Below are 115,343 nucleotides of genomic sequence, written 5' to 3'. Positions count from 1 at the left end.
ATCGTATCAAGTGAGCGACGAGGATGCGACACGAAACGCAATCCGGCTGGTCAAAGACGGCGGCGCGTGTTCGGTGAAGATGGAAGGCGGCACATATGTTGCGGATCGCATCCGCGCGATTTATGCCGCGGGTATTCCGGTCGTCGGGCACATCGGCGTGATGCCGCAGACGGCAAGCCTGGGGCCGGGTTACAAGATGCGCAACAACCGCGAACGCCTCATTGCGGACGCGCGAGCGGTTGAGGAAGCCGGCGCATACGCGATCGTGCTCGAAGTTATCGACCACGAAGTCGCGCGCGAGCTGACGCAAATGCTTACGATTCCGACCATCGGCATCGGTTCGGGCCCGCACTGCGATTCACAAGTGCTCGTGCTGCACGACGTGCTCGGCATGTATCCCGATTCGCCCAGTTTCGTCAAACGCTACTCCGACCTCGGAGAAAAGGCCACCGACGCGCTGCGCGCCTACGCCGACGAGGTGCGGGAGAAAAAGTTTCCGTTATGACCATTACGCGGCTTATTGCTAGCCTCTCTCTTGTAGTTCTTGCGGTGGCGCCCGCGGCCGCGCAAGCGCAGGGCCGGACCGGATGGAACCAGACAGCGAACTATCTGCGCGGCCACAACGGCGTGAGCTATCACTTCCGCTGTCCGGCCGGCGGCTCGTTCGGATCGATTTGGGGCACCAACGTCTACACGGACGACAGCTCCGTCTGCACCGCCGCGGTCCACGCCGGCAAGATCACCCGCGCTCGCGGCGGGCTGGTCCTCATTCAGATTCGGCCGGGAATGTCGAGCTACTCGAGCTCTCGACGCCACGGTGTGACGAGCCAATCCTACGGAAGTTGGGGCGGAAGTTTCATCGTTTTGAGCGCGCAGCCGATGAGCACGTCGTACGCGACTCCGGCTCCGGCCCCAACTGCGGCTTACACGCCTCCGCCACCGCCGCCGATTGCATCCGGCGGCAGCGGATGGGACGCGACCGCGACGTCGCTGCGCGGAAACAACGGCCAGCGGTACAGCTTCGCGTGCGGAGCCGGTGGCGATCTTGGATCCGTGTGGGGAACCGACGTATATACCGACGACAGCTCCGTTTGCACGGCGGCAGTTCACGCCGGCATCATTACGCAGGCTAACGGCGGCACGGTCACCATCGAGATTCGTCCCGGACAGAGCTCGTACGCGGCGTCGTCGCGCAACGGCGTGGACAGTCAATCGTACGACAGCTGGGACGGCAGTTACGTCTTCGTGCGCAACGGCGTCGCGAGCGCTCCTCCGCCTGCGCCGGCAACGGGCAGCGTGAGCAGCGGCGGCAACGGCTGGGATGCGAACGCGACGTCATATCGCGGACGGAACGGCGCGCGTTTCAGCTACATGTGTCCCGCCGGCGGCGATCTGGGATCGGTTTGGGGAACCGACGTATACACCGACGACAGCTCGGTCTGCACGGCGGCAGTGCACGCCGGAATCATTACGCAGGCGAACGGCGGTACGGTGATTATTGAGATTCGGCCGGGTCAAAGCTCCTACGCTGCGTCATCGCGCAACGGCGTCGACAGTCAATCGTACGATAGTTGGGACGGCAGTTTCGTCTTCGTGCACTAAACCGGAGCGGCGCGCGACTCGTGCCAAGCCGGAACATTCGGGTAGCTGCCCGTCAAGCAGCCGAGGCACATCTCGTCGCGCCGGCGCCCGGTCGATGCGATCAATCCTTCGAGGCTGAGATAGCCTAACGAGTCCGCACCCATCCGTTCGCGAATCTCTTCCACCGTATGGTTGGCGGCGATCAGTTCGTCATAAGTCGCCATGTCGACGCCGAGATAACACGGATGCATGATCGGCGGCGAGCTGATGCGCACGTGAACTTCCGACGCTCCGGCTTCGCGCAGAAGTTGAACGATGCGCGGCGTCGTGGTGCCGCGCACGATCGAATCATCCACTACGACGACCCGCTGCTGGTTGAGGTTTTCGATGACTGGGTTGAATTTCAAGTGCACGCCGCGGCTGCGCATGTGCTGCTCGGGGCTAATGAAGGTGCGCCCAATATAGCGGTTCTTGATGAGCCCCTCGACGTACGGTAAACCGGCCTCGGCGGCGTAGCCAATCGCGCCGGGGATCGCGGAGTCGGGCACCGCCATGACGACGTCGGCCTCCACCGGGTACTCGCGCGCCAGTTCGCGGCCCATCCGGTAGCGCGCCATATACACCGACTCGCCGCTGAAATTTGAATCGGGCCGCGCAAAGTAAATGTATTCGAACATGCAGAGCGCCGGTTTGTCTCGGGCCGGCGTGCGAATCGACTCCAAACCGTCCTTTGAAATGCGAATGATTTCGCCGGGCTCCAGCTCGCGGATATATGTGGCGCCGATCGTCGCAAGCGCACAGGATTCGGAAGCGACCACATAGCCGTCCGATCCATACGTTCCGATGCAGAGCGGCCGCACACCCCAGGGATCGCGGAAGGCGTAGAGCTCGTCCTTCGTGCAAAGCGCGATCGAAAACGCGCCTTTCGACTGTTCGAGCAGCGCCTTGATGCGATCCAGCATCGATCCGTCGCCCTCGACCAGAAATTTTGCCATCACTTCGGAGTCGGAGGTGGCCTGCAGCGTCACGCCCGGCGCAAGCGACTCGCGCAGCTCGTCGGTGTTGGTTAGATTGCCGTTGTGTGCGAACGCGAAGTCGCCGAGCTCGCTTTGTTCCAGCAGCGGTTGGGCATTGACGACGATCGACGAACCGGTTGTCGAGTAACGCGTGTGTCCGACGGCGATGTAGCCCGTGAGTTCGCTAAGATTTTCTTCATCGAAGATGGCGCCGAGCAGGCCCATCTCCTTGTGCGACCGGATCGAACCGCCATCCGCGGCGGCAATACCCGCGGACTCCTGACCCCGGTGCTGCAGCGCGTACAGCGCGAAGAATGCAAGGCGTGCCGCGTCGCTCCCCGGTGCATAAATTCCCGCGACGCCGCACATGGGTTCCTATTTCGGAGGGAGAGCGGCGGTACCCGCCAACGCTGGCACCAACATGACGCCGGTCCGCGCCGTCGCCGTCACCAAAAGCTATTCGGAAGGCTCTTCGAACGGCGAAGTCTCCGTGCGTGCGCTCGACGGCGTCTCGTTCGAGGTGGCCGCGGGCGAGATGGTGGCGCTGGTCGGCCCGAGCGGCTGTGGAAAAAGCACGCTGCTGAACTTGATCGGCTGTATAGACTTACCGACGTCGGGCAGCATCTTCGTCGACGGGCAGGAAACAAGCAAGCTCGACGACGAGCGGCTCACCGCATTGCGGCGAGATCGTATTGGAACTGTTTTTCAGTTCTTCAACCTTCTGCCGGCCATGACGGTCGCCGCGAATGTTGCGCTGCCGCTGGTCTTGCAGCGCTGCGATCGGCGCGAGATGGACGAACGGGTCGCCGCAGCGCTGGCGGCCGTCGACATTGCCGGCAAGGCGGATGCGTATCCGTCCCAACTCTCGGGCGGCCAAGCGCAGCGAACGGCGCTGGCACGCGCGATGATTCACCGGCCGGCCATCCTTTTGGCCGACGAGCCGACCGGCAACCTCGACTCACATGCCGGAGCGAACGTTCTTCAGCTGCTTCGCGACGTTGCCGATCGCGGTCAAACGATTCTGATGGCTACGCACTCGCCCGAGGCGGCGAAATGGTGCGACCGCACGATCGACCTGCAAGACGGCCGGATCGTCTAAGTGCTGAAAGCCGGCTGGGTGCTCTTTCGCAGCCTCGTTCTGGGATACGTGTGGGCAAACGGGCTGCGATCGTTCGTCACAATACTCGCCATTGGGCTTGGAGTGGCGATCTTTGTGGCTGTCGCACTCGCGAATGCCACGGCTATCGCGTCGTTCTCATCGAACGTCAACATCGTCACCAGCCGCGTGAACCTGCAGGTGCTCGGAGTCGGGCGAGGTTTTGACGAGCGCACGCTAATCAAGGTGATGCGCGTGCCCGACGTCTCGCAAGCCACCGCCGTGATCGAAGATTCGATCGTCGTTGGCGCCCGGCCGGGTGTTCCAACCTCGGGCGAGATCCTGCGAGTGCTCGGCGTCGATCTGCTGCAACCCTTGCCCGAGGGTGTCGACGTTACCGGCGCCCCGAGCGATCCGTACGGACTGATCGCCGGACGCGGAGCGATCGTCTCGCAGCGCGTCGTCGATCGTTTTCACTTGCGCGTCGGCGGAACGCTCGCCGCTTTCGTGGACGGCGTGCCGATCCAGCTGCGCGTCGCCGCGATTTTACCGCGCAAAGTCGCGGCCGTGGATTCAAGCGTAGTCTTCGTCGACATTGCCACCGCACAGGAACTCTTCGGCAAGGTCGGGTTGATCGACCGGATCGATTGCATCGTGGCGCCCGATCGCCTGGCATCGGCGCGCGCGGCGATCGCCCGAGTTATTCCCCCCGGAACGCGCATCGTCGAGCCTGCGACGCGAACGAACGAAGTCAAACGCTTACTACGCAGCTTTCAGGTCAACCTGACCGCGATCTCGCTGATCGCGCTGCTCGTTGGAGCATTCCTTATCTACAACACGGTGGCGATTTCGGTCGTGCAGCGGCGCGCGGAGATCGGGACCCTGCGCGCGGTCGGCGCAACGCGCGTACAAATCTTTGGAACGTTTTTATTGGAAGGCGCGATCTTCGGCGTCTTGGGATCGCTCTTGGGCCTGCTTATCGGCGCTGCGCTGGCCGGCTTCTCGGTCGGCGCGGTGGCCAGCACCGTCGATACGCTCTACGTCGGGACGCATGTCGATCGCGTCGTGTACGACCCGATCGTGCTGTGGGAATCGTTTCTTTTCGGCCTACTCGTCGCGGCCGCGTCGGCCATGATTCCCGCAATCGAAGCCGCTGCCACGCGCCCCGCGCGAACCATCGCGTCGCGCGGATTCGAGCCGCGCATGTCGCGAGTGGCAGTGCAGTTTGCGGTCGCGGGCTTCTTCTTACTTGTACTTGCGGGACTCGCGGCGCGAGGACCGGCGGTCAACGAGCTGCCGGTTTTTGGATATGCCGCCGCTTTATGCATCATCCTCGGCGCTTCATTCTTCGTTCCGCTCGCCGTCATCGGATCGGCGCACCTCTTACAACGGCTCGGGTACCGCTTTTCGTCCTCCGCGTTGCTCGCCGCCGCGAACTTCGGCGGAACGCCGCGGCGCAACAGCCTGGCGGTGGCGTCGCTGGCAATCGCGGTCGCAATGATCGTCAGTGTCGCGGTCAGCGTGTTTTCGCTACGCGCCACGGTAGCGGCATGGCTCGACCAAACGTTAATCGCCGATCTCTTCGTCCGGCCGCTTGGCGTAACCGGGGAAACATACGACGCGCGCTTGCCCGCAACCATTCCGGCGCGCATTCGAAGCTTACCGGGCGTGGCCGCGGTCGACACGTTTCGCGGCATCTCGCTTCCGTATCGCGGCACTCTGATTACGCTGGCGCGGATCGATTTCCGTACGATCGCCGATCGGGACTGGATACACGTGACCGGCGGAGCAGATGCGCGCACGCTGGCGCGTACGCTGCCGGGGACGACCGGCGTGGTCGTCAGCGCGCCCTTTGCCGAGCGAACCGGCTTGCGTCCCGGCGATACGATGGTGCTCTCGACACCTTCTGGAATGACTTCATTTCGGATCGCAGCACTTTACGATGACTATTCGAACGACGCCGGCACGGCGATTGTAGATGAGCGCACCTTCAGTCGGCTGTATCACGACGACTCGGCCGGCATGTTCTCGGTGTACGCGAAACCAGGTACGGACCTCAACGTTCTGCGAACGCGAATCATTCGCAGCGCACAGCCGGTACGGCTCGATATCCAGACGACAGGGCAACTGCGAGCGGTCGTGTTTGCGATTTTCGACCGGACGTTTTTGCTGACGCAGGCGCTAAACATCATCGCGATCTCGATCGCCGTCATGGGCGTGGTGAGCACGCTCTTCGCGCTCGTGCTCGAGCGGCGGCGTGAAATCGGCGTTCTGCGTTACCTCGGGCTGCCGATTCGCGCGGTGCGCCGGATGATTCTCTACGAGGCGGCGCTCATCGGGATTTTGGGCGGCCTATTCGGAATAGGAGCCGGGATGCTGTTGGGATTGCTGCTGATCTTTGTCATCGATCGTCAAGCCTTCGGGTGGCCGATGCAGTTGCACGTGCCGTACTGGTCGCTGGCTGAGTCGTTGCTGCTGGTGTTGGCGACGGCCATTCTGGCGGGTCTGTATCCGGCGCAAGTCGCGGCACGAATTGCCACTGCGGATGCGGTGCGCGCCGAATGAAACTGGTACTTGCGGCGGCGCTGGCCTTCGCGGTCGCGAGCTCGCCGTATGCCTTTCACTTTCCGGCCGACCACGGATCGCATCCGGCTTATCAAAGCGAGTGGTGGTATTTCACGGGCCACCTTCGATCGGCGGACGGACGGCGCTTCGGTTATGAAGTCACCTTCTTCCGCTTGAGGCTTCGCCCGAAGGACAAAGCCCTCGCCACAAAGATCCTCGGCCGCAGCCGCTGGCGTGGCGATGAAGTTTACGCCGCGCACTTTGCAATTACCGATCAGGACGGGCGCAAGTTTTTTCACGCTGAACGAATCGCGCGCTCGGCGCTCGGTATGGGCGCGTCGGCCGCCGGCCGGCTCGCGGTAAACGTGGACGAATGGTCGCTCACCGGCCAGCCGATGTCTGCTAACGATCGTGAACGCATGGTGCTGCACGCAGCCGACGGCGACAACCGCCTGGATCTGGTTCAGGTCCCGCTCAAACGGCCGGCAATACATGGCCGCGACGGAATTTTTCGCAAGGGCGCCTGTCCGAGCTGCGCCTCGCGGTACTATTCGTATTCGCGATTGCATAGCCAAGGTACGCTCGTTTACGGAGGTGCGAGCCTCAAAGTGAGCGGCACGTCGTGGATGGATCACGAGTTCGGAACCGACCAGTTGGAGTCCGAGGAAACCGGTTGGGATTGGATGTCGCTGCAGCTCAACGACGGCCGCGAGGTCATGCTCTACCTCTTCCGCCGCCCGGACAATTCAATTGAACCGCAATCTTCGGGGAGCCTGATCGATCGCGACGGCAGCGTGCATCCGCTCTCGCTCAATCAGTTCCAAGTCACGGCGACGAGCCGTTGGCGCAGTCCCGTGACGCATGCGCAGTACCCCAGCAGTTGGCACGTGCGAGTTCCTTCAGCTTCACTCAACGTTACCATCACGCCTGTCCTGGCGGATCAGGAGTTTGCGCTACGCTCGTCACCCTCGTACTGGGAGGGCGCGGTCGATATTCGCGACGCCGCAAACTCGCGCTCGCTCGGGCAAGGCTACGTCGAGCTAACGGGCTACGTCGAACGGGTTATTCTGTAACCAATGTCATCCTGAGCGCGTTGTCATCGAGAGCGCGTTGTCATCGTGAGCGCGTTGTCATCCTGAGGTATCGAAGGACCGCGAGCGAAGCGAGCGGCCCTGAGGCGTAGCCGAAGGGGGCAATGCTACTCACGCGACAATTTTCTAATCAGGTCAAAATTGGCAGCTATCAGCGCCTGCTTCTTCTTACGTGACCACCCCTTGAGCTGCTTCTCCCACGCAATTGCCCGGTTCGGATCAGTGAAGTCAGTGCAATAAACGAGCTTCACCGGGCGCCGCGTGAACGTGTAGCAATGCCGGTCGATACCTTTGTTATGCTCCCACAATCGGCGCCGGACATCGTTTGTTATCCCAATATAGTAGCTCGCGTCCGTACACATGACCATGTACACCCAAAAAATATCCATGATAGACCACTCACGACGAGCCGCAGCTTTGCCTAGGAGAGCCTTTGCACCGCCGCGGCGAAACGCGTCGCGGTGAGGGTACTTGTCGTCGGCAACGGGGCGCGCGAAGACGCGCTCTCGTGGCGGCTCGCTGCCTCGCCTTCGTGCGAGGCTGTTTTTGCTGCCCCGGGAAATGCCGGCACCGCTTCACGCGGTGAAAACTGGAATATCCCGGTCACCAACGGCAAAGCGCTTAGCGAGAAGTGCAAGCAGGAGCGGATAGATCTCGTCGTTCTCGGCCCCGAAACAGCAATCGCAGCGGGAGTCGGCGATCGCCTGCGCGATGCCGGGATTCCAACGTTCGGCCCCGATCGATCAGCTGGGCGATTAGAATCCAGCAAGATTTTTTCAAAGCATTTCATGGAGCGGCACGACATCCCGACCGCTCGTGCCGTCGTTGTGCATACTTTGAGCGCTGCGCTAAAAGCGCTTGATGATTGGAGCGGCCCCTGCGTAATAAAAGCCGATGGGTTGGCCTCCGGCAAAGGCGTCGTTGTCACTTCTAGCGCGGAAGAGGCACGGGAGGTGCTCACCGAGTGGTACGGGTCGAGCAGCGTTCCGGGCGGCGGCGCAGGTGTGCTGCTTGAAGAAAGACTTGAAGGCCGCGAGCTTAGCGTCTTTGCAATCGGCGACGGACGCGCGCTATATCCCTTTGCGGCCGCATGCGATTACAAACGCGCGGGCGATGGCGACACCGGCCCTAATACCGGCGGCATGGGTGCGTATTCGCCGCCGCATGGTTTTCCGGCGGACGCCGAGGAGCAGGTTCGTACGCGGATCGTTGCACCAACGTTGGCTGGGTTGTTGGCAGATGGCGAGCGGTACTTCGGGGTTTTATACTGCGGGCTCATGTGGACCGAAAACGGGCCTTACGTTATCGAGTTCAATGCGCGCTTCGGCGATCCCGAAACGCAAGTGCTCATGCCGCGCGTCAATGGCGATTTTGCGACGCTTCTTAAGTCCGCAGCTGATGGCGCGCTTGACCCTTCTGCAGCATCGCTGAGTGAACAAACTTGTGTCGGAGTAGTGCTCGCGAGCACGGACTACCCGCGGAGCAGCACGCCGCTCCCGAATCTTCCTAGCGATATCGCCCTCCCCGAAGGCGTGCAAGCATTTTGGGGGGCTTCCACAGTACAAAACGGCACAGTAAATGCGGCGGGTGGTAGGGTATTAACCGTTACCGCGCTCGGGGGCGACGTCGCATCGGCCCGTTCCAATGCTTACGATGCAGTAAGCAAGATTGCTACCCGTTTTGGCTCTTCGACGGGCTTGACGTTCCGCCGCGATATCGCGGCTTTTTAGAACGCCCTTCGGCTACGCCTCAGGGCCGCTCGCTAGCGCTCGCGGTCCTTCGATATCTCAGGATGACAGCGCTAGCGCTCGCGGTCCTTCGATACCTCAGGATGACAGGGCCCTACTCCCATTCGACTGTGCTCGGCGGTTTTGACGTAACGTCGTAAGCTACGCGATTGACGCCTCGTACTTCGTTGACGATGCGGGTGCTGATGCGCTCGAGCAGCGGGTACGGCAAGCGCGCCCAATCTGCGGTCATGCCGTCTTCACTCGTGATCGCGCGAACTGCGACGAGATTGGAATATGTCCGTCCATCGCCCATCACCCCCACGCTCTTTACCGGAGTGAGCACCGCAAAGTACTGCCACGGTTTGGGATCGAGCGTCGCAGCATCAATCTCCTCGCAAACGATCGCGTCCGCTTCGCGCACGAGCGACAGGCGCTCTTCCGTCACGTCGCCGATGATGCGTACCGCCAAACCGGGACCGGGAAACGGCTGGCGTTGCACGATGCGCTCCGGCAAACCCAGCACCTTGCCAACCGCGCGGACTTCGTCCTTGAAGAGGGCGCGCAGCGGCTCGATCAACTCAAGTTGCATGTGCTCGGGCAGGCCGCCGACGTTATGGTGCGATTTAATCTTGTGACCCGCCTTACTGTCGGGCGTCTTTGATTCGATGACGTCCGGGTAGAGCGTTCCTTGCACGAGATACTTGACGCCGGGAATCTTCGCGGCTTGTTCTTCAAAAATGCGAATGAATTCGTGCCCGATCCGGATCCGCTTCTCCTCGGGGTCGCTCACGCCGGCCAACCGGTCGACAAAACGCTTGCGAGCGTCGACCGTAATCACGTTTAGATGAAGAATGTCGCGGAACGCCTCGACGACGAGGTTTGCCTCATTCTTTCGTAAGAGTCCGTGGTCGACGAAGATGCACGTGAGCTGCTCGCCCACCGCTCGCGAAACCAGCGTCGCCGCAACCGCCGAGTCCACGCCGCCTGAAAGCGCGCAGATCACTTTGTCGCTGCCGACGCGCGCTCGGATTTCGGCAATGCTGCGGTCCGCGAAGGACTCCATCCGCCAATCCGACGCGATACCTGAAACGCGATGCAGAAAGTTATCGAGGACTTGCCGGCCGATTTCGGTGTGCGCGACCTCCGGATGAAACTGCACGGCGTAGATCTTGCGCGCGTCGTCAACCATGGCTGCGACGTGACAACGCTCGGTGGACGCAGCCTCGGCGAATCCGGCCGGCAGTTTTACAACCGAATCGCCGTGCGACATCCAGGCGCGCGATTCAGACGGCACGCCCGCAAAGAGTGGGCTATCGCCGGCGACACGCAGTGTGGCCGGGCCATACTCCGCGCGGTCGAGTTTCACAAGCTCGGCGCCGAGGTCGTGCGCGATCAGCTGCATTCCATAGCATATTCCAAGCAGCGGCACGCCACTGGCGAGGATCGCGGGATCCATGCGCGGCGCTTCGGGCACAAGCGCGCTCTCCGGACCACCGCTCAGAATCAGCGCCTGCGGTTTATGGCGCGCGAGCTCGCTCCATGGGGTATCGTATGGGACGATCTCGCAATAGACGTTCAGTTCGCGCACGCGCCGCGCGATCAACTGACTGTACTGCGCGCCGAAATCCAGAACCAAAACCGCCATTTTTGCCTCTTCGACGCTGTGGCGGAGTGCCGCTTCCTGCGTTGAACCTTCGGCGGGAATGACCGTCACGCAACTCAACCGGGCGGACCGCCACGCGTTTATGGATGCAGTCGGTTTCGCGTTCGAGCACTCGCCTTGGATCGCCGAGGCCGCGTGGGAGCGCCGGCCATTTCAAAGCGTGGACGATCTGCACGCCAGCATGGTCGCGATCGTCGAGCAAGCGCCGGTGGAAAAGCGGGTCGCCCTGATTTGCGCCCATCCGGACTTGGCCGGTCGCGTCGCGCGTGAGGGGCGGCTGACGGCGGCCTCGCGGGAGGAGCAGGGCTCCGCGGGGCTCGATGCGCTTTCGCGCGACGAGATTGCCCGGTTCGAATCGATGAACGGCGCCTATCGCGCGCGCTTCGGATTTCCATTCGTCATTTGCGCGCGCGAAAACGACAAAAACTCGATTTTAGCGGAACTCGAAACGCGATCGCGTAACGCCCCGGAAAGGGAGATCGAAAAAGCGTTGCAAGAAATCGCAAAGATCGCTCGCCTGCGCCTGCACGACGCCGTGCAAAACGGCTAACATGACCCCATACGCGCTCGATTGGGTCAATCTGATCTTCCGCTGGTTCCACTTTGTGGCCGGCATTTCGTGGATCGGCACATCGCTGTATTTCGTTTGGCTCGACAACCATTTGACCGCGCCGCGCAACGCCGAAGATTCGCGCCACGGCGTCGCGGGCGAGCTCTGGTCCGTGCACGGCGGCGGGTTTTATCACAACCAAAAATACTTGACCGGCCCTGTGGGCGAACCGTTGCCCGAAACGCTCCATTGGTTCAAGTGGGAAGCGTACTCGACGTGGCTCAGCGGCATCGGCCTGCTCGCCGTTATCTATTGGGCCGGGGCGAGCAATTATCTCATCGATCGCAGCGTGCTGGATTTGACGCCCGCCGCTGCGATCGCAATCAGCGCGGGAACGCTCGTCGCGGGCTGGTTCGTCTACGACGCGCTCTGCAGAATCCTGGGACGCTGGCCGCTGGCGCTTGGCGTCTCGGTTTATGCGTTCTTGGTGCTCGCGACATGGGGACTCTTCCATCTTTTTGGCGCGCGCGCGGCATACATCCACGCCGGCGCCATCATCGGCACGATCATGGCAGCCAACGTCGCCCACTACATCATTCCGGGTCAACGCAAAATGGTCAACGCGATCCGCGCGGGCCAGCCGCCCGATCCGCTCCCGGGCCAGATCGCGAAAATCCGATCCGTACACAACACATACTTTACGCTGCCCGTGCTCTTCATCATGATCAGCATCCACTACCCGATGACGTACGACAGCACGTACGGATGGCTGGTACTGGCGGGGATCAGCCTCGCGGGCGTCTTGGTGCGTTACTTCTTCATCCTCTCGCACAAGGACAAGATCGTTCCGGCGCTGCCCATTGCGGCGTTTGCTTTGTTGGCGCTGATTGCATTCCTTATCATGCCCCGCGGCGGCACGGCCAAGAGCGTTTCGTTTGCGCAAATACAGCCCGTCATCGCACAACGCTGCGCGGTCTGTCACTCGGCGCATCCAACGCAGGAGGGTTTTAGCGCCGCTCCCGCAGGAGTCTTACTCGATACGCCGCAGCACATCGCAGGCAATGCGCAGCGCATCTATCAACAGGCAGTTGCCACCACGGCGATGCCGCTTGGAAACGTCACCGGCATGACCAAAGCCGAACGCGACCTGGTCGGCGGGTGGATCGCCGGCGGCGCGGGGACCAAATGATCTCAACCCACGTGCTCGATACGTCGCGCGGCGAGCCGGCCAAAGGCGTTACCGTTCGCTTATTTCACATCGACGGCGACAAGCGAGAACTGCTGGCGACCGGTGAAACCGACGCCGATGGGCGCATCGCGCCGATCTTCGGCGGCGAGCTCAAGCCGGCGACCTACGTCCTGCTCTTCTCCGCGGGCGCATATTTCCGCTCGGCGGGCGTCGCGACGTTCTTCGACGAGATTCCGGTACGTTTTGTGATCGAGCAAGGCGCGCGCAAATATCATATTCCGCTTCTGCTCGCGCCTTACGCGTATTCGACGTACCGGGGAAGCTGACGGCAAACCTTAGGGCGTTTACCGAATTCCGGTGACCTCGTGAAAGCATGTGTACACCATCGTGTTAAATGAGGTGTATCCGATAAAATGCGGCTGCATCGGATCGGGATCGAACGCTTCCTTAAGAGAGTACGGACATGTCAGTGGCGGCGATAGGCAACGGTACTGGTATAAACCGAGATTCGGATTGTAGGTCGCCGGACTCGGACTGAATCCAGCGACGCACGTTGACGGAGCCTCTGCGAGCTGACGCCCCGTGTGCAGGCCGGAATTGGTGTTCATGCATGAATAAACGAGCCTCAACGGAGCTTGCCAGTAGCCCGTGTAATTCATGGCTGGATTCACGGCCGGCACGTACATACCGCCGGGACACTTCACCTGGGGGCTCATGCACGAATACTGCACCTTGGCGGCGCTGGGGTCGTACGTGGGTTGATTGTCGCCAATCGCCGTAAAGCCGGGCAAACAGGTTGACGGCAAATTTGCCGCGGTTGCCTGCAGCGGCACTGCGACCGGAGTGAGGAAGAACGCCGCCAGAAAAGCGATGTAGATTCTCATTGAAGCAATACCTCCTCGTCATGGAAACGAAAAGTGAGCAGGTAGACCTTCAGGGTCAGCCGCGCTTCGTCCCTGCCTTAAACGCGGCCCAACCGCCGTATTCTGAAATGTCTTCGAACCCGCGCTCGACGATCAGACTGCGCGGATAGATCATCGCGCTGACGCTCGAACCGTCGTCGAGCACGATCGGCGCTTCATACAGATCGGGCGGCTCGCTTTCGAGGAGATGCTTGTGCTGCTCCGGTGTGAACTCGTAGAGCTCGCCGGCAATCGAGACGCCGCCGCTATCGACTTCGTAGATCCCCGGGTGCTGATCGCGCACGGAATGCAGCCGGTACCGCGGGGCGGTGCGCGCTTCGCCCAGGAACTTCGCATCGCCAAGATTTTTATGATCGGGCTGACCGCGCAGCGCCGAACCGCAAATAAAGAATCGCATGACCGCGGTCAGTTCGCGCCGATGATACTGTCAACCTCGACGATCGCGCGAGCCAATGCCTCGACGCCGAGTTCGAGATCCTCATCGGCGGTTCGCTCCTGGCCCACGTGGCTGTGCCCACCGATGCTGGGAACGAACAGCATGGCGGCGGGCGCGATCTTCGCGATGCACATCGCGTCGTGTCCGGCGCCGCTCGGGATGTCCAGCGCGCGCTCTCCCATCGCATCTGCGACTCGGTGCAGACCCTCGCGCAGTTTCGCGTTCAGGGGCGTCGGCGGATGCACGTCGAGCTTTTCCAGCACGACGCGAACGCCGCGCCGTTTGGAAACGTCTTCCGCGGTCTTGTGGAATGCGGTTTCGATCGCTTCCATCTTCTCCGCGTCGGGCGAACGGTTGTCGATCGAAAAACTCACCCGCGCCGGAATCACATTAGTGCCGCCCGGTTCGACGACGAGCCGGCCGACCGTTACAACCGCACCGCCCTGTTTTCTGGCTGTCTCTTCGAGCGCCAGAATAATCTCGGCAGTCGCAGAGAGCGCGTCGGAGCGGCGATCCATCGGAACCGTGCCGGCATGGCCGCTGGTTCCTTCGACCACGGCCCGATAGCGAATCTGTCCCGTGATCGCGCTGACAACGCCGAGATGAACGCCTTCGGCTTCGAGCACCGGACCTTGCTCGACGTGTAGTTCCAAATATGCGGCCACGCGCTGCTCGCCGCGCTGCGGGAGATCGAGACGGCCGCCCTCGCTCGACGCGAGTGCATCGCCAAGCGAGACGCCGTTTTCATCGAGGACTGACAACGCGTCCTCGAGCTTCGTGAGCCTTGCGAAAACTGCGCTGCCGACACATCCGATCGGAAAACGGCTGCCTTCCTCGCCGACCCACGCGACGGCTTCGACCGGATGCTGCGTCTCCACGCCTTCGCGATCCAGCTGCTCCAGCGCACACATCGCAGCGACCACGCCGTACGCGCCGTCGTATGCGCCGCCGGTCGGCACGGTGTCGAGATGCGAACCGACCAAAATCGGCGCGGCACTTGGAATCGTTCCATTTCTGCGCGCAAAAAGATTGCCAATGGGATCCTGCGTCAGGGTATAGCCCGCATCGACGGCCCACTTTGCAAAGAGCTCGCGCGCTTGCCGCTCTTGCGGCGTCGCGAGTCCGCGGTTGATGCCGCCTTCAAACTTACCGAACTCCGCCAACTCGGCGACCCGCTTCACTACACTACTCACACCGTGTCATCCTGAGCGGGCGCCAATTTTGGCGCCCCAGTCGAAGGGCGGCCGAGCTTGCCGAGGCCCGCGTGATCGTATCTCATTTCGGAGGGTGGTTCGCAATCCAGTGGCGAGCGATGTCGATGCGGCGGCACACCCAGACGCGTTTGTGCTTGAGCACGTAGTCCAGAAACCGCTCGAGCGCGGCGGCGCGGCCGGGCCGGCCGGCCAGGCGCGTGTGCAGTCCGACGGACATCATCTTCGGCTGCTTCTTTCCCTCGCGATAAAGCACATCAAATGTATCTTTCATGTACTCGAAATAACCGGACGGCGCCGTAAAACCGGGCGGCACCGAAAACTTCATGTCGTTGACGTCGAGCGTGTACGGAATCACCAGGTGATCCTTGCCCGAGACCTTCACCCAGTACGGCAGGTCGTCGTCGTACGAGTTTGAGTCGTACAAAAAGCCGCCTTCCTCAACGACGAGGCGGCGCGTATTTTCGCTCGGCGCGTACCGGCAGTACCAACCGTAAGGGCGTTCTCCTATGGTACGTTCGATCGACGCAACGGCGCGGTGCATCTCCTCGCGTTCCTGGGCTTCGGGCATGTCTTGAAAGCCCACCCAACGCCAGCCATGCGAACAGACTTCGTAACCGGCGTCGCGAATCGCTCGCGCCGCCTCGGGATTACGTTCCAGCGCAAGCGCGGCGCCAAAAACGGTTATGGGAAGATTGCGCTCCTTGAACATGCGCATCAGGCGCCAGAATCCCGCGCGGCTGCCGTATTCGTACACGGACTCGACGATGAGATCGCGCTTGCGCGGACCGAGCGTTGCACCCGGCACTTCAGTTAGATATGTTTCGGAACATTCGTCGCCGTCAGGAATGGAATACTCCGAGCCTTCTTCATAGTTCATGACGATTTGCACCGCCAGCCGCGCGTCGCCGGGCCATTGCGGGTCGGGCGGGTTCTCGCCGTAGCCGATCAAATCGCGCGGATAATCCGAACTCAACTTACAACCTCTTCCAAACGCTTCGCATCACGCGCGAAGACGATCTCCATAGCGATGCGTTCGCCGACCGCCACGTCGCGTCCCCAGCGGTAAGCCGAATACGGCGTGTATCGCGTGCCGGGTGAACCCGGAATCCGCAGTGACACGTCATAGCAGACGAACTCTTTCGGCGGTCCGGCCACGATGATGCACTGGAGTGCGAACGGACCGATAACGCCCGGCGGATTGAGCTCGCGCGCCGCCTTCAGAAATTGCTCCCCCATTTCGAACGCCTTCTCGAGCATCGATTCCGTCAGCGTCGCGGCAATGTGGCCGGCTTCTTCCAAGCGCATCGGCACGTCTTTCAACGCGCCCAACGCGGACGGCGGGATGTTTCGAAACCCCTCGAGATTCGTTTGCCGGCGCGTATCCGTGCCGCAGAGCTCGAGCTCGTCCAGGACCGGCGAGTAAAAGAAATTCAAATTCACCGATGGCCCGAGCGCGTACTCCTCGATGATCGCTTTGCGCAGGCCGTCTTCGTTCACCGCGCCGTCGCGAATCAACGCTTGCGAGACGTCGGCATACTCGTTTGGCGACGAGCAGAGAAAAAACGCGCGCTCAAAGGTTACTTTGGCGTGCGGCGCCTTCACCATTACCAGCCGGTCGATCTCACTTGCGTCCTTGAACTGCAAGGGATGACGAATGCCGGCGCGACGCAGCAACGCATACTGGTTGTTCGCCTCGTCCCGCTCTTCGGCGCGCAGCAATTTGCGATTGCCGAACATCGGCACCTTCATGCCGGTCTCGATCTCGTCGTAGGTATATTTCTCGCGCAAATAGACTTCGAAGGAGCGGTTGGGCACGAAAATAACGTTGCGCTTGCGTAAGACCTTCTGAACCTCCGCATCCAGCAAATCGATAAAGGCGTCCAGCTCGACGGTTTCATCGACACACCCGCGCGCGGGTTTTGCTTTCCGGGCGTAATACTGGTTGTACGTTTTGTCACGCCCTTTTGCCGTGACGACGAGGTTGCGCAAGCCTTGCGCGCGCGCGCCGGCGGCCACTTCCAGCGCGGAATGGCTGCCGATGGAGCAGAGCGTTAGCGCGGAGCGGTCGTATCCGTCGAGCAAAGAGGCGGCATTCACGAAGCGGCGAGGTTAGACGCGCCTTGAGGCCGTACCCGCCTTGTAGGCATGCCAACGCTTCTTTTAAAGAACGCGCACGCGATCGCGACTTTTGACGCCGGGCAGCACGAGCTGCGCGACGCCAGCATTTTGCTACGCGACAACGTCATCGAGGCGATCGGTCCGGCGGGCGAAGTCGCCGCGAGTGCGGATGCGACGATCGATTGCTCGAGACTGGTGCTGCTGCCCGGGCTAGTCAATACGCATCACCATTTCTATCAGACGCTGACGCGGAACGTGCCGGGCACGCAGGACGTCAATCTCTTCGAATGGCTGACGCGCTTGTATCTCATGTGGGCGCGCTTCAACCCGGAAAGCATCAGAGTCTCGACGCAGATCGCGATCGCGGAGCTGCTACTCTCGGGCTGCACGACCTCGATGGACCACGGCTACATTTGGCCGAACGGCGCGCGCGTCGACGATCAGGTTGCGGTTGCCAAGAAGATGGGCTTCCGCTTTCACGCTTCGCGGGGCTCGATGTCGGTCGGACAATCGAAGGGCGGCTTGCCGCCGGATAGCGTCGTCGAAGATGAAACCGCGATTCTCTCGGATACACAGCGCGTTATCGACGCGTTTCACGATTCTTCTCGCTACGCGATGACGCGCATCGTCGTCGCACCGTGCTCGCCGTTTTCCGTTTCGGATAACCTGATGCGCGAGAGCATCGCGCTCGCGCGTGGCGCGAAGGTTCAAGCACACACGCATTTGGCCGAGACTTTGGACGAAGAACGCTACTGCATCGAGCATTTCGGCTGCCGCCCGGTCGAGCTTGCCGAGAAACTGGGCTGGGTCGGAAACGATGTGTGGCACGCGCACATGGTGCATCCGTCCGCGGCGGAATGCGGGCGCTTGGGCGCGACTCGCACCGGCGTCGCGTACTGCGCTTCTTCTAACATGCGGTTAGGATCGGGCATCGCTCCAATCGGCGCGTTACGCGCAGCCGGTGCACGCGTCGGTTTGGGCGTGGATGGTTCGGCTTCGAACGACGCCTCCAACATGATCGACGAAGTGCGGCACGCTATGCTGCTCCAACGCGTCGCTCATGGCGATCCGGCCGCGCTGACCGCGCGCGACGCGCTGCGGCTGGCCACGCGGGGCGGCGCCGAGGTCTTGGGGCGTGACGACATCGGCGCGCTCGCACCGAACATGGCGGCGGATATCGTGGGCTGGTCGATCGACTCGCTCGAACTGGCCGGCGGCGCCGTTCACGATCCGATTGCGTCGCTCGTCTTCTGCACGCCGCGACGCGTCGATCTCTCGATCGTCAACGGTAAGGTCCGCGTCCGCGGCGGCGAAATTGTGGATTTCGACCTGAATGCAACTGTCCGCAGAGCAAACGAACTTGCCCATGATTTGTCATCCTGAGCGGCGCTCCCAGCGCGGGCGCCCAGTCGAAGGGCGCCCGAGCGTAGTCGAGGGCCGAACATGATGCAGCTAGACTTTCGTCGCCCCGCTAAGGAATTGTCGGAGCAATTTCAGGCCTTCCTCGACGCATTTCTGACGGACGATCACAACATGTGGCCCGCGGGCTGCGTGTTCGGTCTCGCGAGAACCGATTTGAATGCCTACATTGAGTTTCTTCAACAGTCCGCTGAAGGGCGCGGCTTGCCGCCCGGCTGGGTGCCGGCCGAAACGTATTGGGTCTTCGCGGGAGACGAAATCGCCGGCGAAATTCACATACGCCATTCCGTGCGCGGCGATTTGTGGCGCCATGGGGGCCACGTCGGATATTCCGTGCAGCCGAAGTTCCGCCGTCAGGGTGTTGCGACCGCTATGTTACGCCGCGCGTGCGAGCGGTTACGCGAGCTGGGAGAGCGCGACGCACTCATCACCTGCTGGGACGACAACTTCGCTTCAGCCGGCGTGATCGAAAAATGCGGCGGTGCACGAATTCCCGACGCGATCGTCGGCGGACGCGTGATGCGGCGTTATTTAATCCCATTGGAATAACCGCCAACGAAGTCACAACGTGACCGGCCAGGAGCGTTCAAAGTTCCTAAAGGTGGGTCACACATGAAACGATTTGCGCGTCCCGTATTTATCACGATTCTTGCAACGGCTATCGTCCTTAGCATAGCCGTATTTGCATCATCGCGTCTTTCGCAACGTGGGATCGCGATGCTTACGGAGCCGCAGTTCGTGCGAGTAGAAAACCCAGAGCCGGTGATCGAGCATGTTGGTGTCACAGCGAAGACCGCTTACCGCAGCATACCTCTTAGAACGATACCGGCATCATCGGCTGTGGACCGCATCGCACCAATGCCGGGTTCGTCCCGGCGGAACGCTCCCGCGACACAAATCGCGCGCACCGGCGCGGTGAGCCTCTTGGTTTCGAGTGTTGACAAAGCGGTCTCGGCGGTAACATCCGTTACGCAGCAACAGGGTGGTGACGTATTGGCGCTCGAGGATAGAGGCCGAAGCCAAAATGGCGGCCAGTCCTCTGCCGACATGCAGGTTCGCGTTCCCGAGGATCGTTTTGACCGAACGATGCAAGCGTTCGGTCAAATCGGCAGCGCCAGATCCCGTTCGATTACTGCGGAGGATTTAACCTCGCAGATTGTTGACTCGACAGCCCGCCTACGGAATCTCCGGCGGACCGAGGCCGACATTCAGAAGATCATGGATCGTTCGGGCTCCATCGCGCAGGTCTTAGATGCTGAGAACCAGCTTTCGACGGTGCGCGAGCAAATTGAGACGCTCGACGCGGACGTCAAATCGATGAAGAACCGCGTCAGTTATTCGACGATTTCCGTAAGCCTCGTCGCCGAAGCTTCAACCGCGCCCTCGGAGCCGTCGGCTACGGCCCAACTCGTCAGTGCATGGCGCGAGGCGCGGCATGCGGTGGCGCAGTTCACGGTTGGAATCGCGGCAACGGTCGTATGGATCGCGGCTTTCGTTCCCTACCTTCTGCTGGCCGCACTTTGCTTTTGGCTCCTAAAGCGGCGCCTGCTTCGCGCCACACCGTAGCTAGGGGCGGGGAAACTGGCCGCGTTGCGCCGTCCGCAAAATCACAAGAATCAAGAACGCAACTATCACAAACGGCAGCGCAGTGAACACGATGCCAAGGAATGAGAGACTGGTGCTGCTCTCAAAGGTCACGGTGCCCTTGACGTGTTGCACGACATCCTTTGCGAACGCCGGATCGCGGTTCGCGAGCCCAGTTGTATAAAGCGTGCCGTTCGTGAGCGTGCCGTCCGCATCGAGTCCGCGCGCGTGGAACGTTTGCACCTGATAGGTCTCGAGTTTTTGATAAAAGGTCTTATAATCGAGCGCCGTCACGCTGGGCGCCGGCGCGACGAACCGCTGCGCTATAAAGACAACTACGAAGAAGGCTGCCACGATTAACAGAATGGCGCGCATCCTCGGGACAAGCTGAGTGGACCCGCCGCCGCCCGGTCCGGCGATCATGAAAGCGCCGGTGCCGGTGTCTTTGTTTTGGCTATCGCTGTAAGAACGCGCTCGGGCGTCATCGGCAACTGCGTTACCCAAGCACCCGTGGCAGCGTGCACCGCCGCGGCTACAGCCGCGGCAAACGGAACCAACGCCATCTCGGCGACGCCGCGCGCGCCAAATGGTCCATTCGGATCCGCCAGCTCGAGAATTACCGGATAGACTTCGGTCGGCATGTCGAGCGTCGTCGGCAGCAGGTACGTGCTGAAATGCGGCGTGAGGATTTTTCCGTCGCGGCACTGGAAGTTCTCTGTTAACGTGTAGCCGACGGCTTGCGCCAGGCAGCCCTCGATCTGTCCTTCGACTTGTTGCTTGTTGATCGCCCGGCCGACATCGTGCACGCTGATGATTCGCAGCACGCGCACCAGGCCTGTCGCGGTGTCGACTTCCACTTCTACCGCTTGCGAAACGTAGCCGTAATTAAAGTGCGGCATGCCGATGCCGCTCTCCGGCTCGAGCGGCGTGGTCGGCGGCGGATGAAACTGCACGGTCGCCTTTGCGTCGCGGCCGGGAAACTTTGCAAGCGCGGCGGTCGCCGCATCTTTGACGGCCCGGCCACCCATGAACGTCATGCGCGAGGCCGACGCACTGCCGGCGTTGGGCGATTCCGCGCTGTCTTCCGCGATCAGCTCGATGCGCTCCGCCGGCACGCCAAGTGTCGCAGCGCACACCGTGCGCATAACCAGGTGCGCGCCCTGTCCGCATTCGGCAGCGCCAATCCGCAGGACGACGCGTTCGATCTCTTTTTCGCCGTACAATTCGACGGTCGCTGTCGCTTGGTCCGGAAAACCAAATGAGTAACCGATGTTCTTTATTCCGGATGCAATGCCGACGCCACGTTTAAGCTGCCCTTCGGCTCCGCTCAGGGCCGCTCGCTGACGCTCGCGGTCATTCGATACCTCATGATGACCGTTGAAGCGGGGGAGCCCGTATGCAAGGCGCGACTTGGCTTCTTTCGCGCACCGCTCGAGAACCGGGAGCGCGCTGACGCCCGGCGGCAGCGGCGTTTGCGTCGCCGTAATACTGCCTTCGCGATAGATATTGCGCCGGCGAAATTCGACGGGATCTATATCAAGCGCCACCGCCAATCGCGTTACCATCGACTCGGCGGCAAAGTGCGCTTGCGGCAAACCAAAACCGCGGAACGCGCCGCACGGGACGTTATTCGTGTAGACCGCGTAGCCGTCCGTCGCGACGTTTTCGATTTCGTAGGTTCCTGACGCGCCAACCGTCGCGCCCTTGAGCACCTCGATGCTCGTGCTGGCGTATGCCCCGCCGTCAGCGAGCAACTCGGTCTGCGCCGCCACGATCTTTCCGTCTTTGCGCGCAGCCCATTTCGCGCGAATGAAATACGGGTGACGCTTCTGATGGCCGACAATCGACTCTTCGCGATTCCAAACCAGCGCCGTCGGCCGTTTTAACTTCCACGTCGCCAGCGCCAGCAAAGGTTGCACGATTAGGTCTTCACGGCCGCCGAACGCGCCGCCAATCTTGGCGTAGCGAATAACGAGCTCGTCATCTGCCAGCCCCAGCATCTTAGCGATCTGTTTGTGGTCTTCGTGCAGCCACTGCCCGGCGGTTTCGACCACCAGCTTATGACCTTCGTAATACGCAACGCCGGCATCGGGCTGCAAGTACGCGTGCTCTTGCCAAGACGTCTCGAACGAGTCTTCGATCACCACATCGGCAGCTGCAAATGCTGCCTCGACGTCGCCTTTGCGAATGCGGATGTGCCCGACGATGTTGTCCGCATGTTCGTCGTGCACACGCGGGGAGTCCGGCGACATGGCCGCGCGAGCGTTCGTAACTGCAGGTAAGTCTTCGTACTCGACGCGCACGAGTTTGGCGGCGTTTTCGGCCGCTTCGAGCGTCTCGGCCGCAACGAGTGCGACGCGGTCGCCGACGAAGCGCACTTTCGCATCGCAGAGCAATGGCTGGTCGTCTTCAATCAACCCGAACCGGTTGTAGGGAACGTCTTCGGACGTAAACACAGCGACGACGCCCGGCTGAGCGAGCGCTTCCGACGTATCAATCGAAAGGATGCGCGCGTGCGCGCGGTTCGCGAAGACCGCCTTCAGGTGCACCATGTCCTCGCGCACGAGGTCGGCGGGATACTTCGCTGCGCCGGTTACTTTACCGAACGCATCGGGTCGGGGTACGGCTTGTCCGATTATTTCTTGATTACGCACGTCGGGTCCAAGCCCACCGTCTGCGGGCTGCCGAGGTTAACGATCTCCTCAATGCTAAGATCGAGAGCCTCCTTGCACAATCCGTATTTTTGATCCAGCGCTATCGCCTTTTCCCAGTCCGCCTTCGCCAAGTCTTTCTTGCCGAGACCAACATATGCCAAGGCCCGGTGGGAGTACGTGTCGGGAGCTTCATCACCCAGCTTGATCGCGGCAGAGAAGTCCGCCACAGCCTGATCGTACTTCTTCATCTGCAGCGCAGTATATCCGCGCCAATACAGCGGCACCGGCTCGTTTGGGAGGCCCACGACCGCGCTGTCAAAATCTGCGTACGCGCGGTCAAATTGTTTGTTTTGCAGTTCGAGGCGCCCACGAGAGACGCGCACCGATGGGTCATTCGGTAATCCGGCTATTGCCTTGTCGCAGTCCGCTTGCGCACCGGCCCAATCCCCCAACCGGCGGCGAGCGTCGCAACGACGCCAATAGCCGCCTGCGTCGTCAGGCTTTAAGCCAAGATACGTGTCGTATTCCTTGAGCGAGCCTTGCAAATCGCCGCTGTCATAGAACAGATCGCCCTGTACCTTATGAGCGAAAGCAAATTTCGGATCGAGCTGCAACGCCTTTGCGCAATCAGGCTTAGCATCATCGTAGTGCCTAGTCTTCGTATAGATGAAGCAGCGCAGCGTATACGCAGTAGCGCTGCCGCCGGCTGCAATTGCCTTATTCAAGAGCGCTAAGGCGTCGTCGGTCTTGTCGTTCATCAGCAGCAAGTCGACGTTCTTGAATAACTCTTGATCGGGATCTACGGCCGCTTGCGCCACCGCCGGACTCGGCGCGAAAAAAGCGCGGCACAAACAAAGCACTGCCACGATCGCTATAACACGCAATTGCAGTCTCACACGCGCACTCCGCCGTCAACGATGCGTTCCGCGCCGGTGGCCTCAGCCGCGTGCTGCATTGCGTCAAGGATCTTCCGATAGCCGGTGCAGCGGCAAATGTTTCCGCTGATCGCCGTTTGGTGCTGCTCGAGCGTCGGGGAGTCGCATTCTTGCAACAGCTTTGCGCCGGCCATCAACATGCCGGGAATACAGAACCCGCATTGCACCGCGCCGTGCTCGATGTACGCCTTCTGCAACGGATGCAGCCGCGCGCCGTTGCTCGCCGCCGCGCCGGACGAAAGGCCTTCGATCGTTACGACATTGTGCCCGTGCGCTTGCGCAGCCGGCACCAGGCACGACATGACGGCCTGGCCGTCAAGCCAAACGGTGCACGCGCCGCACTCTCCCTCCGCGCAGCCTTCCTTTGAACCTGTCAGTCCGGCGTTTTCGCGCAATGCATTCAGCAACGTCTTGCGGCCGGCATCGCGCAATTCGGCGCGTGTGCCGTTAATCGTCGAAACGATGGTGCCGTCGAATTCTGAAACCGCCGGCTGCGCTTCTTCGCCCGTGTCGAGCAAGATATGGCGATCCGGGACGCCTTCGGCGCACGAGTCGGCCGCAATTCGCTGCAGCGCGCGCTCTACGAGCGCGACCACCGCGAGGTTGCGATACGCGGCACTGCCGCGCACGTCGCCAATCGGCGAGACATCTTCGAGCACTGCTTGCGCAGCGGCGGCGATTGTTTCGGCGTTCAAAGTCTTGCCAGTGAGCGCAGCTTCCGCATTGGCACCGCGCACGATCGTTGGCGCGAGACAGCCGAGCGCGATGCGTGCCTCCTCGATTAGGTCGTCCTTCGACAGAGCCTGTGCTGAGCCTGACGAAGTGCTCAGGATGACACTCACACTTATAACGGAGATCGCCTGCGCGCGGCGCAATCCGAGTTTTAAAAAGATTCCGCGCTCTGTTTTGCTCAGCGGCCGCACGCGAATCTCGCGCAAGAGTTCATCCGGACGCATTTGCGTCTTGCGGAAGCCGGTGAAGAATTCGGCGATGTCCACGACGCGCGTTCCGTCGACGCTTTCGAGCACGATCTCGCCGCCCAAAGCGATGAGCGGTACGATCGTATCGTTGGCGGGCGACGCGGTCACCAAATTTCCGGCGATGGTTGCACGCGTGCGAATCTGCGGTGCGCCGACTTCGACACACGCTTGCACGAGCGGCAACGCGTGCCGCGCACAGGCTTCCGAGGCAAGCACATCGTTATGTGTCGCCAATCCGCCGATCGCGATACGATCGCCGTCCTCGCGCACGTACTTCAGCTCGCGCAGCGCCGTAACGTCGATCAGCGTCTGCGTCGGCTTGACGCCGCGCTGCAGTTCGACCAATACGTCGGTGCCGCCCGAGACGATGCGCGCTTCCGGGCCAAGCTCGCGCAGCAATGCAAGCGCCCGAGCGATAGTACGCGGCTGGTAATACCGCTGCCACAACATAGCTAGTCGGACTTCACCGGACCCCCGTTGAAGCCATGCGCATGCACGAGCTCCTCGAGGAGATCCGGCAACGTCAGGAGGCGGGTGACCGGGTCGCGCTGGCCACCCTGGTGGACGTCCTCCGCTCGGCCCCACGCGACCCGGGTGCCGTGATGGCCATCTGCGAGTCCGGCCAGCTCTTCGGCTCGATCAGCGGCGGCTGCGTCGAAGCCGCGCTCGCGGAAGAGGCGGCCGGCGTGCTGCGGGACGGGCGGGCGCGGCTTGTCGAGTACGGGCTCTCCGATGCGGACGCACAAGCCGTCGGCCTGAGCTGCGGCGGAACGCTCAGCGTACTGGTCGAGCCGCTCGATCAGGCCGAAACGGCCGCGATTGAACGACGCTTGACGTCCGAAGCGCTGATCGCCGAAAGCCTGCGCCTCGACGATCGCGGAATCGGAAACCGTTTGTTCATCTTCGAAGACTCGACGTTCGGCTCGCTTGGAAACGATCGCCTTGACGACGTCGTCGCTACCGAAGTGCGCGCGTCCATTGCCGGTGAAGCCACGGAAATTCGGGGCTACGGCGACGAAGGCGAACCGCACGGCGATGTGCGCGTTTTCATTCACAACGTGCTAACCAAACCGCGCATGTATATCTTCGGCGCGATCGATTTCGCGCACGCCATGGTTCGCGTGGCAAAACTGCTGGGTTATGAAGTTACGCTCTGCGACGCGCGTCCGGCATTCGCAACGCCCGAACGTTTTCCGGAAGCAGACCGCGTTGTGGTTGCTTGGCCCGATGATTTTCTGCGCGGTGCGCCGGTTGACGACCGCACCGCGATCGTCGCACTCACACATGACGAAAAATTCGACATTCCACTCATTCGCGCGGCGCTGGAAACCAACGCCGGTTACATCGGCGTGATGGGCAGCCGCCGCACGAACGAACGCCGCCTGGCGCAATTACGCGAACTCGGCACGACCGAGGCTGAAATCGAGCGCTTGAATGCGCCGATTGGACTCGATCTCGGTGCGCGCACGCCGGAAGAGACGGCGATCGCGATCGCGTCGGAGATTATCGCATTGCGTCACGGACGCGAAGGCGGACGGCTCGTCCACGGCACCGGACCGGTGAGGGGGCATTGGAAGTCACCGCAGTTGTCCTAGCGGCGGGGCGCTCGTCCCGCATGGGCGCGCAGAAACTCCTGATGGACGTGCGCGGCGTGCCGATGATCGATCGCGTACTCGACGTGACGCGCGACTACGATACAATCGTGGTCAGCTCGCCCGAAGTCGCGCCGCACATTCACGAGCGCCCGCGGATACAAATCATTCTGAATTCGAAGCCCGATCTCGGCATGGCGCACTCGTTCGAGATCGCCAACGGCGCCGCGCCGACGGAAAACGCGTTGCTGGTTTTTCTCGGTGATAAACCGTTAGTGACGGAAGCGCTGGCGAAGACGATCGTAGAGCATGCAAGCGCTGCCGGCGCGGACGTGTGCTTCCCGGAACGCGACGGGCTTGGCGGCCATCCTGTCTATTTCTCGCCGCGCGCGCGGACGAGACTCGAAGTAACGACGGGCGATTCGTTGCAAAGCTTACGCGACAATCCGGAGCTCGTTCGTGTGCCGGTACCCGTCGACGATAACGCGGCGTACGATGACGTGAATGACCCTTCGCAACTGCGAACGATGAACGCCTGAGCGTGTTATACTGACCGCATGATGATGCTCGCAGCTATCGTGCTGCCGGCTTTGCTCGCGCCGCGCGTTCAAAAGGGGCAACAGCTCCATTACCGCACCACCTGGAGACGGAGAATGGACGCACCGTTGCTGGCTGGGTTCAAGCCAACGCAGAGCGGCGTTGCCTACACGGTGATGGTCGGCGATGCAACAGCGTCTCATCTAACGTGGACGCGACAGTATGCCGGAACCGGCGAAGTCATGAGATTCACGAGCGACCAATCGGGAAAAGTAATCGGCGAGAACCGGCAGGCCGTGGCGCTTCCGGTTTTTGTATACAGCAGCACTCTGCTCGGCCAACCGCCGGGAATTCTCAGCCCCGGCACAACGTGGACAAACACGATCCGTCATCCTACTTCTACCGAATACTGGACGACAACGGTCACGGAACTGAACCCGGCAACCGGCCTCGTTCGTCTACATCTCAGTTTCCAAGGTTCGGGCGAAGCGGGTTTTGCCGGCGACAAGGGCACGCAAGATCAGCGTGAGGACGGCGAGGCCGTTTTCGTGCACGGCATAATGACGAGGCTCTCGCTTGCCGGCCGCGAGACGTCGACCTACCCCGACCGGAGGCGAATCACCAACGCAGTCGCGATAGAGACGCGGCTGGAGGACGCCGGAAGCCCTTAACCCCGTCGACGGCGAAGAACGCCCGATGCAAGCTCCCGTTAAACTACGGACGATCAGCCATTTCATAGGCGGAAAAGCCTACGGCGAAGACGCCGCCCGCTTCGGCGACGTGTACGACCCGGCGCGCGGCGAGGTGCAGGCGCGGGTTGCGTTCGCCGACCAGGCAACCGTTGACCGCGCCGTGCAGACCGCCAAGGCCGCGCAGGTCGCCTGGGGGCGCACGCCGCTGGGAAAACGCGCTGAGATCTTCTTCGTCTTCCGGGCGCTGATGAAAGAGCACGCCACGCAGTTCGGCGAGATCCTTGCCAGCGAACACGGCAAGATCGTCGGCGACGCCGAGGGAGAGGTCGCGCGCGCGCTCGAGGTCGTGGACTTCGCATGCTCGCTCACTCACCAACTCAAGGGTGAGTTCAGCGAAAACGTTTCGACGACGATCGACACGTACTCGCTGCGCCAGCCGGTGGGCGTCTGCGCGGGCATCACGCCGTTTAATTTTCCGATGATGGTCCCGACGTGGATGTTCGCGATTGCGATCGCGTGCGGCAATGCGTTCGTGTTGAAGCCGTCGGAGCGCGATCCGTCCGCATCACTCTTAATTGCGGAGCTGTTACAACGCGCCGGTCTGCCGGACGGAGTCTTCAATGTCGTGCACGGCGACAAGGTCGCGGTCGACGCACTGCTGACGCATCCGGACGTGAACGCGATCAGCTTCGTCGGCTCGACGCCGATTGCCAAATACATCTATCAAACCGCTGCCGCGCACGGCAAGCGCGTGCAAGCGCTGGGCGGTGCAAAGAATCACATGATCGTGATGCCGGACGCGGATCTGGATTCGGCGGCCGACGCGCTCGTTTCGGCGGGATACGGATCGGCCGGGCAACGCTGTATGGCGATCTCCGCTTCGCTGACCGTCGGTGACGCCGGCGATGCGTTGATGGATCGCGTGAAGGCCCGCATCGGCAAACTGAAGATAGGACCGGGCTTCGATCGCAGCAACGACATGGGCCCCGTCGTCAATGCGGCCGCGCGCGACCGTATTCTGGACTACATCAAACAAGGCGAGAAGGCCGGCGCGAAGCTGGTCGTCGACGGGCGCGACTTCAAGGTCAGCGGCTACGAGAACGGCTTCTTCATCGGGCCGACACTGTTCGACAAAGTTACGCCGGAGATGTCGATCTATCGCGACGAAATCTTTGGTCCGGTGCTCGTGAACACGCGCGTTGACTCGCTCGACGAAGCGCTGCGCATCCTGCACGAGAATCCGTACGGCAACGGCACGTCAATCTTCACGCGCAGTGGTGCGGCAGCGCGCCGCTTCCAAAGCGAAGTCGAAGTCGGCATGATCGGTATCAACGTGCCGATTCCGGTGCCCGTCGGTTACTATAGTTTCGGCGGATGGAAAGCATCGCTCTTCGGCGACCTGCACATCTATGGCGAAGACGGCTTCCGCTTCTACACGCGCGGTAAAGTCGTGACTAGCCGCTGGCACGATTCGAACGCCGGCGTCAACCTGGGATTCCCGACGCATAAATGAGCGAAGCCTTAGGCAAGTCGATCCACAAACCGCTCTCGGCGATCGAGGTCAAACTCGAGGCCAACCGCTGTTTGTACTGCTACGATGCGCCGTGCATGAACGCATGTCCGACGCACATCGACATCGCCGGATTCATCCAACAAATTTCGACCGGCAACGTTAAGGGCAGCGCGTACACCATCATGGAATCCAACGCGATGGGCGCGAGCTGCGCGCGCGTCTGCCCGACCGAAGAACTCTGCGAAGGCGCGTGCGTCTACAACGCGGCCGGCGATTCGCCGATTCGCATTGGCGACTTGCAACGCCACGCGATCGATTACGTCGCCGAACGCGACATTCAACTCTTCGAGCCTGGCCCGGATACCGGCAAGCGCGTCGCGATTATCGGCGGCGGCCCGGCCGGACTCTCGGCGGCTCGCGATCTGCGGCGCTTTGGCCACGCGGTCACGATCTTCGAAGCCAAAGATCAACTCGGCGGCCTGAACACGTACGGAATCGTACCGTTCCGCCTCTCGGTCGAGACGGCGCTGTGGGAGGCCGAGCAAGTCGTGCGCTTGGGCCTGGACGTGCGCACCGGCGTGCTTGTTGGCTTCGATGTCATGCTGGACGATCTCGTGAAAGAATACGATGCCGTGATCTTAGCCTGCGGCATGGGCAACGTCCCCAAACTCGGGATCGAGGGCGAGAATCTCGAGGGCGTTTGGGATGCGCTCGACTTTATCGAGCGCGCGAAGTTGGGTTTGCCGATTCCGGATTTAGGCGAACGCGTCGCCATCGTCGGCGCGGGCAACACCGCGATCGATGCGCTGACCTGCGCCAAGCGGCTTTCGATTTCGCGCTGCAAAGAGGCGCGCGTCGTTTGCTATTATCGCCGCGGCGAAGAGCAGATGACCGCGTACCAGTTCGAATACGACTTCGCCAAGGAAGAGGGCATCGAGTTCCGCTTCTTCTGCGCGCCGAAACGCATCATTGGTCAGAACCAGCATGTGAATGCGGTTGAGTTCGTGCGCACGAAAATCGAAACGCAAGGCGACCGCGAGGTCGTCGTGCCAATCACCGGCACCGAATTCACCGAACCCGTCGATACGTTCATTCGCGCCATCGGCCAGAGCCGGCTTATCGAAACGTTCGACAAGTTGGGAATCGCGCATGATTTCGGCGTCGTGCAAGTTGACGAAGAACTGAAGACATCGCGCCCGGGCGTCTGGGCCGCAGGCGACTGCATCTTTGAAAAAGGCATGCGCGAAGCGATGGTGGTTGAAGTGGCCGAGCAAGGCAAAGTCGCCGCCCGCGCAATTGACGCCTTTCTCAATAGCAAGGTACCGGCGTGAGTGTCATGGTGAGGCGTGGTGTCATCCTGAGGTATCGAAGGACCCCGAGGTATCGAGGGGTGCGTGAAATATGGCTAACTTAGAATCAAATCTCGCGGGCATTAAGAGCCCCAACCCATTCTGGCTTGCATCGGCGCCGCCGACGAATAGCGGCTACCAAGTGATGCGCGCGTTCGAAGCCGGCTGGGGCGGCGCAGTTTGGAAGACGCTCGGCACGCCGATCGTCAACGTCACGTCGCGCTTCGCGGCGCTCGACTACAAACAAAACAAGATGATCGCGATGAACAACATCGAGTTGATCACCGATCGCCCGCTGGACGTGAATCTCAAAGAGATCGCCGAATGCAAGAAAGCCTTCCCCGAGCGCACGATCATCGCGTCGCTGATGGAAATTTGCGAGCAAAAGGCGTGGCACGAACTCGTGAAGCGCGTGCAAGAAGTTGACATCGACGGCTTCGAGCTGAACTTCGGCTGCCCGCACGGGATGAGCGAGCGTGGTATGGGTTCGGCCGTCGGCCAGCATCCGGACCTCATTAAACAAGTCTCCGAATGGACCAAAGAAGTCGCGCGCGTCCCGGTCATTGTGAAGCTCACGCCCAATATCACCGACATTCGTTTCGGTGCGCGCGCGGCATCGGAGGGTGGCGCCGACGCGGTCAGCATGATCAACACGATCAACAGTTTGATCGGCGTCGATCTCGAGACATGGAACCCGGTGCCGCATGTGGACGGCATGAGCAGCCACGGCGGGTACTGCGGGCCGGCGGTCAAGCCGATTGCGCTCAATATGGTCAACGATTGCGCGCGCGACCCGGAAGTGCGCATTCCGATTTCCGGCATCGGCGGCATCGAGACGTGGAAGGACGCCGCTGAATTCTTGCTCTTAGGCGCAAGCAACGTGCAAGTCTGCACGGCGGCCATGCACCACGGCTTCCGCATCGTCGAAGACATGATCGACGGGCTGAATAATTATTTGGACGAGCGCGGCCTCGCGAGCGTCCAAGACCTGGTCGGCAAATCCGCGAACCGGATTACGACCTGGGAGAATCTCAATCTCAACTACAAGATCATCGCACGGATCGACCAAGACAAGTGCATCCACTGCAACAAGTGCTACGTTGCCTGCGAAGACGCGGCGCACCAGTGCATCGACCGGATCTCCAACAACGGTTCGAGCACGCTGGTGGTCGACGAACAGGAATGCGTCGGCTGCAACCTCTGCCAGATGGTGTGCCCGGTCGAGCAATGCATCGAGATGATCGAAATTGACACCGGCCTGCCACCCGAATCGTGGAAGCAACGCAGCTTACGTTTAGAAGGAGTGTCATCCTGAGAGTTGTCATCCTGAGGTATCGAAGGACCCCGAGGTATCGAGGGGTGCGTGACACTTGGGCACTTTAATCCACAACGGTACCGTTGTAACCGCGACCGATACCTATAACGCCGACGTGCTCATCGAAGGCGAAACCATCGCCACGATTGGCAACGACCTGGACAAAGGCAAGCACGACGTCATCGACGCAAGCGGCGCTTACGTGTTTCCGGGCGGCATCGACCCGCATACGCATTTCGACATGCCGTTCGGCGGAACGGTTACAGCGGATGATTTCGAAACGGGTACGCGCGGCGCAGCCATGGGCGGCACGACGACAGTCGTGGATTTTGCCCTCCACGCGCGCGGCGATTCACTGCAGAACGCGCTCGACAAATGGAAAGAGAAAGCCGGCGGCAAGGCAGTCATCGACTACGCCTTCCATCTCACGATCGCCGACGGCCGCGACGAGACGATGGCCGAGATTCCGAAGATGATCGCGCAAGGCGTGAACTCGTTCAAAGTGTTTATGGCGTACAAGCACGTGCTGTACGTCGATGACGAGACCATCTTCAAAACGCTGCAGACTTGCCGCGACGCCGGCGGTCTGGTGCAAGTGCACGCCGAGAACGGCGACGTGATTGAGGTCATCACGAAACAAGCGCTGGCCGAAGGCAAGACCGAGCCGAAATGGCACGCGCTGACGCGTCCGGTCGAGTGCGAAGGAGAGGCGACCCATCGCGCGATTCGCCTCGCCGAAATCGCCGGCGCGCCGCTCTATGTGGTGCATGTCAGCAGTGCCATGGCGGCCGATGCGATTAGCGACGGACGCAAGCGAGGACTGCCGGTCTACGGGGAAACGTGCCCGCAGTATCTGGTTTGCGACTTCACCGATTACGAGCGCCCCAACTTTGAGGGCGCTAAATACGTGCTCTCGCCGCCGATTCGCGAAAAGTGGAATCAGAACGTGCTGCTGCGCAAGCTCAAGAATATGGAGCTGCACAGCTTCGGCTCCGATCACTGTTCGTTCAATCTTTGCGGGCAAAAAGAACTCGGCAAGAACGATTTTTCAAAGATTCCGAACGGCGCGCCGACCGCCGAAGATCGCCTGGCGATTCTCTGGCAAGCCGGCGTGAATAGCGGCGTGCTCGGCCCGAATCAATTCGTGGCGCTATGCTCGACCAATCCCGCGAAATTCTTCGGACTCTTCCCGCGCAAAGGCACCATTGCGGTCGGCAGCGACGCCGACATCGTCGTGTGGGACCCGAAGAAAAAGCGCACGATTTCCGCCAAGAGCCATCACTTAAATGTAGACAACAACGTCTTCGAAGGCATGACGGTCGAAGGCCGCCCGCGCTATGTCTTCTCACGCGGCAAAATGGTGGCCGACGGCGACAAATTCGTCGGCACAAAGGGCGCGGGCAAACACATAAAGAGCGAACGCTTCTATCCAGTTACGATGTAACGGTTGTCATCCTGACTGAGTTGTCATCCTGAGGTATCGAAGGACCCCGAGGTAACGAGGGGCGCTTAACGGAGAATAATGGAATCTAAAGTAACGATCGGTCTGATTCAGACGCACCACGATACGGATGGCGCGCAACCGGTGGCGGTTCATAAAAAAGAGGCTATCGACAAGCACGTGAAGCTGATTCACGAGGCGAAGAAAAAAGGCGCGCAGATCGTGTGCTTACAGGAGCTGTTTTACGGGCCGTACTTCTGCACGGAGCAGACACCGAAGTGGTACGAAGCAGTCGAACAGATTCCCGACGGACCGACGACCAAGCTCATGCAAGGCATCGCCAAAGAAACCGGCATGGTGCTGGTCATTCCGATGTACGAGGAAGATTTCGCGGGCGTCTATTACAACACCGCCGCCGTCATCGACGCGGACGGCAAATATCTCGGCAAATACCGCAAGCACCACATTCCGCAGGTCCAAGCCGGGCCGGCCGGCTGCGGATTCTGGGAAAAGTATTACTTCCGTCCAGGAAACCTCGGCTATCCGGTGTTCGACACGGCCTTTGCCAAGGTCGGCGTTTACATTTGTTACGATCGCCATTTCCCTGAAGGCGCGCGCATGCTCGGCTTGCACGGCGCCGAGATCATCTTCAATCCGTCGGCAACGGTCGCCGGGCTCTCCGAATACCTGTGGAAGCTCGAACAGCCTGCGCACGCAGTTGCCAACGGCTATTACGTCGGCGCGATCAACCGTGTCGGCGTGGAGACACCCTGGAACATGGGTGAGTTTTACGGCCAGTCGTACCTCGTCGACCCACGCGGAAACTTCGTGGCGGTCGGCAGCCGCGATAAGGACGAAGTCGTCATCGGCGTGATGGACCGCAACCTGATTACCGAAGTGCGCAACACCTGGCAATTCTATCGCGACCGTCGTCCCGAGACGTACGACGACCTCGTTCAGGTCTAGCCTTGGAAGCGAACGCAACACAAGTACGCGCCGGCGACATCGTCGTGCTAACCGGCGCGGCGCACGATCAAGCCGCGCAAAACCATTCGATGTGGAACGACGATCTGCGCCCGTGCACGCTCGCCGAACACACCTGGCCCGGTTCGAAATTCGCCTCGCTGTGGATCGGGATGTGTCTGTGCATCCCCACCTACACGCTTGCCGGCAGCATGATTTCGATCGGCATGAACTGGTGGGAAGCCGTTCTTGCGATCTTCCTTGGAAGCGTCATCGTCCTGAGCGCGATTCTGTTCGTTTCACACGCGGGCACGAAATACGGAATTCCCTACCCCGTCTTCGCCCGTTTGTGGTTCGGAACGCGCGGCGCGCACATTCCGGCGATTGCGCGAGCGCTTATCGCCGCGGGCTGGTTCGGCATCAACTCGTGGTTCGGCGGACAAGCGCTGGACGCGATTCTTTCGACCGTCTTGCCTGCATGGCGCGGACTAAGCGCGCCATGGGGTGATTACCAAGAACACACGTGGCTCGCCTTCGCGCTCTTCTGGTTGTTGAACGTCGCCATCGCGATGCGCGGGCCGCAGGCAATCGGACGTCTCGCGCAGATCGCCGCACCAACGGTCGGCATTGCCGCCATTGCTTTGCTTGCATGGGCGGCCCGCACCGCGGGTGGATTTGGTCCGATGCTCGCGGCGCCGGCAACGATCCATGGCACGCAGTTTTGGATCCAATTCTTGCCGTCGGTTGTCGGTGTGATCGGCTTCTGGGCGACGCTCGCGCTGAATATTCCGGATTACACGCGCTACGCGAAGACGCAGCGCGGACAAATGCTGGGACAAATTCTATCGATGCCGCTCGCGATGGCACTCTTCTCCTTCCTCGGTATCGCGGTGACATCGGCGACGGTTCAAATCTACGGAAAAGCCATTTGGAATCCGGTTGATTTGATTGAAAAGTTCCCGCTCGCGGTTATTGTGATTGCCGGCATTATCGTGATCCTGTCATCGGTGACGATCAACGTCGGGGCGAACGTGATGGCGCCTGCGCGCGCGTTCGAGAACCTTTGGCCGCGCTACATCAACTTCGCAATCGGCGCCGTGCTAACCGGGCTGCTCAGCCTCGTACTGCAGCCGTGGAAAGTGCTCGAGACGTCGCAGACATACGTTTTCCTGTGGCTCGGCACGTACGGCTTGATGCTCGGCGCCTTTGACGGCATCGCGATCGCCGATTACTGGCTGGTACGCAAGCGCCGGTTGGATCTCGCACAGCTCTACAGTCCGCGCGGAATCTACGCTTATGCCGGCGGTTTCAACTTGCGCGCAGTCGGCGCATTAGTCGTCGGCTGGGGCATTGCGCTGCTCGGCTTTTTCATCACGCCGGTGCATTTCTTATGGAGCGGCGGCTGGATTTTCAGCCTGTTGGGCGGCCTTTTCGCCTACTGGCTGCTGATGCGCGGGGACCGGTCAATCATCACCGAAGAACAATTTGACGCCATAACCACGGAGGCCTGACCATGCAACTGCTCAAGAAAAAGAACGCCGAGCGCGCCAAGAAACATCTTTTTGCCGCGCAGCAAACCTACTACGAGCAGCCGCTGACGCTGGTCGGCGGCGAGGGCACACGCGTTCGCGACGACGAGGGCAACGAGTACCTCGATGCGTTCGCCGGCATCGCGACCAACACGCTGGGCTACGGTGAAACCGAAGTTACGCAAGCGGTCGCCGATCAGGCCAAGAAGCTGACGCACGTTTCGACGCTCTACCTAACGGACGAGATGCTGGATCTCGCCGAGAAAGTGGCCGACGTCGCGCCCGAAGGCATGACCAAGAGCTTCTTCGCCAACTCCGGCTCCGAGGCAAACGAAATGGCCGCGCTGGTCGCGCGCCTATTCAAGAATTCGCCGGATTTCCTGGCGCTCGAACACGCGTACCACGGGCGCACGCTCTACACCGTCGCCATGGCCGGGCAAAGCAATTGGCGCAACTTTGGACCGCAGGTTCCGCACGTGGCATTCGTGCCGAATCCGTATTGCTATCGCTGCCCCCTCGGCATGACGTATCCGTCCTGCGGCATCGCGTGCGCGAAGGCTGCGAAGCGCGTCATCGAAACGGCGACCAATGGCAACCCCGCCGCCATGATCGCCGAAACGATCGCGGGCGTCGGCGGCATCATTACGCCGCCGGACGAGTACTACAAAGTCCTGAAAGAAACGCTTGAACCGTTTGGCACGCTGCTTATCGCCGACGAGGTGCAAACCGGGTGGGGACGCCTGGGCGACGGCATGTTCGGCATCACCGGCACCTACGGTGTCGTGCCAGATATCATCACGTCCGCCAAGGGATTGGCCAGCGGCATGCCGATCGGCATCACGATCACCCGCCCGGAACTTGCGGACATTTTCAAAGGCCCGCACATCAATACGTTCGGCGGGAATCCGATCTCGTCGCGCGCCGCGCGCGTGACGATCGAGGTCATCGAAAAACGCAACCTTATCGCGAACGCAAAGCGCCAGGGCGAGAAGCTGCTCGCCGGGCTACGCGACCTGCAAAAACGCTACCCCATCATGGGCGACGTCCGCGGCCACGGCCTGATGATTGGCGTCGAGCTCGTGAAGGATCCGCAGACGAAAGCCTATGCGCCGGCCGAGGCGACGAAGATGCTCGAGGAGATGCGTAAGCGCAATGTGCTGATCGGCAAAGGCGGCCGGTTCGGCAACGTCCTGCGCATTCAGCCGCCGCTGATCTTCGACGACAGCGACACGACCGAGTTCTTAAAAGCGTTCACAGACTCGCTAGCCGCTCTCTAAGGCTAGTTATTCTGGGGGAAGGCCGGGAACGCCGTCGCGTTCATCCGATAGCACCAGACGCCTTGTCCGTGTCGCCAAAAATCGTGCGTGTTGCCGCTCGTATCGGTTTCGAAGGTCGCGCACAGCTTGTAATTCGGGCCTGTCCCCGGGATGTACGTATAGGGTTTGCCCTGCGGATCGCGCGCGTGCGTCGACCTCGGATCGATGGCTGCTAACGAGCTTGGAAGCTGCTTTTGCGAGGCATAGTCCTGCCGGACGGTATTCGCAAGCCAGTAAAGATCGCTCGTGCGCTGATTATCGTAATTCAAGCCGAGGCCGTGCGAGGGCGAGCCGATGCCAACAAATCCTAGGATAACCGCGAGCACAACCCCCACGGTCGCGAGCGACCCGAACGTGCGATCGTAGCTCCCGGCCGGGCGATCGGTGCGAATGGTTGCGAGATAGTACCAATACACGCAGCCCACGATGACAAACAACATAATCGCTTTGAAGATAAATCGCTGGGATATGTCGCCGGTTAGAAACGTCGTCAAGAACCAGACGCCGTCGCCCACTAGTGTGCCCGCGGTAATCACCAGCGCAATGTACGTCAGCCACTTACGAACGCCAGAATCGAGCGTCTCGGGCCGCTTCGCGACCTCGCGCGAGAGCAAATAGCCAATCCACAGGTAGATGGGAAACGCGATGATGATGCTGGCCATCTGCCAAGCGATATTCGAGCGGTCGTAACTCGTCGAATAATCGAGCGGGTTTGGAAAGGCGCGATCGATCAGCATGTCGCCAAGCCACACGAGCGCTACGACCCACACGCCGAGCATCGCAAAGCTTAAGAGGTAGAAAAACGCTTCCCGGGCGCTCTCTGCGCGCCCGCCGCGCGCCGGCGCCGCAAAGCCGAGCGACTCCTCGTAATAGGCGGTCAGCGCGTCGTAGATTTTTCCATCTGACCAGCCTCGCTGGCGCAGGACCATAGTGATGGCATCATCGTCAACGCCCTTGGCTTTCGCATTGCGGACAAAGTCGAGAATCGCAGTCGGCATTGCCCGCGCTTCGGTGCGCGTCGTGCGCCGACCTAGGGAACGCTGTAGCCTGTCGGGCAGGTGCCGCTAATCGTTTTGACGCGTAAGATCGGGTGCAGTTCGATCGCATTCGGCGCGACGCCCGTTTGCGGAATCGGGTGGATGTAATCGAAGAACCCAACGCCGGTAAGCGATGCGATCATCTTGCCGGCGAATTTCTTGTACTTGCCGTTAGCGGGCGCCGGGCCGAAGCATTTCACGAATGAATTGCGCACCTTTGCGATCTTGGCCGCGTGGCCGCCGGCAATAACGGTCGAGCACTTTGGATCCGGAATCTCGCCGATCATCGTGAGCGTCGCGTCGCTCGGGTCGGCGAGGACGACGTGAAAATCGCGGTCGCCTTCTTCCTTGAAGCCGACAAGCTTCACCTGAATCGTGTACTCGGTTTCCTCAACCGGCGTATAGCGGCTGGCGTCGTTATTCTTGTTGAAGCCGCTGGGAACAGGGAGCGCGCGCATCTGCGCGATCGTTCGGGTGACCGGCGTGCCGTTGATGAGGCCGGCTTGGGAGTCGTCGAGCGTCTTGATGTGCCAGCGCTCGGTCCCGCAGTGGCTGAGCGGGTTATAGAACGGCTTGGCGGCGGCCGGCGCGCTTATGATGGGTGGCCAAAAGAGGGTCAGCGCGAGGGCTAAAGCGAGCCTTTTCATGCCGGGTTGCCTCGAGGGGCGAAATTCGCCCACACCCGTTATTTAGTACATCCGTACCAGTTTCCTGTGCCTTTTGGCCCTAGTTTGCTTTCTTTACCGCCCCGGCGACTCGCTTTCGATATTCTTCCTGGGTGGTCTCGTCGAAATCGGCGTAATCCGAGAAGCCTTGCTCCACGGCAGCGTTCTCGCTGGCGTGGTAAATGCGCATCACGAGCGAGCGATGCGGTTCGTGCTTCTTGCACGCCTCGCTGCAGTACATCGGCGGCCGTCCGCGCGCGAGAACCCGTTCGCGCTCGATGGCCGCGCCGCACCATAGGCATGGAAAGAACGGCCGGCTCACGGCGGCTTTAGACGGCGCGTTGCTTGAAGAGGGCCGCGAGACGTGTTCGATTGGTAACGTTGTACGTTCGGAAGAGCTGCGCGATATGGTTTCGGACAGTGTACGGACTGCGACCGAGCGCTTTGGCGATTTCTGCATTGCTCTTGCCTTCTATGAGTAGTTCTAGGACGCGCCGTTGCGCTTTCGACATCAGCCGGTTATCAGCCGTCGCGTCGCTCGCCGCCGAAACTTCACGCGCGATCCAGCTGCGCGGCCATGGCGCAATCTGCTGACGCGCCTCGACGAGCCATCGCGACTCGCCGGTGGCTTTGTGCAATGCCAGCGCGCACAGCGCCATCCGCCAGCCGTAGTGGAACGCTTCAAACGTATCGCGCGCTTCCGTGAGCATCGCGATACCACCGGCCGTCTCGCCCAGCTCGAGCAGTGCTTTGCCGGAAGAGTACGCAGCGAACGCTCGTATGCGGGGATCATCTTCGTAAGCAATTCCCAGCATCACTGAGGTATTCAACGATCGGAACTGCGCTAGGTACTTTTGCGAGAGAGCCGGATCGATCGTTGCAAACAGTTCGGCCAAGACAAACAGCGAAGACCGCTCTTCGCGTTGAGTTTCATGCCAGGATAGTTGCTGCGCAACCTCGTCCGCTTCGTGCAACACATCCTGCGCAAACGTCTTCTCACCGGTATTGCGCGCCAGGTAAGCGCGATCGGTCAAGCAGAGAACGCGCCAATGTTCGGAAGGAGCAAGCGCCGACGCCTCGCGGAAAGCGCGGAACGCGGCGAGCTCGTTGCCCTGTAGTGCGTCGATCCACCCCAGATAGCGCAACGTTTGAAATTGTTCTAAGCGTGTCCCGGGCGCCCAACGTATCGCAGCATATGTTTCACGCATGCGCTGCCACTCATCGAACAGCGGAAGCTCGCGGCCAAGAAGGACCAGCGCTCGCAGCGCTTTAGCGCGATAGTATTCATCGGGTTGCTCGGCCTCAGCCAGCACCTCGAGCGTCGCAACTAGTTCTCGAACTTGGCGACCGACGTCTCGCCGACGGACCGCGATCCACGATAGTAAGAAATGGGCGCGGGCCCTATTGTTAGGCAATGGATCGTGAAGATGAGTTTCAAGTAGAGTTTCGCTTTCGCGATGCTCATGCTCAAGCCAGGCGAGGAGCGCCGTATAGAAGCGTGCGTCCAGTTCAAGTTGGCTGCTGGGCTCGGCGTTTTCAAGGGCTCGGTTCAGCCGTATCCGTGCCGTTGAATAATCGCTGGTGTTAGCATAAGCGATGCCTAACAGTATGTCGCGTTCGACCGCAAGCTGCGGGTCCTTTGGCTTCAGTCCGGCGAGGGGCTGAATCATTTCGACATAGCGCTGTTCGCGAAAATCAATTTTGGCTGTCAGGACCGCGGCGCGGGCCAGATCGCCAAGCTCGATTAAGAGCCTACGGCACTCGGGATAGTCCGCGGCTAGGAAGGCTTCAGTGAAACGGTCTTCGGCGAACCGCTCGCGAGAGCGGGCCTGTTTCGATTGGGTCATTGATGCGGCGGCACTCCACCCGCCGCATCAATGGTTTCCTAGTACGAAGGTACTGCCCTGCTCTAAGGCGTGGGGGTGGGGTCGGGACAGGTCTGCTCGCCGCAACCTCCCATGGGGCCACCGCCAACGCCGTCCATTGGCTTGATCTGATGGCTTTGGGAAACCAGGGGCGTGAGGGAAGAGCCTTTTACGGTACAGGCTTGGAGCGAGCAAGCGAGGCCGGCGAGGATAATGGCAGCAACGAGTTTTTGCACTGTCTGGGGACCTTTCTGGCACGGGAGTGCCGAGTGACGACATACCAGTACGAAATAACTAGTCCCGGCTCCGTCTAAGGAGACCATAATTGAACAAAGCGGGAGCCGCCGACGGCGTGACGAGCCGGGCAGGTGCACGGCCAAGGGGTTATCGGCCGCTAGGCTGCCTTGGAAAACCGCATTCCAGAGATCGCGTCGAAGGACGCGGGGTTGGTACGTTGGAGCCGCGTTCTGGTGGTGGTGCTGGCGTGTTGGGCGACCTTAGTGGTCGGCCCCGATATCACGCGCACTTTTCACGACTTGGGGACGCTGGGATTCTCGGCCGACAATAACGGCGAGATCTCCAGCGTCGATGGGCCGCCCGCCTCAAAGGCGGGCCTTCAGCCCGGCGATCGCATCGATTTGCAGGGCATGCGCTGCAATAGCGCGCTGCCCGACCGCGAGACGCGCTGCGCGAACCTGCTGGCGGTCTTCGGCGGCATGGGCGGTTTGCAGTACGTCTTGCCGGGCCGCGACTTCACGCTCTGGGTCAAGCCGCTAAAAAACGGGCACCTGCTGCCCGCGAAGACGGTGCATCTGCGGTCGGTGGCCGACCCGCTGTCGCTGCTGGACCGCGCCGTCATCATATTGGACTGGGCCGCGGGCATCGGCTTCATTTTGCTGGCCGCCACGTTGGTCTGGCGCGCGCCCCAGCTCATGACCTGGGGCTTGTTCTTGTACGCGATGTGGTTTAACTCAGGACCGTATTTCGCGTACTACGCGTACCTGCAACAGTGGCCGGCCCTACTTCTGACGCAAGAAGTGCTGCAAGCGATCGCGCAGGCGCTGGGCTACGCCGGCTTCGTCCTCTTTGCGCTGCGCTTTCCAAATAATCGCACGGAGGCGCATTGGAAATGGCTCGAGCGCGCACTGCCGCTGCTGGTCATCGTGTTGGCCGGCATGCAGCTCGTGAGTTTCTCAACCGCGCTCGGCAATCAAACCGAAGGCATCGGGCGCGCGAGCTATTTAGCCGGCTATGCGGTCGACCTGTTTGTGATTTTCATCCTGGTCGTACGCCGGTGGTCGCTGAAGCCCGAAGAGTATCAACGCATCCGTTGGGTGATTTGGGGCTGCCTTATCGGCCTGCCCGCGTTCATCTTCGCCGACAGCAACGAAGCCACGACGCTCTGGCAACAGTACTTGTGGGGCCCGTACTTCAACAACTGGTACCCGCCCGAATGGCTGCTGGGCTTGCTTTATTTTGGCAACGGACTCTTAGGCCTTGCGATTTTCAAAGCCGTGCGCGACCGGCGCGTCGTCAACGTCTCGCTGCCGCTGCGGCGCGGCACCGCGGCATTGCTGGTCGCGGTTGTTGCGCTGATTATCATTGAGCTCGTGCACTTGCGCGTCGAAGGTTACGTTGAGGAGAGGCATCTCGGTTATGAAGTCTACGCTGGACTGGCGCTCATTCTCACCGTCCTGTTCTCGAAGGCCTACGAATTCGTGGTTGGCATTTTCGAACGGACGTTTAACCGCGCATTCGAACGCGCCAAGGAATATTTGCACGAAGTCGGCGAGATGCTGATCGAAAGATCCACGCGCGCGGAGATCGAGCGCGACTTGACGATCGCGCCGGCCGAAAGTTTGAAGCTGACGCTGGCCGCGGTGTTTCGCAATCACGGAACGCACTATCGCCGTCATACCGCACCCGAAGGGTGGAGCACCGCCGAGACCGTCCTCGACCCACAGCACGATCTCATCGGACCGGCGATCGCCTCGGGCAAGGCGGTGCGCCTGCCGGAAGACATTCCGGGTGAAACCTCGATGGACGGACCACGTCCGGTGCTGGCCGTGCCGATCAAGAACCGCGCGCACACGTTCGCGGTGGCGCTCTACGGCGCGCACATCGCCGGCGACGACCTGGATGCGCAAGAAAGCGCGGTGCTCGAAGACCTCGCCAAGGAAGCCGCCGTCGCGTACGAGCACGTCCGGTCGCTCACACTCGAGCGGCTCGTCGAGATGCTCAAGGCGCGCCTGACCAAACAAAAGCCAATAAGGGAGACGTAATGCTCGACAAAATGCCGATGAATGGGTTCATCCCAACCGCCGACGCCGAGAAGGCCCGCGCGTTCTACGAGGGAGTTTTAGGCTTTCCGCTGATCGGCGACAACGAGTACGTCGCGAGCTACCAAGCCGGCGCGAATAAACTCATGTTGCAAAAGGGCGCGACGTCGCCGCCGGCGGAGCGGACAATCGTCGGCTGGGAAGTGACCGGCATTCGCGACGTCGTCACCGAGCTCACCAAACGCGGCGTGGTTTTCATGCAGCTCGGCATGGATTGGATGAAACAAGACGAGCTCGGCATTTGGGAGAGCCCCGACGGCAAGGTCGCGTGGTTCAAGGATCCCGACGGCAACACGCTATCGGTATCCGAACACTAATTGTCATCGTGACACCAGTGTCATGGTGAGCCTGTCGAACCACGCCCGAGCGCAGTCGAGGGCTACGCCTTTGGCTTAAATCCCAGCGACAGCGAGTTAATGCAGTAGCGCGTCCCCTCGGGACCCGGGCCGTCGTCGAACACGTGCCCTAGGTGCGAATCGCAACGCTTGCAGCGCACTTCGACGCGATGCATGCCGAGCGTGTCGTCATCGAGCAGCCGCACATTCTGCTGCTGCTCCGGACTCGTAAAGCTGGGCCACCCGCAGTGCGATTCGAATTTTGAATCGGACGCGAAGAGCGGCGCGCCGCAGGCGCCGCACGTGTACAGGCCTTCCTCGTCGACGTTTAAGAGCTTGCCGGTGAACGGCCGCTCCGTGCCGGCTTCGCGCAAGATGTGATAGCGCTCGGGCCCCAGCTCGGCCCGCCATTCTTCTTCCGTCTTCTGGATTTCAGGCTTAACGTCGTGGTTCATGATGCTTAAGACAAAAGCGAAGGCCCGGAGGGTTGCGTCCCCGCTCACGCGGGGGCGCCTTCTTTTTTGCTTGAATATCGCATCATGGACGGAATGACGTTTATTCAACGGATCCGCGACGACGGCGAGAACTATGCGCCCATTGGGAGGTTCGTCGATTTTAAGATCGACGATATCGCTCGCGGCCGTTTGACCGGAAGCGGAAAGCCCAATGCCGGCCACTACAATCCGTTCGGCATTGTGCACGGCGGGTTCGCGAGCACGCTGCTCGACCTCGCGCTCGGGCACGTTTCGATAACGATGCTCGATGATATGGCTAATGCGATAACGACGACGGACTTATCGGTAAAGTACATGCGTCCGATTTCGTCCGATACCGGGGAACTTCGCTGGGAAGCAACCGTGCCGCACGCCGGCAAGACGATGGTTATCGCTGAAGCGCGTTTGTTCGACTCGGCCGGAAAGCTCTACGCGACCTCGCAGTCCACGTGCCTGATCGTGCGCCGCCGAACGAGTTAGGTCGCCGGGACCGTCGCTTTCAGTTCCGCCTCAAGCTCAGCGACGCGCTGGCGTAAGGCCGCGGCCTTGAAGCGCGCGTAGGCGCCCCCCGCGGCGATGGCGCAGCGTTCGATGAGCGCCAGCTCGTCGCTATCGATGTCGGTACCGTTCAAGTGCGGGGCGTAAAATGCGATCGCCTCAAGTTCGGCGTCAGAAAAAATTGGCACGGCCAGCGCCATGTGCTGTTCCGTCAGCCGCCATGGCTTACGCTGCGCTTTCAGAATCGCGATGAGCGACTCGGCGTCGTCGGTCGGCGCATCCTCATCAACTCTGCCGGCGCTGTGCACGAATTGCAGCTTCCCGTCGGGCTGGACGCTCGTTAACACGCCCTCGGCCAGAGCAAACGCGCGCACCGGCTCGTCGATCAGCAGACGGTTGACGTGCTCCTCGCTGCGCGCGTAGGGAATCGCCGACGCGACCGTCGCGATGTGCTCCTCGGCGCGATGCCGGGCGCGAAAGAACAGCCAGTCCATTAACTTGTCGACCCGCGCGTGGAAGGCGTTAAACGAAAATCCGAGGATCAACGCCAGCCCCATGTCCGCAATCAACCCGATGCGCGCCGACGAAAGCGCCCGCGAGAAAAACAAATCGACCATCGCAAACACGCCGACGACGAGCGCTGAAATCGCAGTATAGACGACGGCGCGGCTGATCGCAACATTCACGTCGATGATGCGGTGCTTGAGGATCGTGTAGATCACCGCCACCGCAGGCAGCAGCGTGTACGCGAGCGTCAGCAGCGAATGTTCGAGATAGGTCGTCTCGTACACGCCCAGATTGCCTTGCGAGCCGAGCAAATCCGCGATCACCGCCACCGCGGCAATTGAAAACGCCCAGATGACCCAGCGCAAACGTTCGCGCGTCGCGAGGTCGCCTTCTGCGTAGGTCGCGACCAGAATCGCCGGTATACTGACGTACGCCAGCAATGTGAGCGCGGTCGCAATAAACTGTCCGGCGCCCCAATCGATGCCGTAGTAGATGAAAAGCACAATTTCAGCGACGCCGCTTGCGACGGTTGCCAGCATCACCGCATACGCTGCCCATTCCAGCCGCCGGCGCCAAACCGGCAGCGGGCCATCGTAAAGCAAATGCAGCGCGAAGATCGCGCCAAAGAACGGCGGCACCCACGTGAGGAGGTTGGTCCAGATCAGCGCTATGGGAGACCACCAGCTCGGTCCCATCAGGATAAAATCGTTGATCGGCGCGCCACCGCTCATTGAAAAGATGAAGAACGCCCAGGTTGCGATGTTCGGCCGCTTTAGGACGAGAAACGCGCCCAGGATCAGAAAGAGCAGCGCAGCGAGCTGCCGCAAGACGATCACCGGCACGTTTGGAGTTTCCGGCCTAGTAATTATCCGAGCCGTGTAGTGCCGCGTTCCGGAGGTCAGCGGAATCGCCACGGTCACTCCTGGATCCGCGGTCTCCGTAAAAATGCCGATGTAGCGCTGAGCGGGTGTTTGGCCGGCAAGATCGATGTGAGTTCCAACCTTTGCGCCGGCTCGGGCAGCCCACGGCGCGGCGCTCATAATCACGCCGTTATAATCGAACGAGATTCCAGGGTTGCCCAACGGATGGCCGAAGTCGCGCCGCAAATCCGGCACCCACGGCGCCGCCGCGACAACTGCCAACAGGAAGACGAACGCATATCTAACCCGGGCCGAATGGTCCATGGGGGTTAACTACGATGCGGCGCTCAAACTGTCATGGCTGGCCTGTCGGACCCGCCCGAGCGCAGCGAAAGGCCATGAGCTAGTAGACCAAGTTCGTCTTGCAACCCGACATCTAACAACGATCTATCCACTTGCATCCCACCGTTCTATTACAAAAAAGAATTACAAAATGATAACCGACCATCAAGCAAAGTATATCGCACACAATCTCACGCGACGACGCTCGTCTGACAGCGCCGAGCGCTTGGCCGTGGCGGTTGCGGGCGCGCAGGTCGATGTAAACCCGCATCAGGTCGACGCGGCCCTTTTTGCTTTCGCGTCACCACTGTCCAAGGGGGCTCTGCTTGCCGACGAGGTGGGCCTAGGCAAAACTATTGAGGCTGGACTAGTAATCTCTCAGCGCTGGGCTGAAGGCAGGCGTCGTATCCTGATCATCGTGCCGGCGAACCTTCGTAAGCAGTGGGTTCAGGAACTAAACGAAAAATTTTTCATTCCTTGTACAATACTTGAAGCGCGGTCCTTTAACGCTGCGATTAAGGCTGGGAACCTAAGTCCGTTCCAGCCGCACGATGGCGTCGTTATTTGCTCCTATCAGTTCGCCCGCAGCAAAGCGGCGGAAGTAGCTGCAACGCCATGGGATTTGGTAGTTATGGACGAGGCCCACAGATTGCGCAACGTCTATAAGCCGTCAAACATTATCGCCAATACCCTTAAGGTAGCACTCGCAGAGCGCAACAAGCTCTTACTGACGGCGACGCCGCTTCAAAATACGCTACTAGAATTGTTCGGCCTCGTTAGCTTCATCGACGAGCATTCTTTCGGCGATATCAACAGCTTTCGCGAACAGTTCTCCGGTGTCACTCAAGAGCGAGCATTCGATATTTTGCGCCAACGGTTAAAGCCAATTTGTCACCGCACTCTGCGTCGGCAGGTTACGGCCTATGTCCCGTACACCAAACGCCAGGCGATCCTGCAAGAATTCAGCCCGGACGAGGCTGAGGACCGGCTCTATAACCTCGTTACTGCGTACCTGCAACGCGATAATTTGCAGGCTTTGCCATCCGGTCAGCGTGCCCTCATGACTCTGGTCTTGCGCAAGCTTCTGGCGTCGTCATCCTTCGCGATCGCTGGGGCGCTTTCGTCCATCTCCAAACGTTTGGAGCTGAGGCTTGATAAAGGCCGGCGCGTGGGTTCTCTGAGCGACGCAGTCGTTGAAGACTATGAGGCTCTCCACGATACGCAGGAAGAATGGACGGAAGATGACGTCGCAGAGCCGCTAAGCGAAGCCGACGTGCAGGCCCTCGAAACGGAAATTGCCGAGTTACGCGGGTTCACGGCTCTGGCGACCTCCATTGAACAAAACGCAAAAGGGCGCGCGTTGCTCACCGCCCTAAACATTGGTTTCGCAAAGGCTCGCGAGTTTGGCGCCGCGGAGAAAGCGATCATCTTTACCGAGTCGCGGCGCACGCAATCATACATACTACGCGTGCTCGCGGAGAGCCCGTGGGCAGATTCTATCGTCCTCTTCAACGGCAGTAACACAGATGAGCAGTCTCGGGCCATCTATCAAGATTGGCTTGGTCGCCATGCCGGCTCAGATCGTGTTACCGGATCACGCACGGCGGACATGCGCTCGGCTCTTGTCGATTATTTCCGAGATCGCGGAAAGATCATGATTGCGACGGAGGCGGGCGCCGAGGGAATCAACCTCCAGTTTTGCTCAATGATTGTCAATTACGACCTCCCGTGGAATCCGCAGCGTATCGAGCAGCGCATCGGCCGCTGCCACCGTTACGGGCAGAAGCACGATGTCGTCGTCGTGAACTTCCTCAATCGTAAGAATGAGGCCGACCAGCGCGTCTACCAGCTTCTTTCCGAGAAATTCCAGCTCTTCGAAGGCGTATTTGGGGCTAGCGACGAGGTGCTAGGTGTCATCGAATCCGGGGTCGATTTCGAAAAGCGCATTGCAGAGATCTACCAACAGTGCCGGCAGCCTGCCGACATCCGGGCGGCTTTCGATAGCCTCCAACTGGAGTTGAGTTCGGAGATCAGCGAAGCTATGACCCTAGCCCGTCGAAAACTCTTGGAGAATTTCGACGACGAAGTCCGCGAAAAGCTCAAACTGCGCGATCAGGATACGGGCCAGCATCTCGCACAGTTCGAGCGTCAGTTAATGCGTCTCGCAGAGCATGAGCTGACAGGGTCAGCGTTTTTCGCGAATAGCTCGTCGTTTCGCCTGGACTCACTGCCAGAATGGGTTGGCGATCGGTCGATACCGACTGGTCTCTATGAGTTACCGCGTCGATCAGGCGAAGCGCATCTCCTCCGCCTCAATAATCCCTTGGGCAGCGCTATTATCAATCGGGCTTTGAAGCGTGAATTACCAGTCAGCGAGGTTGATTTTGACTATACCAGTCACCAAGGGCGTATCAGCGTAGTTGAACCTTTAGTCGGAAAAGCCGGCTGGATGGTGGTAGTGCTCCTGTCTATTGATGCTCTCGGGCAGAGCGAAGACCACTTGTTGGCTGCTGGTGAATGTGACGATACCACGTCGCTAAACGAAGAGACCGTTAGTCGTCTCCTCACCATCGACGCACATATTGGCTCGCCGATCTCCGTGCCCGATGCCGTTAGACTTCGACTTGTCGAGCAGCTGGCAGACCAGCAAGATCGAATTCGCCGCGGCATATCCGAACGGAATGCTCGCTTCTTCGAGATGGAGGCCGACAAGCTGGATGGTTGGGCGGATGATCTCAAGGTCGGTTTGGAGCGCGAACTAAAAGATCTGGACCGGCAGATGAAGGAAGCCCGAAGAGCGGCCACGGTTGCCTTAACGTTAGAGGAAAAGCTAGTTGGACAAAAATCCGTCAAGGCGCTTGAAGCCGAACGATCCATGAAGCGCCGCACGCTATTCGACGCGCAGGACAAGATCGACGCGCAGCGTGCCGAGCTCATCGCGCAAATCGAAGGAAAGCTGGAGCAAACCGTCAATCGCCAAGAGCTGTTCACGATTCGCTGGAGGGTGCAGTGACCGCTGACTCATCGCCATCGGAAGTTCTATCCGCCGAGGTTGTAGATCGCCTAATCGCAGCCGGGTTACTCCGAGCTGACAAACGTGCCGCCCTGATCACCAAGATTGCCGCCGGCGACATGAGAGGCCAGGATTGGAAGCACGAAATTGACCTAGCTCAAGCAAAAGCGGTCTCGGAATGAGCACGGCTGCTCCGCTCAAGTCACTTATCATCACGGCTTTTCGAGGATCCTCTACAACGTTCACGCTGCACTTTGAGAAAGCACGGAAGCTTACACTGATCTATGGTGAGAACGGCACGGGAAAGACCACGATTTGCGATGCCTTTGAATTGCTCGCGCGCGAGCGCGTATCATCACTCGAAGGATACGGCCTTGGTCAGGGATTAGAAAAGTACTGGCCGACGACCGGAAAATCCCTCGCGGATTTGTCAGTGGCATTGGAGAGCAGTTCCGGCACGTGTTCCGGCAAGATGATCGGAAGGGACGTGAGCGTATCGCCCGTGGCACTACGCCCTAGGATCGAATTGCTGCGGCGCCAGCAAATGCTTGACCTGATCAAGGCGGAGCCAGCGAAGCGTTACGATGCCATCAAACGTTTTATCGATATAGCGACTTTCGAGACATCAGAAGAGGCGTTGAGCAAGCAAACAAAGAGCCTCCGCGAGGAATGCACTGCCGCCGCGCAAGCCGAGGGCCAGAGCCTTCAGGAGCTACAAGGCTTCTATGAAGCAGCCGGGGAGCCAACGGGACTGAACGCGGTGACGTGGGCCAAGCAGAGAATCGCCGAACCGATGACCGATCTAGACGGTGATATCGCGGCCGTCGGAAAGCTCCGAGTCGCATTTGACACGCTTGCGAGTTTCCCCGAAAAGGCCAAGTCGCGCCAAAAGGTGCTAGAGAAAGCCACAGAAGCGTTGGCCAGAGCAGACAAAGCGTTGCTGGCAGCAGCGAAAGCCGCTACCGGTACCGCCGCTGATACATTGGAGCTATTGGAAGCAGGCAGTAAATACTTACATGCTCACCCTGGTGTCGTCGAATGTCCTCTGTGTCGCAGTCAAGAGAATGCAGCGGGGCTGGCAGACGCACTTGCCGCCCGACTCGCCGATTTGGATGTATTGCGATTGGCGACCGGAAAACGCCAGCAATGCGCAATAGCCTTGACCGCTGCGCAAACCGCGGTGACCCAACTTAATTCCGACTATGTGGATGCCGTAAGTTCCTATCAACGAGCTGTAGGAAGTCACGCATGGAAAGCTGACGTTGTCTTGCCCATTAATGCGCCTAGTGCTGAGCCACAATCGGTTTCGACGTGGCTCGAGGACAACAAGACAACAGCTCAGTCATGGCCAGCGGTGGAATCATCATGGCGCGGCGAAAAGAAGTTCGTCCAGAGCTTATCGGCGGCGAACGATCGCTACGAGCAAAACCTCTCAACCCGTGCGCAATTGGCTACATTGGTGCCAAAACTGGAAGAGGCACTCAAGCACTGCATCGAGCAGCGACAAGTTTTTACGAACAAGATAATCGGCGAGATCGCGCAAGAGGTCGGAAAACTCTACGAGCAGGTTCACCCCGGCGAAGGGCTGGACAAGATCGCATTGCCTCTGGATCCGAAGAAGCGCGCTTCAATAGAGCTGGAAGCCAGGTTTTTAGGTAAGGAAGCTCCTCCGCAGGCCTACTTCAGCCAGTCACATCTCGATACGCTTGGTTTGTGCGTGTTCCTCGCGCTTGCTGCCCGGGAACGGCCCGACGAAACCGTGCTAATTCTGGACGACGTGCTTGGCAGCGCGGATGAGCCCCACGTAGAACGAGTCGTCGGTATGGTCTACGAGGTTAGCGAGAAGTTTTGCCACACTCTGGTTACAACGCACTATCGCCCCTGGCGCGAACGATTCCGTTGGGGGTCCCTGAAGCCCGGCCGGCCTTGCCAGTTCGTTGAGTTGACGCAGTGGAGCATCAGCGACGGAATAAGTCTCGTAGGCTGTCTGCCAGAAATCGATCTGCTGAAAGGTTTGCTTGCGCAAACGCCTCCTGATACGCAATCGATATGTGGCAAAGCCGGCGTGATCCTAGAATACGCCCTGGACTACCTAACACTGCGTTATGAATGCCGCCTTCCACGTCGATACGGTAACCCGTACACCCTTGGCGAGCTACTCGACGCGATCGACAAGAAGCTGCGCGAGGCGCTGCACGTAGAAATACGAGATGGCTTAACAGATTCTAAGGCAGCGGCCACGAAAGACATCCCACTGAAACCAATACTGGATGAACTCTCAAGCATCGCGCAGGTGCGAAACGCGGTGGGCGCGCACTTCAAGACTATTTCATTCGATTTGCCCGACCAAGACGCGATTGGCTTCGCTAGACTTGTCGTGCAGTTAGTGGACGCGCTTTCTCACCCGGACCATGGTTGGCCCACTAATGATAACTCTGGGAGTTTCTGGCGCAACAATGGCGACAGCCGCCGCCTCCATCCCCTCAAGAAGCCAAGCTAAGGCAGTAGGTGGCAAAAAAACAAAGACTTGAGCTGACCTGGGTTGGCAAGGAAAATCGGCCTCGGCTGGAGCCGCGTATCCTCATCGAAGATGCGGCCAGAAGCTATCATGCCGCCGCGCGCACGAGTGATAGGGACATTTTCGACAATGTCCTCATACACGGTGACAACCTCCTCGGGCTGAAGGCCTTAGAGCAGGACTTCGCGGGTAAAGTACGATGCGTCTTCATCGACCCGCCCTATAACACAGGCAGCGCCTTTGAACATTATGACGATGGCTTAGAGCACTCGGTATGGCTTTCTTTGATGCGGGACCGCCTTGACCTTATTAGGAATCTGTTGAGCGATGAGGGGTCCATGTGGATCACGATCGACGATAATGAGGCGCATTACCTTAAGGTGCTGTGCGACGAGATATTCGGTCGCGCCTGCTTCCAAGCGTGTATTGTATGGCGCTCCACGGATAATAGCAATAACGACGTAAAAACATTCTCCCTGGACCACAATTACATTCTAGTATATTCGAAGTCGGGAGATTGGCGGCCTAATCGGCTCAACGACGGGGCAAAGCGAACGCACTTTAAGAACCGAGACAACGATCCGCGTGGGCCATGGTTCGATGGCAATCCGGTAAACAGCCCTCACCCGCGTGTTAACCTTACATTTGACCTGGTGGCGCCGAACGGCAATGTCATCAAGCCACCGCCAAATGGGTGGCGCTGGTCCAAGGAAACACTGCTGGAAAAGATTGGCACGGGAGAGATACGTTTTACACCTGACGGAACTGGTATTAGAAGGAGAACCTACCTTGCGGATTTGCCAGGCCTCCCGCCATCAACGCTTTGGGCAACCCTGGAAGAAACGGGCCACAATCGCCAGGCAAAATACGAACTAAAAAAACTGTTTCCAGAGCGCCCCGTATCGGAACTGTTTGGAACACCCAAGCCCGAAAGGCTCATAAAAAAGATATTGGACGTGACAACCGATCCGGGCGATATCGTCCTAGACTCATTCGCCGGTTCGGGAACGACCGGAGCAGTCGCCCACAAAATGGGCCGACGCTGGTTGATGGTTGAAGTCGGAGAACATTGCCACAGCTACGTAATCCCACGGCTCAAGAAGGTTATTGACGGAGTCGATAGGGGCGGGATTTCGGAGCTCGTCAGCTGGAACGGTGGCGGCGGCTTCCGATATTGTGAGCTCGCGCCGTCCCTCTTGCAAAAGGACAAGTGGGGACGCGAGGTCATCTCTAGTCGCTATAACGCCGAGATGCTGGCGCAGGCACTGTGCAAACTGGAAGGATTTAGTTACGATCCCAGCCCCGATGTCTATTGGCAGCACGGCCGTTCCTCGGAGACAGACTTCCTCTATGTCACGACTCAGACTTTGGCGCAAAATGAATTGGCGGCATTGAGCGACGAGGTCGGAGAGGGCAGGTCGCTGCTGGTTCTGTGCTCGGCCTTCCGTGGCAACCTCGATGAATGGCCTAACCTGACGGTGCGCAAGATCCCGAACCATATTCGCAGTCGGTGCGAGTGGGGCCATGATGACTACAGCCTCAACGTCGCTAACCTGCCGATGTCTAAGCCGAAGATAACGCGGCCGAAACAGGCGGGACTGTTCGACGACGAGGACACATGAGCAATCTTCGATACGTAAACGCGATAGCCGGACGCATGAGCTTGCGTTGGCCGCAGCGCGAAAGCCTCGAAATCCTCGATCGCGTGGCCGAGATCGTGCCGCTGTCGAAGGACGTCGATCTGGTTAGGGCCTTGGCGACGATCAGCAGCGAGTTTCCGAGCGTCACGGATTTCGAGCGAGAGTTTCCGTCGCTCTGCTTCGCGCTTGCAACGGGCGTGGGCAAGACGCGCCTGATGGGGGCGTTCATTTCCTATCTCCGGATTGCGCACGGCATCAATAATTTCTTCGTTCTTGCGCCGAATCTCACAATCTACAATAAACTGATCACCGACTTTACTCCCAACACTCCGAAGTATGTGTTCAAGGGGATCTCGGAGTTCGCCGTTTCGCCACCAGTGGTCACCACTGGCGAGACCTTTGAGCGCCGGATAGCGTCGGGCGGTCAGCTCTTTCCGACGACGATCAATATCTTCAACATTGCGAAAATCTCCTCGGAAGTTCGCGGTGGACGCTCACCGCGTATTCGTTCGTTTCGAGAAGAGATCGGCGAAAGTTATTTTGATTATCTTGCTGGATTGCCCGACCTTGTGTTGCTCATGGATGAGTCGCACCGTTATCGTGCGACGGCTGGAATGCGAGCGATCAATGAGTTGAAGCCGCTCCTGGGACTGGAGCTAACCGCAACGCCCTTCATCGAAAGCTCGCGCGGGCCGGTTGCGTTCAGGAACGTCATCTTCGACTATCCGCTTGCTCGAGCGATGGAGGATCACTTCGTCAAAGAGCCCGCTGTCGTCACGCGCAAGAACTTCAACCCTGCGGGCAAATCGCCAGAGGCGATCCAGACGATGAAACTGGAAGACGGCATCCGCCTGCATGAGAGCGTGAAGGTCGATCTTGAGACCTATGCTCGTGAAAATGACGAACGGATCGTCAAGCCGTTCGTGTTGGTGATCGCTCGCGATACAACACACGCTGGCGAATTGATAAAACTAATCAAGTCAGACGCATTCTTCGAGGGGCGCTACGCCGATAAGGTAATCCAGGTCGATTCCAGCGTAAAGGAAGAGGAGACTGTCCAGAAGCTGCTGACGGTCGAACATAGCGATAATCCGGTCGAGATCGTTATCCACGTCAATATGCTGAAGGAAGGCTGGGACGTCACTAACCTCTACACAATCGTGCCTCTGCGCGCAGCTAACGCCCGTACGCTGATCGAGCAGAGCATAGGGCGCGGGCTTCGCTTGCCGTATGGCAGGCGGACGGGCGCTACGGCCGTTGATCGCCTAAATATTGTCGCTCATGACCGCTTTCAGGAGATCGTGGATGAAGCAAACGATCCGCAGTCCCCAATTCGCCTGAAGCAGCTCATCCTCGACGAAGCCGATCTGTCTCGTAAGACCACGACCGTTTTGGCGGCCCCGACAGTGCTTACCGGACTGGGCATTCGGTGCGCTGCGGCACCACTGGTGTCAAGGGAAGGCGGTCCCGCCACCGTAGCATTTGTCAATCCTGAAGACCAGAAAGTCGCGCAGCTCGCCTACGGGGTAATGCAGAGACTATCACGGTCTCCGGCAGAAGTTCCCAGCGTTTCATACCTTATAAAACCCGAGGTACAGTCGCGGGTCGTCAAAGAGGTGCAGCGGCTCTATCAACCGCCGCTGGAATTGACAGGAATCGGAAGGTCTGCGTCCGATTTCGCTTCCGTGATCGCAGCGGCAACAAAAATTGTCGTCGAGCGGACAATCGATATTCCGCGCATCGTCGTCGCACCCAAAGGTGAGGTGAAGGCCGGTTTTCGTCCCTTTAGGCTCGACCTTTCGGGAATGCGCTATCCCGCGCCGAGCCAGGAGTTGTGGGCCAAGCATCTACGCACTGATCGCGTCGACGTTATCGGGCTCGTGCCTGGCATTGTGGTTGAGAAAAGGCTTGAAGACTACGTCGTAAGCGGGCTGATCGACTTCCCCGACGTCGCCTATGATGAGACTGCCGATCTCCTCTACGACCTCGGAGCTCAAGTCGTCCACCACCTTAGGGCTTACCTGTCCGAGGAGGATGCCAGGAACGTGCTCTCTCTTTATCAGCACGACATTGCGCGTGCGGTGCATGCACAGATGTTGGATCACTTTTGGCTCGATGATACCGTTGAGTATCACCACGAAGTTCGGCAGGGGTTTACGGAGTTGAAGGTTAGCGCATTCACAAGCCTCGACGAACCGCCGCTCGACTATCGTATCTCGCCTGCTGACAAGAGCAACATGCCGCGCTATCTGTTTGGTGGCTTCACTAGGTGCTTGACGTCCGTCGTCAAGTTTCACTCGGAAGCTGAACGAAAGTTAGCGGTGATCCTTGAACGGGAAGCGCTAAAATGGCTTAGACCTGCAAAGGGCCAATTTCAGATGTACTACCGTAGCGGTCACGACCAACTTGAGTATCAACCTGACTTCGTTGCCGAAATGGATGACGGCATCGTCATGCTGGAAGTAAAAATGGCGACGCAGATGCTCGAGAAGGATGTGCTGGCGAAACGCGATGTAGCCATCCAGTGGTGTGGCTGGGCGAGCGACCATGCAAGGACTTATGGAGGCAAGCCTTGGCACTATGCGCTCATTCCTCACGATGCCATCGCAGGGAACGTGACCATCGAGTTTCTGCTAAAGCAGTACGGGTCCTAATCTAGCGCGCGCGTTGAAGCGACCCCCACGCCCGCAAAAAAGGTGTGTTCTGAGCCGCAGCCTTTTTACGAGACTGCGATTTGGTTCGGGCAACGGCTTTGCTAATGAGTTTCAAAGTCGTTATGGGGAGTCTTCAGCACGACGGCAACATATATTTCAAGCAGGGCTTGTCTCAGCGGATCCCCCTCGGCAACGAACCGAAGCTCCATTGCACGAATTTGAGCCTTAGCACGCTGGAAAGCATCGGCAAATACCGGATCTTCTAACAACGCACGCCGTGAGGTAAGCCCTGTATAGCCAGCTACCGTTTTTCCGGTCTCGTGGCGCGCTAACCTAAAGGCAAAGACCGCTTGATTGTGCTGTGAGGCCTGAATTGAATGCTGTCGCATGCGCTGCCGGAAGTGGTTCGTTCGCCCGACGTACAGCGGTAGCCCATTCTCGCTGAACAAATAGACACACTTCTCAGGCAGCGGGGCGCGGAGGTCGCTTATCTTCACCGGCGACATATTCACGAGGCGCTCGAACGACGGATGAAGCGTACTAACATACTCGGCGAATGATTCATGCACAGCGTCTTCTATTTTCTTTACGTCCTGGAGAAGCCCTTAGGACTCGGGTTGGCGGCGATGCCGTCCCGCATTCACGGGACATAAATCGCATCACAGGCGCGTCGGAGGGTGCCCTCAGACCGGAGGAACCCTAGCGAGCGGTGAAGCGTTCCTCTCCCAGACTACTTCTAGGAGGATGCATTTTTATGCACACCACGATTCAACGTATTGGCGCGCTCACGGCGATGCTGGTCCTGGCCGCCGGCGCGACCGCACTCGCATCCATCAATATCGAGCCCTCGAATTCCATCACGCTGCAGCCGCGCGGGAAGGGAATGAACAACAGCGACCCCGATCGCGAGACCGTCACCATCACCGCGGTATCGCATACCGGCAAGGTCGAGCTCACGCAGAACACCTGCAAGGGCGAGCTCGCCGATGTCGCGGACTTTAAGGTGGGCGCCGTTGAGTCGTCAGGCAGCGGCCGGCCGAACGAGAACGACTACTATGCGACCATTCGCCTCAATACGAAAAAGGCGGAAGGCTCGTGCGTGGTGGTGTTCAACGATGGCTCGCACACCGCCACCGTCCGCGTCCGCATAGCTAGACCTTAGTAAATAACTTCATCGCGAAGTACGTCCAGCCCAGCGCAGTCGTTTTCGCGCTCTCCTTGAGGTTTGCACCGGCTCCGTGGCCGCCTTCGAGCACTTCGTAGAATAGATACGGCACGTGCATCGCCGCGAGTTTGGCGGCGAACTTGCGCGCGTGCTGCGGGCCGACGCGATCGTCTTTGGTCGTCGTCCAAATATACGGTTCCGGATAGGCAACGCCGGGCTTGATATTCTGATACGGCGAGGTCTTCTGCCAGAACGCGCGCTCGGCCGGAACCGAGGCGCTGCCGTATTCGGCAACCCACGACGCGCCGGCCTGAATCTTCTCGAAGCGCAACATGTCGAGCAGCGGCACCTCGATTTGCACGGCGTTCCACATCTCCGGATGCTGCGTGAACTCGACGCCCATCAGCAGTCCGCCGTTCGAACCGCCGGCGATCCCGAGATGACGCGGATCGGTGATGCGGCGAGTGACAAGATCTTTGCCAATCGCATAAAAGTCGTCGTAGATGCGCTGGCGGTGCGTCTTGAGGCCGGCGTCGTGCCACGCCGGACCGAACTCGCCGCCGCCGCGAATGTTGCCGACCACGTACACGCCGCCGCGCTCGAGCCAGAGCTTGCCCACCGTGCCGGAATAACTTGGCGTCGATGAGATCAGGAAGCCGCCGTACGCGGTCAAGACCGTCGGATTGCGGCCGTTAAACGCCATGTTTTTCGGACGGACGAGGAAGTACGGAACCTTCGTTCCGTCGCGCGAGACGGCCTCGTGTTGCTCCACGACGTCCATGCTGGCATTAAAGCGTGCCGGCAGCGATTTGACTTCCGCAACCGAACCCGTCGAAGCGTTGCCATAGTAGAGCGTCGTCGGACGCAAAAAGCTCTGGACGCTGAAAAAGATTCCATCGTTTTGCAGATTCGAATCCGTCACGCCGACCGACGACATGTCGGGAATTTTCAGCGCGCGCACCGACCAGCCGGCGCCCGCCGGCGAGTAGATGAGCGCGCGGCCGCGCACGTTCTGGTAGACGGTGAGAATCAGGTCGTTCTTGGTCGTGTCGACGCCGTCAAGCGTATCGCGCGGCCCCGGCGCGTACACGAGCGCAGGTTTGAGGCTACCGGGGTTCGCCAGTGCTTGCGCGAGCGGCACTTGCACCAATGAGCCGGCGGCGAAGTTCTTGCCGCCCGCGTTCCAACTTTGGTCGAGTTTGATCAACAAACGCCCGCCGGCCAAGCCGTCCATCTCCAGTTTTTCCGGAACGTTGAGTTTTTCAAGACCGGTCGGCGTCAGGATGCGCTCCTCGCTCGTGAAGAACGTGACGCCGCGATCCACGAACGCGGCCTTATGGCCTTGTCCGTCAACGGCGACGAACGCGCGCACCGAAACGTCGCTCGGCTGGCCCTTATACAGCGGCGTCGCCGATGAAAGCGGCTGGCCGCGCGTGAGCTTGCGCACGTCGTACGCATAGCCGGAAGCGGTCACTTCGCCCGGCGTCCAAGCACGGGAGACGAGGAGTGTGTTTTCATCCAGCCACGTGACGTCTTGTTTTTGGCGATCCAAGACAAAGCCGTCGGGCACGAATTTATCGGTCGTCAGATCGAACTCGCGCATCGTGACCGCGTCTTCCCCGCCGTCCGAGAGGTCAATCAGGCAGCGCGTTTCCTGCGGCTCGACGCAGTTGGCGCCTTTCCATACCCAATTCGCCTTTTCGCTCGCTGCGAGTGCATCGAGGTCGAGCACCGTCGTCCAGGACGGATTCGCGGTGCGGTAGCTCGCAAGCGAGGTCTTGCGCCAAATGCCGCGCACGTGCGTGGCGTCTTGCCAGAAGTTGTAGATCTCGCCGTTGATCGTCCGCGGGAAGGCAATACGGTCTGTAGCTTGGGCGATCTTTAACGCCTCGGCGTACATGTTGGCGTAATGCGGGTCGCTCGTTAAAATCGGCAACGCCTTGGCGTTCTGCGCGCGTACCCACGCCAGCGATTTCGCGCCGTCCTTGTCTTCCAGCCATTGGAACGGATCGGCGCCGTTCGCGAAGCCCGGCGCGGCTTTCGCCACGGTGGTTTGATTCGGCTCGGGCCAGAGCGCCGCACGGACCGGCACGATGGCGGAAAGTAACGCGAACGCGGTCAGCGCGGGGAGAAATCGCTTCATTATTAGTGCATTGCCTCTCGTAGACGTGTAATTTGCGCCGCTGCCTGCGCGCGCAGTTCGTTGTAAATCGCGTATTCGGCCGGCGTCGGCGCCTGATAGGCTAGATCCAGCGAGCCCAGCAGGAACGCCAGATGGTCGCGCATTTTGCTCTCGTGCGCGAGGTCGCCTTCACTCGAATGGGTGTTAAACTGCACCATTTCTGCCAGCGCCGCATCCACTTGCGCGCGTCTGGCTGCCGGCAGACTGGCCCGCGCCGCTTCGGCTGCATTCACCGCGCGGTTAAACGCATCGAGCGTTCCGATGATCTGCCTCGAGAGCGCCAGCCGCGCGGCCAGTTCGCCCGAAGCCGGATGCAACCGCGGATCGAGCATCAAGCGGAACGGCTGCTGCATCTTCTCACCGCCGTAGGTCAGCACGACGGAATACTTGCCGGGCACGATCGTTGGCCCGTCGACCGTATCGGAGAAATCATCCGTTCCGAACGCTTGCACGCCGCGCGCCTCGGTCGCCGGCCCATAACGCATGTCCCAGACGAACAGATTCATCCCGGGATCGACTGCAGTGAGGTCGCGCAAATCATCCGCCATGATCTGCGCCTCGTCTCGGTTAGCGAGCCGTTGCGGCGACGGCTTCTTCTCTTTCTTGTTGTGCAAATGCAGAGTGAAGCTGCGCACCGTGCGGCCGGTCGCATCCAGGAACGCGAGCGTCGCCGGCGTCGTGCCGTTGTAGTCCGACGGCAGATCGAAGAACACGCTCGTTCCGTACGTCGGCCCCTGGCCGGTGCCGGCTCGCGCAGTTCCCGACGTGTATTCATGCGTCAACCAGGCCGTCTCCGGTGCGAAGAGCAGCGGTGAACCACTCATGCCGTCGGCGGTCTGTTCGATCACGCTGAGGTTGTCCAAGATCCAAAACGACCGCCCGTGCGTCGCCGCGACGACAGAGCCTTGCCGCGCATTGATCCCGATGTCGCGCACCTGCACGTACGGCAAATTGAGGGTCAGCGGCTCCCAGCTTCCGCCACCGTTCAAACTCACATAAGCCGTGCTGCGTGTTCCGGCGAACATAACGCGCGCGTCGCGCGGGTCTTGCCGCACCGCGAAAACGTATTGATCGTCCGGTAAACCGCTGGTCATCGCGCTCCAGGTCGCGCCGTAGTCGGTGGTCTTATAAATGTACGGATGGAAATCGTCCCACTGGTAACGCGACGAAGAAAGATATGCGGTACCGGCCGACACGTGCGACGGCTCGATCGAGCTGATCTGCGCCCACTGCGGCAGTGCCGGCGGCGTCACGAGCTTCCAGTGCGCGCCGTGGTCGGTGGTCACGTGCACCAAACCGTCGGCCGATCCCGCCCACATTAAATCCGGCGTCAGCGGCGATACGGCCAGCGACGAAATATCCGGAAACGTCTCGACTCCGGTTTGATCGTAATTGATCGGCCCGCCGGTCGGGCCTTCGGTATTCGGGTCGTTGCGCGTGAGATCGGGGCTGAGCTGTTGCCAGCGCTCGCCGTAATCGGAGCTGGAAAAGACCACGTTGCCCGCCACCAACAACTCGTGCGGTCGCGACGGCGAGAAAAAGATTGGATGCGTCCAGCCGAAGCGGAACTTGCTCTCCGACGAGGCCACGCCCGACATGTACTTGGGCCACGGGCTGACGTTCTTCTGCTCGCCGGTCTGGCGATCGAAACGCGCCATCGAACTTTGGTAGCCGCTGCCGTACGTCACGTACGGATTGTTCGGATCGGGCGCGATCCACGTGCTCTCGCCCAAAGCCACATTGTGCCAAGCGCCGATGCCAAGGCCTTCTTGCGATGCGCTCGGTCCTTCGAACGCGCCGTGGTCTTGCGACGCTCCGTAGACGTGAAACGGAAACTGCTTGTCGATCGCAACTTTGTAAAACTGATCCGTCGGCTGATTTTGCTTCGAACTCCACGTCTTGCCGCCATCCACCGAGACCATCGCGCCGCCGTCGTCGCCCTCAAGCAAGATCTTCGGATTGCGCGGATTGATCCAAATGATGTGATGATCGCCCGGCCGCGTGATCGCCTTCCAGGTCTTGCCGCTATCGGTGGTTTTAAAGACGCCGTCCACTTGCGGCGCGTACGCGACCTTCGCGTTCGTTGGGTCGGCATAAATAGCCGTGTAGTAGAAAGCGCGCTGCCGTAGCTTCATTTCGGCATTGACGCGCTTCCATGTCGCACCGCCGTCGGTGGAATGAAAGATGCCGCCGCTTTGCGCTTGGACGATTGCGTAGACGCTGCGCGGATCGGTGACGGAAACGCTGACGCCCATCTTCCCGAGCAATCCGCGTGCAAAGCCGGGATTATCGGATATCTTGCTCCAATGCGCGCCGCCGTCGCTCGTCTTGTACAGACCACTTCCCGGGCCGCCGCTGGTGAAATTCCACGGCTTGCGCGAGGCTTGCCACATCGTGGCGTAGAGTACGTTCGGATTGCGCACGTCCATCACGACGTCATTCGCGCCGGTGTTCTCGTCCACGAACAACACTTTGGTCCACGTCTTGCCGCCGTCGGTCGTTTTGAAGACGCCCCGCTCGGCGTTGGGCGCGAACACGTGCCCCATCGAGCTTGCGTAGACCACGTTCGGATCGCGCGGATCGATCGCAAGCGCGGTCGTCGTGTGCGTGTCGCGCAGGCCCGCGTATGCCCAGGTTTTGCCGGCGTCGGTCGTTTTGTAGATGCCGTCGCCGGTCGAGAAATCGCCGCGCAGGTCGGACTCGCCGGTTCCCGCGTAGATGATTTTCGGATTCGAAGGCGCGACCGCGAGCGCGCCGATGCTGTAAGCGTTCATCCCGAATCCGGACTTGCCGTCGGTGAGGTTCTCCCAGCTCGTGCCGTAATTGCTGCTGCGCCACACGCCGCCTTGCACGCCGCCCATGTAAAACAGGCTCGGCTCGCTCGGCACGCCCACGATCGCGACGACCCGTCCGCCGATGAACGGCCCGATGCTGCGCCACTGGAGCTTACTCATGAGTTTTTGCGTGGGGCTTGTGGTATCGGCAGCCGCCGGGCTGGCGGCCTGGGCTGACGTCGGAGCGGTGGCGATCGGAGCGAGAAATACCCCTATCAGGGCGACGGCAAAAAGGCGCTTCATAGAGCGAGGTTTAGTCGTCCTCCAGGCCATGGCCCGCCATTTGTCATGGTGAGCCCGTCGGGATGTCATCCTGAGGAATCGAAGGGCACGGCCGAGCCCGTCGAGGCCCGCGAGGCCTTGTCAATTAGCGAGCGTGTCGTGAAAGAGCCAACGCTGGGACGTTTCGATGGTGTCGACACCGGGCGCGAAACCCCACGGTGCCGCGAGTTCGATTCTCGCACGTTCCAGCCCGGGGGCTTGGCTCTCGGTAAGGTGGTGTGATACCGTGTGAGTGGGGTTTCGCGTCCGTATCACACCATCAACAAGGCGCTCATCGACGAGCGCCTTGTTCTATTTCGAAGGGCGTGACATTCACTTAGACCAACGCCTCTAGTGGAGGTACGCTTATGCATCACCGGCCATTCCTTTTTGCTTGCGTCGTAACCGGATTGCTGGCCGCGGCCGGATGCAGTAACCTGAGCGGCTCGCTCGGCTCCCCCGTCCCGAAAAGCGTTGATGACGCCATCGCGCAGATCACATCCAAGCCGGCATACACACACAGCCGGTGGGGAATCGTCGTCGTCGATCCGTCAACCGGCGAGAAGCTCATCGACCGCGAGGGCGCCGGCATGTTTGTGCCCGGCTCGATCATGAAAGTGTACAGCACGACGGCAGCCCTGAAAGCGTTCGGTCCGGACTATCGCTTCCGCACCCCGGTCTACGCAACGAGCGTGCCTCGCGGCGGCATCCTGGCCGGACATTTGATCCTCGTCGCATCCGGCGACTTTAGTTTCGGTCTGCGCGAGCAATCCAACGGCACGCTCGCGTTCAACAACTTCCCGGAGATCGATCACAACTACGGAGACGTCGGGCTTGCCGGCCCGGCACTTCTGAAGAACTCCGATCCGCTTTCGGTCTTTAACCAGTTGGCGCGACAAGTTCGAGCGGCCGGTATCAGCACGATCATCGGCGACGTTGCGATCGATGACCGGCTCTTCAACAACTACGACGGCTGGCCCAACGGCGTCATGGCACCGATCTGGATTAACGAAAACGTCGTCGACATCACCGCTGCACCTTCAAGCGTCGGACAGGCTGCGGTCGTTGACTGGCGTCCGAAGATCGGAACGATGCGCCTTGCCTCGGATGTTATGACCGTTGCGAACGCCGCACAAGCAAAACCGTTGAGCGTAAAAGCGGATGCGAACGGCACGCTGCACGTCAGCGGTGCGGTCGCGGCCGGCGCAAAACCGAGCCTGACGATTTGGTATATCCAAAAACCGGCCGACTTCGCGCGCATCGCGTTCATGGAAGCGCTGCGCCGCGCAGGCGTCACGATTACCGCGTTTGCTTCCGGTTCGAATCCCACGCACATCTTGCCGAAAGACTACCGCCGCGCGCGCATGGTCGCCGAACACGTTTCGCCGCCGCTCTCCGAATTCGTGAAGGTGATTTTGAAAGTTAGTTACAATCGCGGAGCGGACTTGATGGTGTGCTTGCTAGCTGTAAAAAGCGGCAGCCGCGACTGTGCCGACGGGCTGGGTCCAGAGCTCAAGACGATTAAAAACCTGGGCGTGTCGCCGGAAAGTACGATCGTGTTCGAAGGAGCCGGCACCGGTGACATGATCCGCACCTCGCCGGCCGATGAAGCGGCAGTGCTACGCAGCCTGCTCGGCGTGCCATGGGGCAAATACGTGCACGACGGCATGTCCATTATGGGCGTGGATGGTACGCAGGCCGAAAATCAGGCCGGCACACCCGTGGCCGGCCACATTCGCGCGAAAGACGGGACACAGATCGCGGCATCACCGTCCGGTCAAGTCTACATTTCAGCAAAAACCGAAGTAGGCTACATTGACGCAAAGAGCGGCAAGCAGCTCATTTACGGCGTGTTTGTTAACGACGTTCCCATCGGCCAGCAAGGCATGATGGAAACGTTTAGCGGCGTCGACCGCGACCTCTCCACGATCGCGGCGGCGATCCAGCAGGGTTACTAGCCGGGTCTTAGGCTAGGGCGCCTTCTTTAATGCTGGCGCGAATTTGCGCGCGCAGTTCGGGCGTGTCTTGATGGCCGTGCTTTCTGGTCGCATGCGTTACGGCGGAGTCCATCAACTCTTCTTCGGTGTCGGCCGCAATCGCGATCGTGCACTTGCTGTCGCTCGGGAACTCGCGGCAATCAATAGTCTTTCTAGCCATATATAACCGCTCTCCAATAGCGGGCCTGGGGGCTTACCCTTCGTTACCTCAGGGTCCTTCGATACCTCAGGATGACACTATTACTCCGCCAGGAGGGTGCGGGCTTGGGGCGTGTCCTGGTATTCCACCGTGAGAATTGCGCGCATGTGCGTTTGCGCCGCCTTGGCCGCGGGCGTGTCGATCTTGCTGAGCGTGGTGTACATCTCGAGCAGCAGCTGCGGCAGGTCGCGATCGCGCGGATAGACCTTGTGCAGGTCGTCAATTGATTCCGCAATCTGGACCGCCGATTCGCTCTCTTGCTGATTGTAGCCGTAGCCCAGATAAAAGTTCACGCGCTTCATTTCATTCTTGATACCGAGAATCGACATGCCCATCGGGCCGAAGTATTCGTCCGCCGGCGCAAGCGTGGTCATGTAGATGTCATGCGGCTGCGCCTTGATGCTCGCAATGATCGGCGGCACTTTGAGGGCCCGCATGCGCGCCAGAATCGCGCCGGCATTCACGCGATCGCCTTGCGTGTAATCTTGCGCGCCGGCTGCGGCGTTTTGCAACGCGTTGTGAAAGGCCGGGCCCCAGGTTGACGGCAGGTTTGCGATCGGAAACTTCGGCTCGTTGGCATGCACGAAGGCGAGGCTGCGCCACGAGGCATCGTGCGTAATGAGGTAGCTGCGCCAGTTGGCTTCGACGCGTTCGAGTTGCGCGTTGGCGTCGCGCGGGTAATCTTGCAACAGCGCGGTGGCGTCTTCATCGGCAAGTTGCGCGAGCGCGAACGGATCATCGAGCGCGTCGACGCGCGTGAGCAGACCTTTGGCCTTCGTTTGCTCGGCCGGATCGAGGTTGTTCTTCTGCACGTACAGCGCGGCTTCGCGCACCCACCACGGCACGGCTTCGTGATTTATCAGCGGATCGTAGTGAAGGGCCGAAGCGATGTCTACGGTCGTTTGCGCAAGATAGCCGTAGCCGGGATCGTTCGGACGTTGAAGCGAGTACGCGCGGCCCGCGTTAAATATCGTCGAGAGATACGCTTGCTGGTTGTAAAATGTCCAACCCTGCGTGTTGCCTTTGTCGTACGCGGCCTTCATGGCGGCGTACAGCGTATCGGGGTCGGCCACCAGGGTGGCGCGCGCTTGCAACCGTAGCAGACACGCCAGAAGTAGCAGCCACGCTACCCTCCGCATGCGCTCAGGGCCGCTCGCATTGCTCGCGGTCGTTCGATACCTCACGATGACACTTGCTCACGATGACGCGGTTGAATCATCTAACACCAAACGCAGTTTACCCGCGGAAAGTGCGTTCCTCAACTCCCGGGCAATGCGGCGCCCGGTTGACATCGGTTCGGAGTAGTTTAGGTACGAATACGGTGAGCCGTCGATGAAGAGGTTGGTGCCGGCCACGATGCGCGCGGAGATCTCCATCACGAAGAACTGCATGTCGGGCGTGATGATCGTCTCGATGCAAAAGGCGCCGAAGAGGCCCTTTGGGCCGCAGATCTCCTTGCTCACGCGCACGACCGCTTCGCCCATCCGGTAGGCTTCGGCCAGCATCGATTCGCGCAGCGAGACCGGCGAGTTGCCGACCACCACATAAGACGGGCTCACGTCCATGCCTTCTTGCGCTGCGGCGGGAATGCGCCCGAGCGAGTCCACATTGGTTTCGTAGCGGCGATCCATGCTCATAATCTCGAGCCGGTCTTCCAGCGGCGAATAAAAATAGTGGATGTAGAGCGGCACACCGACGATGTATTCCTGAATGATGTGCTCTTCTTTTAAATGCGCCGCGCGCGCTTCGAAGTCGGCGGTGTCGCGAATGAACATGTAACCCTTGCCGCCAAGCGCGCCGTAGAGCTTCACGATCACCGGGCGATCGATCTCGTTGCCGTCCTGGAATTGGCGCGGCAATGTAAGGCCCGCGCGCGAAAGCCACTGACGCTGCAGTTCGCGGCTGGCCTCCCAATCGAGCACGGCTTTGTTTCCGAAGTACGGGATGGTCATGCGTTTGTGTTCGTCGAGCGAGAGGTACGCGACGAACGAGCCGTGCGGGACGATGATCAACTTACGTTTGGCGAGCTGCGGCATGAGCCCGGGAAAATCTTGGTAGCGCTCGATGGCGATCACTTCGTCAACGAATTTGAACGAGCGGTATAGCGCCTCGGTCTCGCGATTGGCGATCGCAAGCGTCGGAAACCCTTCGTCGTGCGCGCCCTTCAATATTTGCAGCGCTGAGTGTGACCCGAGGGTGGCGATCGTGTAGGCTTGTTTTTCCGGCATTACGTGATGGCGCGTTCGATAGCGGGGTTGCAGAGCAGCTTCTCGATGGCTTCTTCCACCGTCGGCTGGCTGGCGGGCGCGTGGTTCTCGGAAAACAAGCGGTAGGCCGTGTAGTGTCGCGCTCCCTTCGATACCTCAGGGTCCTTCGATACCTCAGGATGACAAAGAGCGATCCATGTTTCGCCCGGGCGGGGATTGGGAGACGGTAGTATCTCCAGCGTGTGTTTGTTCGGATTAAAGAGCGACTCGTTGCGTTGCACGCGCGTGGCTACTTTTTCGCTCGAGCCGTCGTCCTCGAACTGCCAGATATCGGCTCGCTCTACGTGCGCCACATCAACACCGAGTCGCCGCAGCGCCGTGAGCGCACTGTACGCGGTGTTGTCCGGGATCTTCAGTTTGATGGCAATCGTGTGGAGCACGGTGGCCCCTCGATACCCGCCCGTGCTCAGGGTGTCCTCTGCACAAAATAAAACGACCGCCCTAAAGGAGCGGTCGCGGCTTTGCCGACACAGCGCAGGAACCCGACAACCTGATGCTACCATACCGCGACACGCTCGTCCACGGTTTCCGGTCTGCACCGGCAGAGCCCCCAGCAAGATACCATTCACGCAGAAACGCTCGAAGACAAGATGGCTGCCTAGCGGGAGACTCGAAACGCCCACAATGCGATTAAATCCAAAGGCTCTAGCCCTCGCCTTCGGCGTTGCCAAAGTTGTTGTAACCGTTTTCACTATTCTGAGCTTTAGCGTTTCACGGTGGTCATTGTTCGGTCGCGTGCCGCCGCCGTTTTTGGGAGGTTTTGATCGCACCTGGTTCACGATCAGCCTGTACGAGGTTGTGGTGGGCTTTGTCGCTGCAGCCATCGGTGGAGCGCTCGCGGCCGTGGTCTACAACAAAGTTATCGCTAAAGGCACTCAGGCCGCATAGGTAACCTTACCGGCGCGCAGCGTGTACTGCACGTCTGATAGCGATCTGAACGCGACGAGATCCGCTTGAAAGCCTGGGGCAATTCGCCCTAGTCGTTTTGATTCGCCGAAGCGCTCCGCCGGCGCAGTAGTTAACGACGTGACAATCTGGTTGAAGGTCATCCCGGCTTCTTCTATCAGGGCATATTCGTCGGTCGGATCGTAGCCGACGGCGCCGAGATCAGTTCCAAAGAGAACCGTTCCTCCAGTTGCGAGCCACGCGCGTAACTGCCCAACCGCCGTATCGATCGTTTGCTCTTGTGCTGAGATGCGATCGTGACGCAGAAAATGCTTCCAGATACTCAGCGTCGGCGTGAGAGCGACTTGAGCGTCTTTCATAGCTGCAAGAATCGCTTCGTCCCATGGTCCAGAGCGGGGTGTGGTATGCGCAATCACGTCGACACGGGCGCGTGCCGCGGTCAGTACGTCGACGCCTGTGTTCACATGCGCGAAGGCGGGTTTGCCGGCGGCGTGCGCTTCAGCAACGACGGCTTCAACGGCGCCGTCAGGAAACGGCGCAAAGACTTTTACGCCGTCCACACCTTCAGCCAAGAGTTTCTTGGCGGCCGCCGCGGCTTGCGCGGCGTCGGTAATTTCCGGAAGAGGCGTCTTCATTACGCCCATCGTGTTCAGCACTTGCTCCGATGGAACGACGCCCGGGGCAACGAGCCCCTCGCCGGTCGAGCGAATGCGCGGCCCGGCAACCTCGCCGGATTCGACGCGCTCGCGAAGACGTCGGGTGTTTTCCCACAACGATGAGAGATCGAAGACGCTCGTAAATCCAAACCGCGTGAATGCGTCCTGGAGCTGGTTGGCAAGTTCGGGCGCCGGAATGCTCGCGGCATCAGCCCATTTTCGTTCAAAGAAATGCACGTGGCTGTTCCAGAAGCCGGCCGTAATTGTTAGGCCCGAACAATCCAGCGTTTCCGCGCCTTCTGGAATCATAAGGTTCGCGCGCGGACCAACGGCCGCGATCGTCTCGCCGTCAATCAGCACGACGCCGTCGTGGATGGGCTCGTCCTTGGGATTGGCGTAAATCGTGCCGCCAACCAGCGCTAGATCACGAGACATTTGGCTCGCCCCCTCGTTACCTCGGGGTCCTTCGATACCTCAGGATGACAAACCGGGCTCAGGATGACAAACCGGGTCCTTCGATACCTCAGGATGACAATGTGGAGGAGGACAGTGTGAAGCCCGTGGAGCGCACCGTGCGAATGAGCTTCACGTCGTGGCCGGCGTCGATCTTTTGGCGCAGGTACGAAATATAGACGTCGACATTGTTCGGATTCAGCATTTTCTCGTCGTGCCAGATGAGCGAAAGTAGCTGGCTACGGCTAAAAATGCAGTTCGGGCTGCGCACCAAGACATGCAGCAAGTCGAACTCGCGCTGCGTGAGCTCGATCTGCCGCTGCGCGCGCCTTACCGTGCGGTCCTCGGGGTTCAGCGAGAGATCTTCGTAAACCAGCGGCGTCGTCGTCAGGACCCGCGGGCGGCGCAGCGCGGCACGGATGCGCGCGGTCAGCTCAACGATGGAAAATGGTTTGACGATGTAATCGTCTGCGCCCAATCGCAGGCCTGCCACGCGATCGTCGAGCGCATTCTTGGCCGTCAAAAATAAAACCGGTACATCGCTCCGCTCGCGAATACGCTTGAGCACCTCAATACCGTCGATTGCGGGCATCATGATGTCGAGGATGATGCAATCGGGCTCGCGTTCCAGCAAGCGCAACGCCTCGCTGCCACTGCGTGCAGTAATCAGCTCGAACTCGCTTGGGGACAATCCTGTCTTCAGCACGTCCAAGATTTCGGCGTGATCGTCCACCGCCAGGATCATCGGCCTCTTGCGCATCTCGGTCACGCGGCGCTCGGCAGCGAGATCGTCACGACCGTACCCGTGCCCGGCTCGCTCGCGAGCGCCAGCGTCCCATGATAGCGCTCGACAATTGCTTTTGCGATCGAAAGCCCGATTCCGGAGCCGCCGATATCGGTGCGTGCGCCGCCCCGAAAGAACCGGTCGAAAGCACGCGCCAAGTCCGCCTTGTCCATACCCGGGCCGCCGTCGCGCACGACGATCTCGATGCGGCCATCGTTTCGGCTCACGCGCAGATCGACCGCCGATTGCGGCGCATACTTCAACGCGTTGTCAACGATGTTACTGATCGCTTCGTACAATTCGTTCTCATCAACGCGCGCGTGACAATCGGCTTCGATCTGCGCTACAAGCCGGTTGCCGGCCAGCGGCTCAAAGGCCCGGACGAGTCGCGCCGCAATCTCCGAGACGTTGACCGGCGCGGCGGCCTTCTGCAACGGACGATCGAGGCGCGCCATCAGTAACAGCCGGTCGATCATGCGCGCCATCAAGGCCACTTGCTCTCGCATCGTTGTGACGAGTTTCGAGCTGACCTCCCGGTCGAGCGGGCCGCTTCTGTCGAGCACTTCCGTGTAGCCGCTCAGCACGGTCAAAGGTGTACGCAATTCGTGCCCGGCATCGGTCAGAAATTGACGCGCGGCGAGATCGTGTGAACGCGCCAGCTCGAACGACTCGTCGCGCAGCGCGCGGCGAAACACCCAATACGTTAGCGCCGCAGCGAGCAGCGAGAGCGGCAACACCACCAGCCAGCTTCCCGTAAGAACGATCCAGCGCACCGGCGCCTCACCCGCAATCACGAAGCGCGTGGGCAAGCGCCTTTCGGCCAGTTGGGTCCGGTGCTCCGTGATGAACGCGGCGGCCGCACGCGACTGGCGCTCGAGCTGCGCCGCCGTCACCAGCCCGATGGTCATGCCGGTAATGAAAAATAGGACCGCAAAAAGAAAGAACTGAGCCAGAAAAACGCGTTTAGCCAATAATGCCTCCGCCCCGTTTTAGCGTTCGGGGCAGGACCACGTAAATCCCGATCTGCGGCGCATAGGACTGGGTGAAGTATGGGGCGATGCCGAGCTTGCGCGCCACGGCGGTGTCGTAGTCGAGTACGGTGATATAGGCGCACGCTTGCACGAAGTTGCGAATCGGCGCAAAGCTCTTGCCGTACTGAATCTCCAGCCAATAGCCGCCATCGCTTTGCCGGTGCGGAACGAGCGTTAAATCCGTAAAGGTCGGAAGGCTTGTTCCGTGCTCGAGCGCGGTCCGGTAGAGATCGATCTCGTGCAGCGCGGTCGCATACGCGGCACGCATGTCGCTCGTGCAGGCCGGATCGTCGGTACGGACCTCGAGTGTATTCGCGCCCGGCGGCGGTTCTTTCAAGTGCGCGTCGCCGCCACCCGCGCGTTCCTTGGGTGGCGCGGCAGCGGCGGCCACCTGCGCTTCGAGGTCGATCTGCGGCGGCTTGCTTCCAATCGTATAGCTGAGTTGGAAGCTGCGCGGCGCGTTCGGACGCGCCGGAAGCAAGAGCGAGGATCCGTTGGAGAGCGCAACCGACACCGCGTTTGCATTACTCGAGTACGTGCCGGCGAAACTGTTGAATACGTTCGTCATCGTGAGCGTCAGCGCGCCATTGCCCAAACGCTTCTCCAGCCCGAGATTTGTCGTGACGTACGAGGGCAAGTGCTGGGGATTGCCTCCCGCGACATATTCGAGATCGGTAACGAAATCTAGGTCGCTGTGAATCGCCAGCGTATCGAGTGCGAGCGACGCGCGTTGTTGCGGAACGCCTGGGAGTTGTCCGCCGATCGGAGTCGTGCTCGCGCTTGACGCAAGCTGCGGCGCGGCGAGCAGGGTCGCACCGGTCACCGAGTACGAACCGTAGACCGATGAGTTGTGGCCCACCGTCATCCGCGCGGAGAGATCGATTCCGCGGAAGAGCTGTGTCGTTCCGGCAATCTGCCGGCTTATGAAGACGCCGTTTGGCGCGAACGGTTGAGCGCCGCACACGCCCGGCAGACTCCAGGTCGCATTTAATGACTGCAGGTAGCCCGGCGGAAAGAATCCCGGCGGTTGCGAGGCAGCGGTGACTGACGTCGTCAGCAGCTGGTCGCGCTGAATTTGATCGTACAGATAGACGTCATAAGTGGCTTTCGCGGTGGAGTGTTCGACTTGCAAGGTGAGGCCTTGCTGCGTCGGTTTGCCCGGCGCTTGAGCGGGCCCGCCGGCAACCACATTTCCGGCTGCGCAATCATATGCTGCGCTCGCGGGATCGGTAAACGCGCTCACGCTCTTCTGCGAGGGCTGAATGCCGCCGCTGGACGCGGTCAGCGTCAGACTATCGCTTTGCGCCGGCCGCCACAGCGCGCTGAGATTGGCAGCAGATTCTAACGGCAGCCCGGGTTGCTGTACGAGATTCGCGCCGGCTGTCAACGTCAGCTTAGGATTCGCTTTGAAAGTATCGTCGAGCGCGTACGAAACGTAGCTGCCGGCAGCGGTTTGTAAGGGTTGCGTGGCCGCTGCAAGCATGTCGTTAAAGTGGTATGACACGCCGCTCGCGGTGAATGTGTGCTGCCCTGCCGAGGTGACGAAGCCGAACGAATAGCCGCCGCCGGCGGTCGTAAAGGTTGAAAGGCTCGCACGATCGTTCTGCGTGCGAAACAGTTTTACGTTGCCGGCAACCGCACCGAATTCGAAGTCCGCGCCAACGGTTGTTAAACGGAATTGCCCGCGCGTCGGACTTCCGGGCAGCAGGCCGCAGGGCTGAATCGTCGTTGCAAGCGCGCAGACCGGATCCGCCCCGTACGTCCGGTTCAGCGCGAGTCCGACCAGCGAAAAGTTAGGCGAGACCGCGTCGTGCAGGCTAAGCAACGCGCCGTTGTCGCTGGCATGGGAGGCGCTACTTAGCGGGCTCTGCTGCGATTGCGCATTGAATTCGAAGACTGCGCCGACCTTGCCGGAGGTTCCAGTCACCTGGTAACGATTGCCGAAAGCGTTATACGATCCGTAAGTCGTTTGGGCGAGGTGCTGCAGATCCGTGGTGGCTGACGGTGCATGAAAATTCACGGAACCTGCCGCGCCCAGCGGCGTTGACGCAAACGAGACATTGGCGCTCGTGAAAAGACCGGTTCCGATCGTGCGTAAGTCGGCAGTCTGACCGGGCGGAGAAAGCGGCACACCCTCGAGCATCACGGCGGTTTGTTCGGTACCGTGTCCATGCAGCGAAACGGTGACGGGCGAGTTCGGATCGTTGTTTGCAGTCAGAACTTGCGAGCCCATGCTTCGGTCGATGGCGCCGCTGAGTGACGACGCGATCCTCTGCGCAGGCGTTCCCCCGACGACGATGCCGGCAATCGGGTTTGTCGAAGCCGCGCGAACGGCGGCAACTTGTTTCAGGCGGAGCGAGAGTTGGACGACCAAACTCACCGGCGCAGTTCCGGTTACGATAAACTTGTCGGCGTGCGGAGCGTAGTTCGGCTTCCAGCTTGTGACGTCGTACGTGCCGGGTGCAACGCCGTCGAGTTCGACGCGGCCCGTGTCATCCGTGGTGGTCGCGATGAATGTTCCGCCGGTGATCGTGACTTGCGCGTCCGCCAGCAGCGCGTGCGACTTCGCGTCGCGCACCGTTATGACGGCGGTTGTGCCCGCGGCGCGTGCCGCTCCTCCCGCCGAACCCATGAGCAAAACCAAAGCGAGCCAAAGCCGTAGATGTCCCATGCTTTCGAGCGTAAGGACGCGTCATAAGAGATCGCTGAGAGCCCTTCGATACCTCAGGATGACAAGTGAGCGCAGACGGCCTGTCCTAAATCGGGAACTGTGCCGAGATTTGACGGCACGTTGAGCTGCGCCGTGCACGGCACACCGCCGGCGGTACTGCTGAAACGCTGAACTCCGGCGCCGACCCCCGCCACGTAAACGCGCCCCGCATATCCGACGATGTACTTGCCCTGGTCGCCCACAAGTACGCTGCCCGCAGGCAACGGCGCACCTTTGTCATCGACGACATGAAACGTAAAACTGCCGACGACGGCAATCGGAATCCGCACCGCGACCGGCGATGAGCTGGCCGGCGTCACGTGCTTGGGATCCGGCACATTCAAACTCAACGGAACATCTTCCGCCGAAACGGCGATCGCGTTGTCGCGAAACGAGGCGAGGCGTTTCAATAGGAGATCGCCTCGCGCGTCCGTCAGCCCGGCCGCCTCGTCGTTCACCGTAACGTGCGCGTGCGGCAGACCTGCGACGTGGACCATGCCGAAGGAATCGCTGGAGCTCACCGTGCGCAGCGCATAAATGCGGCCGCCGAGAAACGCCAGCGCACCCGAAACCTGGGGTTCGTAGATCTTGCGGCCGTTCTGCTGCTGGAACGTGAAGTTGGTCGAAGCCCACGGAAGTTCTTCGGTCATGGAAAACCGGCGATCTTGAGACTTGTTTGCCGACCATTGCGCCTGGTACGAGAGCGGATCGCCCGGCTCGACATTCTGTTTGGCATAATCGATCGCCGCAGTCGTATCGCCCCTGTTGGTGACCGACGAGCGCATACCCGCCCGCCTGCCAATCCCAACGGCGAAGTTGACGGACATGTTTCCATACGTGCGGTGTGTGACGAAATCGTAGAATGGGCTGATTTCAAAGGTAAACGTACTGATGCGGTACCGGAGTTTACTCGTTAGGAGCGAGGAATTCGAACCTTCGCTATCGCGATTGCGATCCAGGCGGAACGCCAGCGTCCATTTGCGGCTCAACTCGATGGAAAGCTCGGTAGCTTCCGAAATGTTGGTGACGACACCGAAGTCTTCGCCTTCGATGGGATCCGTACGGAGCGAGTTATACCCGAAGATCTCGTTAAACTGGAAATGTCCGCGGCGCAAATTGTACCGCACCTGTCCCGAGCGCCGCTTGTTTCCGCCGCCGGCTCGAAACTCAAGCGTGTGGTCCGGGCCCAGCCGGATGTCGGCTCCCGCGTCGATAAAATTCTCGCCGTTGATCGATTCGGCGTACACCTCCGCCGTGAGGTCGTTCGTAATGCCGAAATCGAACTTGCCGCCAAACACCGCATGGCGATAGTACGTGTTGCGTAAACCGACATTCTCTTGGCCGATGCCGGCGTTAAAAGCATATGCGGACTTGCCTTTCCCGAAAAAATCCGGATCGACAACCGGCCGCGCAACTTGGACGTCTTTTTTGCCGTTCGCGTCCGTGAGCACCATGACCACGTCCGAATAGGCCGCCGATTGCGGCAGATCGCGTACGGTGAACGGCCCCTGCTGCACGTCGCGGCGAATCAGCAATATGTTGTCGATGAAGACTTCCAGCAGCGACGGACTCGCCGCAACGCCGACGACAACCAGTGGCTCGTGACCGACGTAGTTTGGGTCCGACGAGAAATCGCTGCCGAAGTGAATACCCGCGAACGGAACGCTGGTCGCCAGCCAGTTATCACCGCTTGTGCCTTCGCCGATGCCCAACAGCGTGTGATGCACCGGATCCAAATGAACCCATCTCGTCCGCGCGCGATGAAACTCCAAACCGTTCTCGGCGGTGCTGACGTAGCGTGTGGTAACGACGCCGCCGAACAGCGCCGCGTTAAAATCGTACGTGCCGTTTTGGCGCATTAACGAATAGTTCAGGAACGAACCCCGCCCCGGTGAGGTGACGGGAGGACCGGTCGCGGCGGGCTGCCCCACAAATGAGGTGCGGCGCGCAACGATATTCAATTCGTCTAGCTCTCGGTCGTAAGACGTTGCCAGGTTTAGATCGGTCTGCAACCCATAATAGAAAGCTCCGTCGCGCACAAATGATGGCTTTGGCGGGTGCTTTAAGCGCCACGCATCTAATTGGTCGGCCGAAACGTAGAGGCTGTCGTCCTCGTCGCGCATGTACACCTCCGCATCGGCCGCGACTTCAACGCCGTCTATCAGCACGCGACAATGCTGTAAGTGCACTTGGTCACTGAAATCGGTGCCGGTGACGTCTTGCGCGAGTGCGGCTTGCGAGGTCAGCAGCACGAACGTGCACACGATCGCCGCCCGGCGAATCATTGCGTAACGGCTGCCTGTACCGTCCGGCTCTCGCCCGTTTCGTTTTCGATATTCAGCTCGGCTTCGGAGCCGGTGATAGCCGACGTTATTTTCAACGGTAAAACCGCCGAACCACCCGCCAGAATGTAGCGCGACGGTGTGCCGTCATACACCGTTTCTCCGGACGACGTGATTGTGAGTTTTCCGATGTACACGTGCGCGTTGCTCGGATTGGAGACAATCAGTTCGGCTTGCGTGGCGGAGATGCGCCGGAGTTTATAGGTCGGTTCGCCCGAAGGAGCATGCGGCGGAACGAAGAGCGGCACTTGCACGACGCGCGCTTTCGCCGTCGCCGTTGGCGGAACGATCTCGGTAAAGATGACCATGTAACTCGCCTCGACGTCGCCCGGCGTTTGCGGTGTACGGAACGTGACGCGGATAGGTTTGCTCTCGTACGGCTGGATCGAAAAAATCGGCGGGACGACGAGCGAGTCCGGAACCGGTGCAAACACGTCGCTGCCCTGCACTTGCGTCCAACGTTGAACGGTTACGTCAAAGTTTACCGTAAGCGCGTTGAGGCTCGAAAACGAAACCTGCGCTATCGGATGCGTCGGATCGATTTCGAGATTGCCCGGCTTGGTGCCGAAGGTCGCGGCCGAAGCCACGCCGGTACATACCACGATCGCACAGAACAGCGCGACGAGCTTCATGCGATCGCGGGCCTTTCCGGCGAGCGGGTGTACTCCATGAAGTTTGCGGTCTGCGCGGCAGTTTTTTCGCCGTAGTAGCGTTCGACCACACGCAGGGCGAGCTCGATGCCGGAGGTCAGGCCGCCCGCGCTTGCGATCCGATCGTGTTCGACATAACGCACGCCGCGAACGACATCAACCTTCGGAAACTCCTTGGAGAACGCATCATAGAAATCGTGATGCGTCGTGGCCGTGATTCCGTCGAGCAGACCCGTGCGTGCCAGCAAGAATGCGCCGATGCAAACCGACATCGTCAGGTCGGCGGTAGCGCTGGCTTTGCGAATCCAGTCGAGCTTAGCCTGCGTATGTTCGGCTTGCGCGCCCATAACGATGACATTCGGCGCAGCGGGCATCGTATCGTATGTGTACTTGGGTTGAAGCACCATGCGGCCACCCGCCACAATCGGCGCCATCGTGTCGGAGACGAGCTCGGTTACGAAGCCGGGTCCGCGCCCCTCGATGTGGGTGTCTTGGAAGACTTCCCATGCGCCGGCAATATCCATAATATTTGCTGCATGTCCAACAACGAATGCTGCCAGTACCGGGCCGTTCGGCGGGGGCTTCAGCGATTTCATAACGCGCGCACGGCGTGAGCAAATGCTCGCAGCAAAGTTGCTCCACCTGACGGAGCGAGAATGTCGCCCGACGCACGATCGTTGCGCCACACGTCGGGATGGTTGAAGTTCCAAGCGTCGCGCTCGGGGTGCGGCATGATGGCGAGAACGTTGCCCTTCTTGTTCGTTAAGCCTGCGCAGCCGAGCGCGGAGCCGTTCGGCACGGCGCGGTCGTCAACGGTTCCGTCCGCGTGCGCGTACACAAAAGCAAGATGACTCCCTAAGGTTATTTCATCCAAGTGCTCCGCATTCGCCGCGAGGCGGCCTTCTCCGTGCGCGGCCCACGCCGGAATCACGGCGCCGTTTGGGAGTGCGGCGGTAATGGCGCAGCGCGCCGGATCTATCGCCAGTTTTATGTGCACGTGCTTGCAAACGAACTTGCCGCTCGGCGCGTTGCGCGTAAACGCGGCAGTCGGTTTGCGGACGGCGGCCGTTCCCGGCACGAGCCCGGCCTCCAACAAAATTTGCGCACCGTTGCAAATACCGAGCACGAGTTTGCCTTCACCCGCTGCCTCTATCACGTAATCCATCATCGGATCGTGCGCGGAGATCGCGCCGGCGCGAATGCGATCTTCGTACGCAAATCCGCCGGGCAAGACGTATGCGGCGTAGCTCGGCAGGCGGCCGGCGTTACTCCAGTGCACGCTTTCTGCATCCAAGCCAACGTCGCGGCAAATGCGAACTGTTTCGCTTTCGCTATTCGTGCCGGGGAATACGAGCACGGCAACGCGCGCGCTCATGCGTAAATCTCGGTGAGCGGTTTGCTCCACGCCGCGCGCAGTTCATCGAGGTCGTGCGCTGACTCGCCCACGGAGATATCAACTTCTCCCTCGAGATCGGCGACCGTTGTCGTCCCAACTCGTCGCCACGCCTCGGACGGAATTCTCGTCGCGGCAAGGTGCGCGAAGGCTTCGGGGTCTGCGACTTCGATGAGCCAGCCGTCGAATTGATCCACAAACGCCTGCGCGCCACCAAACTCTGCGCCGAAGTCGTTGTCCGCCGCAAACGCCATGCGCGCCGCAGCGTTGAGTAGCCCGTCGGAGCCGAGTGCGCTTGCCGAAAGCACGAGCCGCTTCGCCATCGCCTCGCACACCACGGCAAGTCCCGGCGTTGCGATAAAATACAGATCGCTTTCGGGGTGCTTAAAACCAAGCGTTACAATATTTCGCAAGTCGTCGACGACGCCGACACAACCGATGATTGGCGAGGACGGTATTGCCGTTCCCGAAGATGACTCGTTGTACAGGCTCACATTTCCCGAGACGAAGGGCAGCTCGAACTTTTTGGCGTCGTTAGCGAGATCCGACACCGCGCGGACGAGCTGCGCGTAATGTTCTTCGTTGTTCGGGTTGCCAAAGTTGAGGCAGTCGGTTAATCCGATTGGCCGCGCTCCCACCGCAACGACCTTGCGCACCGCCTCCGAAACGCTGCGGCCGACGCTTAAGGCGACGCCGAACGGCGCGCCCGGAACTGGCGCAATAACGCCTGCGTCCGCTCTTCCGCGCGCAATCACCGTCGTTCCGCGCACGACCGCGTCGTATTGTTTAAAGAGCGGCTCACGTGAGCATGCGTTCAGGCCGGATAACAGCTGACGCAGCCCCTCGTCACGCGCCCGTTGGGCGCTGCTCGGGGATGGTTCGACGGGCTCACCATGACACGCTGAAGGTCGCTCTTCACTTATCGCGCCTGTTAGAAAGTCGATCGGGACGTCCATCACTATTTCGGAGCCGTGGCGCATCACGTACCGTTTATCGCTTTGCACCGCGCCGATCACGACCGCGCGAGCGCCGCGCGCGATCTCCGGCAGCGAAAACTCTTCATTATATATACGCAGAACGTCGAGCGTGGCGTCGCCGGGTAGAATCCAGCAGAGGCGTTCCTGCGTTTCGCCGACCGCAATCACTTCGGGCGGGAGATTTTCGACCGCAACATTTACGTCGTCGAGATCGATAATCGCACCGTAGCCTCCCGCCGCGCACAGCTCTGCCGTGCAGCCCATGATCCCGCCGGCGCCGAGGTCCTTAAATCCGGCGGTGATCTTCTTCTCGCGCAAGTATTCGAACACGCGATAACTCGCGCGCATGATCACATTCTTTAAGAATGGGTCGGGAACTTGAACCGCGCTCTTGTTGGCTTCTTGGTTCGCTTCTTCGAGGGTCAACGAGGAAAATGAGGCGCCGCCGAATCCGCTGGCGTCTGTCGCCTTGCCGACGAGCACGATGTCCCAGCCGGCGGAGTTCTCGGGCGCGCGCGAGTGGATGATCTCGCTTTCTTTCACGAGCCCGAGCGCGATCACGTTGACCAGGCAATTGTCGTTAAAGCCTTCGTCGAAGTAGACGTCGCCCGCAATGTTTGGAACGCCGATCGCATTGCCGTACGCCGCAATCCCATCGACAACTTGCTGCGCAACGTACCGCTGGTGCGAGTTCGGATCTTCCACGCGGCCGAAACGCAAGCAGTCCGCCAGGCCGATGACTTCGGCGCCCATGCACAAGACGTCGCGCACGATCCCGCCGACGCCGGTAGCCGCGCCTTCAAACGGCACGACTTGCGACGGATGGTTGTGCGATTCGTGCGCAATCACTACGCCGTAACGCACGCCGTTGTGCTCGCCGAGATGCAAGATGCCCGCGTCTTCACCTGGGCCGAGTACAACGTCCGGTCCCGTCGTCGGCAATTGTTTGAGCAAATGCCGGCTGCTCTTGTAGGAGCAATGCTCGCTCCACTGCGCATCAAAGGCGTGGAGCTCGACGATGGTCGGTTCGCGTCCCAAGCCTTCAGCGATGCGGCGCAACTCGTCGGGCCGCAAGGCCAAAGTTGGTTTAGGCAAAGTTCGGCGGCGGCGGGCCGGGCTGCATGTTGAGCGCGGCGTCGGCTTGCAGCACGGCGGAGCGCGCGTTGGTCTGCACCATCAGCGTGCGCCCGAACATCACGGTGTCTTCTAGACCCAGCGCCTTCGCGCATTGCAGCGCGACCGCATTCGGATCGTTGCCGCTCGCTTCAAAGACCGGCGCGCTCGTGGTGCCGTCGAGCATCGCGTGCAGCGCACCTTCGGGTCCGGATAATGCGATGTAAATGAGGCGCGCAAATGTCGCATCGTGCTGTTGGACGAGCTGCAGCACGAAACCGGGCGTCTTCGCGGCGCTGGCGACGTGTCGAATCATCGGCAAGCCGAGTTGTCCGAGCGCCTGCGAAAGCGCGTTGACTTGCGCCGTCTGCTCGGCGTTTTCCGCAAAGATCGCCACCATGCCAGGGCGCATGACCGGGAACCCGCCCGTCATATCGGCCACCTGTTCGTAGGCGCTTTTCACGTAATTCAAAGCTTCGTCATCGACTTTTTCAAGGTTGCGGTAGATCTGTTTGTCGAGCATGCGGTCTTCGCGGCCGCCGGGCCAGATGCGCCACGAGTCGTTGTCGATCACGTCCGCGATCACGAGTTGGCCCTGGTTCTCGCCGCCTGCCAGCCGGCCGAATTCGACCTTGAGATCTACGAGCATTACATCGCGTTTGCGCCAGGCGTGCGCGAGGATCTCGAAGGTGATGCGCGCGATCTCGCTCATCGCGGCGATCTCTTGCGGCTGCGCGATGTTGCGCGAAACGATTTCGTCCGGCGTGATGAGCGGATCGTGGTTGGCGTCGTCCTTTATGAAAAACTCGAGCAGGCGCGGAACCAGCATCGCGCCGCGCTGCATGCCGGGATTGCGTTTCACGAACGATCCGGCGGCTACGCCGCGCACCACCACTTCCAGCGGAATCATGTTGCAACGGCGGACCAGCATTTCGTTTTGATCGTCGTCTTCGCCGCCGCTCAAGTAGTGCGTGGGAAGGCCGCAGAGATTGAGCAAGCGGAAAACGCGCGCGGTTGTCTGCGCCGCGAGCCGGCCTTTGCCGGCAATCTCGTTGCGCCGCGCGCCGTCGCCCGCGCTAATCGCATCCGTTTGCTTTACCACCGCCATGTCCGGCTGACCGGGGCTTTCGTATAGCACTTTGGTCTTGCCGTGCGCGATCTCCATGCCTTTGTTCATTTTAAAGCAACCCTTCGATACCTCAGGGTCCTTCGATACCTCAGGATGACACGCATTACGCCACCACCGTTGGTTGAGTCGGAAAGGCTGGTAGTGCGTCGATCTTCGCCGCTAGCAATAATGCGCGCGGCGCTGCATTGCCAATATGTTTCGACGGCTCCAGCAGGCGGCGGATCTCCGCCGGATCGATCCGATTCGTGAGTTCGGGTTCTTCGGTGAGGAGCTGGCCGAGCGGGTTTTCCTTGCCTTGCGCGATCGCTTTCCACGATTGCATTGCGGCGGCGCGCAACACTTCGTGCAACTCCTGACGGTCGCCGCCGGCGCGCACAGCCTCCAATAGCACGGACTCCGTTCCGGCGAAAGGACCGTACGTGCGCAGATTTTCCGCGATGCGCTTCGTCTCGACGGTCAAACCGTTCACAACCTTCAGCGCGAGGCGAATGATTTCGTCGGTGCAGAGCAGCGCCTCGGGCAAAATCGTGCGGCGGTTGGCGCTGTCGTCGAGCGTGCGCTCAAGATAATTCGTGGCCGCATTTTGCCAAGCGACTTCAGCGTACGCGGGCAACATGCGCGCGAGCGATCCGATGCGTTCACACAGAATGGGGTTACGTTTGAACGGCATCGCGGAACTGCCGACTTGTTTTTCGGCGAATGGTTCGAAGACTTCGCCGAACTCCGGCGAGCTAAGGATGCGAATGTCGGCCGCAAACTTTGAAAGCGATGCGCCGATGCCGGCCAGCGCGCTCAAGAGCATGTAGTCGAGTTTGCGTGGATACGTTTGCGTGCTAATCTCGCGGGCAGTCAAACCGAAGCGCTCGAGCACCGCCTTCTCCAACGTCTCCGCCGAGCCGCTGCCATTAAGCAGTTGTTCGTATGAAGCGGACGTGCCGACCGCGCCGCGCATGCCTTTGGCGGTCAGGTTTTCGAAGACGAAGCGCAACGTGGTGTCGTCGATCAAGAGGTCTTGCGCGTAGACCGCAAAGCGATAGCCGAGCGTCGTCGGCTCGGCAGGCTGCAGATGCGTGAACGCCATGCAAACCAGATCGGCGTGCTCGCGAACCTTTTTCGCAAAGGCGCGCAGCAATTCGTCGAGCGCTGCGCCAATCAGCGCGGTCGCGCGGCGCAAACGGTAGGTTTCAACGGTGTCCTCGACGTCCATCGACGTCGAACCGAGATGCAGTTTTCCGCCGCCGGTCTTGGCTTGCGACGCGAAGACGCGGATTTCGGCCATCAAGTCGTGGTGAATTTCGTTTTCGATCTTGAGCGCAGCTTCGATGTCGACGTCGCCGGCATGCGCGCGAATATCCTCGAGCTCGTCTTTCGTAACCAGTCCGTGACGCGATTGCGCCTCCGCCAACGCAAGCCAAACCTGTCGCCAGAGTTTACGGCGCTCCTTTTCCGAAAACAGCGCGCGCAGCTCCGCGCTTCCGTATCTCCAGGAGAACGGGGACGCGTACGAGTCGTAATTCATGCGGTGGTTGGACGTTTCGCGCTGAGGGCGGACAGTTCCGTGGTCAGCAGTTCGACGACCAGCTCGGGGTCTTCGATGCGGCCCGTGACGATAGCGTCGAACGCGCCGATGGCTCGCTCGAAGGCGCGGCGCGCCCGCTGTTCGCCGACGCGTGCGGCAATTGGGCCGAGCGCGCGCGACCGCCAAGCCGAACGCCCGCTCAGTTGGCCGCCGCGGGCGAGCTCCCAGAGCAGTCCGCATTCAGTCGCAGCCGCATATACCAGCGGCACGCCGGCGCTTCGGTCGCTGGCAAACATTTCATGCGCGATGGAAAGCGCTTCGGCGATGCGGCCTTCGACCAGCGCTCCGGCGTATTTGTACGCTTTGGGATCTTCGATCGAAAGCGTCTCGCTTTCGAGATCGCTGAACGTTATTTTCTTGCCGCTCAGCGCGAGTTTTTGTAAGTCGTTACGAATAGCGGCGAGATCGGCGTTGCTGGCCGACAGCGCGCCGACGACGCGCGGCTCGGCGGTTGCTTTTAATTCTTTGAGCGTCTCTTCGATAAAGCGCGCGCGCACGGCATCGTTTACCGAGGTGTCGACGCGCAGCGCACTTCGCCCGGCCATCGCGCCGAATGGCTCCGGGCGTTGCGCGCGTGGCGAAAGCAGATCGCAGATGACGAGCGTGTTACCTTCCGGCACGGCTTCGGCGACGCTCCAAATATCACGGCGGATCGCTGTCTTCAACGTTTGCGCGTCGGTAATCACGATAAGTCGCGATGGCGCCAGAAACGGCATCGCCTGCACCGCTTCGCGGAGGCGTCCGGTGTCGGTGAGTTCACTCGCGGGAAAGCGATCGAGATTCAGGTCGCGCGTCTCGTCGGGAAGAACGCGATCGACGATTATTTCCAAGGCACGGTCCGCCAACAAGCGCCCTTCGCCTTCGATAATCACGAGCTTGCCGATCGCCGGCTGCTTATCGACAAAGTCGTAAAACTTCACGCCGGGCGTATTCGGGGAGAAGGCGGGCCGCCCCGTTGGAGCCAAAGCGCCCCCCATGAGGAGGTGGAAATGTCCATTTCGCGCCGCAATTTTCTGGCAAGCTCCGGAATCGTCACGGGGGCCGCTCTCGCGGGTCTGCCGATGGCCAGATTAGCCGCAGCCAAGCCCGCCCCGATGCCCCATCCCGCAGCCAGCGCCATTATCGCCCGCCTAATGGCGGGAAACGCCCGCTACATGGCCGGCAAGACGGTTCACGGCGACCTGACGGCCCGCCGCGACGAGCTCTCCGGCAGCCAACGCCCCTTTGCAATGATCCTGAGTTGTGCCGACTCCCGCGTCCCGCCCGAACTCATTTTCGATCAGGGCTTAGGCGATTTGTTCGTCGTCCGTGTCGCCGGCAATTACGCCGAGACGGGCGGCATCGGTTCATTCGAATACGCGTTCGCGCATTTTGACTCGCCCTTCCTCATGGTGTTGGGCCATTCGAATTGCGGTGCAGTGCACGCGACCGTCGACGCATACGGAAATCCGAAAGCATCTGCGCCCGGCGACATTATCGCGATCGTTAATGCGATCACGCCGGCGGTCAAGGCGACGAAGGGCATGGCCGGCGACAAATACGTCAACGCCATCGCTGAAAACGCGCGCATGAACGCCGCCAAGCTATCCTCGCAAAAACCAATTCTCGGCCCCGCGGTCGCTGCGAAAAAACTGCAAGTCGTCAGCGCGGTTTACGACTTGAAGACCGGCAAGGTAAACCTACTCTAGCGCTCTCGAAAGGCGTAACCCGATGGAAAACTTACGTACCGATTACTGCGTAGTGGGTGCGGGGTTTGCAGGTTTGGCCGCAGCGAGGCGGCTGCTGGATCGCGGACAAACGGTTACGCTGCTCGAGGCGCGCGATCGCGTGGGCGGACGCGCATGGAATCGAACGGCTGCCGACGGAACCGTCGTTTCCGTCGGCGGCACCTGGATAGGCAAGCGTCAAGACCGTATGTTCGAACTCTGCCGCGAGTTCGGTCTGGAAGTTTATCCGCAATACGAAACCGGCGATTCGCTTCTGCATCTAGGCGGAAAGAATCGCCGCTACAAAGACATTCCGGCGATGGACATCTTCTCACTGGCAGGCCTCGGAACCGCGTTTTGGGATCTCGATCGCATCGTAAAAAAAATGCCGGTCGGCAAGCCATGGGAAACGCCGGGCGCGAAATCGCTCGATTCGCAAACTCTGGGTGCTTGGATCGATTCGTGGTGGAACTTACCGACGCCCACAGCGGCCAAGATGATGAAAACGGTCATGACAACCCTCTTCTGCACCGACCCGCGCGAAGTGTCGCTGCTGGGCGCCTGCGTACTCGCGCGCGGCGGCGGAAAGTTTGAGTATTACGTCGACGCCCATTTCACGGAAACGCATCTTGTTGACGGCGGAGCCCCCGAAATTGCAAACCGCATGGGCGCGAAACTTGGCAGCGCGCTGCGGCTCTCTTCACCGGTGCGGCGCATCAAGCAGACGGCCACCGGCGTGGAAGTGATTGCAGATGGCGTAACCGTCGAGGCGCGGCGTGTCATCGTCGCTACGCCCCCGTTTTTGGCCAGCCGTATCGAATACGACCCGATGCTGCCGCCCATGCACGGGCAGCTGATGCGCCGTTTGCTGTCCGGCGCGGCGATTCGCGGCATTACGATCTACGATGAACCGTTCTGGCGCAAAGACGGATTTAACGGTTTTAGCACGGCGCCCGACTTGCCCGTTCCCGTAGCACTCGATCAGTCGCCGCGTTCGCTGAACGTCGGGATCCTGAGCAGCTACATGTTCGGACCGCAAGCCATCAAGGGCGCAACGATGGACCCGGCGGAGCGCCGCGACATCTGGCTGCACTCGCTCGCCGCACGCTTTGGCCCCAAAGCGCTATCACCAAGAGCGCATCTAGAAACGGACTGGGCCGCGGAACCCTGGTCGCTCGGCGGCATGATCGCGCACTTTCCCCCCGGCGTGCTCACGAACTATGGACAAGTGCTGCACGAACCGGCGGGCCGCATTCACTTTGCCGGGACCGAACGCGCGACCGAAATGCATGGCCTTATGGAAGGCGCCGTGCGTACGGGCGAAGCTGCTGCCGACGACGTTATCAGCGCGGCGTAAATAAGACGCTGGGACGAAGTTCAAGATCGGCGATCGACTCGCCGTAGGGCGGGCGTAAAATCCCATACTCGGTAATGAAAGCGGTTATGAGATGATTCGGTGTAACGTCGAACGCCGGATTGTAAGCATTTGCGCCCGATAAGGCCACGCGCGTTTTCCCGAAGCCGGCCACTTCGTCGGGCGAACGCTCTTCGATCGGTATCTTCGTGCCGTTCTCCAGCGTAAAGTCGAACGTCGAGCGCGGCGCGGCGACATAGAACGGAATGCGGTGGTGCGCGGCTAGAATCGCCAGACCGTACGTGCCGATTTTGTTTGCGGTATCGCCGTTGCGCGCGATGCGGTCGGCGCCGACGATTACGAGGTCGATTTCTTTACGTTGCATGGAGATGGCGGCCGCGGAATCAACAACGAGCGTCGCATCAACGCCGGCTTGCGCAAGCTCGTAGTACGTCAGGCGGCCGCCTTGCAAGAGCGGACGCGTCTCGCCCACAAACACGCGCGGCTTCTTCCCGGCGCGCGCCGCAAAGATGATCGTGCCAAGCGCGGTGCCGGCGCCTGCGGTGGCGAGCGAACCGGTGTGGCAGTGCGTATAGATCGCCGCATTCGGTGCGATGAGCTCCGCCGCCGACTCAGCGATGCGCCGGTCGATCTCGTGCTGTTCCTGGTGAATCGCTTGCGCTTCGGCGAGCATGTCCTTCGATTTCAGCACCCGATCGATCGCCCAGCGTAAATTCACGGCCGTCGGCCGCGCGCTGCGCACGCGCTCGACCGCTTTTTCAAACTGTTTGTCGTCGGTGATTTGCTTGCGCAAGAGCGCCACGCCGTACGCGCCAAAGACGCCGATGCACGGCGCGCCGCGCACGGCCAGCGTTTTTATGGCGGCTTCTAATTCTTCCGCCGTCGTCGCGCGGCGGACGACGGTTTCATGCGGAAGCAGACGCTGATCGACGTATTCGATCGCGTCGCCGGTCCACCGAACGGCTTGCGGGGTTTCGATCGCTAGACGGATGCGGCCGGCGCGTGTGCCGTGTAGCACGTCCGGCAGTACACGGGACGATCACCACGCGGTTTGAACGGCACGGTCGTGTTAGTGCCGCATTCCGCGCAGACCGCCTCGTGGCTTGGGCGATTTCCGCCCGCCGCGGCTCCTGGAGCCTTGCGCGCCTGCCGGCAATCGCGGCAGCGTTGCGGCTCGTTTTGGAACCCTTTCTCAGCGTAGAATTGCTGGTCGCGAACGGAGAAAACGAAATCTCGACTGCAGTCTTTACAGGTGATGGTCTTGTCTTCCAAAGGAAACGAGCCTCCGGGTAGTAGCAGGCCCTTGGTATCCGCCCTAAGCGCGGCGGAATCCTACGCTTTCGCGGGCTGAATCGGGCGGTATGCCCAGCAGCGTCGCGGCCGCCAGCGCGGCGTGATAGCCCTTGTCGCCGCGCTTGGGATCGGCACGCTGTTCGGCTTGGGCGAGCGTGTCGGTGGTGAGCACGCCGAAGCCAATCGGGACGCCCGTTGCCACCTGGACGTTCATGATGCCGCGCGCCGCTTCGCCCGCGACGTAATCGAAGTGCGCCGTCTCCCCACGCACGACTGCACCGAGCGCGACGATTGCATCAGCCTTGTCCGCCGCGATGAGGCGGCTGGCGGCCAGCGGCAATTCAAAGCAGCCCGGGACGTTGTAGGTCGTGACGTCTTGCTCGCGTACGTTGCACTCGGCTAACCCGCGGCGCGCGCCTTCTTCAAGCCAATCGGCGATCTGCGGATAAAACCGCGCAACGATAATGGCGAACCGTTTACCGCTGCAATCGAGGCTCACGGATGGTCGCCGTGCGGCAAGGCGGGCTCGAGCATGTGGCCGAGCTTGCTGCGTTTGGTCGCCATGTATTTGCGATTGAATTGCGTCGACGGCGTCTGCATCGGAACGCGGTCCACGATTTTCAAGCCATAGCCTTCAAGGCCGAAGATCTTGCGCGGATTGTTCGTGATGATGCGCATCTCTTTCACGCCGAGATCCGCCAAAATCTGCGAACCGATACCGTAGTCGCGTTTGTCGACCGGCAGGCCGAGCGCGATGTTGGCTTCAACCGTGTCCGCGCCTTTGTCTTGCAATTCGTAGGCACGCAATTTGTTGGCCAGGCCGATACCGCGGCCTTCTTGTCGCAGATACAGAAAGACGCCGCGCCCTTCATCGGCGATGATCCGCATCGCGCCGTCGCGCTGGTCGGCGCAGTCGCAGCGCATCGAGTGCAACGCGTCGCCGGTTAAACATTCGGAGTGGACGCGCACGAGCAAGTCTTTGCCGTCACCGATCTCGCCCATCACCAACGCAACGTGCGTATTCTTGTCGATGCTGTTTTCGTAGGCGTAGCCGGTCCATTCGCCGAGCGGCGTCGGAAGTTTGAATTCAGCGATGCGATGCAGCAGCTTTTCCGTGCGCCAGCGGTAGGCGATGAGATCTTTCACCAGCACGAGTTTGAGGTTGTGTTTTTTCGCAAACGCGACCAGACCGTCGAGCCGCTCCATCTTGCCGTCTTCCGCCATGATCTCGCAGATAACGCCGGCGGGATAAAGGCCCGCCAAACGCGCGAGATCGACCGCGGCTTCGGTTTGGCCCGCGCGCACGAGCACGCCGCCGTCGCGCGCACGCAACGGAAACGTGTGTCCTGGACGCAGCAGGTCGGACGGTTTGGTTGCGGGATCGAGGAGTGCGGCGATCGTCGCGGCGCGATCGTGCGCCGAGATGCCGGTCGTCGTGCGGCCGCGCGCTTCAACCGAAACAGTGAACGCGGTTTCGTGCAGCGCGCTATTTTCGGAGACCATTTGCGGGAGGTGCAACTCGTCAAGGCGCTTGGCGATAACCGGCACGCAAATCAAACCGCCGGCGTACTTGCGCATGAAATTGATTGACTCGGGCGTCGCCATCTGCGCGGCCATGACGAGATCGCCTTCGTTTTCGCGATCCTCATCGTCCAGCACGATAATCATCTTGCCGGCGCGGATATCTTTGATGGCGTCTTCGATCGAATCGAACGGCGAGGATTGCTCGAGGGTCGTGTTCAGTTCCGGCAAGACTTGGGTCAGCCGCTGCAGTGAACGGTACGACGGCTCGCGTTGGCCGGAGCGCAGATATGAAATCGCGGCTTCGGTGAGGCCGCTACGGTCTGCCAATTCGGCGGCGGTTAAGCCGGCCGCGCTCATCGCTGCGTTGAGCTCCTGGGCAAAGGGGGTCACGCCTCTAGGTTAAGGCGGCGACTTAACAGTTGTCAAGGCTAAACGCGCTATCGGTCTCGGGCGCGCCATTCGAGGATTCTGCTATCCTTGGGGTATGGGCGACGACAAAGCGACGCTCGCCGAGCAAATCGCACAAGACCCCATGCTCACCGGAGAAAGCCGGGAAAGACCAATCCCGTGGCTGCCTGAGTGGAAGGTTTGGTATCAGCCGCCCAGATCGGCTAAGGAGTTTGGGGTTCGGCTACTCCTAGCGCTGGTAGGGGCGGCCCTATACATTCTTCTGAACTATGTTTTTCTTTGGGCGCTCGACTGGTGGGTGAATCTCAGCTAAATAGGCGTTCAGTCGACCAGTGCGGAAGCCGCGGCCATGAAACACCTCGCCATTCTCGCCGCGATCCTCGCGGCTTCCATCCCCGCCGTTGCTCGTGCCGACGCCTGGATCCACGGCTCAGGCAACATCTGGCCGCAACACGCAAACCCGCCCTGCTCAATCCGTGGGCAACTGATCCGCTGCGCCCTGGGGATGCGCCAGCAGTCGAATATGACGTTCAAGAACAAAAAGACCGGCGCTATCTGCCGGATCAACGTACATCGGGTCGCCCTGACCTTTGGGGACCGATGGGACGTCTCGCCCGTCTCTCCCAGGGGGCCGTGCACGATCGAGTCCCGGGGCAGCAACACCTTTGAGATTGGCGAGGGAAAATAGTCCCCTAGGGAGCTAAAGTTTGGCGGCCTTCTGCCGATAGTCGGGTTGAGGTAAGTGAGGTATTAGGGGTGGAACGCAGTAACCTCGTGGCCGTCGTTTTTTTCGCCCTCGGTGTAATCATCGGGGGACTTAGCGTTTTGTTCATCGCGCGCAACAACGCAGTCGCGCACGAACAGCTCATTAGCAACCGGTGCGTAACGCACGGCGCTTGTCATACGGGCGCCCTGCCGTACTGGTAGCTACGAAAACAGCGACGGTTCGAACGTAACGATCGGTTTGAGGATCTCGGCCCGTTGGAGCGCGGCGTATGCAGCCGGCGCTTCTTCCAATGGGTAATATGTCGCGCCCAAACGCTGTGCGGTTACGACTCCACTCTCGATAAGCTCGAGCGCCGCGCGCGTGTCGTTTGGACCGCACGAGTAGCTCGGCACGAAACGCACGTCCCTGAAATAGAGATCGTTCGGGTCGAATGTAAAGGGAATGCTCGGTTCGAGCGGCGTGAACATCACCACCGTCCCGCCGGGAGCCGCAGCTGCAAACGCGTTGCGCAGCGCCTCGGGCGAACCCGGTCCGCAGATCACGACATCGGCGCCCGTAAATCCCTGCTCCGGACTCACCGCGCGTATACCGAGCGAGGAAGCAAAAGCCCGCCGCGCTTCGAGAAAATCGCTACCGGCGACTTGCACGCCCTGCGATTGCGCCGCCAGCGCATGCATCAAGCCCATAACGCCCAAGCCGATGACATAAAGCGTATCACCCTGCTGCACGCCGCTGCGCCGCAACGATTTCATTACACAGGCTAACGGTTCGACCAGCGAGCCATCCGCGAATGGCATGTTTTGCGGAAGTTTTAGGGTGTCACGCACGTTTTCGCGCGGCACGCGAAAATATTCGGCCAAGCCGCCGGGATCGATCTTACTCGCGCGCCACGTCGCGCACTGCACGTAGTCGCCGCGTTCGCACGCGCGACATTCGAAGCACGGCGCATGGTGATGCACGAAAACGGGATCGCCGGGCGCGAACTCCTCGGTTTGCGACTCGACCACAACCCCGGCGGGTTCGTGTCCGAGCACGAGCGGCGCTTTGCGGCGGATGTACCAACCCATGATATCGCCGGTACAAATGCCGGCGGCCCGCGTCTGCACGAGAATCTCTCCTTCGCCGATTTTGGGAACGTCGCGCGTCTCGATGCGGATATCGTCGACGTCGTACAAGACTGCGGCGCGCATCTTCTCGCTGCGTTTCATGGCGTCACCGCGAACTTAATGCCTTCGCCATCTTTCAAGCGCTGAAAAACTGTGGCGATTTCCGCCAGCGGAACAGTTTCAGTGATGAGCGGCGTCGGGTCGATACGCCTCTCGACGAGCAGATCACGCGCCCGACGAACGGCGTCCGGCGTAAAATGAAAGGGGCTGATTAGCCGGACTTCGTCGTAGTGCAGACGCGAGGCCGTAAAGAGCGCCTTCGCATCGGCGGGTAGCCCGCCGAAAAACGAGACCGTCCCGCCTCGCCGCGCGAGATCCGGCGCGGCTTCCCAGACTTCTTCCCGGCCGGTACATTCAACGACCACATCGGCACCGCGTTCTTGGGTGCGCGCACGGATCGCTTCCATGACGTTTTCGCGCCGCGAGTTTATCGTTTCGATGCCGAGCCCACTCGCGATTTTCAGCCGCGCCTCGCGCCGGCCCGCGAGCAGTACCGTTGCGCCGAGCTGTTTCAGCAGCATCGCGTGCAGCAAACCGAACCCGCCGTCGCCGATGATCAGCGCCGTGTCGTCCGGGCGGCATTTCAGCAAATCCAGCGAGTGCACGACGCATGACACCGGCTCGAGGAACGCCGCGATCGCGTACGGCAAGTCTGCCGGCTTCGGATAGCAGTTCTTCTTCACGATGCGCTCCGGAATTTGAATGAACTCCGCGTATGCGCCGAGGATCATCGTCGGCATGATCGTGCGGCAGAGCTCCTCTTGGCCGCGCAGGCACCAGTAGCAGTCGCCGTCGGGCGCGGTATGAACGCACATGACGGCGTCGCCCGGCTTGAACGCCGTGACTGCCGCATCCACCGCCACAACATCGCCGGAAAATTCGTGGCCGAACGGTGTCGGCATCGGCATCCGCGGGTGGCCGCGGCGAAATGCTTTGAAATCGGTGCCGTCGGTGAGCGCGGTGCGCACGCGGACGACCATGCCGCCGGGCGGCGGCTCCGGACGCGGCAAGTCTTGCAGTTCGATGACGCCGGGTCGCAGCAACACCGCGGCCCGCATCGTTTCAGAGGCGATCAATCGACTTCGTCCAGACACGCCATCAGCGCATCGCGGATATCCTGCGGCAGCGGCCGGCTCTTGTGCGTGTCGCGATCGATGCAAACGACGGTAACGTCCATCTGCGCCCCAACTTCGCCCGTCCGCTCGTTGTGCATGGCGGTCTTCCATTTTATCGACGAGGTGCCGACATGGTAGATGGTCGTGCGCAGCGCCAGCCAATCTTCCATCGCCGCCGGTTTGTAATAATCGGCGACGACATGCACGCGCGGAAACCAGATATTGTATTTTTCGAAGACCTCGTTGTACGGAAAGCCGAGCTCGCGAAAGAAATCCATCTCGGCGCGTTCGACTGCGCGCTGATAGGCCGCGAAGTACATGATGCCGGCCATATCAACGTCGGCCCACTGCACCAGCACGCGACTCTCGAATGTGCGGCTCATCCTTCGCCCGGCTCAGGACCCACGACGTAGCGGGCGAGCGGATCTATCTCGAGGTTGACGCGGTCTCCGGCAGCCCGGCGCCCGAGCGTTGTGCGGCGCATTGTTTCCGGAATCAGCGCAACTTCGAACCACGCATCGCCGGTGGCGGCTATTGTAACGCTCACCCCATCAACGGCGATGAAGCCTTTTTCGCGAACGTACTGTCGCAGCGCCGGCGGCAGCGCGATGCGCATGCGCTCGCCTTGACCTTCAACTATTCGCGAGATCACTTCGGCGGCGGCGTCGACGTGTCCGTAGACAAAGTGGCCGCCGATGCGATCGCCGACGCGCAAGGCGTACTCGACGTTCACTGTGTCGCCCTTTTTTGCATCGCGTAATGCAGAACGCGCCAAGGTTTCGGGGACGACGTCAAAATCGATCACGTCGTGATCGATTGCCGTCACCGTAAGACAGACGCCGTTGATGGCCACCGAATCCTTCGGCTCGACGTCTTCGTCGGACGCGCTTTCGCATCGAATGCGTAGCCGTATGCCGTCCTTACTTACGGGTTCGACATTTTCGACCGTGCCGTGAAACGAAATAATTCCGCTAAACACTGTGGTGAATCGTGCCGGAGAGCAGCGCATCGGCGCCGAGCATTTCGGCGCGGTCGAATTGCAGGCGAAGGTTCGCGGTGACCGTGCTCGTGAAGGCGGGCACGGCGGTTAGGCTGCGCAAAAATCGCGGCGCAACGATCCAGTAGAAACGATCAACGAGCCCGTTCGTAAGCAGGTGTCCGGCCATGGTCGGGCCTCCTTCGCACAAGAGGCTCGTTATTCCGCGCTCGCGCAGCGCGCGCAGCGCTCCGGCCAGGTTCAATTGCGCCTCGTCCGCTTCGCCGGCGTACAGAACATCGGCAACGCTTTCAAGCGCCGCAAATCGGTCACGCGCCCCGGCGGGCGCCAGCACGATGGTCTTTTCGTAACCTTTTTCGGGCTTAAAGACAGCGCTCGCCGGATCGACCGGGGCGGTCTCGCAAACAACGACGCGCACGTAGTCGCGCAACCGTTTATGCGGAGGCCGAACGGTGAGCTGCGGATTGTCAATGCGGATCGTTCCGGCGCCGACTGCCGTTGCGTCGTGCGCAATGCGCAACTCGCGAACGAACCGACGCGCTTCCTCACCGGTTAACCATTCCTGCACGCCCGGCTTCGAGGCGATGAAGCCGTCGATCGAGACGGCGAGTTTCAGCGAAACGTACGGGCGGTGCGAGCGAATGGCGCGCGCGAACGGCTCGACGATCGCTCCGGCGCGCGGTTCGTCGAGTACTTCAACGGCAATATTGCTTTCGCGCAGCTGCTTTACGCCGGTGCCGTTCGTCTTCGGGTTGGGATCGAGCGTCCCGGCTACAACCCGCGCGAGTCCCGCCTTCGAAATTGCGTCAGTACACGGCGGCGTGCGGCCTTCATGATTGCACGGTTCCAGCGAAACATACAGCGTCGCACCGCGTGCGGATTCTCCGGCGGTCTTTATGGCGTTGACTTCGGCGTGCGCCTCGCCCGCGCGGTGGTGGAAGCCTTCGCCTACAACGGCGCCGTCGCGCACGACGACTGCACCGACCGGCGGATTCGGCGAAGTGTTTCCGATTCCGCGTTCGGCGAGTTCGTATGCGCGATCCAGAAAGAGGCGATCGAGCGGCGTCACGCCATCGCCTTCACGCCGTAGCGATGACTATCCCTTTTTGGACGATTCCGCCCGCTGCACGCACGACCGCCGCGCAATCTTCGAGCGTTGCGCCGGTGGTTAACACGTCGTCAAGAAGCACGATGCACTTGCCACGCAACGGCTCAGCGCGCCAAACGAAGCGCGTACGCACTTTCAAGCGCTCGTCGCGCCCACGCCCGCGCTGGGTTTCGCCCCTCACTTGCGCCAGGCCCGGAATAACGGGCGTTCCGCCTACGCACGCAAGGCGCGCGATCAATTCGCAGCCGTCGAACCCGCGCTGCCGGCGGCGCGCGGCGGTTGTGGGCACAGGCACGATCGCGCTATGCGCATCGATCGAAGGCGCAAGGCGGAGAGCGAACGCCTCCGCGACGTCGCGCCGGCCGTTTTTTAACGCAAGGATTGCGCGGCGCAAGCCGCCATCGTAGCGACCTAGCGCACTAATCTCAAGCGACGCGAGCCATCGACGAATAATTGGGACGCTTGGCAGACATCTTTCACACAGGCCGGAGCCCAACGCTTCACATCCACCGCATTGCGGAGGAAAGACAAAATCGAGTATTGCGCGGAACGCCACGTGACATCAATCACGCGCTGTGCGCTTTTTGCCCACCCCTGCGCCTGATAAAATCAAGCACGGCTGCGTTGAATTCTTCCATTCGCGTCAGATTGCTGAGGTGACCGGCTCCATAGAGCGTGTGGACCTTTGCGTGCGCATAGTGGTCACGAAACGCTTTGCGTTCTGCCGATGTAAAGCCCGTCTCGTTATCCGATTCCAGGATGAGGATAGGTCCGTCCCAAGGTTTCATTGGTTTGGCCGCGGACGACCAATGCTCGATGGCATCATCAACGCACGCACCGCGATTCACGATGCCCTCCGAACCCACCCGAGCGAGCTCGCCTTCGGTGAAGTATGCGAGCCAAAACTCACGATCGGCGTGGCCCTTCAGCAAACTGTTGATTCGCGCACTCAATAGCCCGACAACGGCTTTTCTCGGCAAATACCGCGCCGAGCTGACAATCGCTTTAATCAGTTTTCCTCGCCAACGCGAATAGTTGGCGACATTAGCGAGTATCAAGCCGTCGACGCGCTCCGGAAACGTCAGCGCGAAGCACTGCGCAAGAATGCCTCCGAGGGAATGCCCGAGCAGAAAGCAGGTCTGCACGCCGTAGCGATCGAGCAGCGCTTTTAGTCCGTCAATTGCCTCTCGGACGGTTCTCACGGTCGACGGGCAGCCAACTGACAACACGCGAGCGTGCGGCTCAAGCGCCGCAATCAATGGGAATTCAGATTCAGCGCTGGTGCCGCCGCCCGGCAGCAGCACGACCGTGGATTCGCCGGACCCGCATTCAATGGCGTCCCACGTATGCCCGGCAATCACATCCGTACGTACTGTGTGCGTTTGGCGAAACGCACACAGCATTTCATGTAAGCCCGACCCGTTCGTCATTAGGCGTCGTTGGCGACGATTGCGTTGTCCAGCGTCGTGCCGGACGGAACATCATAGTTCATGCCGACGATCGAATCGCGCAGAACCGCATCTTTGCCAATCCGCGCGCCTTCCCAAACGATCGATCGCTCGATGCGCGCGCGTTCTCCGACTTCTACGCGATCGCCGATGACGCTCGGACCATCGATGTGCGCGGTCTTTGCAACGGTCGCGTGCGGGCCGACCCACACCGTTCCATCGACTGAAAATCCGGGCACGCGTAATTTCCCCGTCAGCACGTCGTTGGTGGCGCTCCGATACTCGCCCGGCGTGCCGATGTCGTGCCAATGCGCGCCGCGCGCATCGAAGCCGTAAAACGCGGCGCCGGCCTGCTGCAGCGCGGGGAAGACGTCCTTGCCGAAGTCATAAAATTTGCCAGCCGGAATATGCCCAAAAATCTCCGGCGTAAAAACATAGATGCCGGTGTTCACGAGCTTGCTTCGCTCGGTGCCTTTGGCCGGTTTCTCTTGAAAGCCGGTAATCTTACCCGAACCATCCGTCACGACGACGCCGTACTGGTCTACTTCTTCTCGCTGCACTAGGCCGATGGTCGCGAGCGCCTTGCGCTCCTTATGGAAAGCTACCACGTTATCAAGACGCATATCGGTCAGGTCGTCACACCCGATGACGACGAACGAGTCGCCACTTAGGAAGGCTTCCATTTGCTTCACTGCGCCGGCACTTCCCAGCAGTTCTTTCTCGTGCAGGTACTCCAGCCGCACGCCATACGCCGAGCCGTCGCCCAGCGCCGCCACAATCATGTCGGCCAAGTAGTGAACGTTGATTGCGATTTCGTTGAAACCGTACGAGGCGAGGTAGCGAATCAAATGCGTCGCGTTGGGGACGCCAACCACGGGAACCAAAGGCTTGGGCACCTGTTTGGTAAGCGGATAAAGGCGCGTGCTTAAGCCACCCGCCAAGATCATCGCGCGCATCTTACGTCTTTCCCCGCGCGAAGCGCGTGCGTAGATCCTCGCGTGCGACGAGCAGCACAAAATACGGAAGCGCGAGTTGGCGGCGCCAGCGATGCGGCTGCGTTACCAAGCGGTAGAGCCACTCGGCGTGCGCCTTGCGCCAACGGTCGGGGGCGCGTTGTACGTTCCCGCTGATCACATCGAGCGAGCCTCCGACTCCGATCCCGGCTCCGCAGCCGGTTTGCGTCAAATGGTCGGCCAGCCAAAACTCTTGTCGCGGAAAACCCATTCCAGCGAAGAGCAGGCGTGCACCGCTCGCGCGGATAGCTGCGGCGATTGCGGGCGATTCGGCGTCCGAAAAATAGCCGTCGTGCGTTCCGGCGATTTGCAAGCCCGGATAGCGAGAGCGAAGCACCTGCGCGGCGCCATCGGCAATTCCGGGCGAACCACCGAGTAGGTACACCGGAACGTTTTCTCTTGCTGCGCGTGCGCAGAGGTGCTCGATCAATTCTACGCCGGTAACGCGCTCGCGCAGTTTCGCGCCTCGCGCACGGGCGACTGCGAGTAGTCCTACCGTATCGCACAGCGAGAGGGCGCTGCGGTTTATGACTTCGCGATAACGCGAATCGCGCTGCGCATAAACCACCATCTCCGTCCCGAGCGTAACGATCTGCGCGCCCGTGCCTTCTCTTGCGAAGCGCAGAATCGCATCCGTCGCTTCATCGGCGTCGATCGGATCGAGCTTACAACCTAGAATTTGCAACTTTGCGCGCCCCTCGTCACGGGCGCCACCGGCGCCCTGCTCGGGGGTGCCCTTCGACGGGCTCAGGATGACAACCCGACAGGCTCACCATGACACTACTACCTCAGGATGACAAGGCAGCCGCTTCGCGATAAGGCGCGAGTAGCGGTTGCAGATTGCGCACCAGATCCGCGGGCATCGAGTCGAGCGGCAGGCGACATTCGCCGGCGCTAAATCCGAGCTGGTTCATCGCCCATTTCACCGGAATGGGGCTCGTCGTTGCAAACAAGGCATCGATAAGCGGGAGCAGCGATCGGTGGATGCGCGCGGCTTCGTCCGCATCGCCGTTGCGATAGGCCGCTATCATTGCAACATACTCGCGCGAGCAAAGGTGCGAGGCCACGCCGACAACGCCGTCAGCGCCCATTGCTAGACACGGCAAAAACAAGTGATCGTCGCCCGCCCAAACGGTAAAGCCGGGCTGGCGGTCGCGCAGGATGAAGCCGATTTGTTTGAGATCGCCGCTCGACTCTTTCACACCGGCAACGTTCTTGTGCCTGCGCGCGAGTTCGAGCAACGTTTCCGGCAACATATTCACGCCGGTGCGCCCCGGGATGTTGTAGATGACGATCGGCAGACGCGTGGTGTCCGCGATCGCGCCGAAGTGCGCGATCATTCCACTTTGCGGGGGTTTGTTGTAATAGGGTACGACCGCGAGGATCGCGTCGGCACCGGCCTTTTCGGCGGCCCTTACCGCGTGCACGGAATCGCGCGTATCGTTGCTGCCGGCGTTGGCAATCACGGCTACGCCGTCGCCAACCGCTTCCTTCACCGCGGCAAACATGCGGACGCGCTCATCGGGCGTGAGCGTTTGGCCCTCGCCGGTCGAGCCCGCAATCACGAGCCCGTCATTTCCGCGCTCTGCAAGCCATCTTGCGATCCGTCCGGCTTCGCGGTAATTCACTTCGCCGCGATCGTCGAACGGTGTAATCATCGCGGTGACAATCGTACCAAGGTTAGTCATAAATGGTTCCTTCTACGCCCCTTCGACAAGTTCAGGGTCCCTCGATACCTCGGGATGACGCTCCAGGTGGAATTCGTCATGGACGGCTTGCTCGGCGCGGGCGGCGTCGTCCGAAGGTATGAGAATCGAGACGGTGATGCTGCTGTCGGTGCAATGGATGATCTCGACGTTGGCGGCCGAGAGCGCGGAAACGATGCGATGAATCACGCCGGGTTCATAACGCATCCCCTCGCCGACGACCGAAAGCTTCGAGCACGCCTCGCGCACGCGCACGGCGAGGTTCAGATCGCCGAGCAGTCTCCGGATCGCTTCACCCCGGTCGCCATCGACGACGAACATCACGCCGGCCTGATTGATCGTGACTTGGTCGATCGAGATGCCCGCATCCGCGAGCCGGCCGAACATCTGCATCTCCAATTGCATGCGGCGCTGGCGGTCTTCGATGTCGCCGCGGATGGCGCGAATCCACGTCACGCGGCCGGATGCCGTGACGCCCGTCACCGGACGCCGCGGTTCAAGCCGCGCGTCGACCACGGTACCCTCGCCGGTTTTCAGGCTGCGAATGCCATATGGCGTTTGCGTGCGCTGCGCGTAATCCGCAGCTTTGTGGTGCATGATCTTCGCGCCGTGTTGCGCGAGTTCGGTCATCTCTTCCAGGCTAGCGCGGTCGATCGTGTGCGCGCCTTCAACGCGGCGCGGGTCGGCGGTCATCGCGCCGCTGACGTCGGTGTAAATGTCGATCCGTTCGGCGTCGAGCGCATGGCCGAGTGCGATAGCAGTAAGATCCGTTCCGCCGCGGCCGAGCGTCGTGATCTCGCCGCGCTCGCTGATTCCTTGAAAGCCTGCGATCACGGGCACGACCTTCGCCTCAATCGTTTCGCGCACGTGTTGCGGTTCGACTCGAATGATCTCCGCATCACCGTGCTTTCCGTTCGTAATGATGCCGGCTTGTGCGCCGCTCATGGCAATGGCCGGAATGCCTTCGCGTTCCAGATCGCACGCGAAGACCGCGGCTGCGATCAGCTCTCCGGAAGAAAGCAAGAGATCGGCATTCGCGGGGGAGCCGGCGCCGTCAACCAGCGCAAGCAAAGAATCCGTCGAGTACGGTTCGGGCGCGCGGCCCATCGCGGAAACAACCGCCACCGGCGATTCGCCCCGCTCGATCGCTTCGCGCACGTGCGCAACCGCGGTACCCCGCGTCTCTGGCGTCGAAACGCTCGTGCCGCCGAATTTTAAAACGGCGATCTTCATTTGCTTGTCATGTTGAGCTTGTCGAACCACGCCCGAGCCCTGGCGAGGGCCGCGTGTTCACCATGCCTCTTTCGAGCAGCAACTCGAGGATCTGGACGCCGTTGGTCGCGGCGCCTTTACGGAGCTGATCCCCAACGACCCACATTTGGAACGACCGTCCCTTCGTTACCTCAGGGTCCTTCGATACCTCAGGATGACAAGACCGAAGTCGGGCGCCGTGGACGGCGTCGGTGCCTTCAACCTCACGCGGCGTCACGATGCCGGTGCGATGAAAGACAACGCCGGGCGCGCGCTCGAGTGCCTCGGCTAGTTCTTCTATCGAAGTATCGCGCTCCGTTTCAAAGAAAACGGCCTCAGAATGCGCGGTCCGTACTGGCACACGTACGGTCGTCGCATAGATCGGGAGATCGGGCAAATCCAAGATCTTGCGCGTTTCGTCCCGCACCTTTGTTTCTTCGCCGGAATAGCCCGAGCTGTCGAACTCGCCGACTTGCGGGACGACGTTGTTCACGAACGGACCCTCGCCGGCATCAAATTCCTCCAGCGCCGCGCGGCCGGCGCCGCTGACGGCTTGATAGGTCGCGACGTTCACCGACGCCAGGCCGGCTTTGTCGCGGATCGGCGCGAGCGCTACGCACAGGATGATCGCCGTGCAGTTACCGACCGGAAACAAACGGTGCTGCGCTTCGATCGTCCGCGCATTTATTTCGGGAACGACGAGCGGCACGCCGGCATTCATGCGATACGTCGAGCTGTTATCGATAACCACCCCGCCGCGCTCGAGTATCGGCGGCGCGAATTCCGAGCTGGCTTCTTCCGATCCGGCGAAAAACACGGCGTCAAACGGCTTGAGAGCGTCGGCCGACGTCTCTTGCACGCCGTCCCGCGCACGCGAGGCGAATAGACCGAGGCGCTCCATCGGGACTTTCCGCTCGCGCAGCACCTTGACAATGGTTTCACCCACTGCACCTGTCGCGCCGACGACGGCGACGTTCATACGCGAAGGCCCACTTCGAGCGCTTTCAGCGAACGAACGTGACGAATCGCAGCGATGATACCCGGCGCGAACGACGCGCTCGAAAACGAGTCGTGACGAATCGTGAGCAGCTCGCCCTCATTCGAGAAGAGCACTTCCTGGTGCGAGAGCAGCCCCTTCATGCGAACGCTGTGAATCGGCGTGTCCGCGCGGCCGCCGCCGATATGAATGCGTTCGGCTGTGGCAGCAGCTGTGCCGCTCGGCTTATCGCGTTTGTCGGCACGGTGCATTTCAATGATCTCGCAGGACGGGAAAAGCCGCGCGGCTTGTTCGGCGAAGTTCATCATGAGGATCGCGCCAATCGCAAAGTTCGGAACGATGAGCGCCCCGACGCATTTCTCGGCGCAGAGCTTGTCCAACTCGGCGCGTTCGGCCGCGTTCCATTCGCTTGAGCCCACAATCGGCGAAATGCCGCGCTCGACAGCACTGCGCGCGACGCTTTGCGTTACCGGTCGCGGCGTAAAGTCTACAATGACGTCGGGTTTGCGTTCGTCGAGCAACTGCTCGAGATTCTCGTAAATGCCCATCGACTGATCGGCAATGCGCGCGAAACCGCCGGCGAATTCTAAATCCGGCTCGTTCTTAATCGCCTCCAGCGTCAGGCGCCCCATTCTTCCCTGGGCGCCTGCGATAGCTACCTTCACTCGCTCCTCGTCACGCGCGCCGAAGGCGCGCTACTCGGAGGTGGTTCGACAGGCTCACCATGACACCCGGGCTCGCCATGGCGTCTTATGAACGGCATGGCTCATACTCCACGATGCTATAGCCGAGACGCTGCGTTCGCGGGTCGATCGAACGTATAGTGAGGCGTCCGTGACCGGACGGAGAGATGCGATAGCCGTACATAGGCCGGGTGCCGTTGGTAAAAATAGCGGTAACTGCCTGATTCTCGCGGCGCAAACTCACACCGTCCATTTCGGGATCGCCGGTCACGGCGTATCGCCGCCCATCGTATTGTGCGGCAAAACCTGTACGGCTCGTCTGGCCGTCTTTCGTAACGCGCGTTGCGTCACAAGAGATCCCCGCCTGTAAAAATGGCGCGCAGCGCATCGTCTGAGATCGAAGCGCCGGAAAGCCAGCTTGAAAACGCGACACGCTTAGTTTTGCGCACCACGTTCCGACAAGCGGATCCGGCTGCAGCACAGTGCCACTCGCGCACGAGGCCAAGAGCAGGCAGAGTAGGCTAGAGTATGGTGAGCTTAACGGTCGCTGGATACTCATCCTCGTAGCATTCATTATCGCTACGGCGCTGCTGGCCGTCGCCAGACGCAAAGGCGACGAAGCAGTACTTCCCTTCGACGTCGGGCATCAGAAAGGTCGCCGTTCCGAATTGATCTAGAGGCATATTTCCGAGCATAAAATGGGTTTTTGCTCGGAAGACGTCAACACGGCCCTCTTTGACCGGTTGCCCGTTTTTAAACTCGACGCTAATTTCAAAGCGGTGCTTGACAGTCTCTTTCGCTCCGGAGCTTGAAACTCCAAAAGCCGTTACAAACGAGGCAAGGACCGCCGCGAGAATACTGAACCGCAACGCCTTCATGGGAGCAACCTCCGTGAACTAGAGTTTCTCTAGTGGTGCGTACTTCAGCATGACCATCTTCTGCCCGACGTTCGGGAAGTCGATCGTCACCAGACCGTCGCCGCCGGCGCCGATGACGCCGGAGATTTTGCCTTCGCCCCATTTGGGATGACGCACGCGATCGCCCGATTGCAGGTTCATCTTGATACCCGCGCCGGCCGACTCGTGAATCGCGACTTCGCGCCAGCGCCCGCCCGAAGGCCGCGGCAGCGCGATGCTGCCCAGCATTTCGATGCTCGGCATTTCTTCCAAGAAGCGCGATTTGGGATGCGCGAACGTGTTGCCGAAAAGCGTGCGGCGTTCCGCATAAGAAAGGAAGAGCCGGTTCATGGCACGCGTCACGCCGACGTAGGCCAAACGGCGCTCTTCTTCGAGTTCGGTCATATCGACCAGCGCGCGCGAGTGCGGGAAGACGCCCTCTTCCAGACCCGTCAAGAAGACGCTCGGGAATTCCAAGCCCTTGGCGGAGTGCATCGTCATCATGGTGATGTACGACGACGAGTCGTCGAGCGTGTCGAGGTCGCTAATCAGCGCGACGTTGGCCAAGAACCCGGCAAGCGTCGCTTCGGGATCGTTCGTTTCATACTCGCGAGCGACGCCGACGAGCTCTTCGAGGTTTTCCATGCGCGTACGCGAGTCGGGCGTGTCCTCGTTGCGCAGTTCGCGCAAGTAGCCCGATTCTTCCATGACCGCGACCAGCAAGTCGGCAATAGTCAGATCCGCCAAGCGCGAACGCAGCGATTCGATGAGTTCCGCGAAACGCTCGAGCTCGCGGGTCTTCTTCGGAACGGCTTTCTTCAGCAGGTCCTTATCGAAGATCGCTTGCCCGACCGGCACCTTGGCCGCGTCGGCCGCGGTCACGAGACTCGCGAGCGTCTGCGATCCGATGCTGCGGCGCGGCACGTTAACGATGCGTTTGAACGCAATCGCATCGGCCGGATTCTCGATATAGCGCAAGTAGGCGATGACGTCTTTGATTTCCGAACGCGCGTAAAATCCGACGCCGCCGATGACCCGATACGGAATGCCTTCGGCGATAAACGCTTCTTCGAACACGCGCGACTGTGCGTTAGTCCGATAGAGCACCAGGAAGTCGCTGTACGAAGCGCCTTCACGAACGAGCTCTTTGACTTTCTCGACAACGTAGCGCGCTTCAGAGCGCTCCGTGTCCGCGGCGAACGCGGTGATGGTTTCGCCGGCGTCGCGGCTGGTGAACAGTTTCTTCGGGGCGCGCGTCTTGTTGTTGGCGACGAGCGCGTTGGCAGCGTCCAAGATCGTTTGCGTGCTGCGATAATTTTCTTCGAGCGTGAAGACTTTCGCGCCCGGGAAATCTTCCTCGAAGCGAAGGATCATGCGATAGTCGCTGCCGCGCCACGAATAGATCGATTGATCGTCGTCGCCGACGACCGTAATATTACGATGCTTCTCGCCCAGAATCGAGATCAGTTTGTACTGGGCGAAATTCACGTCCTGATACTCGTCGACCAGGATGTAGCGGAAGCGGTTCTGCCACTTCGTGCGTGCCTTCTCGTCGTTTTCGAAGAGATCGATCGTGCGAACGATCAGGTCGTCGAAATCGAGGCTGTTCGATTCGGAGAGGCGGCGCTGATATTCGGTGTAGACGTTGGCGAAACGCTCGCCCAAGAACGACTCGTTGGCGGCGCGATATTCCTTCGGCCAAATTAGCGCGTTCTTGGCCTTGCTGATTTCGGCCAGGCATGCGCCGGGCGTCAACTGGCGCTCGTCATAATCGAGATCGGTCAGGATCTCGCGGATCACGGTGCGCTGATCGGCGTCGTCTATGATGGCAAAGTTCGAAGCGATGCCGGCGCGCGAGCCTTCGCGGCGCAGCATGCGGACGCACATCGAGTGGAACGTTCCGACCCACAGGTCGCGGGCTTGGTCGCCAACCATCCGCTCGAGACGCGATTTCATCGCGCCGGCGGCTTTGTTCGTGAACGTTACGGCAAGTATTTGATCCGGCGAGACATCGAGCTCATTGAGCAAATATGCGATGCGGTGCGTCAGGACGCGGGTTTTTCCGCTCCCCGCACCTGCGAAAATCAAACAAGGGCCATTAGCATGTCGGACGGCGGCCGACTGGACGTCGTTTAGGGCTTCGGTCTCCAGGATCATTGAGTGTTTATTCGCCGCGGCCGCAGTTTTCGCCTCGGCGCTTTTACGGTGACGGCGTTCGCACCGTTCCGATAATAGCGCTGCCCTTCGTTACCTCAGGGTCCTTCGATACCTCAGGATGACAAGCCGATACCTCAGGATGACAAGAATAGGCCGCCGACAAAAAGGCCAGCGTCGACTCCGCCCCCATATTAAGGTTGACGGACGTTTCGTTTAGGCCATCCAGGCAGCCGCCGTCGTGCGCCATCACGATGCCGCGCGAGTTGCGGCCGTAGTACCATTCCAAGCCGATCTGGGCCGTTGCCGCAAATCTTGCGTCGCCGGTCGCTTCGTAGGCCGCCAGCGCCGCATCTACCAGCGAAACGGCCTCTAGCGGCTGCTGCGAATAGCGGGCCCGCTGCCCTCCGCGCGGGTACCACCCCTCGTTGCCGATTGGGACGAAGATGCCGTTCTCAATCGTGACCCGCTCGTAGAAAGCGAACGTGCGAAGGCCGATGGCTGTCAGGTCGTCGTCCTTCAGCGCCATGCCGGCGCGCAGCATCGCCTCGGGCAGACGCGCGTTGTCGTAGGTCATGATGTTCTCGAACCACTCCCAGCTCGTTGCTTGGGTTTCGAGAAAACGCTCTTTCAGCGTGTCCGTCAGTTTTCGCAGCGCGTCGGCATACGCCGGCAGTTCGAGGTCGGCCACGCTGGCGTGACACGCGTGCGAAAGCCCGATGATTGCATAGGCCTGCGCGCGCGAGTGATACAGCCAGTCGATCGCGTTCAGGCCTTTGTTGAAAAGGCGCTTGCAGAGGCGCCGCCAGGTGGCGCGCGGCGCATACCGCATGCCGTATCCCAAAGCCCAAAGTGCCCGGCCGACCGAATCGTGCGTTCCGACGCAGTCCAGCCACTGACGGTCGTACCCCATGAAGTTGTGAAAGCGGCCATCGGGCAGCTGCGCGTTGTACAGAAACGAAAGATAGATCGGCGCCAGGCGCGCGGCGTCGGCGTCGCGTTTGTCGATGCCCAGCTTTTGCAGCACGACGATAAACGCACGCGCGACGTCGTCGGTGCAATAGCCGGTAGAGCGATTCGGAATATCCTCCGTCGCATGCTGAATGACGCCCACGTCGTCGCTGAGCGTTATCAGATGTTCGAGACTAGGCTGAATGGACAAGCTCCAGTTCGGGTGGCGCGAGCTCGGCAAAGAGTTTGCCGTACTCGACCGCAACGTGCGGCCAGGTCATCTGCCGGCCAAAACGATACGCACGGCGTTCGGTGGCGCGGCGCAAACCGGGATCGTCGAGCAGCGCGCCCGCCAGATCCGAGATCGACTTGGCGTCGCGGAACATGCACAAGAATCCGCGGTTATGTGCCAACAGTTCTTGCGCATACAAGTACGGCGTGGAAACGATGGCCTTGCCGCAGCCGACTGCATATGCCAACGTACCGCTGACGATCTGCACCGGATTCAAATACGGCGTGAGATAAATGTCTGTTGCTTCCAAATAGCCGACCAATTCGTCGAACTCGAGGTACTTGTCAACGAGTTTGACGTTGTATTGCAAACCATACTCGGCCACGAGCGCCTGCAGCGACTCGCGATACGACTCGCCTTCGTGCCTGCGCACGACCGGGTGCGTCTCGCCTAAGATGAGGTAGAGCACCTCGGGATGGCGGCGCACGATCTCGCGCATCGCTTCGATCGCATACTCGAGGCCTTTGCCGCGATTAATTAACCCGAATGTTGAGATGACCATCCGCTGGCCGATTCCAAACGAGGCTTTGGCCGCGTCCGTGTCGCGGAACGGAACGTCCGGCACGCCGTGGTGGATGACGCGTAAGCGCTTGGGATCGATGTTGTAGACGCGTTCGAGCAAATCGCGCCCGGTTTCAGAGAGCGCGACGACCGCGCTCGACAGGCCGCAGAGCTCGCGCGTCACGCGCAGCATCGTTTCATCGGGCTCGGGCAAAATGGTATGCAGCGTCAGCGCAACCGGTTTTTCGACCGCGCGCAGCGTGTCGATCAGCCATTCGCCGCGTTCTCCGCCAAAAAGTCCGTACTCGTGCTGGATGTTCAGCACTGCGGCGGGATGCGCGTTCACGATCGCGGCGACGTCGGCGTAGGACTCGCGGCGATCTTCGCGCAGGCGGGCGACGACTTCGGGGCCGTAATGGCGGACTTCGCCGCCGGGCTCGTCGATAGCGATGATTTCGGAACTCGTGCGGTAGGCACGGTCGAATGACTCCACGGTATCGCGTGTAAAGGTCGCGATGCCACATTCCCGCGGTGGGAAGGAGCCCATGAAGAGGGTGCGCGGAACCACTCCATCTCTCCTAACGCCGGCTCTCGAGGGGAACGCAAAACCTTGCAGGGGGAAAGCCGGCGGTGACCCCTGCTTGTGCGGCTTTTATACCCGTGGACTCTTGCTTCTTAACCCCTGAAAAGGCGCCAAAGGTTGCCTATGCTTGTTTGCCCTGCGGCCGAGCGGGGCTTTTTTGCGGGGCGGACGGCTCAATGGCGCGTATAGCGCTGGTGTGAAGAACGCACTTTTCGCCCTTTCATTGTTCGCCATTGTTGCAATTATCGCCGGATGCGGTGCGATGCCGCGGAGCTCGGTGCAAGACACGGCTGGAATTCACAAGATCCGGCACATCGTCATCATCATGCAAGAGAATCGCTCGTTCGATTCTTACTTCGGAACATATCCCGGCGCGGATGGACTTCCCGCCAATGTCTGCATTCCCAATCCGGCGATCGGATGTACGAAACCGTACCACGATAGTAACGACCGCAATCAGGGTGGCCCGCACGGACACACAAACGCTATAGCGGATATTGACGGCGGAAAGATGGACGGTTTCTTACGCCAAACGCGGCGCGCGCGACGCGCCTGCGCCGGCACCGACGATCCACGCTGCGGCGGCGGCGACGTCATGGGCTATCACGATGGCCATGAGCTCGCCAACTATTGGCAGTATGCGCATGACTTCGTCTTGCAAGATCGCATGTTCGAGCCAAACGCATCCTGGAGTCTGCCGCAGCATTTGTTCATGGTCTCGGAATGGTCGGCACGCTGTTCGCAACTCGGCGATCCGATGAGCTGCGTCAACGAAGTGCAAAACCCGGATCTTCCGCCGGACTTCGGGCGCAACGTAGGCGCGCGCGATCCCAACCGGCCCGACTACCCGTGGACCGACCTCACGTATTTGCTGCACAAGAATCACGTCTCGTGGGCGTACTACGTGATGACGGGCACCGAGCCGGACTGCCGCGACGACACTGCTTCATGCCAGTTGCGCCGGCAAAACGTGCACACGCCGGGCATTTGGAATCCATTGCCCTCATTCGATACGGTGAAAAAAGACGGCGAGGTCGGCAACGTGCAAGACTTGCGGCGGTTTTACGTCGCGGCAAAAAACGGAACGTTGCCGAGCGTCGTGTGGCTTTGCCCCGCCGGAAAATACAGCGAACATCCGCCCGGTTTGGTGAGCGCCGGGCAAGCGTATGTCACCGGCGTCATAAACGCGATCATGCAAGGCCCGGACTGGAACAGCACCGCGATCTTCGTGAGCTGGGACGATTGGGGCGGCTTTTACGATCATGTTGTGCCGCCATCCGTTGACGTGAACGGCTACGGGTTACGCGTTCCGGGTTTAGTTGTTAGTCCGTATGCGCGCCGCGGTTTTATCGATCACCAAACGCTCAGCCACGACGCGTATGTCAAATTCATCGAAGACGACTTTCTAGGCGGCGCGCGCATCGATCCGAACACCGACGGGCGACCCGATCCGCGTCCCGACGTGCGCGAAAAAGCACCGCAACTCGGCGACCTGCGCAAAGACTTCGACTTCACGCAAACGCCGCGCAGACCGGAGATCTTACCGGGCGGTCTTGTTTGGAACGGGACCTAACCAGTGTTATCGTGACGCCGCTATTGTCATCCTGAGCGGTGTTCGCCGGAGGCGAACGCCCAGTCGAAGGGCGGCCGAGCCTGTCGAGGCCCGCGAGCTAAGGTCCGTCCGCCTCTACATTCAGCGAGATGTCGACAGAGTTGCCGACAATCACGGGCCCAAAGCTCATGCCCCACTGCGTGCGATCAATGGTTCCAGTCGCCGAGTAGGCGATAATCGAGCGTCCCCGCGGCGATGTGCCGGCGCCGACGACGCCCGCACTCAGCGCGACCGGATGCGTCTGGCCGTGCATCGTGAGATCGCCGTAGATCGTGAAATGCTTCGGATCCGTGCCCGAGATTTTCGTGCTCTGGAACGTCATATTCGGATACGTTCCGACGTCGAAATAATGGCCCGAGCGAATGTCGTTGTCGCGCATGCCGTTGTGCGTGTCGACACTTGACGGATCGAGCTCCGCGCTGACTTCGATCGGGATCTGACTACCCGACGCCAGTTTTACAACCGCCTTCTTTAACGGAATCGTTCCGATGACCGGAACGATGCCGAAATGACGCGCCGTGAATTGTGCCGTCGAGTGAACCGGATCGACCGTCCACGTTTCGGTTGCGGCAAGCGCGACGGCCGTGGAGACGGAAAGCAAGAGAGCGAGCGAAGCCAATCGTTTCATTTTACTCCTTTAGCGAGCGCCGATCGGTGCGGTCGGGCCGACACGCGAGCCTTCCGGCAGCACCGCTCCCGGTTCGACGCGCGCGTCGTGGCCGATGACGGAGCCTTTGCCGATCTTTGCATTTGCCCCAATCAACGAGCCGCCGGCAATGATCGTTTCTTCGATGAAGGCGCCCTCTTCGACGGTGACGTTATCCCAGAGGACACTGTCGCGGATCGTAGCGTTCGCGCCGATTCTGCAGCCGTTTCCCAGCACGACATCCGGCCCGACATTTGCGTCGCGCGCGATTATGCATCGCTCCCCAACGTGCACGGGTGGCTTGAGGTTTGCGCACTTTGCGTTTTCCGCGCCCGGCCCGCTGATGCCCGGCTCGACGGTGAGCGGCATCGTGCCGCTCAGGATGTCACGGTGTAGCGCCAAATAATGCTCGGGACGGCCAACGTCGATCCAATAATCGTTGGTGGTGTACGCGTAGAGCGGCTGGCCTTCTGCCAGCATCTTCGGAAATGTTTCGCGCTCGATCGAAACGTTGCGCCCAGGCGGGATGAATTGCAAGACTTGCGGCTCGAGCAGATATGTGCCCGCGTTTATTTCGTCGGTCGGCGCGGTGCCTTTCGGCGGTTTCTCGATGAATTGCGAAATCCGGCCGGCTTCGTCATGCACGACGCAGCCGAACGCCGATGGATCTTCTACCTTTATAAGGTGCAGTACGCCGAGGCCGCCCTTCTCTTTGTGGTAGGCAATCATCGCCCCGAGATCGAGGCTCGTGAGCACGTCGCCGTTCAGCATGAAGAACGGGCCGGTTATGTGCTGTTCGACGTTTTTTATCGCACCGGCGGTGCCGAGCGGCTCGTCCTCAATTACATACGTAATCTTCATACCGAGGCTCGAGCCGTCGCCGAAGTATTCCGTGATGGCTTGCGGCATATAGCCGGCCGGAAGAATGATGTCGCGAATGCCGGCTTCGTATAAGCGCTCGAGCGTGCGCGCCAAAAAGGGGACGTTCACGATCGGCACCATCGGTTTGGGCGTGCCGAAAGTCAGCGGCCGCAGCCGCGTTCCCTCACCACCGACCAAAATCACCGCTTGCACGCTCAACCTCCGAAGGGCATCTTCCCTTCAGCGCCACATTGCAAAACGCTTGCATGGAGTGCAGGCCGTTGTGTAGTATTGGGTGCGCGCACTGGTCCCCGTTGGTGAAGTGGTATCATTCCTCGCTCTGAACGAGGCGTCCGTGGTTCGAATCCATGACGGGGAGCGCGGCCCTATCGTCTAGAGGCCTAGGACGCCGCCCTCTCACGGCGGTAACACGGGTTCGAATCCCGTTGGGGCTAAGTCAAGGAAAGAGCTCGAAATCCATCGGGCTCTTTTTTTAACTTTGCCACCGCAGAGCGCCATACAGGTGGCACACCCAAGTGCGATCTTAAGGGCATGCCAAGATACGATTGGGCGAAAGTCCAGCAACACTACGACAGCGGGCACACTTACGCGGACTGCAGGTCAAAATTTGGGTTCTCGCAGAGCTCCGGCACAGATGCTATTAAGCGCGGCGTCCTAAGAGTCAAGCCTCGCCAGCTTACGGTTCTGCATTACCTCAAGTTGAACACAACAACTCGCTGGCAAGCCCGTAGACGACTCTTAGATGAAGGCTTGCTTCGGCTCAGGTGCTACGAATGCGGAATAAGTGAGTGGTTTGGCCAGCCGCTGTCTCTCCATTTAGACCACATTAACGGCGTCAAGAACGATCACCGCATCGAGAACCTGCGCATGCTGTGCCCAAATTGTCACAGCCAGACCGAAACCTTTGGAGGTCGCAATACGAGACGAGGAAGCACGGATGCCTTGGAAGCCTAAATTCGACTGGGAAGAAATCCAGCGATACCACGAGCAGGGACATTCCGTGCGCGAGTGCGCCCAAACCTACGGATTTACAGTTGGCGGCTGGTACAAAGCGCGCGCAAGAGGGCTCGTGAGGACGGTATCTCATCCGAAGTACCATCCCAAGTATAATTGGGATGAAATCCAGGCGTACTACGATTTAGGCAACTCCTGGGCGGTGTGCCGCGAGTATTTTGGGTTCGGCGGCCGGACGTGGCAAAAGGCAAGAGACCGCGGCGCCATTCGCAGCCGTCCGGTGCTAAAGCCGCTTGAGATATTATTGCGTGCCGGCAACCGCAGCGCTATTAAACGGCGACTTCTAAAAGAAGGCATTCTAAAGAACGAGTGCTCTCGATGCGGCATTTCTGAGTGGCGCGGTAAACCACTCTCAATTCAAATCGACCATATAAACGGCATAAACGACGACTACCGGCTCGAAAACCTACGCATGCTCTGCCCAAACTGTCACAGCCTAACGCCGACCCACGGAAGACGCAACGTCGGCAAGCGCCTAAGCGCGCTGATTCTGCCCTGGCAGCTTATTCCTAGCGCCTATAGTCCACTCGCAACAGCTTGATGCTTAACTGGCGCGTGTCATCGTTCATTCCAATCTGCTTCGGAACGTACGCGACAGACATGCGCATGGTGGCCGTGAGCTGCGCACTCCTCGCCAAAGATCGCGTCAGCCTAAAGCTGACTTCATGGATGCCCGCGGTTAACGTCACGGGCGGCCCTGCCGAGATATTGTTGAAAAACATTTGGACGCGTTCCGGCTGATCGGCAAAAGGCGCGGTGTGTGGCACTTCAAACGTGAAGACAACGACTCCGGCCCTAAGCGGCCGACGCAATTGCAGCGACGGGCTTCCGTTGAGAAAACAGCACAGATCGGGCGCCGTATCGAGATACAGTCCCTGCCGCGCGCCCTCAGCCGCGCTCGCAGGCGGGATCACTCCTGGAGGATAGTAGAGGTTCATCAAGTCGACCAGACCCCGATTTGAGAGCCTGCGTAGTCCGAGCCGCGCGACCTCCGCTCGGAATTGTTCACGATTATACGCCGCCGCAAGTTTGCCGTCCCGATTGAAAACGACGATCAGATCGTAATCGCTCCATCGTATGCGGCCATAATCGATAGGCCTAGCAACTGTTTGATAATTGATGGGCGGAAAGCCGGGCTCCGTCGTCACGGTCCATTCGCCGGGAAAGTTCAACTCATGCGAGAGGAATGCGGCGCTTTGCATGAACGGCCATCTTCCGAACGCTAACCCCGTCACAAGCACCGATCTAGCCGCGCTGATCCGCGACTTCATGGAACGAAGACCGTCGATGACTGCGCGATTCTGGGCAATCGCAACCGCGGTCCAGTGCTTCTGATCGAGATACTGCGTACTTTGGAACCCGATCGCGAAACACAATGAAAGCGCGAGCGCCACGCGTCCGGCAAGTTTCACGTTACTCCCAGCACTGAGTTCATCGGGAGAATCGGCCCATGCAAGTGGCACGAGCAGCATGAGCAGCGGCATCGGAACCCATTGATAGACGTCGTTCAAGTGATTGGGCAACACGCAGTACGGCAAATAGAGCGAGAGTGCCGCAACGACGAGGATCGCGGCAATCTTCAAGCGCCGGCGCAGCCATAGCCCGAACGCGCTCACGGCCAGTAAGGTCAGGAAGCCGGCGTTAAAAAGGGACACGACGTAATATCGAGCGCAAAGCAAAACCGAAGTCAACGACAGATCGATCTTGTACGGATAAGTGGCTGCGGAGCTGATCTTGACAAAGGGTGAATGCGTTAGCTGGCTGTCGCCAAACGATGCGGCAATCGCGAGAAACGGAAGTCCCGCTAACGCTGCGGCAATCGCCGGGGATGCGCGGCTGCGAAATGCAGCCACGACACCATAGATAACGAGCGCCGGGATAAGACTTTCATTAGCCAGCACGCTTAGGACGAAAAATAGCGCCGTCAGGCAAAGCGCCGCGATCTGATGTTTCTGCGAGCGCAGTTCCCAAACGCAGACGCCCGCAAGTCCACAAAGCAGCGCAACGTGAAAGCCAACGTCGGAGCCAGGCTGCTTGTAAAAGCCGGGTCCGGCCATCGCCAACAGCAGCGTGCCAAGCACGACTAACCATGGAAGCCTGCGATGAAGGACGACCCGCTCGAGCAACACGATCGCCAACGCGAGATCGAGCAAGACGATCGCATCAAAGAAGAGCAGCGAGCCCTCTAGCCCAAAATGGCCGGCGAACAAGACCGTTTCGAAATAGAGCGGCCGCGGGGCCAACAAGAAGCTTGCGAAGTTCAAACCTCTGGACGCAAAGTCGACCGCCGAATACATATCGGGGTGATATGGAATCGGAAGTGCGATATATCCGGGGAAGAATAGGCGCAGCGTAAGAAAATATGCGAGCACTGCCGTGACGAAAACGGCGCCGAGCCTTTCCAGAGTAACTCGCACCATGCTCTCCTACGATGGAACATTCCGGCGCTCCCTTTCGTATTCCGGATATGTTGAGAACGCTCGGCGGTTTCGTCGCATCCGCATTCTTGCTGTTGGGCTGCCTTATCGGCCAAGGCCGGCCGGCGCTGGCCGATCAAACGTACGCCGAAAGTCTCTACATCGCAGCTGTTAACGCCACTTCTTCACGCGCGCAGCCTACATTTGAAACTTACAACTTGCACTCACGCAGCGATGGGCTGGCCGTCAGACTTACGATACAGAATCATTATGTTTGGCTCGGCATTCACAGCGGCGACGAGCCAAGTTCGTGGCAGATTCGACACCGTACTGACGACTACGCGAGCGAGATCATCGATGCTGACGGCACGCGCTACGTTACCGGCCGTTCATTTTTCGATCCGACTTGGTACGGCACGTACCGCGCGCTGCGCGACGGCATGTTGAACTACCAAGACGTTGAGGTGCCGGTCTCCGCGCGTGAAACGCCGGCGCCGGCAGCGGCTTCGACGATGCGCCAGATTGCGGCGGTGCACGTGATGGGTCCGACGATCTACCGCTTACTAGATCGCGGAGAGCAAGCATGCCCCAACGGAAGCCCGGGGCACGCGCTTCACACGGAGGCGCGCGATCGTGCGCCGCAGCATCAGCTCAGCGACGTTGTAATCAACCTCAAGACAAACGAGTTTTGCATGCTGCGATTCGGTGTCCGGGACGCGTTCGGATTCCACGGACTCGTCGAGCAGCACTTCGACGACGTTGGCGGCTATTGGACCTTAACCGACGGAATAATCGACGGAACGTTTCGGGTCTTCGGAATTTCCACGCACCATGGCGTCTGGCATTACACGCTCGATGATATTCATTATCCCCGCAGCATCCCGGCATACGTCTTCATCGTTCCGCCCTTCCAGTAGGCGGCAGCGCGTTAGCGCGTGTGTTTGTAAGGCGTCTGCTTGAGCGCGTGGATGTAGTCCCGAGCCCGGTGGAACGCTTCGTGCAGAATAACGCCGACAGCGGGGAACACCGAATCGATCCATGCGCCGGAATTAAGCGCCGCAAATCCCACTGTCAGCGTGCCGGCGAAAACGATAGCGAGCGAAAGCACGAGCGCCGGCGTCGCGGGAAGCACCGCGAAGAGATAACTCACCAGAACAATAAGGAAGAGCTCTATACCGATCGTCCCAACGACTCCAAGATCGTGTAATTGATCGCCCCGGATCAGCGTGCTGATCGCGTTGATAAGCACGACCGACCCGGGCATGATTCCGAGCGGCGTCGCCTCCCGATCGCCTGCTACCGCGGCGCTCGACCCGATGACGACAACCTTTCCCCGCAAAAGCGAGGCATCGCTGGCAGCGTGAGAAAGAATCGTACCCGCCTTCAACACGAGCAGGCGGCCGTCGTCGTTTGAGTCGTCCGCGTTGGCCGGCCACGGCAGGCGATAAAAAATGCGGCGCTCGATTCCGTTTGACGAAAGCGATACCGTTACCGAGCGCAAGCGCAATGATTCGTCCCCGCGCGCAGCAGCGATCCGCGGCATTGCGTCTCCGCGCTTCACGCAGGTTGCCGCCGACGTCTGCAGGCGCGCGCGCACATTGTTCAGGGGTGTGTCACTGGCGGCAGCGGCCGCGAGCAAAGCTACCGATGGCAGCGCAACGGCCTTCCCCTCGTTAACGCAAGCATCCGTCCAAAGATACCAACGCCGCACTGCCCCATCATCATCTTGCTGGTTGTCCGCCGTACCCCATTCGATCCCGGGCGCGCGTTCCACCGTAGGATTTGTTCGCAGCGCTTTATCGAGAAAGCTCGGAATGAGAGATAACGCCATGCGATCCGGAGACGAGGCAAACGCGAAGCGCGGCGTTGGTGCGACAGCGCGCACTAAGAGCACGGGCGTACAAGCCCGAACGCACGACGCCGTATGAGCCGCGAGGACGCGCGCCAGCTGCACGTCGCCGGAGGCGGCGTTTGCACTAGGCCATGTCAAGTCCAGATCGATCAAAACGACGCTCGGCTTCGCCTTCAGGGCGAACGTGACGAGCTTTGCAATCTGCGCGCGCGGCGTGACGGGATTGAAGCCCCAAGCCGCCTGCGTTGCTTCATCGGCATCGATGAAAGCAAAAGAGTCAAACGGAACGGCGCCGCTGAGTTTCGCCATCTGCCACGAGAGCACTGAATCCCTCGTCGAAACGACGGCGCTGTTATGCTCGACGAACGGCGTATGCAACAACGCCAACAGCGCAAATCCAATGACAAGGTTCGCCATAAATCGACGGAGCATTACTTAGGATGATAGCATACGTCACGGATTATACCGGTCCGGCTGCGGGTTACCGCATAACCAGTTCGGTCCGGGCAAAACGCGTGGCACCGCTGCTGCCGCTCGACGCCGGCGATCGCATTAGCGTGCTCTCGCGAAGCGGAGGACGACGCCTCGTGCTTCACCTCACCGTCGACGGCCGCAATTACACGGTGGACGCACAGCATTC

Annotated in this window: 101 protein-coding genes and 3 tRNA genes (2 of these 104 cut by a window edge); 43 read left to right on the top strand and 61 right to left on the bottom strand. The window is 60.4% G+C overall.

The genetic code is table 11. The annotated features are described in order from the left end of the window. A protein-coding gene (gene panB / locus VFO29_03675; protein HET9392615.1) for a 3-methyl-2-oxobutanoate hydroxymethyltransferase crosses the window boundary here: on the top strand, positions 1 to 505 show its 3' portion. The gene continues 326 nt to the left of window position 1, outside the view; 505 of the gene's 831 nt are visible here — the last part of the coding sequence; the start codon falls outside the window, past its left edge; it ends in the stop codon at positions 503 to 505. After that, the gene (locus VFO29_03670; GenBank protein ID HET9392614.1) at positions 502 to 1,602 is read left to right on the top strand and encodes an LCCL domain-containing protein; all 1,101 of its coding nucleotides are present in this window, start codon (positions 502 to 504) and stop codon (positions 1,600 to 1,602) included. The genes panB and VFO29_03670 overlap by 4 nt, the downstream gene beginning before the upstream one ends. On the opposite strand, the gene purF is transcribed toward VFO29_03670, so the two are convergent. After that, positions 1,599 to 2,966 (bottom strand): amidophosphoribosyltransferase, encoded by a 1,368-nt coding sequence (purF, locus tag VFO29_03665; protein HET9392613.1) that lies wholly within the window; start codon positions 2,964 to 2,966, stop codon positions 1,599 to 1,601. The genes VFO29_03670 and purF overlap by 4 nt on opposite strands. A 52-nt stretch (positions 2,967 to 3,018) precedes the next feature. On the opposite strand from purF, the gene VFO29_03660 reads away from it, so the two are divergent. The 4 genes from VFO29_03660 to purD all read left to right on the top strand — a co-directional run bounded on the left by VFO29_03660 (position 3,019) and on the right by purD (position 9,079). Further along, positions 3,019 to 3,696, top strand: coding sequence for an ABC transporter ATP-binding protein (locus VFO29_03660; protein HET9392612.1), 678 nt, complete (start codon positions 3,019 to 3,021; stop codon positions 3,694 to 3,696). A gap of 18 nt (positions 3,697 to 3,714) precedes the next feature. Continuing rightward, positions 3,715 to 6,258, top strand: coding sequence for an FtsX-like permease family protein (locus VFO29_03655; protein ID HET9392611.1), 2,544 nt, complete (start codon positions 3,715 to 3,717; stop codon positions 6,256 to 6,258). Then, positions 6,255 to 7,331, top strand: coding sequence for a lipocalin-like domain-containing protein (locus VFO29_03650; protein ID HET9392610.1), 1,077 nt, complete (start codon positions 6,255 to 6,257; stop codon positions 7,329 to 7,331). The genes VFO29_03655 and VFO29_03650 overlap by 4 nt, the downstream gene beginning before the upstream one ends. A gap of 479 nt (positions 7,332 to 7,810) precedes the next feature. Continuing rightward, positions 7,811 to 9,079, top strand: coding sequence for a phosphoribosylamine--glycine ligase (purD, locus tag VFO29_03645; GenBank protein HET9392609.1), 1,269 nt, complete (start codon positions 7,811 to 7,813; stop codon positions 9,077 to 9,079). 112 nt (positions 9,080 to 9,191) lie between these two features. Here the strand turns inward: purD and guaA are convergent, their stop codons facing one another. Further along, the gene (gene guaA, locus VFO29_03640) at positions 9,192 to 10,724 is read right to left on the bottom strand and encodes a glutamine-hydrolyzing GMP synthase (GenBank protein ID HET9392608.1); all 1,533 of its coding nucleotides are present in this window, start codon (positions 10,722 to 10,724) and stop codon (positions 9,192 to 9,194) included. Between the two features lie 58 nt (positions 10,725 to 10,782). On the opposite strand from guaA, the gene uraD reads away from it, so the two are divergent. From uraD to uraH, 3 genes are read left to right on the top strand one after another with little or no spacing between them, the layout of a single operon-like run. Beyond that, positions 10,783 to 11,292, top strand: a complete 510-nt coding sequence (gene uraD / locus VFO29_03635) for a 2-oxo-4-hydroxy-4-carboxy-5-ureidoimidazoline decarboxylase (protein HET9392607.1) — start codon at positions 10,783 to 10,785, stop codon at positions 11,290 to 11,292. A gap of 1 nt (position 11,293) precedes the next feature. Continuing rightward, on the top strand, positions 11,294 to 12,481 hold the full coding sequence (locus VFO29_03630; protein ID HET9392606.1) for a urate hydroxylase PuuD: 1,188 nt from the start codon (positions 11,294 to 11,296) through the stop codon (positions 12,479 to 12,481). Then, positions 12,478 to 12,807 (top strand): hydroxyisourate hydrolase, encoded by a 330-nt coding sequence (uraH, locus tag VFO29_03625; GenBank protein HET9392605.1) that lies wholly within the window; start codon positions 12,478 to 12,480, stop codon positions 12,805 to 12,807. The genes VFO29_03630 and uraH overlap by 4 nt, the downstream gene beginning before the upstream one ends. A gap of 18 nt (positions 12,808 to 12,825) precedes the next feature. Here uraH and VFO29_03620 read toward each other — a convergent pair whose 3' ends face one another. From VFO29_03620 to VFO29_03600, 5 genes are all read right to left on the bottom strand, one after another. Then, complete coding sequence (locus VFO29_03620; GenBank protein HET9392604.1) at positions 12,826 to 13,365, bottom strand: hypothetical protein; 540 nt, start codon at positions 13,363 to 13,365, stop codon at positions 12,826 to 12,828. Positions 13,366 to 13,420: 55 nt separating this feature from the next. Next, complete coding sequence (locus VFO29_03615; GenBank protein HET9392603.1) at positions 13,421 to 13,801, bottom strand: gamma-glutamylcyclotransferase; 381 nt, start codon at positions 13,799 to 13,801, stop codon at positions 13,421 to 13,423. A gap of 8 nt (positions 13,802 to 13,809) precedes the next feature. Next, positions 13,810 to 15,021, bottom strand: coding sequence for a Zn-dependent hydrolase (locus VFO29_03610; protein HET9392602.1), 1,212 nt, complete (start codon positions 15,019 to 15,021; stop codon positions 13,810 to 13,812). A 94-nt stretch (positions 15,022 to 15,115) separates the two neighbouring features. Continuing rightward, positions 15,116 to 16,027, bottom strand: coding sequence for an allantoinase PuuE (puuE, locus tag VFO29_03605; GenBank protein HET9392601.1), 912 nt, complete (start codon positions 16,025 to 16,027; stop codon positions 15,116 to 15,118). Beyond that, positions 16,024 to 17,151, bottom strand: a complete 1,128-nt coding sequence (locus VFO29_03600; GenBank protein HET9392600.1) for a DUF1297 domain-containing protein — start codon at positions 17,149 to 17,151, stop codon at positions 16,024 to 16,026. Before VFO29_03600 ends, puuE begins: the two co-directional genes overlap by 4 nt. A gap of 48 nt (positions 17,152 to 17,199) precedes the next feature. Between VFO29_03600 and VFO29_03595 the strand changes: the two genes are divergently transcribed. The 3 genes from VFO29_03595 (at position 17,200) to VFO29_03585 (ending at position 20,157) form a co-directional block, all read left to right on the top strand. Continuing rightward, the gene (locus VFO29_03595) at positions 17,200 to 18,555 is read left to right on the top strand and encodes an 8-oxoguanine deaminase (protein ID HET9392599.1); all 1,356 of its coding nucleotides are present in this window, start codon (positions 17,200 to 17,202) and stop codon (positions 18,553 to 18,555) included. Positions 18,556 to 18,615: 60 nt separating this feature from the next. Then, on the top strand, positions 18,616 to 19,140 hold the full coding sequence (locus VFO29_03590; protein HET9392598.1) for a GNAT family N-acetyltransferase: 525 nt from the start codon (positions 18,616 to 18,618) through the stop codon (positions 19,138 to 19,140). Positions 19,141 to 19,203: 63 nt separating this feature from the next. Next, positions 19,204 to 20,157 (top strand): DUF4349 domain-containing protein, encoded by a 954-nt coding sequence (locus VFO29_03585; protein ID HET9392597.1) that lies wholly within the window; start codon positions 19,204 to 19,206, stop codon positions 20,155 to 20,157. Here the strand turns inward: VFO29_03585 and VFO29_03580 are convergent, their stop codons facing one another. The 4 genes from VFO29_03580 to VFO29_03565 are packed head-to-tail and all read right to left on the bottom strand — an operon-like array spanning position 20,158 to position 25,194. Next, positions 20,158 to 20,550: a hypothetical protein gene (locus VFO29_03580; protein HET9392596.1), complete on the bottom strand. Its 393-nt coding sequence runs from the start codon at positions 20,548 to 20,550 to the stop codon at positions 20,158 to 20,160. It lies immediately after the preceding gene. Positions 20,551 to 20,594: 44 nt separating this feature from the next. Next, on the bottom strand, positions 20,595 to 22,829 hold the full coding sequence (locus VFO29_03575; protein HET9392595.1) for a xanthine dehydrogenase family protein molybdopterin-binding subunit: 2,235 nt from the start codon (positions 22,827 to 22,829) through the stop codon (positions 20,595 to 20,597). Beyond that, positions 22,811 to 23,725 (bottom strand): tetratricopeptide repeat protein, encoded by a 915-nt coding sequence (locus VFO29_03570; protein HET9392594.1) that lies wholly within the window; start codon positions 23,723 to 23,725, stop codon positions 22,811 to 22,813. The genes VFO29_03575 and VFO29_03570 overlap by 19 nt, the downstream gene beginning before the upstream one ends. After that, entirely contained in the window at positions 23,722 to 25,194 is a 1,473-nt protein-coding gene (locus tag VFO29_03565) for an FAD binding domain-containing protein (GenBank protein ID HET9392593.1), read from the bottom strand. Before VFO29_03565 ends, VFO29_03570 begins: the two co-directional genes overlap by 4 nt. Positions 25,195 to 25,235: 41 nt before the next feature. On the opposite strand from VFO29_03565, the gene VFO29_03560 reads away from it, so the two are divergent. The 10 genes from VFO29_03560 to VFO29_03515 all read left to right on the top strand — a co-directional run bounded on the left by VFO29_03560 (position 25,236) and on the right by VFO29_03515 (position 36,952). Continuing rightward, positions 25,236 to 26,339, top strand: coding sequence for an XdhC/CoxI family protein (locus tag VFO29_03560; GenBank protein ID HET9392592.1), 1,104 nt, complete (start codon positions 25,236 to 25,238; stop codon positions 26,337 to 26,339). After that, a complete protein-coding gene (locus VFO29_03555; protein HET9392591.1) occupies positions 26,315 to 26,875 on the top strand; it encodes an NTP transferase domain-containing protein in 561 nt (186 codons plus the stop codon). The genes VFO29_03560 and VFO29_03555 overlap by 25 nt, the downstream gene beginning before the upstream one ends. Before the next feature lie 18 nt (positions 26,876 to 26,893). Beyond that, positions 26,894 to 27,544, top strand: a complete 651-nt coding sequence (locus tag VFO29_03550) for a hypothetical protein (protein ID HET9392590.1) — start codon at positions 26,894 to 26,896, stop codon at positions 27,542 to 27,544. A gap of 25 nt (positions 27,545 to 27,569) precedes the next feature. Next, on the top strand, positions 27,570 to 29,078 hold the full coding sequence (locus VFO29_03545) for a CoA-acylating methylmalonate-semialdehyde dehydrogenase (protein ID HET9392589.1): 1,509 nt from the start codon (positions 27,570 to 27,572) through the stop codon (positions 29,076 to 29,078). Beyond that, on the top strand, positions 29,075 to 30,409 hold the full coding sequence (locus VFO29_03540) for an NAD(P)-dependent oxidoreductase (GenBank protein HET9392588.1): 1,335 nt from the start codon (positions 29,075 to 29,077) through the stop codon (positions 30,407 to 30,409). The genes VFO29_03545 and VFO29_03540 overlap by 4 nt, the downstream gene beginning before the upstream one ends. 70 nt (positions 30,410 to 30,479) lie before the next feature. Beyond that, a complete protein-coding gene (preA, locus tag VFO29_03535; protein HET9392587.1) occupies positions 30,480 to 31,742 on the top strand; it encodes an NAD-dependent dihydropyrimidine dehydrogenase subunit PreA in 1,263 nt (420 codons plus the stop codon). A 55-nt stretch (positions 31,743 to 31,797) separates the two neighbouring features. Next, the gene (hydA, locus tag VFO29_03530; protein ID HET9392586.1) at positions 31,798 to 33,186 is read left to right on the top strand and encodes a dihydropyrimidinase; all 1,389 of its coding nucleotides are present in this window, start codon (positions 31,798 to 31,800) and stop codon (positions 33,184 to 33,186) included. Positions 33,187 to 33,264: 78 nt separating this feature from the next. Further along, complete coding sequence (locus tag VFO29_03525; GenBank protein ID HET9392585.1) at positions 33,265 to 34,149, top strand: nitrilase-related carbon-nitrogen hydrolase; 885 nt, start codon at positions 33,265 to 33,267, stop codon at positions 34,147 to 34,149. Positions 34,150 to 34,151: 2 nt separating this feature from the next. After that, positions 34,152 to 35,657 carry an NCS1 family nucleobase:cation symporter-1 gene (locus VFO29_03520; GenBank protein ID HET9392584.1) on the top strand — a complete coding sequence of 502 codons (1,506 nt, stop codon included), beginning with the start codon at positions 34,152 to 34,154 and terminating at the stop codon, positions 35,655 to 35,657. A gap of 2 nt (positions 35,658 to 35,659) precedes the next feature. Then, positions 35,660 to 36,952 (top strand): aspartate aminotransferase family protein, encoded by a 1,293-nt coding sequence (locus VFO29_03515; GenBank protein HET9392583.1) that lies wholly within the window; start codon positions 35,660 to 35,662, stop codon positions 36,950 to 36,952. A gap of 2 nt (positions 36,953 to 36,954) precedes the next feature. Here the strand turns inward: VFO29_03515 and VFO29_03510 are convergent, their stop codons facing one another. The 4 genes from VFO29_03510 to VFO29_03495 form a co-directional block, all read right to left on the bottom strand. Continuing rightward, positions 36,955 to 37,989: a DUF5671 domain-containing protein gene (locus tag VFO29_03510; protein ID HET9392582.1), complete on the bottom strand. Its 1,035-nt coding sequence runs from the start codon at positions 37,987 to 37,989 to the stop codon at positions 36,955 to 36,957. A gap of 32 nt (positions 37,990 to 38,021) precedes the next feature. Further along, complete coding sequence (locus VFO29_03505; protein HET9392581.1) at positions 38,022 to 38,675, bottom strand: hypothetical protein; 654 nt, start codon at positions 38,673 to 38,675, stop codon at positions 38,022 to 38,024. 79 nt (positions 38,676 to 38,754) lie between these two features. Continuing rightward, positions 38,755 to 39,015: a hypothetical protein gene (locus tag VFO29_03500; protein ID HET9392580.1), complete on the bottom strand. Its 261-nt coding sequence runs from the start codon at positions 39,013 to 39,015 to the stop codon at positions 38,755 to 38,757. A gap of 7 nt (positions 39,016 to 39,022) precedes the next feature. Next, entirely contained in the window at positions 39,023 to 40,006 is a 984-nt protein-coding gene (locus tag VFO29_03495; GenBank protein HET9392579.1) for a helix-turn-helix transcriptional regulator, read from the bottom strand. Between the two features lie 998 nt (positions 40,007 to 41,004). On the opposite strand from VFO29_03495, the gene VFO29_03490 reads away from it, so the two are divergent. After that, the gene (locus VFO29_03490; GenBank protein ID HET9392578.1) at positions 41,005 to 42,840 is read left to right on the top strand and encodes a PDZ domain-containing protein; all 1,836 of its coding nucleotides are present in this window, start codon (positions 41,005 to 41,007) and stop codon (positions 42,838 to 42,840) included. Then, positions 42,840 to 43,214, top strand: coding sequence for a VOC family protein (locus VFO29_03485; GenBank protein ID HET9392577.1), 375 nt, complete (start codon positions 42,840 to 42,842; stop codon positions 43,212 to 43,214). Before VFO29_03490 ends, VFO29_03485 begins: the two co-directional genes overlap by 1 nt. 62 nt (positions 43,215 to 43,276) lie before the next feature. Here VFO29_03485 and msrB read toward each other — a convergent pair whose 3' ends face one another. Continuing rightward, entirely contained in the window at positions 43,277 to 43,687 is a 411-nt protein-coding gene (gene msrB, locus VFO29_03480) for a peptide-methionine (R)-S-oxide reductase MsrB (protein ID HET9392576.1), read from the bottom strand. Between the two features lie 66 nt (positions 43,688 to 43,753). Here msrB and VFO29_03475 point away from each other — a divergent pair, with 66 nt between their 5' ends. Continuing rightward, the gene (locus VFO29_03475; protein HET9392575.1) at positions 43,754 to 44,206 is read left to right on the top strand and encodes a PaaI family thioesterase; all 453 of its coding nucleotides are present in this window, start codon (positions 43,754 to 43,756) and stop codon (positions 44,204 to 44,206) included. Here VFO29_03475 and VFO29_03470 read toward each other — a convergent pair. Continuing rightward, entirely contained in the window at positions 44,203 to 45,915 is a 1,713-nt protein-coding gene (locus tag VFO29_03470; GenBank protein HET9392574.1) for a hypothetical protein, read from the bottom strand. The two genes, VFO29_03475 and VFO29_03470, sit on opposite strands and share 4 nt — an antisense overlap. Positions 45,916 to 46,084: 169 nt before the next feature. Between VFO29_03470 and VFO29_03465 the strand changes: the two genes are divergently transcribed. From VFO29_03465 to VFO29_03450, 4 genes are all read left to right on the top strand, one after another. Beyond that, a complete protein-coding gene (locus VFO29_03465) occupies positions 46,085 to 48,946 on the top strand; it encodes an SNF2-related protein (protein ID HET9392573.1) in 2,862 nt (953 codons plus the stop codon). Between the two features lie 178 nt (positions 48,947 to 49,124). Next, positions 49,125 to 51,446 carry an AAA family ATPase gene (locus VFO29_03460; GenBank protein HET9392572.1) on the top strand — a complete coding sequence of 774 codons (2,322 nt, stop codon included), beginning with the start codon at positions 49,125 to 49,127 and terminating at the stop codon, positions 51,444 to 51,446. A gap of 8 nt (positions 51,447 to 51,454) precedes the next feature. After that, positions 51,455 to 53,086 carry a site-specific DNA-methyltransferase gene (locus tag VFO29_03455; protein ID HET9392571.1) on the top strand — a complete coding sequence of 544 codons (1,632 nt, stop codon included), beginning with the start codon at positions 51,455 to 51,457 and terminating at the stop codon, positions 53,084 to 53,086. A 35-nt stretch (positions 53,087 to 53,121) separates the two neighbouring features. Further along, the gene (locus VFO29_03450; GenBank protein ID HET9392570.1) at positions 53,122 to 55,758 is read left to right on the top strand and encodes a DEAD/DEAH box helicase family protein; all 2,637 of its coding nucleotides are present in this window, start codon (positions 53,122 to 53,124) and stop codon (positions 55,756 to 55,758) included. Positions 55,759 to 55,859: 101 nt separating this feature from the next. Here the strand turns inward: VFO29_03450 and VFO29_03445 are convergent, their stop codons facing one another. Then, entirely contained in the window at positions 55,860 to 56,327 is a 468-nt protein-coding gene (locus VFO29_03445) for a GIY-YIG nuclease family protein (GenBank protein ID HET9392569.1), read from the bottom strand. A 185-nt stretch (positions 56,328 to 56,512) separates the two neighbouring features. Between VFO29_03445 and VFO29_03440 the strand changes: the two genes are divergently transcribed. Then, the gene (locus VFO29_03440) at positions 56,513 to 56,920 is read left to right on the top strand and encodes a hypothetical protein (protein ID HET9392568.1); all 408 of its coding nucleotides are present in this window, start codon (positions 56,513 to 56,515) and stop codon (positions 56,918 to 56,920) included. Here the strand turns inward: VFO29_03440 and VFO29_03435 are convergent. Together VFO29_03435 and VFO29_03430 are read right to left on the bottom strand one after the other, a co-directional pair. Further along, on the bottom strand, positions 56,910 to 59,066 hold the full coding sequence (locus VFO29_03435; GenBank protein ID HET9392567.1) for a prolyl oligopeptidase family serine peptidase: 2,157 nt from the start codon (positions 59,064 to 59,066) through the stop codon (positions 56,910 to 56,912). The genes VFO29_03440 and VFO29_03435 overlap by 11 nt on opposite strands. A 2-nt stretch (positions 59,067 to 59,068) precedes the next feature. Continuing rightward, positions 59,069 to 62,182, bottom strand: coding sequence for a YCF48-related protein (locus VFO29_03430; protein ID HET9392566.1), 3,114 nt, complete (start codon positions 62,180 to 62,182; stop codon positions 59,069 to 59,071). Between the two features lie 155 nt (positions 62,183 to 62,337). Here VFO29_03430 and VFO29_03425 point away from each other — a divergent pair. Beyond that, positions 62,338 to 62,409, top strand: a tRNA-OTHER gene (locus tag VFO29_03425). Positions 62,410 to 62,568: 159 nt separating this feature from the next. Next, on the top strand, positions 62,569 to 64,158 hold the full coding sequence (gene dacB / locus VFO29_03420; protein ID HET9392565.1) for a D-alanyl-D-alanine carboxypeptidase/D-alanyl-D-alanine-endopeptidase: 1,590 nt from the start codon (positions 62,569 to 62,571) through the stop codon (positions 64,156 to 64,158). Between the two features lie 7 nt (positions 64,159 to 64,165). On the opposite strand, the gene VFO29_03415 is transcribed toward dacB, so the two are convergent. The 4 genes from VFO29_03415 to VFO29_03400 all read right to left on the bottom strand — a co-directional run bounded on the left by VFO29_03415 (position 64,166) and on the right by VFO29_03400 (position 67,043). Continuing rightward, positions 64,166 to 64,357, bottom strand: a complete 192-nt coding sequence (locus VFO29_03415; GenBank protein HET9392564.1) for a DUF1059 domain-containing protein — start codon at positions 64,355 to 64,357, stop codon at positions 64,166 to 64,168. Positions 64,358 to 64,437: 80 nt separating this feature from the next. After that, positions 64,438 to 65,535 (bottom strand): hypothetical protein, encoded by a 1,098-nt coding sequence (locus VFO29_03410; protein HET9392563.1) that lies wholly within the window; start codon positions 65,533 to 65,535, stop codon positions 64,438 to 64,440. Between the two features lie 57 nt (positions 65,536 to 65,592). After that, a complete protein-coding gene (locus VFO29_03405) occupies positions 65,593 to 66,624 on the bottom strand; it encodes a formate--phosphoribosylaminoimidazolecarboxamide ligase (GenBank protein HET9392562.1) in 1,032 nt (343 codons plus the stop codon). Then, entirely contained in the window at positions 66,624 to 67,043 is a 420-nt protein-coding gene (locus VFO29_03400) for a hypothetical protein (protein ID HET9392561.1), read from the bottom strand. Before VFO29_03400 ends, VFO29_03405 begins: the two co-directional genes overlap by 1 nt. A 244-nt stretch (positions 67,044 to 67,287) precedes the next feature. Between VFO29_03400 and VFO29_03395 the strand changes: the two genes are divergently transcribed. Next, the gene (locus tag VFO29_03395; GenBank protein ID HET9392560.1) at positions 67,288 to 67,551 is read left to right on the top strand and encodes a hypothetical protein; all 264 of its coding nucleotides are present in this window, start codon (positions 67,288 to 67,290) and stop codon (positions 67,549 to 67,551) included. Here the strand turns inward: VFO29_03395 and VFO29_03390 are convergent. From VFO29_03390 to VFO29_03335, 12 genes are all read right to left on the bottom strand, one after another. Further along, complete coding sequence (locus tag VFO29_03390) at positions 67,539 to 68,660, bottom strand: amidohydrolase family protein (GenBank protein HET9392559.1); 1,122 nt, start codon at positions 68,658 to 68,660, stop codon at positions 67,539 to 67,541. The genes VFO29_03395 and VFO29_03390 overlap by 13 nt on opposite strands. 88 nt (positions 68,661 to 68,748) lie before the next feature. After that, positions 68,749 to 69,423 carry a response regulator transcription factor gene (locus VFO29_03385; protein HET9392558.1) on the bottom strand — a complete coding sequence of 225 codons (675 nt, stop codon included), beginning with the start codon at positions 69,421 to 69,423 and terminating at the stop codon, positions 68,749 to 68,751. A 20-nt stretch (positions 69,424 to 69,443) separates the two neighbouring features. Then, a complete protein-coding gene (locus tag VFO29_03380) occupies positions 69,444 to 70,433 on the bottom strand; it encodes an ATP-binding protein (GenBank protein HET9392557.1) in 990 nt (329 codons plus the stop codon). Continuing rightward, positions 70,426 to 73,164: a TonB-dependent receptor gene (locus tag VFO29_03375; GenBank protein ID HET9392556.1), complete on the bottom strand. Its 2,739-nt coding sequence runs from the start codon at positions 73,162 to 73,164 to the stop codon at positions 70,426 to 70,428. The genes VFO29_03380 and VFO29_03375 overlap by 8 nt, the downstream gene beginning before the upstream one ends. A gap of 53 nt (positions 73,165 to 73,217) precedes the next feature. Further along, positions 73,218 to 75,488, bottom strand: coding sequence for a fimbria/pilus outer membrane usher protein (locus tag VFO29_03370; protein ID HET9392555.1), 2,271 nt, complete (start codon positions 75,486 to 75,488; stop codon positions 73,218 to 73,220). Then, positions 75,485 to 76,177 carry a fimbria/pilus periplasmic chaperone gene (locus tag VFO29_03365; GenBank protein ID HET9392554.1) on the bottom strand — a complete coding sequence of 231 codons (693 nt, stop codon included), beginning with the start codon at positions 76,175 to 76,177 and terminating at the stop codon, positions 75,485 to 75,487. Before VFO29_03365 ends, VFO29_03370 begins: the two co-directional genes overlap by 4 nt. Next, complete coding sequence (locus VFO29_03360) at positions 76,174 to 76,791, bottom strand: DJ-1/PfpI family protein (GenBank protein ID HET9392553.1); 618 nt, start codon at positions 76,789 to 76,791, stop codon at positions 76,174 to 76,176. Before VFO29_03360 ends, VFO29_03365 begins: the two co-directional genes overlap by 4 nt. Then, the gene (purQ, locus tag VFO29_03355; GenBank protein HET9392552.1) at positions 76,788 to 77,570 is read right to left on the bottom strand and encodes a phosphoribosylformylglycinamidine synthase I; all 783 of its coding nucleotides are present in this window, start codon (positions 77,568 to 77,570) and stop codon (positions 76,788 to 76,790) included. Before purQ ends, VFO29_03360 begins: the two co-directional genes overlap by 4 nt. Beyond that, the gene (gene purL / locus VFO29_03350; protein ID HET9392551.1) at positions 77,567 to 79,639 is read right to left on the bottom strand and encodes a phosphoribosylformylglycinamidine synthase subunit PurL; all 2,073 of its coding nucleotides are present in this window, start codon (positions 79,637 to 79,639) and stop codon (positions 77,567 to 77,569) included. The genes purQ and purL overlap by 4 nt, the downstream gene beginning before the upstream one ends. A gap of 13 nt (positions 79,640 to 79,652) precedes the next feature. Continuing rightward, positions 79,653 to 80,855 (bottom strand): phosphoribosylaminoimidazolesuccinocarboxamide synthase, encoded by a 1,203-nt coding sequence (locus VFO29_03345; protein HET9392550.1) that lies wholly within the window; start codon positions 80,853 to 80,855, stop codon positions 79,653 to 79,655. A gap of 55 nt (positions 80,856 to 80,910) precedes the next feature. Continuing rightward, positions 80,911 to 82,326, bottom strand: coding sequence for an adenylosuccinate lyase (purB, locus tag VFO29_03340; protein HET9392549.1), 1,416 nt, complete (start codon positions 82,324 to 82,326; stop codon positions 80,911 to 80,913). Next, positions 82,323 to 83,306 (bottom strand): hypothetical protein, encoded by a 984-nt coding sequence (locus VFO29_03335; protein HET9392548.1) that lies wholly within the window; start codon positions 83,304 to 83,306, stop codon positions 82,323 to 82,325. Before VFO29_03335 ends, purB begins: the two co-directional genes overlap by 4 nt. A gap of 69 nt (positions 83,307 to 83,375) precedes the next feature. Between VFO29_03335 and VFO29_03330 the strand changes: the two genes are divergently transcribed. After that, positions 83,376 to 84,074 (top strand): carbonic anhydrase, encoded by a 699-nt coding sequence (locus tag VFO29_03330; GenBank protein ID HET9392547.1) that lies wholly within the window; start codon positions 83,376 to 83,378, stop codon positions 84,072 to 84,074. 22 nt (positions 84,075 to 84,096) lie between these two features. After that, on the top strand, positions 84,097 to 85,449 hold the full coding sequence (locus tag VFO29_03325; GenBank protein ID HET9392546.1) for an FAD-dependent oxidoreductase: 1,353 nt from the start codon (positions 84,097 to 84,099) through the stop codon (positions 85,447 to 85,449). Here the strand turns inward: VFO29_03325 and mtnA are convergent. The 3 genes from mtnA to VFO29_03310 form a co-directional block, all read right to left on the bottom strand. Next, entirely contained in the window at positions 85,436 to 86,485 is a 1,050-nt protein-coding gene (gene mtnA, locus VFO29_03320) for an S-methyl-5-thioribose-1-phosphate isomerase (GenBank protein HET9392545.1), read from the bottom strand. The two genes, VFO29_03325 and mtnA, sit on opposite strands and share 14 nt — an antisense overlap. Positions 86,486 to 86,782: 297 nt before the next feature. Further along, on the bottom strand, positions 86,783 to 87,259 hold the full coding sequence (gene ribH, locus VFO29_03315; GenBank protein HET9392544.1) for a 6,7-dimethyl-8-ribityllumazine synthase: 477 nt from the start codon (positions 87,257 to 87,259) through the stop codon (positions 86,783 to 86,785). After that, the gene (locus VFO29_03310; protein ID HET9392543.1) at positions 87,256 to 88,674 is read right to left on the bottom strand and encodes a bifunctional 3,4-dihydroxy-2-butanone-4-phosphate synthase/GTP cyclohydrolase II; all 1,419 of its coding nucleotides are present in this window, start codon (positions 88,672 to 88,674) and stop codon (positions 87,256 to 87,258) included. Before VFO29_03310 ends, ribH begins: the two co-directional genes overlap by 4 nt. Before the next feature lie 367 nt (positions 88,675 to 89,041). Here VFO29_03310 and VFO29_03305 point away from each other — a divergent pair, with 367 nt between their 5' ends. Together VFO29_03305 and VFO29_03300 are read left to right on the top strand one after the other, a co-directional pair. Next, the gene (locus VFO29_03305) at positions 89,042 to 89,380 is read left to right on the top strand and encodes a hypothetical protein (GenBank protein HET9392542.1); all 339 of its coding nucleotides are present in this window, start codon (positions 89,042 to 89,044) and stop codon (positions 89,378 to 89,380) included. Between the two features lie 68 nt (positions 89,381 to 89,448). Further along, a complete protein-coding gene (locus tag VFO29_03300) occupies positions 89,449 to 89,619 on the top strand; it encodes a hypothetical protein (protein HET9392541.1) in 171 nt (56 codons plus the stop codon). Here VFO29_03300 and VFO29_03295 read toward each other — a convergent pair whose 3' ends face one another. The 18 genes from VFO29_03295 to VFO29_03210 form a co-directional block, all read right to left on the bottom strand. Beyond that, on the bottom strand, positions 89,620 to 90,627 hold the full coding sequence (locus VFO29_03295; GenBank protein ID HET9392540.1) for an alcohol dehydrogenase catalytic domain-containing protein: 1,008 nt from the start codon (positions 90,625 to 90,627) through the stop codon (positions 89,620 to 89,622). Further along, positions 90,624 to 91,643 (bottom strand): zinc-binding dehydrogenase, encoded by a 1,020-nt coding sequence (locus tag VFO29_03290; protein HET9392539.1) that lies wholly within the window; start codon positions 91,641 to 91,643, stop codon positions 90,624 to 90,626. Before VFO29_03290 ends, VFO29_03295 begins: the two co-directional genes overlap by 4 nt. 14 nt (positions 91,644 to 91,657) lie before the next feature. Continuing rightward, complete coding sequence (locus VFO29_03285) at positions 91,658 to 92,083, bottom strand: thioesterase family protein (protein HET9392538.1); 426 nt, start codon at positions 92,081 to 92,083, stop codon at positions 91,658 to 91,660. Next, a complete protein-coding gene (locus tag VFO29_03280) occupies positions 92,080 to 92,679 on the bottom strand; it encodes a riboflavin synthase (protein ID HET9392537.1) in 600 nt (199 codons plus the stop codon). The genes VFO29_03285 and VFO29_03280 overlap by 4 nt, the downstream gene beginning before the upstream one ends. Next, on the bottom strand, positions 92,672 to 93,766 hold the full coding sequence (ribD, locus tag VFO29_03275) for a bifunctional diaminohydroxyphosphoribosylaminopyrimidine deaminase/5-amino-6-(5-phosphoribosylamino)uracil reductase RibD (protein HET9392536.1): 1,095 nt from the start codon (positions 93,764 to 93,766) through the stop codon (positions 92,672 to 92,674). Before ribD ends, VFO29_03280 begins: the two co-directional genes overlap by 8 nt. Positions 93,767 to 93,776: 10 nt before the next feature. Then, a complete protein-coding gene (locus VFO29_03270) occupies positions 93,777 to 94,199 on the bottom strand; it encodes a hypothetical protein (protein ID HET9392535.1) in 423 nt (140 codons plus the stop codon). Between the two features lie 172 nt (positions 94,200 to 94,371). Further along, positions 94,372 to 95,235 carry an alpha/beta hydrolase gene (locus VFO29_03265; protein ID HET9392534.1) on the bottom strand — a complete coding sequence of 288 codons (864 nt, stop codon included), beginning with the start codon at positions 95,233 to 95,235 and terminating at the stop codon, positions 94,372 to 94,374. Further along, entirely contained in the window at positions 95,235 to 96,209 is a 975-nt protein-coding gene (locus tag VFO29_03260) for an NDP-sugar synthase (protein ID HET9392533.1), read from the bottom strand. The genes VFO29_03265 and VFO29_03260 overlap by 1 nt, the downstream gene beginning before the upstream one ends. Position 96,210: 1 nt before the next feature. Then, positions 96,211 to 96,951, bottom strand: a complete 741-nt coding sequence (locus tag VFO29_03255; protein HET9392532.1) for a WecB/TagA/CpsF family glycosyltransferase — start codon at positions 96,949 to 96,951, stop codon at positions 96,211 to 96,213. A 103-nt stretch (positions 96,952 to 97,054) separates the two neighbouring features. Continuing rightward, a complete protein-coding gene (gene dapA / locus VFO29_03250) occupies positions 97,055 to 97,954 on the bottom strand; it encodes a 4-hydroxy-tetrahydrodipicolinate synthase (GenBank protein HET9392531.1) in 900 nt (299 codons plus the stop codon). A gap of 12 nt (positions 97,955 to 97,966) precedes the next feature. After that, positions 97,967 to 99,205, bottom strand: a complete 1,239-nt coding sequence (locus VFO29_03245; protein ID HET9392530.1) for an aspartate kinase — start codon at positions 99,203 to 99,205, stop codon at positions 97,967 to 97,969. Between the two features lie 7 nt (positions 99,206 to 99,212). Beyond that, on the bottom strand, positions 99,213 to 100,202 hold the full coding sequence (locus VFO29_03240; GenBank protein ID HET9392529.1) for an Asd/ArgC dimerization domain-containing protein: 990 nt from the start codon (positions 100,200 to 100,202) through the stop codon (positions 99,213 to 99,215). Beyond that, positions 100,199 to 100,885, bottom strand: coding sequence for a dihydrodipicolinate reductase C-terminal domain-containing protein (locus VFO29_03235; protein ID HET9392528.1), 687 nt, complete (start codon positions 100,883 to 100,885; stop codon positions 100,199 to 100,201). The genes VFO29_03240 and VFO29_03235 overlap by 4 nt, the downstream gene beginning before the upstream one ends. Before the next feature lie 85 nt (positions 100,886 to 100,970). Beyond that, a complete protein-coding gene (locus VFO29_03230) occupies positions 100,971 to 101,336 on the bottom strand; it encodes a hypothetical protein (GenBank protein HET9392527.1) in 366 nt (121 codons plus the stop codon). An 88-nt stretch (positions 101,337 to 101,424) separates the two neighbouring features. Next, complete coding sequence (locus tag VFO29_03225) at positions 101,425 to 101,781, bottom strand: hypothetical protein (GenBank protein HET9392526.1); 357 nt, start codon at positions 101,779 to 101,781, stop codon at positions 101,425 to 101,427. A gap of 18 nt (positions 101,782 to 101,799) precedes the next feature. Beyond that, entirely contained in the window at positions 101,800 to 103,956 is a 2,157-nt protein-coding gene (locus VFO29_03220) for a DUF3553 domain-containing protein (GenBank protein HET9392525.1), read from the bottom strand. A gap of 43 nt (positions 103,957 to 103,999) precedes the next feature. Continuing rightward, positions 104,000 to 105,115, bottom strand: coding sequence for a hypothetical protein (locus VFO29_03215; GenBank protein HET9392524.1), 1,116 nt, complete (start codon positions 105,113 to 105,115; stop codon positions 104,000 to 104,002). Further along, the gene (locus tag VFO29_03210; GenBank protein HET9392523.1) at positions 105,099 to 106,190 is read right to left on the bottom strand and encodes a glycosyltransferase; all 1,092 of its coding nucleotides are present in this window, start codon (positions 106,188 to 106,190) and stop codon (positions 105,099 to 105,101) included. The genes VFO29_03215 and VFO29_03210 overlap by 17 nt, the downstream gene beginning before the upstream one ends. 286 nt (positions 106,191 to 106,476) lie before the next feature. Here VFO29_03210 and VFO29_03205 point away from each other — a divergent pair, with 286 nt between their 5' ends. Then, positions 106,477 to 107,853, top strand: a complete 1,377-nt coding sequence (locus VFO29_03205) for an alkaline phosphatase family protein (protein HET9392522.1) — start codon at positions 106,477 to 106,479, stop codon at positions 107,851 to 107,853. A 97-nt stretch (positions 107,854 to 107,950) separates the two neighbouring features. Here the strand turns inward: VFO29_03205 and VFO29_03200 are convergent, their stop codons facing one another. Both VFO29_03200 and VFO29_03195 read right to left on the bottom strand, forming a co-directional pair. After that, entirely contained in the window at positions 107,951 to 108,520 is a 570-nt protein-coding gene (locus VFO29_03200; GenBank protein HET9392521.1) for a YceI family protein, read from the bottom strand. A 9-nt stretch (positions 108,521 to 108,529) separates the two neighbouring features. Beyond that, the gene (locus VFO29_03195; protein ID HET9392520.1) at positions 108,530 to 109,612 is read right to left on the bottom strand and encodes an NDP-sugar synthase; all 1,083 of its coding nucleotides are present in this window, start codon (positions 109,610 to 109,612) and stop codon (positions 108,530 to 108,532) included. A 95-nt stretch (positions 109,613 to 109,707) separates the two neighbouring features. Between VFO29_03195 and VFO29_03190 the strand changes: the two genes are divergently transcribed. From VFO29_03190 to VFO29_03180, 3 genes are all read left to right on the top strand, one after another. Next, positions 109,708 to 109,778, top strand: a tRNA-Gln gene (locus VFO29_03190). A gap of 3 nt (positions 109,779 to 109,781) precedes the next feature. Continuing rightward, positions 109,782 to 109,854, top strand: a tRNA-Glu gene (locus VFO29_03185). A 503-nt stretch (positions 109,855 to 110,357) separates the two neighbouring features. Further along, a complete protein-coding gene (locus VFO29_03180; GenBank protein ID HET9392519.1) occupies positions 110,358 to 110,975 on the top strand; it encodes an HNH endonuclease signature motif containing protein in 618 nt (205 codons plus the stop codon). Here VFO29_03180 and VFO29_03175 read toward each other — a convergent pair. Beyond that, the gene (locus VFO29_03175; protein HET9392518.1) at positions 110,944 to 112,854 is read right to left on the bottom strand and encodes a hypothetical protein; all 1,911 of its coding nucleotides are present in this window, start codon (positions 112,852 to 112,854) and stop codon (positions 110,944 to 110,946) included. The genes VFO29_03180 and VFO29_03175 overlap by 32 nt on opposite strands. Before the next feature lie 47 nt (positions 112,855 to 112,901). On the opposite strand from VFO29_03175, the gene VFO29_03170 reads away from it, so the two are divergent. Then, complete coding sequence (locus VFO29_03170; protein HET9392517.1) at positions 112,902 to 113,768, top strand: hypothetical protein; 867 nt, start codon at positions 112,902 to 112,904, stop codon at positions 113,766 to 113,768. 11 nt (positions 113,769 to 113,779) lie between these two features. Here the strand turns inward: VFO29_03170 and VFO29_03165 are convergent, their stop codons facing one another. Next, positions 113,780 to 115,120: a CHASE2 domain-containing protein gene (locus VFO29_03165; protein ID HET9392516.1), complete on the bottom strand. Its 1,341-nt coding sequence runs from the start codon at positions 115,118 to 115,120 to the stop codon at positions 113,780 to 113,782. Between the two features lie 23 nt (positions 115,121 to 115,143). Here VFO29_03165 and VFO29_03160 point away from each other — a divergent pair, with 23 nt between their 5' ends. Next, positions 115,144 to 115,343: the 5' end (the start) of a hypothetical protein gene (locus tag VFO29_03160; GenBank protein ID HET9392515.1), read on the top strand. The gene runs 634 nt beyond the window's last position; 200 of the gene's 834 nt are visible here — the first part of the coding sequence; the start codon lies at positions 115,144 to 115,146; its stop codon lies beyond the right edge, outside the window.

The organism is Candidatus Rubrimentiphilum sp. (assembly GCA_035710515.1).
Lineage (GTDB): Bacteria > Vulcanimicrobiota > Vulcanimicrobiia > Vulcanimicrobiales > Vulcanimicrobiaceae > Rubrimentiphilum.
Note: the sequence above shows the minus strand (reverse complement) of the source record. Positions and strands in the feature narration are given on the sequence as shown.

What these genes read in the sequence shown, in the direction of transcription:
- VFO29_03670 (HET9392614.1), top strand. Translation starts at nt 502, where the DNA reads ATGACCATTACGCGGCTTATTGCTAGCCTCTCTCTTGTAGTTCTTGCG.
- purF (HET9392613.1), bottom strand. Translation starts at nt 2,966, where the DNA reads ATGTGCGGCGTCGCGGGAATTTATGCACCGGGGAGCGACGCGGCACGC.
- VFO29_03660 (HET9392612.1), top strand. Translation starts at nt 3,019, where the DNA reads ATGACGCCGGTCCGCGCCGTCGCCGTCACCAAAAGCTATTCGGAAGGC.
- VFO29_03650 (HET9392610.1), top strand. Translation starts at nt 6,255, where the DNA reads ATGAAACTGGTACTTGCGGCGGCGCTGGCCTTCGCGGTCGCGAGCTCG.
- guaA (HET9392608.1), bottom strand. Translation starts at nt 10,724, where the DNA reads ATGGCGGTTTTGGTTCTGGATTTCGGCGCGCAGTACAGTCAGTTGATC.
- uraD (HET9392607.1), top strand. Translation starts at nt 10,783, where the DNA reads ATGACCGTCACGCAACTCAACCGGGCGGACCGCCACGCGTTTATGGAT.
- VFO29_03630 (HET9392606.1), top strand. Translation starts at nt 11,294, where the DNA reads ATGACCCCATACGCGCTCGATTGGGTCAATCTGATCTTCCGCTGGTTC.
- uraH (HET9392605.1), top strand. Translation starts at nt 12,478, where the DNA reads ATGATCTCAACCCACGTGCTCGATACGTCGCGCGGCGAGCCGGCCAAA.
- VFO29_03620 (HET9392604.1), bottom strand. Translation starts at nt 13,365, where the DNA reads ATGAGAATCTACATCGCTTTTCTGGCGGCGTTCTTCCTCACTCCGGTC.
- VFO29_03615 (HET9392603.1), bottom strand. Translation starts at nt 13,801, where the DNA reads ATGCGATTCTTTATTTGCGGTTCGGCGCTGCGCGGTCAGCCCGATCAT.
- VFO29_03595 (HET9392599.1), top strand. Translation starts at nt 17,200, where the DNA reads ATGCCAACGCTTCTTTTAAAGAACGCGCACGCGATCGCGACTTTTGAC.
- VFO29_03590 (HET9392598.1), top strand. Translation starts at nt 18,616, where the DNA reads ATGATGCAGCTAGACTTTCGTCGCCCCGCTAAGGAATTGTCGGAGCAA.
- VFO29_03585 (HET9392597.1), top strand. Translation starts at nt 19,204, where the DNA reads ATGAAACGATTTGCGCGTCCCGTATTTATCACGATTCTTGCAACGGCT.
- VFO29_03580 (HET9392596.1), bottom strand. Translation starts at nt 20,550, where the DNA reads ATGCGCGCCATTCTGTTAATCGTGGCAGCCTTCTTCGTAGTTGTCTTT.
- VFO29_03565 (HET9392593.1), bottom strand. Translation starts at nt 25,194, where the DNA reads ATGTTGTGGCAGCGGTATTACCAGCCGCGTACTATCGCTCGGGCGCTT.
- VFO29_03560 (HET9392592.1), top strand. Translation starts at nt 25,236, where the DNA reads ATGCACGAGCTCCTCGAGGAGATCCGGCAACGTCAGGAGGCGGGTGAC.
- VFO29_03550 (HET9392590.1), top strand. Translation starts at nt 26,894, where the DNA reads ATGATGATGCTCGCAGCTATCGTGCTGCCGGCTTTGCTCGCGCCGCGC.
- VFO29_03545 (HET9392589.1), top strand. Translation starts at nt 27,570, where the DNA reads ATGCAAGCTCCCGTTAAACTACGGACGATCAGCCATTTCATAGGCGGA.
- VFO29_03540 (HET9392588.1), top strand. Translation starts at nt 29,075, where the DNA reads ATGAGCGAAGCCTTAGGCAAGTCGATCCACAAACCGCTCTCGGCGATC.
- preA (HET9392587.1), top strand. Translation starts at nt 30,480, where the DNA reads ATGGCTAACTTAGAATCAAATCTCGCGGGCATTAAGAGCCCCAACCCA.
- VFO29_03525 (HET9392585.1), top strand. Translation starts at nt 33,265, where the DNA reads ATGGAATCTAAAGTAACGATCGGTCTGATTCAGACGCACCACGATACG.
- VFO29_03515 (HET9392583.1), top strand. Translation starts at nt 35,660, where the DNA reads ATGCAACTGCTCAAGAAAAAGAACGCCGAGCGCGCCAAGAAACATCTT.
- VFO29_03510 (HET9392582.1), bottom strand. Translation starts at nt 37,989, where the DNA reads ATGCCGACTGCGATTCTCGACTTTGTCCGCAATGCGAAAGCCAAGGGC.
- VFO29_03505 (HET9392581.1), bottom strand. Translation starts at nt 38,675, where the DNA reads ATGAAAAGGCTCGCTTTAGCCCTCGCGCTGACCCTCTTTTGGCCACCC.
- VFO29_03485 (HET9392577.1), top strand. Translation starts at nt 42,840, where the DNA reads ATGCTCGACAAAATGCCGATGAATGGGTTCATCCCAACCGCCGACGCC.
- msrB (HET9392576.1), bottom strand. Translation starts at nt 43,687, where the DNA reads ATGAACCACGACGTTAAGCCTGAAATCCAGAAGACGGAAGAAGAATGG.
- VFO29_03470 (HET9392574.1), bottom strand. Translation starts at nt 45,915, where the DNA reads ATGGACCATTCGGCCCGGGTTAGATATGCGTTCGTCTTCCTGTTGGCA.
- VFO29_03465 (HET9392573.1), top strand. Translation starts at nt 46,085, where the DNA reads ATGATAACCGACCATCAAGCAAAGTATATCGCACACAATCTCACGCGA.
- VFO29_03460 (HET9392572.1), top strand. Translation starts at nt 49,125, where the DNA reads ATGAGCACGGCTGCTCCGCTCAAGTCACTTATCATCACGGCTTTTCGA.
- VFO29_03450 (HET9392570.1), top strand. Translation starts at nt 53,122, where the DNA reads ATGAGCTTGCGTTGGCCGCAGCGCGAAAGCCTCGAAATCCTCGATCGC.
- VFO29_03440 (HET9392568.1), top strand. Translation starts at nt 56,513, where the DNA reads ATGCACACCACGATTCAACGTATTGGCGCGCTCACGGCGATGCTGGTC.
- VFO29_03435 (HET9392567.1), bottom strand. Translation starts at nt 59,066, where the DNA reads ATGAAGCGATTTCTCCCCGCGCTGACCGCGTTCGCGTTACTTTCCGCC.
- VFO29_03430 (HET9392566.1), bottom strand. Translation starts at nt 62,182, where the DNA reads ATGAAGCGCCTTTTTGCCGTCGCCCTGATAGGGGTATTTCTCGCTCCG.
- dacB (HET9392565.1), top strand. Translation starts at nt 62,569, where the DNA reads ATGCATCACCGGCCATTCCTTTTTGCTTGCGTCGTAACCGGATTGCTG.
- VFO29_03415 (HET9392564.1), bottom strand. Translation starts at nt 64,357, where the DNA reads ATGGCTAGAAAGACTATTGATTGCCGCGAGTTCCCGAGCGACAGCAAG.
- VFO29_03410 (HET9392563.1), bottom strand. Translation starts at nt 65,535, where the DNA reads ATGCGGAGGGTAGCGTGGCTGCTACTTCTGGCGTGTCTGCTACGGTTG.
- VFO29_03405 (HET9392562.1), bottom strand. Translation starts at nt 66,624, where the DNA reads ATGCCGGAAAAACAAGCCTACACGATCGCCACCCTCGGGTCACACTCA.
- VFO29_03395 (HET9392560.1), top strand. Translation starts at nt 67,288, where the DNA reads ATGCGATTAAATCCAAAGGCTCTAGCCCTCGCCTTCGGCGTTGCCAAA.
- VFO29_03390 (HET9392559.1), bottom strand. Translation starts at nt 68,660, where the DNA reads ATGTCTCGTGATCTAGCGCTGGTTGGCGGCACGATTTACGCCAATCCC.
- VFO29_03385 (HET9392558.1), bottom strand. Translation starts at nt 69,423, where the DNA reads ATGATCCTGGCGGTGGACGATCACGCCGAAATCTTGGACGTGCTGAAG.
- VFO29_03375 (HET9392556.1), bottom strand. Translation starts at nt 73,164, where the DNA reads ATGGGACATCTACGGCTTTGGCTCGCTTTGGTTTTGCTCATGGGTTCG.
- VFO29_03370 (HET9392555.1), bottom strand. Translation starts at nt 75,488, where the DNA reads ATGATTCGCCGGGCGGCGATCGTGTGCACGTTCGTGCTGCTGACCTCG.
- VFO29_03365 (HET9392554.1), bottom strand. Translation starts at nt 76,177, where the DNA reads ATGAAGCTCGTCGCGCTGTTCTGTGCGATCGTGGTATGTACCGGCGTG.
- VFO29_03360 (HET9392553.1), bottom strand. Translation starts at nt 76,791, where the DNA reads ATGAAATCGCTGAAGCCCCCGCCGAACGGCCCGGTACTGGCAGCATTC.
- purQ (HET9392552.1), bottom strand. Translation starts at nt 77,570, where the DNA reads ATGAGCGCGCGCGTTGCCGTGCTCGTATTCCCCGGCACGAATAGCGAA.
- VFO29_03345 (HET9392550.1), bottom strand. Translation starts at nt 80,855, where the DNA reads ATGAACAAAGGCATGGAGATCGCGCACGGCAAGACCAAAGTGCTATAC.
- purB (HET9392549.1), bottom strand. Translation starts at nt 82,326, where the DNA reads ATGAATTACGACTCGTACGCGTCCCCGTTCTCCTGGAGATACGGAAGC.
- VFO29_03330 (HET9392547.1), top strand. Translation starts at nt 83,376, where the DNA reads ATGTCCATTTCGCGCCGCAATTTTCTGGCAAGCTCCGGAATCGTCACG.
- VFO29_03325 (HET9392546.1), top strand. Translation starts at nt 84,097, where the DNA reads ATGGAAAACTTACGTACCGATTACTGCGTAGTGGGTGCGGGGTTTGCA.
- VFO29_03305 (HET9392542.1), top strand. Translation starts at nt 89,042, where the DNA reads ATGAAACACCTCGCCATTCTCGCCGCGATCCTCGCGGCTTCCATCCCC.
- VFO29_03295 (HET9392540.1), bottom strand. Translation starts at nt 90,627, where the DNA reads ATGAAACGCAGCGAGAAGATGCGCGCCGCAGTCTTGTACGACGTCGAC.
- VFO29_03290 (HET9392539.1), bottom strand. Translation starts at nt 91,643, where the DNA reads ATGCGGGCCGCGGTGTTGCTGCGACCCGGCGTCATCGAACTGCAAGAC.
- VFO29_03285 (HET9392538.1), bottom strand. Translation starts at nt 92,083, where the DNA reads ATGAGCCGCACATTCGAGAGTCGCGTGCTGGTGCAGTGGGCCGACGTT.
- VFO29_03265 (HET9392534.1), bottom strand. Translation starts at nt 95,235, where the DNA reads ATGACGAACGGGTCGGGCTTACATGAAATGCTGTGTGCGTTTCGCCAA.
- VFO29_03260 (HET9392533.1), bottom strand. Translation starts at nt 96,209, where the DNA reads ATGCGCGCGATGATCTTGGCGGGTGGCTTAAGCACGCGCCTTTATCCG.
- dapA (HET9392531.1), bottom strand. Translation starts at nt 97,954, where the DNA reads ATGACTAACCTTGGTACGATTGTCACCGCGATGATTACACCGTTCGAC.
- VFO29_03245 (HET9392530.1), bottom strand. Translation starts at nt 99,205, where the DNA reads ATGAAGATCGCCGTTTTAAAATTCGGCGGCACGAGCGTTTCGACGCCA.
- VFO29_03240 (HET9392529.1), bottom strand. Translation starts at nt 100,202, where the DNA reads ATGAACGTCGCCGTCGTCGGCGCGACAGGTGCAGTGGGTGAAACCATT.
- VFO29_03225 (HET9392526.1), bottom strand. Translation starts at nt 101,781, where the DNA reads ATGAAGGCGTTGCGGTTCAGTATTCTCGCGGCGGTCCTTGCCTCGTTT.
- VFO29_03220 (HET9392525.1), bottom strand. Translation starts at nt 103,956, where the DNA reads ATGATCCTGGAGACCGAAGCCCTAAACGACGTCCAGTCGGCCGCCGTC.
- VFO29_03200 (HET9392521.1), bottom strand. Translation starts at nt 108,520, where the DNA reads ATGAAACGATTGGCTTCGCTCGCTCTCTTGCTTTCCGTCTCCACGGCC.
- VFO29_03180 (HET9392519.1), top strand. Translation starts at nt 110,358, where the DNA reads ATGCCTTGGAAGCCTAAATTCGACTGGGAAGAAATCCAGCGATACCAC.
- VFO29_03175 (HET9392518.1), bottom strand. Translation starts at nt 112,854, where the DNA reads ATGGTGCGAGTTACTCTGGAAAGGCTCGGCGCCGTTTTCGTCACGGCA.
- VFO29_03170 (HET9392517.1), top strand. Translation starts at nt 112,902, where the DNA reads ATGTTGAGAACGCTCGGCGGTTTCGTCGCATCCGCATTCTTGCTGTTG.
- VFO29_03165 (HET9392516.1), bottom strand. Translation starts at nt 115,120, where the DNA reads ATGGCGAACCTTGTCATTGGATTTGCGCTGTTGGCGTTGTTGCATACG.